The following is a 113,592-nucleotide window of genomic DNA, read 5'->3' on the forward strand; positions in this document are numbered from 1 at the left end:
CGCGCCGGAGCGGAGGCGAGGGCGGTTACCTGCGTGTTCCTATCGTTCATCAAAGTGCCTTCTTGCGCATAAGTTTCAAATAATTATACTGGTTACTTTAAATAACTACCACGGCCGCGCAGCGCAGTCGCGACTTTGCGGTCACAACTTACATAAAGGAAATCATCATGAAGATTGCCATCATTGGCGCTACCGGCAACGCCGGCTCCCGTATCGCCGCCGAAGCGCTGCGCCGCGGCCACAGCGTGACCGGCATCGCCCGCTCCGCCGATCAGAGCAAAGCGCCGGCCGGCGTCGCGCTGCGCCAGGGCGACGCTGCCCAGCCGGCACAGCTGGCGGAACTGATCCGCGGCCATGACGTGGTGGTCAGCTCGGCCAAGTTCAGTTCGCTGGACGCGGCAACCCTGCTGCAAGGGGTCAAGAGCGGCGGCGTCAAGCGTCTGCTGGTGGTGGGCGGCGCCGCCAGCCTGGAAACGGCGCCCGGCGTGATCTTGCTGGACAGCCCCGACTTCCCGGCCCAGTACAAGGTGGAAGCGGTGCCAGGCAAGAAATTCCTGGATGACCTGCGGGCGGAAACCGAGGTGGAATGGACCTTCATGTCGCCGCCGGCCATGTTCGCGCCGGGCGAACGCACCGGTAAATTCCGTGTCGGCCAGAACCAGCTGATGGCGGACGGGCAGGGCAAGAGCCACATTTCGATGGAAGACTATGCCATCGCCATGCTCGATGAAATCGAGCAGCCCAAGCATCTGCGCCAGCGTTTTACCGTGGCTTACTGATTTTACCGATTGCCGGCGTGTGCGGCGCCGACGCTGTCCGCTTTCGACAGGAAGGCATCGGCAAAAAACTGCGCAGCCGGCAAGCCGCAGCCGGCGGCAAAATCGCGCCGCGCCGCCTCCACCACCACCGGCGCGCCGCAGGCATACACCTGGTGCTCCGACAGGTCGGGATAGTCCTGCATCACCGCCAGGTGGACGAAGCCGGTGCGGCCCGGCCAGTTGCCGGCGGCTTCGGGTTCGGACAAGACCGGTATATAGCGGAACCAGGGCAGGTTTTCGGCCCAGTTGCGGCACAACTCGTCCATGTACAAGTCGGCCTGTTTGCGGCCGCCCCAGTACAGGCACATGCTGCGCGTGCTGCCGCTGCGGATCGCATCTTCCACCAAGGCCTTGATCGGCGCAAAGCCGGTGCCGCTGGCCAGCAGGATCACAGGCTGGCCGCCGTCGCGCAGGAAGAAGCTGCCGCACGGGCCTTCGATCTGCAAGCGCTCGCCGACCTGCAGGCCGGCAAATACACGGTCGCTGAACAAGCCTCCGGGCAAATGCCGCACATGCAGTTCCAGCATATCGGCGCCGGCCGGCGTCGCCATCGAGTAGCTGCGGCGCTGGCCGTCGGCCAGCAATACATCGAGATACTGGCCGGCGACATAGTCCAGCGGCGCGCCGCTGCCGTTGCGCAGCCGGATGATCGCGACGTCCGCGGCCGCCCGTTCGAGCGTCTCGACCACCATATCCCTATGCTGAATCGCTGCCTCGTGCGGAAGCGTCTTTGTGTCGCGCACTTCAACTTCCACCCGTCCCGCCACGACCCGCACCGGAAAGCTACGCACCGCTTCGGTCACCGGCAGGCAGCGCGGCGCGCCGCTCCGGATGTCGAACAGGCCCTGGTGCAGCGGACATTCGATGCAGCCATCCTCGATGTAGCCGTCGGACAGCCGAGCATTGCCGTGCGTGCATAAATCCCGTAGCGCAAACAAATCCTCGCCGAGGCGGAACACCGCCACCGGCTGGCCGCCGGCGATCACCGCCAGCGCCTCGCCTTCGTTGAAATCGTCGGCCGTGCCGATATCGTGCCAGTCGCTCATGGCCGCCTCAGATCGGGGTTGCCAGCAAGGTCGCCACGCGCAGCGTGTCGTATACCACGCGCTTTTTGGCATAGCGCCAGCCGGCGGCGGTCCTGACCACGCGGTCGATATAGCGGCCGGCCTGGTACACGGTCGATTCTCCGTCCTGCAGGGTTTGTATCACCAGGTAGCTGGATTCGGTCTCGGCGGTGTCGGCATCGATGGCCTTGATCATCAAGCCGGAAGTCATGTGGCGGTAGCTGTGCGCTTCGTAGATGTTGGCATGGCGCAAAGACAGGACGCGATCGCGCAGCATGCGCTTGCTGTCGCAATAGATGATGCCGATCGGCAGGCCGGCATCGGCATTCTCGCGCGGGATGATTTCGTACAGGCAGTCGTCGGTGAAGAATTCCGGCCACTCTTCCAGGCGGTCGTTGTCGAGCGCATGCACATACGCTTCCTGCAGCTGGTGCAGCGCGAACCACAATGTCATATCGGTCATATTGGTCATCCCTTAAGCCTCTGCAAAACCCATCAGTTTTTGATAGCCGATCCAGAACCGGCGGATCAGGCCTTCGGTGATCAGCGTGTCTTCCTGCTCGGGATTGTCCTTCGCCATTTCCATCACCGAGCAGTCGTCCGGATCGCGCACCGTGCCGCGCTGCACCAGCTCGGTGGCCTCGGTGTCTTCCATCGAAATGTAGCCGGCCGGGCCGACCAGGTTGGCCTGCTTGATGCGCAAGGCGCGCAGTTCCGGGGTGTCGTCGGCATAGCCGAAGAAGTGGAAGATCAGCTCGAAATTTTTCGGTCCTTTCGGCAGCAGCTGGCGCGCTACCAGCGTGTTGTGGATCTGCTGCACCACCAGCTGCGGAAAGATCGGCTGGATATGATTGGTGGTCATTTCCTCGTATTCCTTGATCTGCCCGAGAATGGAATCGTCTTCCAGCGTGAAGCCTTCGTCGAAAGAGCGGATCGCCTGCTGCTTGTAGGCGTCGGACGTTTCGACTTCATTTTTTGTGGCGGTGATGATGCTGTGCAAGCCATGCCGCTTGTCCGCCAGCGAACGCGCCTTCATGCCGACCCGGAAAATATTGAAGGTGGTATGGAACAGATGCAGCAGGCTGGCGTGATAAGGATCCTTCACATTTTCCAGGTACAGTTTCCAGTTGGATTTCGAATACTGGCGGGTGCAGCCCAGGTAGACGATGGGTTTGTGGAAAATGCGGTCCAGCCACGGCCGCATTTCGGCGCCGATATAGTCGGCCAGCGGCTCCACGGTGTCGCTGAAGGTGGCGAACACCAGGCCGCGGTAGCTGTCCACGCGCAGCTGGCGCAAGCCATGGCATTTCGGATCGAAATCCTTGGGCATGCCGCTCATGCCTTTCTGGCCGCGGCGGAACGGCACCCCCAGCAGGTTGCCGCGGCTGTCGAAACTCCACTGGTGATAGGCGCAGCTGTGCGAACTGGCATTGCCGCGCGGCGTGCGGCACACCATGGCGCCGCGGTGCGCGCACTTGTTGACCCAGGCCGCCAGCGTGCCGTCCTCGGTGCGGGTGACCACCACCGGGGTGTCGCCGACGAAAGTGCTCTTGAAGTCGCCGTTGTTGGCGATTTCCGCTTCGAGCGCCAGAAAGCTCCAGACTGGCCCGCGGAAAATCCGCTCCTGTTCCAGGTCGTAGACTTCCTGCGAACTGAATACCTTGTAAGGGGTGCGCGAGCCGTCCTTGCGCGGAAACCGTACCAGCGGGGCGTAGCCGGATTGTGTCGTTGTTTCGTTCATCAGAGGTTCCTTCCGTATTTTCACGACGCTAATGGCGCCTGTCTCTCTCCATGCTCTCTCTTCATGGTAGGCAAGTGCCGGGCCGGAAAATATCCGTTGCTTGCAAGATTGCGGATTGCCGCTATCCGTTTCTTGCAAAGCTGGGCAACTGCCTGTCGCTGCGGCATTGCCTGCTTTTGCGCGATATACCGGAAAGGTATGGCGCCTGCCAAAAACGGTCTTGGACATCGCCTGCGCCTGCTCCCTAAGATAGGGCAAACAACTTGAGATATCGAAGATGGATGCCGTGATTGAAAACATCGAAGTCCTGCTGCTTGACGTACCGACCATCAGGCCGCACCGCCTGTCGGTCGCCACCATGCATCGCCAGACCCTGGTGCTGCTGCGGCTGGAAAGCAGCGACGGCATCGTCGGCTGGGGCGAGGCAACCACTATCGGCGGCCTGGCCTATGGCGGCGAGAGCCCGGAAAGCATCAAGATCAATATCGACACCTATGTCGCGCCCCTGCTGCTAGGCCGCGACGCCAGCCAGGTTGCCTCGCTGATGGCGCTGGTGGCGAAGAACGTGCAAGGCAACCGTTTCGCCAAATGCGCGCTTGAAACGGCGCTCTGCGATGCCCAGGCGCAGCGGCTGGGCGTGCCGCTCAGCGCGCTGTTCGGCGGCCGCGTCCGCGATTCCCTGCCGGTGGCATGGACGCTCGCCAGCGGCGATACCGCCAGGGATATCGCGGAAGCGGAAAAGATGCTGGACCTGCGCCGCCACAATATTTTCAAGCTGAAGATCGGCTTGCGCCCGGTGCGCGAAGATGCCGCCCATGTGGCAGCCATCAAGCGCGCGCTCGGCGAGCGCGCCAGCGTCCGCGTCGATGTCAACCAGGCATGGAGCGAGACCGATGCGCTATTGGGCATGGCGCTGCTGCACGATGCCGGAGTCGATCTGGTGGAGCAGCCGATAGCGGCCAGGAATCACGCAGGCCTGCGCCAGCTGCGGGCAAAGTGCAGCATGCCCTTGATGGCGGACGAGGCCTTGCACGGTCCGCTGGACGCGATGGCGCTGGCGCGGCTGCATGCGGTCGACGTCTTCGCGGTCAAGATCACCCAGTCGGGCGGCCTCACCGGCGCTCAGCAGGTGGCGGCGATCGCGGCGGCGGCGCATATCGGCTTGTATGGCGGCACCATGCTGGAAGGCGCCATCGGCACCATGGCGTCGGCTCAGCTGTTCGCCGGCTTTCCGGAGCTGGCATGGGGCACCGAGCTGTTCGGCCCTCTGCTGCTGACCGAAGAAATCCTGCAGGCGCCGCTGGTCTACCAGGATTTCTGCCTGCAATTGCCGACGGCGCCAGGCCTGGGCATCGCGCTGGATGAAGAGCGCCTGGGCTTTTTGCGGCGCGACAAGAAGGCCGCTGCGGTATTTGCAATGCGATGATGTGATCACAGGAGAAGATATGCTATTCAAGGTCAGGATGACTGTTCAGCTGCCGCCGGACATGCCGAAGGCGGCAGCCGACGAGTTGAAAAAAACGGAACGCGAGCTGGCGCAGGAACTGCAGCGTTCTGGCAAGTGGCGGCATTTGTGGCGCGTCGTCGGCCAGTATGCAAACATCAGCATCTTCGATGTCGACAGCGCGACCGAGCTGCATGATCTACTGACATCCTTGCCGCTGTTCCCATACATGCAGATCGAAGTGGAAGCGCTGTGCCGCCATCCGTCGGCGATCCGCGCGGACGACCGCTAACCTAATAGACTAAGCCAAACCATCGAGGAGACCCCATGGACAAGAACACCATAGACGCCGTACTGAAAAGAATCCAAGGTACGGAAACTGCTGCCGGCAACCCCCGCACCAAGGCGATCGTGAATCGCATCGTGCAGGATCTGTTTTATACGATGGAGGATCTGGACGTGCAGCCGGAAGAATTCTGGGCCGCAGTCAATTACCTGACCGAAGCCGGCCGGTCCGGCGAATACGGCCTGATCGCCGCCGGCCTCGGCTTCGAACATTTTCTCGATCTGCGCATGGATGAGGCGGAAGCTCGCGCCGGCATCGTCGGCGGTACGCCGCGCACCATCGAAGGCCCCTTGTATGTCGCCGGGGCGCCGGAGACGCTGGGCGAGGCCAGGCTCGACCATGACGGCGAGCCGGGCGAAGTGCTGTTCATGCAAGGCCAGGTGCTGGCGGACGACGGCAAGCCGCTGGCCGGCGCGCTGGTGGAGGTGTGGCATGCGAATCACCTGGGTCATTATTCGTATTTCGACAAGAGCCAGCAGGACTTCAACCTGCGCCGCAGCATCCGCACCGATGCCCAGGGCCGCTATCGCTTCCGCAGCGTGCTGCCGATCGGCTATAGCGTGCCGCCGAACGGCGCCACCGACCAGATCCTCAAGCAACTGGGACGCCACGGCACGCGGCCGGCGCATATCCATTTCTTCGTGTCTGCGCCGGGTCACCGCAAGCTGACCACGCAAATCAATATCGACGGCGATCCTTATCTGTGGGACGACTTCGCCTTTGCCACCCGCGAAGGCCTGGTGCCGAAACTGGTGCGTGTCACCGATCCGGCGGCGCTGGATGCGCATCAGGTGAACACGCCGTTTGCCTCGATCGATTTCAATTTCACTTTGCATGCGGAGCGGCAGGCATTGCCGCATGCCGATATTGCGCGGCCGCGCGCCAGTGCTTGAAGCCACGTAGTTGGCGTGCCATGAGAGGGGCTACAGCAGGTTGGCGGCCAATCTCGTTTTCAGGAACCGTTTGAAAGAAGCTTTCCGATGCCGATACTGAGGCTTGATGCAGAAGCGTTTTTCTATTCGCTGGATGGCCCGGTAGATGCGCCAGTCCTGGTGCTGTCGAATTCGCTGGGCACCACGATGGCAATGTGGGACGGCCAGGCAGAGGTCTTGCGGCAGCACTACCGCGTCCTGCGCTACGACACCCGTGGCCATGGCCGTTCGCCGGCGTCTGCCGCATCCTGCACGCTGCAAACGCTGGGGCAGGATGTGCTGCATCTGCTGGACGCGCTGAAGATAGAAAAATTCCATTTCTGCGGCATATCGATGGGCGGCCTGACCGGTTTGTGGCTGGCGCTCCATGCCAGTGACCGCTTGCAAAAGCTGGTGGTGGCCGACAGCGCTGCCCGCATAGGCACGGCCGACGGCTGGCGCGCCCGCGCGCAACTGGTGCAGGACAGCGGCATGGATGCGGTCGCCGACGGCGCCGCCGGCCGCTGGTTTACGCCCGCTTTCATCGAGCGCGCCCCCGATCAGGTGGAACGATATGTCACTGCCTTGCGCGCCTGCAGTCCGGCAGGCTATGCCGGCTGCTGCCTGGCGCTGGCCGATGCCGACCTGCGCAGCCAGCTTGCCGCGATCACGGCGCCAACGCTGCTGATCGCCGGCCTGCACGATCCGGTGACAACCCCCACCGATGCCCGCTTCATGCAAAACGCCATCAACGGTGCGCAATATGCGGAGCTGGATGCCTCGCATCTGTCGAACATCGAAGCCAGCACGGACTTCAACAAGGTGCTGTTGCAGTTCCTGGCTTGAGCTTGAGCGCAGGATTCAGCTCAGGCTGACAGCTGTCAGCGGCGGCACGACGCTTGCCACCAGCGCACGGAAATTCTGCAAGGCCTGCGAATGGTCATTGGCGCGGAAATTCATGATCACCGGCGAAAACACCCCCTTGTTCGAAAGCGGACGATAGACCACATCGGTACGGTGCAATCCCTGCACCGATTGCGGCACCAGCGCCACGCCGACGCCGGCCGCCACCAGGCCGATGGCGGTCTGCATTTCATTGGCTTCCTTGACGATGGCCGGCTTCAAGCCTTTGTCGGCGAAGATCTTCAATACCTGGTCGGCGTAGCTGGGGCGCGGCTTGGCGGGATACAGGATGAAGTCTTCCGCGGCCAGCTGGACCAGCGTAACCTTGTTTTTTTTCAACAGCGGATGGCCGACCGGAAAAACCGCAACCAGCGGTTCTTCGATAATGGTCTGGCAAACAATGTCGGGATCGTCGATCAGCAAGCGGCCGAAGCCGACATCGATGCGCCCCGATTTCAGCGCTTCGGCCTGCTCCATGGTGATCAGCTCCGAAAAACCGACTTCGACGCCGGCATTTTCCTGACGGAAGCGCTTGATCAGCTCCGGCAGCACGCCGTACAGGGTGGACGGCACGAAGCCGATGCTGAACCAGTCCTGCCGGCCGCTGGCGATGCGCCGGGTGGCTTCCTGGATTTCGTCCATGCGCGACAGCACTTGCACCGTCTGCTCGTAAAAGAACTTGCCGGCCTTGGTCAGCGCGATCGGACGCGAATCGCGGTTGAGCAGCTCGACTCCGAGAATCTCCTCCAGCTGCCGGATCTGCCGGCTCAGCGGCGGTTGCGCAATATGCAACAACTCGGCCGCGCGGCTGAAATTCAGTTCGCTGGCGACGGCGTTGAAATACCTGAGATGACGAAGTTCCACCATACCTCCCGCGCATACTTCGATGCAGAAACGATATTGTACGTTTTCCACGGTTGGGCTTACTATGCTTAAGGCCCCGTTAGAAAATAAGTTGAACATTTGTGCTGGCCGTAGCTGGCGTGCTGCTGCCGCTGTTACATTCGCCACCGCTTGCAGTGCTCGCACTGCGGCGCGTTGGGCGCCTTGCATCGCATCCAGCTACGGCCGCCCAAATGCCCAACTTATTTCCTAACGGGCCCTTAGCGTGCCAATGTAGGCATATCGATGCGAGGTTGCGATGCATAGCCAGTCAACGAGCCTGGCGCCCTTATACCGGCGCCGCGTATTCCAGTCCAGCGAGAAGGTCGATTGCCACGCCCAGGTCGCCCGCGAGCTGGCGATGCACGACCTGTACTGGAAAGGCGACGCCGTCGATACCGTCCTGTGCAAGGCGGCCATCAGGCAGCTGCAGGTATTCATGCTGAAATACGGCGCCGAGGTGGTGGTCAGGCCGAAACTGTTCGAAGGTTTCGTGCTGGTCCACATGACGCTGAGCGGCATCGCGGAAATCGAGGCAGACGGGCAAAAAGTACGGATTCCCCAGGGGCGCACCGCGATCATCGCGCCGAGGCGGAATGTGCGGCTGTGGTGGCAGGCCGGCTCGGAACAACTGATATTGAAGGTGCCGCTGGCCTTGTTCGCGGAAATCGGCGCCTGTGGCGACAGCGGCGCCGCCATGCCGTCCTTGCTGCTGCTGCAGCCACGGCTGGCAGCTCACTGGGAGCTCCTGATGCAATCGCTGCTTGGGGTGCTGGAGCTGTCCGAAATCAGTGGCAGTCACGCTGTATGGATAGATCATTTCGAACGCGGCGCCGCGCAGTTCCTCTGGTCGCAGCAAGCGGCAACCCCGGTCGCAGCAATGCTTGAGCCTGCGGCAGGGAGTTCCGGCGCGGCGGCATGCGGCTCCGGCAAGTTCAACCGCCTGGAAGCGCTGGAACAATATATCCAGGAACGCCTGTGCGCGCCGCTGACGCTGGCCGACCTGGCGCGCGCCGCCGGAGTCAGCGTGCGCGGGCTGAACGCCCTGTGCCATCAGCACCATGGCGTCGCTCCCATGGACCTGCTGCGCAACATCCGCCTGGATGCGGCGCGCCGGCGTTTGCTGGCGCAAGCGGAGGCGAATATCACCGACACAGCCTTTGAATTCGGCTTCGCCCACCTGGGCCGTTTCTCGGCGTATTACAAGCAGCGTTTCGGCGAGCTGCCCAAGCAGACCCGGGCCGCGCATCATTAGGCTTGAAGCCGCCAGGGCTATTTTTGCGCCCGCACCAGCAGGTTGATTTTGGCGGCAGCGGCCAGCAGCATCGGCAGGCAATGTTCCAGCAGATGCGCCGGCGTCGGATTGTTCACCTGGCCGCTGATGTTGATGGCGGCCACCACGCGACCGTTGCGGTCGAAAATGGGCGCGGCCAGCGATACCAGCCCCGGCTCCAGTTCTTCGTTGACCAGGCACCAGCCCTGCAGCCGCACTTGCCGGACGATTTCATGCAGGCGCTGCGGATCGGTCACCGTGTGCGCGGTATGCGCAGGCAGTGCGGCGGTGGCCAGCCGTTGCCTGACGGCTTCGTCGGGCAGTCCCGCCAGCAGCACGCGTCCCAGTGAAGTCGCATATGCCGGCAGGCGGCTGCCGACGCCCAGGTTGATCGACATGATCTTGTGCGCCGGCACCCGCAGCACATACACGATCTCGTCGCCGTCCAGCACCGCGGCGGAGCATGATTGCCGCAAGCTTTGCACCAGCTCTTCCATCACCGGCTGCGCCTGGGTCCAGACCGGCAGCGACGACAGGTAGGCGAAGCCTAGCTCCAGCACCTTGGGCGTCAGGCGGAACAGGCGCCCATCCATTTCGACATAGCCCAGGTGCAGCAAGGTCAGCAGGATGCGGCGCGCGCCGGCGCGGGTCAGCTCGGCGGCGGCGGCGACTTCGGTCAGCGTCTGCGCCGACGCGTGGGCGCCGAAGCTGCGCAGCACTGCGAGGCCGCGCGCGAACGACTGCACATAGCTGTCGCCGGGCTTGGGATCGGAATTGTCTGGAGCATTTGACATGGCGATACTTTCATTTAATGCGGGCGCAAGGAAAAACATGTGGCAACGGTTGACATTGGCCTGCCAGCTGACTATTCTTTTCGAATAAGTTCTTTATACGAATATTTGTTCATTATAAGAACTTTATTGTGATTTTCAACTGAAATGTTCGTAAAGAGCCATGATCAACAAAATTGTCCCCACGGTGGAGCTAGCGCTCGCCAACATCCATGACGGCGCCACGGTAATGATCGGCGGTTTCGGCGGCGCCGGCCAGCCAGCCGAACTGATAGCCGCCCTGATTGCGCAAGGCGCGCGCGATCTGGTGATCGTCAACAATAATGCCGGCAACGGCGAAACCGGCCTGGCCGCGCTGCTCAAGGCCAGGCGGGTGCGCAAGATCATCTGCTCTTTCCCGCGTCAGGCCGATTCGCAGGTGTTCGACGGCTTGTACCGCGCCGGCGAGCTGGAACTGGAGCTGGTCCCGCAAGGCAACCTGGCCGAACGCATCCGCGCAGCCGGCGCCGGCATCGGCGCTTTCTTCACGCCCACCGGCTATGGCACGGAGCTGGCCAAGGGCAAGGAAACGCGTGAAATCAACGGCCAAATGTACGTGCTGGAACATCCCATCCATGCCGATTTCGCCCTGATCAAGGCTGAATGCGGCGACCGTTGGGGCAACCTGACCTACCGCAAGACCGCGCGCAATTTCGGCCCGGTCATGGCCAGCGCCGCCAGCACCACGATCGCCTCGGTGCATGAAATCGTCGAACTGGGCAGCCTCGACCCCGAGAGCGTCGTCACGCCGGGGCTGTATGTACAGCGCGTGGTGCAAGTGCCGCGCAGCGCCACCGGCCCCGCCGGCTTGAAGCAAGGATAAGAGGGAATATCATGAATAAATGGAGCAGAGAACAGATGGCGGCGCGGGTGGCGCAAGACATACCCGACGGCGCCGTGGTCAACCTTGGCATAGGCTTGCCGACGCTGGTGGCGAACCAGTTGCCGAGCGACCGGGAAGTCATTTTGCATAGCGAAAACGGCGTGATCGGCATGGGCCCGGCGCCGGCTGAAGGCGAGGAAGACTACGACCTGATCAACGCCGGCAAGCAAGCCGTGACCTTGCTGCCGGGCGGCTGTTATTTCCACCATGCCGACAGCTTCGCCATGATGCGCGGCGGCCATCTGGATGTCTGCGTGCTGGGCGCGTTCCAGGTATCGGCCGGCGGCGACCTGGCCAACTGGCACACCGGCGCGGCGGATGCGATTCCGGCCGTCGGCGGCGCCATGGACCTGGCCATAGGCGCCAAGAAAACCTATGTGATGATGGAGCATCTCACCAAAGCGGGGGAAAGCAAGCTGGTGCCGGCCTGCACCTATCCGCTCACCGGCTTAAGCTGCGTCAGCCGCATCTATACCGACCTGGCGGTGATCGACCTGGCGGCGGACGGCGCCAGGGTGACGGCGATGGTCGACGGCCTGTCGTTCGGCGAATTGCAGAAATTGACTGCGGTGCCGCTCATCAACGCTTGCTGAAGCGCCTGCGCGCAACCCACTGATCCAGGAGAACCCATGTCCCAAGCCTTTATCTGCGACGCCCAGCGCACACCCTTCGGCCGCTATGGCGGTGCGCTGTCCAGCGTGCGCGCCGACGATCTCGGCGCCATCCCCATCCGCGCGCTGATGGCGCGCAATCCCCAGGTCGACTGGCAGGCAGTGGCCGACGTCATCTACGGCTGCGCCAACCAGGCCGGCGAAGACAATCGCAACGTGGCGCGCATGTCGGCCTTGCTGGCGGGCCTGCCGCAGGAAGTGCCAGGGGCGACCCTAAACCGCCTGTGCGGCTCGGGCCTGGACGCGCTCGGCACGGCGGCGCGCGCCATCAAGAGCGGCGAGGCCGGCTTGCTGATCGCCGGCGGCGTCGAAAGCATGAGCCGCGCGCCCTTTGTCATGGGCAAGGCCGATACGGCGTTTGCGCGCGGCGCCAGGCTGGAAGACACCACGCTCGGCTGGCGCTTCATCAATGCGCTGATGCGGCAGCAATACGGCGTCGACACCATGCCGGAGACGGCGGAAAATGTCGCCGCCGAGTTCAACATCAGCCGCGCCGACCAGGACCGCATGGCGCTCGCCAGCCAGATGAAAACCGTTGCTGCCCAGGACGCCGGTTTTTTCGAGAACGAAATCACGGCGGTGACGATTCCGCAGAAAAAAGGCGAAGCGATTGTGGTCAGCAAGGACGAGCACCCGCGCGCCACCAGCCTGGAAGCGCTGGCCAGGTTGAAACCGGTGGTCAGGCCCGAAGGCAGCGTCACCGCCGGCAACGCCTCCGGCCTCAACGACGGCGCCTGCGCCTTGCTGCTGGCCGACGAGGCCAATGCGGTCCGCTACGGCCTGACGCCCAGGGCCAGGATAGTGGCCATGGCGACCGCCGGCGTGGCGCCGCGCATCATGGGCATCGGCCCTGTGCCCGCCACGCTGAAAGTGCTGGCGCTGGCCGGCCTGAAGCTGGAGCAGTTCGACGTGATCGAATTGAATGAAGCGTTTGCGGCGCAGGGACTGGCCGTGCTGCGCCAGCTCGGCTTGCGCGACGACGATCCGCGCGTTAATCCGAACGGCGGCGCGATTGCGCTCGGCCATCCGCTCGGCGCTTCCGGCGCCAGGCTGGCGACCACGGCGGCCAGTCAGCTGCAGCGCTCGGGAGGACGCTACGCGCTGTGCACCATGTGCATAGGCGTCGGCCAGGGAATTGCGCTGGTGCTGGAACGGGTCTGAATTGAGGCGGGGGCGGGTCGCAATGGCGCGCGGCATGGTATAAAACAAGTTGTGCATGAATCCATTTGTCGGTCCGCCTATGCCTTATCTCAGTGACGCCTCCCGTTCCACGCTGCTGATCATCGATCTGCAGGAAAAACTGATGCCGGTCATCGGCGATGGCCAGCAGGTCCTGCGGCGTGCCGTGCTGCTGGCGCAGGCGGCCCGCTTGCTGTCGATACCGGTGATCGGCACGGTGCAGCAGCCTTTGCGGCTGGGACGCACGGTCGCTGCCATTGACGGACTGCTGGACCAGACCATAGAAAAATCCTGTTTCGACGCCTGCGTCCAGCCGGAATTCATCGCGGCAACAGAGAGCGGCCGCGACGAGCTGGTGGTGCTGGGCTGCGAAGCCCACGTCTGCGTCCTGCAGACAGTACTCGGCCTGCTGCACCGGCAGCGCCGGGTCAAGCTGGTGAGCGACGCCATCGGCTCGCGCCAGGCCGGCGACAAGGCCGCGGCCATCGAGCGCGCGCGTGCCGCCGGCGCCGAAATAGTCACCAGCGAAATGCTCATGTTCGAATGGATGCGCGACAGCGAACATCCCAAATTCCGCGAAATACTCAAGCTGATCAAATAGCAGGCAGTCCTGCAAACGCTTGTCCGCGCATCGGAAACAGCTGCGCGACAAGCGCCTGTTCCTGCAGGCGATTCTGTTGGCAACGAGCAGGAGCGCCAAGCGGACGGCCTTGCCGCCCGTTGTCGGCCGCTGGCAAACTTATTATGTGCGCTTCATGCGCTGGAACCAGGCCGACGTCTGGCGCAGATGGCAAACCAGATGAGCGAAGATGAGGAACTCCGGGAAATGCTGAACGCCATTGTTGCCCTTGGCGACGGCTACACTCGATGTGCGGCGCAAAGGCGCATCAATAAGCAAAACAAGATTGCCTACAAGGCCTCGCTCAGCGGAGCGGCTTCATCCTGGCGTTGTATTCCAGGCGAGGAAAAAGCGGATGCGGATGGCAACTGGATTTGGCAGCTGACGCATAAATGATTCTGCGTTTTTCCTGCCAGCGCAAAGACCCGAGGAATAGCGCGCGTCATTGCATCAGCCTGTTACCGTTATCATCGTTTGAGGTGGCTGCCCAGGTCAGGCATATCGCTGACCATGTCGCGCCGGCCGGACTGGCTTGTGCAAGCCAGCACCGGCTGCCGCTGTGTCAGCGGTTGCGGGAGAACTTTGCAGTAAGCTGGTTGAGCTTTTCCGCATGCTGCGCCGCTGCTTTTTCAGCAGCCTGCTGGGCCGCTTCAGCGGCGCGCTGCAGCTTGCGCTGCTCAGCATTTTTCTTGAAACGCTCGCGCAGGGTTTCGGTAGCGTGGGTGCGATGCACCTCGGTTACCTCGTCCGTGCTGTTGCTTTCCAGATCGAAGCGGTGCGTCGCCTTCTCCATGCCCTTGAGATAGCGCAGCGAGTTGGTGTGCATGCCAAGCGCGATGCGCAAGGTCTTGCGGTTGATTTCAGGCGACAGCGCGATGAGTTGCTTGTCGATGCCGATCGCTAACGGCAGGTAATCGCGGAATACTGCGTATTTTTCCTGGAGTTCCTTGAGCAGGACGCGGGCGGTTTGAACAGGGTTGGGAGTAGCAGCAGCAACAGGTGTATTCATTGACAACAAATGCGGTGTGTTTTAGAACGCTCAGGATATCACGTAGATGTCCCCAAACTCGTGTAACAGCGGTGTTTTAAGGCCTCAAACGATGTTTTTTCCTCATCCTTGTTGTTCTGTGGAGAAACGTAAAGCGGAGAATCGCTATAACGATCAGTCTACTGCGCCGCGCCGTGCAGGAATACTGTCAGTATTGGCAGGCGTCGGCGTGAGCTCGGTTTATTTTTTTACCAGCGACAATAATCTCTGCGCGCAAAGTCTGACGGCGTCGCGCAGCGCCGGCGGCTGATGGATTTCAAACGCGAATGGCAAGCGCGCCAGCTGCCGTGCAAACCAGTCGAGATCGTCGGACTGGTTATGCAAGAGTACGCCTTCCTCGGTTTGTTCAAAAATGCCGATGGCATCGAACAGGTGCTCGCGCGCTGATATCAGGTCGGTCTTGAGCAGCACCTCGATGGCAAAGGCGCGCGGAATGGTGGCGACCGAAAATGACAGATGGGCCAGGGCGTCGAAGGCCGCCGGCCGCGTAAACTGCTGCGCCAGCAGCTGCACCTGCCCCACCCGGTCCAGCCGGAACGAACGCACATCCTTGCGCAGATGGCACATGCCCGCCACATACCAGCGCCCGCCGCGATACGCCAGCCCGTAAGCATCGAAGTCGCGTTCGCTGTCGTCGCCCTGGGCGCTGCGGTAGTGCAGATGCACCCGCTGGCGGTTTTGCGCGGCGGCGCTGAGGGTAATCAGCGCGGCATTATTATCGGGCGAGGTCGCTTGCGACAGATCGAGCTTGACCGTTTCATCGACGGCGCTGACGCGCCGTTTCAGGTTGGCCGGCATGATCCGTTCCAGCTTGGCCTGGGCGCTGGCCACCGCCGGCGCCGCCTCGGCCAGTCCGAGGCCGCGCGCGGCCAGCAAGCCGATCGCCAAGGCCAGTGCTTCGTCATCGGTAAACATCATGGGCGGCAGCTTGAAGCCGGCCATCAGCGCATAGCCGCCGTGGCGGCCGCGCTCGGTGGTGATCGGAATCCCCATTTCTTCCAGCGTCACGATATAGCGGCGCAGGGTGCGGCCGTCGATTTCCAGGCGCGCAGCCATCTCGGCCCCGCTCATGCGGCCATGGGTTTGCAGCAGTTCCAGCACTGCCAGCACGCGTGTGGTCGGGTGGTACATGTTTCACAGGATAATTTAAATATAGGGCGAATTTTGTCCTAAATCTAATTTATCTTCGATTTCAGCAACAAAAACCCACCCAGCCGGAGGAACAGCATGCGAAGACTTATCGTCGGATTAATCCTTGGTCTGGCAATCAACGTTGCGCCATCGGCGCAAATATCGACAAGCACTGAGCCCATCGCCATGAAAAACATCAGCCATCCCAACGATTTCCAGGTAATCGAATTGCGCCGCTATCAGATCAAGCCGGGCCGCCGGGCGGATTTCGCCGCTTACTTTGAAAGCTATTTTCCGGAAGCTTTCCAGCAGCTGGGGGCGATCGCTTTCGGTCAGTTTTTCGAACGCAAGAATGCGGAGGCCTTTACCTGGCTGCGCGGCTTCAAGAACATGGATGCCAGGGCTGTCGCCAATGCAGCGTTCTATTACGGGGCGGTGTGGAAAGAACATAGGACCACGTTGAACGACTTGATCGTCGACAGCGACAATGTGCTGCTGCTGCGTCCCCTGGATCCGGACAGCGGCGTGACCGTGCTGCCGGCGGTCGATCCGGTACGGGAGTTAGACGGAGCTGGCGGCGTCGTCGTTGCGCAGATATTTGCGCTCAAGCCAGGCAGCGTGGAGCGCTTTGCGCAGCAGGCGGCTGCCAGCTTTGCCGGCTACCGGGAAGCCGGCATGCGCCAGGCCGGCGTGCTGGCGACGCTGGACGCCAGCAATAATTTCCCGCAGCTGCCGGTCAGGACTGACGGACCCTATGTGGTGTGGTTGGGCCTGGTCAAGGATACTCAGCTGCTGGAAAGCAAATTCAATCCGCTTGCCGAGCGTGCCGCCAAAGAATTGGCGGTCAGCGGTTTGCTCAGGGCAGAGCCGGAAACCGTCATCCTTGATCCCACCCGGCGCTCGCGCTTGCGCTGGCTGCCGCAATAGCGCAGGCCCGATTCCGCTCATGCGCAGCCAATCCCAAAGACAATTCACTCAATCTGATCAGGTGGCTTCAGCCGTCGATCGTCAGGAGCTTTCAAAATGAACCAATCCGTCAATCTCTGGCTATATTTCATGATCGTATTCGGCGTCATCGTCCTGCCCGGGCTGGACATGGCCTTCGTGATGGCGAGCGCGCTGGTGGGCGGACGCCGCTCCGGCCTGGCGGCGGTGGCCGGGATCATCGCCGGCGGCGTTTGCCACGTCGTCATGGCGATGCTGGGCATCGCCGTCATCCTGAAACTGTGGCCGGCGCTGTTCAATCTGGTGCTGCTGGCCGGCGCCTGCTATATCGCCTGGATCGGCTGGTCGCTGCTGCGCAGCGAGAACGCCTTCCGCATCGCATCCACCACACAGCAGCTGGGCGCCAAGGCGCCTGCCATGACCTTCTTCCAGGCCATGATGACCAGCTTGCTGAATCCGAAAGCCTACGTCTTCATGCTGGCGATCTTTCCGCAGTTCCTGAAAATCGGCGCCGGTCCGATCTGGAGTCAGGCGCTGGTGCTGGGCGTCATCACCTGGCTGACCCAGGCCGCGGTGTACGGCGGCCTGGCGCTGCTCTCCAGCAAAGCCAGCGGCTGGTTCGACGCCAATCCGCGCGGCGGCGCGATTGCCGGCCGCCTGATCGGCCTGCTGCTGATCGGTGCGGGGATCTTTACCGGTATCGAAGGGTGGCAGGCAATTTAAATTCCAGGGGGGCGGCGCTGCTGCCAAGGCTGCGCCTGCTCCAGTTGCGCAGCCAGCCGCAGCAAGCTGGCTTCATCGCCGAAGCGGGCGACAAATTGCACGCCATAGGGCAGCGGCTCTGCCGAGCCTGCGGTGGCGGCCCAATGCAAGGGTACTGACATGCTGGGCGTGCCGGTCAGGTTGGAGAGCTGGGTGAACGGCACCGCTTGCAGGCTGGTCTGGACCAGATCTTCGACCATGCCGCTCTTGATCAGCAGGCTGCCGGCGCCAAGGGCCAGCACCAGCTTGGCTGCGGCGCGCTGCAAAGGCGGCGTATCCTGTTCGCCGATGCGGCAGGGCGGCTGCGCGGTGGTCGGCGTCAGATACAGATCGTAGCGCTGATGGAAGCGTCCCAGCGCCCGCGCGTAGTCATTCCAGCGCTCGCGTTCGCGCACATAATCGCCGGCGCTGATGGTGCGGCCGATCAGCGCCAGTATGCGCGACTCCAGTTCAAAGCCACTGTTGCCGGCGCCGGTGATCTGCTTGATATGGGCGATGCCGGCGGCGGTCTGGCCGAAATACATGGTGATGAAACTGCGCGCCAGCGCGTGGCCGTCGACCTCCGGCTGGGCCGGTTCCACTTCATGTCCGAGGTCGGTCAGCAGCCTGGCGGCTTGCATGACGGCCTGCACGCACTCCGGGTGCACCGGCGTGCCCAGTGGCGACTGCGTGCAATAGCCGATCCGCAGCCGACTCGGCGGCCGCATTATTTCTTCTGCATAGGGACGTTCCGGCGCAGTGATGGCAAAGGCGGCGCCAACGTCAGCGCCGCTGATCGCATCCAGCAGGCGCGCCGAGTCGCGTACGCTGCGTGTCAGCACATGGTCGCTGGAGGCGCCGTCCCAGAATTCTGCATGACTCGGCCCCGCCGGCACCCGGCCGCGCGAGGGCCGCAGACCGAACAGGCCGCAGTAAGACGCGGGAATCCGGATCGAACCGCCGCCATCCGCCGCTCCCGCCGCCGGCACGATGCCGGCCGCTACCGCCGCGGCAGCGCCGCCGGACGAACCGCCGGGCGTGCGCTGCAGATCCCAGGGATTGCGGGTGGCGCCCCACAGCAGCGGCTCGGTGACGCCTTTCAGCGCGAATTCAGGGGTGGCGGTCTTGCCGAAGATGACCAGGCCGGCATCGAGGAAGCGCTGGACGATGGTGGCATGTTGCTGCGGCACATACTGGCGCAGGGCGCGGCAGCCGCCGGTGGTGGGTACGCCGGCATAGTCCTGGACGATGTCCTTGATCAGGAACGGCACGCCGGCGAACGGTCCGCGCAGTTCCTGGCTGGCGCGCTGGCGGCCGATCTCTTCCATCGGGATGCAGATGGCGTTGATGGCCGGATTGACCGCGGCGGCGCGCGCCAGCGCCGCTTCCAGCAGTTCGCCGGCGGCAACCTCGCGGCTGGCGACCAGGGCGGCCAGGCCGCTGGCGTCGTAATCGGCGTATTCCTTGAACATCGGCACTACCTCGCATGTGGAGATGGGACAGGATGAAAGCGTCGCCAAGTATAGGGGAAGTGTTTCCATTAATTCTAGGGCCTGTTAACATTTGATTTGGGAGATGCGTTCCAACCAAAACGTGTGCTGGCAAGGCGCGTGGCGTAGCTGGGGCTGGTGCCCCAGCAAGCCATGCAACGCGGTCAGCGCACGTTTTGGCTGGAACCCTCCGGGAACGGCTGCAGGTGTCACATGCCGTTGTTGCAACTCCTTGCCGCGCAGTTGGCAAATAAGCCGCTACGTCGCGTCGTCGCGCCTAGGCCTGTAACGCCTGCCGCGCGTTCGCACTCCCAAATCAAATGTTAACAGGCCCTAGGCAAGCCGCACTAGAAAAGTGTGCGCCGCACCAATTGCAGGCGCGCCGCACCTTCGCGGAGCGTGTTTTGTTGGCCTGTCTGGCAAGCTTTTCGGTATATCCCCCTGAACCCGCGGGTAGCGGCCGGTGGCACGGGCTTTGCTCATCACTAGTCAGGATCAATGGCGATCCGAAAAAATTCTTACGCAGGTCCAACGATGGATCTGCCGGACAAAGGCGTCCTCCTGGCTTGACTGCAATCGCGGTCGGGCCGGGAGGACGCCTTTTTGTTTTTCAAGACAAAACGGTGACCAACATGACCAGCAAAGCGACCAGCATCCAGCTCTTCAGTCTGCGCACGCCGCAGATGCGCGCCTTCCATCTGACCTGGATGGCCTTCTTCGTCTGTTTCTTCGCCTGGTTCGCCTGCGCGCCGCTGATGCCGCTGATCAAGGGCCAGCTCGGCTTGAGCATGGAACAGATCGCCAACATCAATATCGCCGCGGTGGCGGTGACGATACTGGTGCGGCTGCTGGTCGGGCCGCTGTGCGACCGCTACGGCCCGCGCAAGACCTATACCGGCCTGCTGCTGATCGGCGCTTTGCCGGTGTTCGGCGTCGCCATGGTGCAAAGCTATGAGAGCTTCCTGTTCTTCCGCCTGTGCATAGGCGCGGTAGGCGCCAGCTTCGTCATCACCCAGTATCACACCTCGGTCATGTTCGCCCCCAATGTGGTCGGCACCGCCAATGCCGCCTCGGCCGGCTGGGGCAACAGCGGCGGCGGTGCGGCCCAGGGCCTGATGCCCTTGCTGGTGGCCGCCATGCTGATGCTGGGCGTGAGCAACGCCATGGGCTGGCGCCTGGCCTTGCTGGTGCCGGGCGTGTTCATGCTGATCATGGCCGCGCTCTACTGGCGCTACACCCAGGATTGCCCCGAGGGCAATTATGCCGAGATGCGCGCCCGCGGCATCGCGCCGGAGGGCGGCAAGAAGGGCGGCTGGGCCAGCTTCCGCGCCGCCAGCGCCAACTACAGGGTGTGGCTGCTGTTCGTGACTTACGGCGCCTGTTTCGGCGTCGAGATTTTCATCCATAACATTGCGGCGATCTATTACGTCGATCATTTCGGCCTGTCGCTGAAAAGCGCCGGCATGGCGGCCGCCAGCTTCGGCTTGCTGGCGTTGTTTGCGCGGGCGCTGGGCGGCTGGCTGTCGGACAAGATGGCTAACCGCAAATCAGGCGGCAGCCTCAACAGCCGCGCCACCCTGCTGTTTGTCCTGATGCTGGGCGAAGGCCTGGGTCTGCTCTGGTTCGCCCACGCCGGCACGGCGCTGCTGGCGGTGATCGCCATGCTCAGCTTCGGCCTCTTCACCCACATGGCTTGCGGCGCCACGTATGCGCTGGTGCCATTCATCGACCGCAAGGCGCTCGGCGGCGTGGCCGGCATCATCGGCGCCGGCGGCAATGTCGGCGCGGTTGCCGCCGGTTTCCTGATGAAGGGCCTGGGCGATACCCAGCAGACCTTGAGCGTGCTGGGCGTGCTGGTGGCCCTGTCCGCCCTGTGCGCGATTGCAGTGCGCTTCAGCGCAAGCCACAAAGCACAGGAACAGGAATTGCATGACAGCGCATTGGCCAGCCGCAGCGCCGCCGCATAATGGAAAACAACCTCGGGACAGCAGCATGAAAATCATCGTCATCGGCCACGGCATGGTTGGCCACAAATTCCTCGAATGCCTGGCGGAAGGAAATCTGCCCGGCATGGAAGTCACGGTACTGTGCGAAGAGCCGCGTCCGGCCTACGACCGCGTCCATCTGTCGGAATTCTTTGCCGGCAAAACGGCGCAGGACCTGTCACTGGTCGAGCCGGGATTTTTCGAACGCACGGCGATCCGCCTCAAGCTCAACGCCAAGGCGCAGCTGATTGACTGCGCCGCCAAGATCGTTACCTTCAATCTCGACGGCGTCAGCGAAACGCTGTCTTACGACAAGCTGGTGATCGCTACCGGCTCCTATCCTTTCGTGCCGACCCTGGCCGGCAACCAGCGCAAGGATTGCTTCGTCTACCGCACCATCGAAGACCTGGAAGCGATGCTGGAATGCGGCAAGCGCTCCCGGAGCGGCGTGGTGATCGGCGGCGGCCTGCTCGGGCTGGAATGCGCCAAGGCCCTGCGCGACATGCAGCTGGAAACGCACGTGGTGGAATTCGCCGCGCGCCTGATGGCGGTGCAGGTGGATGAAAGCGGCGGCCGCATCCTGCGCCAGAAGATCGAAGAACTGGGCGTCACCGCGCATACGCAAAAGAACACGCTGGAAATCGTCGACGGCAAGAACGGCACGCATCGCATGAATTTCGACGACGGCAGCCACCTGGATACCGACATGATCGTGTTCTCGGCTGGCATCCGGCCGCGCGACGAACTGGCGCGCGACAGCGGCCTGAAGGTGGGCGAGCGCGGCGGCATCGTGATCGACAACAGTTGCCGCAGTTCCGATCCGGATATTTACGCGATCGGCGAATGTGCGTTGTGGAACGGCCGCATATTCGGCCTGGTGGCGCCCGGCTACGACATGGCGCGCATCGCCGCCAAACAGGTGCTGGCCGCATTCTCCGACGATGGCAGCGCCGGCGCCGCGGCGCCGCAATTTACCGGCGCCGACATGAGCACCAAGCTCAAGCTGATGGGCGTGGATGTCGCCAGCATCGGCGATCCGCACGGCAAGGAAGCCGGCAGCCGCTCTTATCAGTTCACCGACGAGCGCAAGCAGATCTACAAGAAAATCGTGGTGTCCGAATGCGGCAAGTATCTGCTGGGCGGTGTGATGGTGGGCGACGCCAGCGAATATGGCAGCTTGCTGCAGATGATGCTCAACCGCATCGAGCTGCCGGCGGCGCCGGAATTCCTGATCCTGCCGCAGGCCGACGGCCAGGCGAAGGTCGGGCTGGGGGTCGACGCCTTGCCGGAATCGGCGCAGATCTGTTCCTGCAACGACGTTTCCAAAGGGGCGTTGTGCGCGGCAGTGAGCAGCGGCGCTACCAGCATCGGTGCGCTGAAAAGCTGCACCAAGGCCGGCACTTCCTGCGGCGGCTGCGTGCCGCTGGTGACGCAGATCATGAAGGCCGAGATGAAGAAGCAGGGCATGGCGGTCAACAACCATGTCTGCGAACATTTTCCCTATTCGCGCCAGGAGTTGTTCCACCTGGTGAAGGTGGGGCAGATCAAGACTTTTCCAGCCTTGCTGGAACAGCACGGCAAGGGCCTCGGCTGCGATGTCTGCAAACCGGTGGCGGCCAGCATCCTGGCGTCCTGCTGGAACGACTTCGTGCTGAAGAAGGAACACGCCAGCCTGCAGGATTCCAACGACTACTTCCTCGGCAATATCCAGAAGGACGGCAGCTACTCGGTGGTGCCGCGCATGGCCGGCGGCGAAGTCACGCCGGACGGCCTGATCGCGGTCGGCCAGGTCGCCAAGAAATACGGCTTGTACACCAAGATCACCGGCGGCCAGCGGGTCGATCTGTTCGGCGCTCGGGTCGAGCAATTGCCGCTGATCTGGGAAGAGTTAATTGCAGCCGGCTTCGAGTCCGGCCACGCTTACGGCAAATCGCTGCGCACTGTGAAATCCTGCGTCGGCTCGACCTGGTGCCGCTACGGCCTGGACGATAGCGTCGGCCTGGCGATTGCATTGGAAAACCGCTACAAGGGCTTGCGCGCGCCGCACAAGATCAAGTTCGGCGTTTCCGGCTGCACCCGCGAATGCGCGGAAGCGCAGAGCAAGGATGTCGGCATCATCGCCACCGAGAAGGGCTGGAACCTGTATGTCTGCGGCAATGGCGGCATGAAGCCGCGCCATGCGGAACTGCTGGCGGCCGATCTCGACAAGGCGACCCTGGTCAAGCTGATCGACCGCTTCCTGATGTTTTACATCCGCACCGCCGACCGCCTGCAGCGCACCAGCGTCTGGCGCGACAACCTGGAAGGCGGCCTGGATTACCTGAAACAGGTGGTGGTGGTAGACAAGCTGAACATCGGCGCCGAGCTGGAAGCAGACATGCAGCATGTGGTCGACACCTATCAATGCGAATGGAAGACGGCCGTGACGGACCAGGAAACCCGCCAGCGCTTCCAGCATTTCGTCAACAGCGGCCAGGCCGACGACAACGTGGTGTTCATGCCGGAACGCGGCCAGATCCGTCCCGCCACCGTGGAAGAGCGCAAGCGCGTCGCCATCCCGGTGGTGGTTGAAACTGTATAAAGGAAGCGAGATGCACAAGGACCAGCTGGGCCAGCACTGGATTGAAGTCTGCGCAATCGAACAGATCGTGCCGAACACCGGCGTCTGCGCGCTGATCAATGGCGAACAGGTGGCGGTGTTCCACGTCATCGATGACGAGCCGCGCGTGTTCGCCATCGGCAATTACGACCCGAACGCGCAGGCAGCGGTGCTGTCGCGCGGACTGGTCGGCAGCCTGGGAGAGCGCATCGTGGTCGCTTCGCCGATCTACAAGCAGCACTTCGACCTGCAGACCGGCGAGTGCCTGGAAGCGCCGGAGAATTCTGTGCCTGCCTATCCGGCCCGCATCGCCGGCGGCAAGGTCTGGGTCGGCGCATGAGCATGAATGAGACAACTGCCGCGCCAACCGCTGCGCCATCGGCCAGCAAGCCGTCGCTGGTGGTGATCGGCAATGGCATGGCCGGCATGCGCACGGTCGAGGAATTGCTCAAGCTGGCGCCGGAGCTGTACGACATCACCGTGTTCGGCGCCGAGCCGCACGGCAATTACAACCGCATCCTGCTGTCGCCGCTGCTGGCGGGCGACAAGAGCATGGACGACATCATGCTCAATCCGCGCGAATGGTATGCCGAGAACGGCATCACCCTGCATGCCGGCGATCCGGTGACGGGCATAGACCGCCGGCGCCGCATCGTGCGTTCGCGCGCCGGCGTCGAGCTGCGTTACGACCGCCTGCTGCTGGCGACCGGTTCCAAGCCTTTCATCATCCCGGTGCCGGGCCACCAGCTGCCGGGCGTGATCGCCTTCCGCGATATCCAGGATGTCGAAACCATGCTGGCGGCGGCGCGCAATCATCGCCATGCGGTAGTGATCGGCGGCGGCCTGCTCGGGCTGGAAGCAGCCAACGGTTTGCTGCGGCAGGGCATGGACGTGACCGTGGTGCATGTCATGGACAGCCTGATGGAACGGCAGCTGGACAAGTCCGCGGCCGTCCTGCTGAAGAAAGCGCTGGAGCAGAAAGGATTGCGTTTTTTATTGAACGCTCAAACAGCCGAGATCCTTGGCGAGCAGCAGGTCACTGCCGTGCGCTTCAAGGACGGCAGCGAGATCCCCGCTGACCTGGTGGTGATGACCGCCGGCGTCCGCCCGAATATCGAACTGGCGCGGCAAGCCGGCTTGCATTGCGATCGCGCGATCGTGGTCGACGATACCTTGCAGACTTACGATCCGCGCATCTATGCAGTGGGCGAGTGCGTGCAGCACCGCATGGCGACTTTCGGCCTGGTGGCGCCGATCTGGGATCAGGCGCGCGTGTGCGGCGCCCATCTGGCCGGCGCCGGCCACAGGCGCTACGTGCAGCAGGCCACCGCCACCAAGCTCAAGGTCACCGGCGTCGACCTGTATTCCGCCGGCGACTTCATCGGCAGCGAGGGCAGCGAAGACCTGGTGCTGCGCGATCCGCGCCGCGGCATCTACAAGCGGCTGGTGATCAGCGGCCCGCATATCGTCGGCGCGGTGCTGTATGGCGACGTCAAGGACGGCCCCTGGTATTTCGAGATGATCCAGAACAAGACCGATATTTCTGCCCTGCGCAGCCAGCTGTTGTTCGGCCAGGCGCTGTGCGCCCAGGCGGCCTGAAGCGGAGCCGGCATGAATCAAGTTTCGATCTTTCTGTTGCAGCCGGCCGCCAAGCTGGCCGGTACGCTGACCACTTGTCCGTATTGCGGCGTCGGCTGCGGGGTACGTGCTACGGTCAACAGCGATGGCCAGGTCGACATCGCCGGCGATGAAACGCATGCCTCTAACTTGGGCCGGCTATGCGTCAAGGGCTCGGCGCTGGGAGAGACGGTGGCGCTGGACGGGCGCTTGCTGTATCCGCAAATGCGCAGCGACGACCAGCAATCCATGCAGCGGGTCTCCTGGGATGCCGCACTGGACAAGGTGGCGCATGGCTTCCGGCAGATCATCGATCAGCACGGTCCGGATTCGGTGGCGCTGTATGTCTCGGGCCAATTGCTGACGGAAGACTACTACGTCGCCAACAAGCTGATGAAGGGCTATATCGGCAGCGCCAATATCGATACCAATTCGCGGCTGTGCATGTCGTCCGCGGTCGCCGGCCACAAGCGCGCTTTCGGCGCCGATCTGGTGCCGGTGTGCTACGAAGACCTGGAACTGGCCGACCTGGTGGTGCTGGTCGGATCCAACACCGCCTGGTGCCATCCGATCCTATTCCAGCGCATCGCCAAGATCAGGGAAACGCGGCCGCAGATGAAGCTGGTGGTGATCGATCCGCGCCGCACCGCCACCTGCGAACTGGCCGACCTGCATCTGCCGCTGAAAGCCGGCAGCGATGTCTGGCTGTTCAACGGCCTGCTCAGTTTCCTCGCGCGTAACGGGGCTATGGATCAAGGCTTCGTTGCGGAGCACACCAATGGCATGGCCGCCGCGCTGGAAGCGGCGGAGGCCGATTGTGCCGACCTGGCTGCGGTGGCGAAAATCTGCAAGCTCGATCCGCAAGACCTGCTGACCTTCTATCAATGGTTTGCCGATAATGAAAAGGTCGTCAGCGCCTTCTCGCAAGGGGTCAATCAATCCTCCTCCGGCACCGACAAGGTCAACAGCATCATCAACTGCCATCTGCTGACAGGGCAGATAGGCAAGCCCGGCATGGGGCCGTTCTCGATCACCGGCCAGCCCAACGCCATGGGTGGGCGCGAAGTCGGCGGCCTGGCCAATATGCTGGCGGCGCACATGGAGCTGGACAACCCGCAGCATCGCGAAACCGTGCAGACCTACTGGCAATCGCCGCAGATGGCCGAGCGGCCCGGCCTGAAAGCGGTGGACTTGTTCCAGGCCATCGAAGCCGGACGCGTCAAGGCGGTCTGGATCATGGCGACCAATCCGGTGGTCAGCTTGCCGGACGCCGACCAGGTCCAGCGCGCCCTGAAAAAATGCGAACTGGTGGTAATCTCCGACATCATTGAAAAGACCGACACCAATGCCTTTGCCCACGTCTTGCTGCCGGCCCTCGGCTGGGGCGAAAAGGATGGCACGGTGACCAGCTCGGAACGCCGCATCTCACGCCAGCGCGCCTTCCTGCCGGCGCCGGGCGAAGCGCGCGCCGACTGGCGCATCATTTGCCAGGTGGCGCAACGCATGGGCTATGACGGTTTCGATTTCAGTTCGGCGCATCAGGTATTCGATGAGCACGTCGGCCTCAGTGCCTATCGTAACGGCGGTAATGGCGATGACGGCGGCAGCGGCGATGGCCCGCATCGCGTGTTCAACCTGGGCGGCCTGCGCGGCATGGACCAGGCGCGGTTCGACGCCATGCAGCCGGTGCAATGGCCGCTGCCGGCCGATGCCGCTGGAGAAAAACGAGGCACGGCGCGCTTGTTTGCCGACGGCCGCTTCGCCCACGCCGACGGCAAGGCGCGCTTCGTCGCCACCCCGCCCCGCACGCCGCAACACGCCACCAGCAGCGACTATCCGCTTAGCCTCAACACCGGCCGCGTGCGCGACCAGTGGCACACCATGACGCGCACCGGCAAGTCGCCCAGGCTGGCCGACCACGTGCCGGAATCGTTCATCGACATGCATCCGCAGGATGCCCTGCTGTACGGCGTGCGCGAAGGCATGCTGGCGCGCGTGAGCAGCCAGTGGGGCGAGATGGTGGCCAGGGTGCAGCACGGCGGCGGCATCGCCCGCGGCAGCCTGTTCGTGCCTATCCATTGGAACCGGCAGTCGGCTTCGGATGCGCGGGTGGGAGCGCTGGTCAATCCGGTGGTCGATCCGGTTTCCGGCGAGCCGGAATTCAAGCACACGCCGGTGCGGGTCGAGGAGTTTGCGGTGGCCTGGTACGGCTTCGCGCTGAGCCGCGCACAGCCGGCGCTGGACGATGTCACGCACTGGACGCGGATCCAGGGGCGCAGCTTTCATCGTTACGAGCTGGCCGGGCGCAGCCCGATCGCCGATCATGGCGCCTGGGCCGCCAGGCTGCTGGGAGTCGATGCCGCCGACGCCGACTGGCTGGAGTACCAGGACGGCAGCGCCGGCATGTATCGCGCCGTGCATGTGGTGGACGATCGCATCGACGCTTGCGTGTTCCTGTCGCCGCGCCCGGACCTGCCATCGCGCGCCTGGCTGGCCAGCTTGTTCCTCAAGGAGCGGCTGGAAGACGCCGACCGCGTCGGCCTGCTGATCGGCCAGCCTATCGCCAAGGGCGCCGATACCGGGCCGACCGTGTGTTCCTGTTTTTCGGTTGGCCGCAACACCATCTGCGATGCGGTGCGCAAGCAGGGCCTGACGACCGTGGCGCAGGTCGCCGGCTGTCTGAAGGCCGGCGGCAATTGCGGTTCCTGCGTTCCTGAAATCAAGAAGCTGCTGACGGCAATGCTGCAGGACGAAGCTTCATGAGCTACGCGGCTTAACGCGTCTTGCGGCTTTCCGCATATAACCAGACGACCAGGCCGAGCGCGCTTAATCCCGCGCCCGTCATCGATACGCCCAGCCAGCCAGAGTGGCCGTACATCGCGGTCGACAGTAGCGAGCCGCAGGCGCCGCCGATGAAGTAGCAGGTCATGTAGCCGGCGGTCAGGCGGTTGCGGGAATCCGGATGCAGGTGGTTGATCACGCTCAGGTTGGTGACGTGGATCGCCTGCACCATCAGGTCCAGCAGCAGGATGCCGAACAGCAGTCCGATCAGCGAGCTCTTGGCGAACACCAGCGGCAGCCAGGACAGCAGCAGAAGCGCCAGTCCGATGGTGGTGGAACGGCCGGCATGGCCGCGGTCGGCCAGCCGCCCGGCATGCGAAGCGGCCATGGCGCCGGCGGCGCCGACCAGGCCGAACAAGCCGATGGTGCCGTCGGAATAGTGGAAAGGTTCGGCCGCCAGCAGGAAGGAAATCGACGTCCACAGCACGCTGAAGACGGCGAAGATGATCGCCCCGAGCAATGCGCGGATGCGCAGCACCGGCTCCGCCGCGAACAAGGTCAGGATCGACGCCAGCAGCTGCGGATAGCTCAGGCTCTGGGTCGAATGATGGCGCGGCAGCGCGCGGCCAAGCGCGATGGCGGTGAGGATCATGAGCGCGGCGCCGAACCAGTACACGGTTTGCCAGCCGCCCCAGGCCGACAGATAGCCGGCCACGGTGCGCGCCAGCAGGATGCCCAGCAGCAGGCCGGTCATGACATGGCCGACCACCTTGCCGCGTTCATGCGGCGCAGCCAGGGTCGCGGCAAACGGCACCAGCACCTGCGACACTACCGAAAACAAGCCGGTCAGGGCGGTGCCGATGAGGACGAACGCCAGGCTTTGCGCGGTGGCCGTGATCAGCAGCCCGCAGGCCGACAGCAGGCTCATGACGACGATCAGTTTCTTGCGTTCCAGCATGTCGGCCAGCGGCACCAGCAGCATCAGGCCGAGCGCATAGCCGAGCTGGGCCACGGTGACGATCAGGCCGGCGCTGCCGTTGGAAATGCCGAAACGGGCGGCGATGGTGTGCAGCAGCGGCTGCGCGTAATAGTTGCTGGCCACCGCGACGCCGGTGGCGACCGACATCATGATCACCAGGCTGGCGCTGAGTTTGGTGGATTGGGCTTGGGACATGTTTGAACTGCCTTAAAAATTGCAAGCCGACACTGTAGCCCTTATCGGCATCGGCTGCTGCGCTGCAGCGATTTCCGGTCTTAGGCCCCGTTAGCGCAGCGCCTTGTTGCTGCGCAGGCTCTCCACCAGCAGATCGACGAAGCGCCTGACCTTGGCCGAGGCCAGCCGCCCTTCGCGGTGCAGCACGTGGATAGGCACGCAGGCCGGCTGGTGCTCGGCCAGCACGATCTGCAGCTGGCCGGAATCGAGATAGGGTGCGATCTGGTAGGACAGCAGGCGCGTCACGCCGAAGCCGCGCAAGGCCGCTTCGATGGCCGCGTCGTTGCTGCTGACTGTCATGCGCGGCCGGATTTTCACGTTGCTGATCTTGCCGCCGCCGCTTTTGTGCCGGCTCATGAAGCGCCAATCGCTGTCGGCGGCGACGCCGGTCGAAGCGATCACCGCATGCCCGGCCAATTCCTCCGGCGTGGCCGGCGCGCCATGCGCCGCCAGATAGGCCGGCGCGGCGCATACCACGCGCCTGACCTGTCCGACCTGGATTGCTTTCATGCTCGAATCGGCCAGTTCGCCGATGCGGACGCCGACGTCTATGCCTTCTTCCAGCAGGTTCACCACGCGGTCGACGAACAAGGCCGACACCGCCATCGCCGGAAAGCGCTGCAGGTAGTCGACCATGCTGGGCATCACGAACATGCGTCCGAACAGCACCGGCGCCGTCACCGTCAGCTGGCCGCGCGGCTCGGCATTGACGCCGGCCGCCGCCTCATCGGCTTCGTCGGCCTCGGCCATGATGCGGCGCGCGTCTTCCAGGTAACGCAGGCCGGCATCGGTGCTGCGCACGTAGCGCGTGGTGCGGTTCAGCAGCTTGACTCCGAGCCGTTCCTCCAGCGCCAGCACGGCGCGCGTGACCGCCGGCGGCGACATCTGCAGACGGCGCGCGGCGGCGGCGAAGCTCTGTTCCTCGGCTACCGCCACGAATACGCTCATCAGATGAAACCGGTCCATGCGTGAATTCCATTTAAAGGAAGAATGAATTGCATTCTATGATTATTCTTTAATTCAGTGGAATTTTGTAAAGTGTGGCAACAGCCTTTTTTCCACCGTTCCAGGAGTACTGCCATGAGTCAAGCCAGCAAAGCCCGTCCCCCATTTCCGCCATTCACCCGCGAAACCGCGATCCAGAAAGTGAGGATGGCGGAAGACGGCTGGAACAGCCGCGATCCGCAGCGTGTGTCGCTGGCGTATACCGTCGACACCATCTGGCGCAACCGTTCCGAATTTCCCGAGGGGCGCGAGCAGATCGTGCAATTCCTGGCACGCAAGTGGGAGCGCGAGCTGGATTACCGCCTGATCAAGGAGCTATGGGCGTTCGACGGCAACCGGATTGCGGTGCGCTTTGCCTATGAATGCCATGATGCCGCCGGCAACTGGTTCCGCTCCTACGGCAATGAGAACTGGGAGTTCGATGAGCACGGCCTGATGCACCGGCGCTACGCCAGCATCAACGACTTGCCGATCAAGGAATCGGAGCGCAAGTACCATTGGCCTTTGGGGCGCCGTCCGGACGATCATCCGGGCTTGAGCGAGCTCGGTCTATAAGCCGCTAGTGCGACCTTCTGAATTCCCGGTAGATCAGGGATAGCGCGATCGGCAGCGTGGTAGCGTTGCCGAAATTGACCAGGTCGTCGGTGCGCGGATAAGCCGTGGGGTAGGCGCGCAGCGTGTTGAGGTGGCCCAGGTCGAAGTTGCCGGACTGCTCCATGGCGCGCATCGCTTCGTTTTCAATCCGGTGCATCAGCGACCAGGTCAAGTCCGCCCCGGCGCTGCGATGAACGAGCACAATGCGGGCGATGGTCGCTTTCAATCCTTCAGTAATGGCGTCAAGTTCCGATCTTCTGACCACTTGCATAAGATTCCTCCTGCACAAATTAACTGTATATACGTACAGTATAATTCAAAACAAGAAGAGTCTTAATTATTGTGTAAATACACATTCCCAATGAATCTTTGGATGTGCATAAAATATCTTGTACACACATGTATTTGCATTTCCTCGGGAGGCGACCCGCGAGCGCAGGAAAGAGCATCTCGACAAACTGATCGCAGCGCATGCGGTAGCGCCGGATGTGGTGCTGGTGACCAATAACGAACGGGATTTCGCCGTCTATCCGGGCGTGAAAATCGAAAACTGGATCGCTTCCGGCGCCGGCTGATACGGCTGCATGGCGCAGCGGAAGCATCGAAAATATCCCCGCGCTGAAAAAAACCACCCGGCATACAATAGCTCCCTCACCATTAGCCAGGATGCTATTCGCCATGTCAGACATTCACGCCGCCAATCCGCTGTTGCAAGACTGGAATACCCCTTACGGCTTACCGCCTTTCGATCAGGTCAAGGCCGAACATTTCGTCCCCGCTTTTGAAGTTGCATTGCCGGCCCACCTGGCCGAGATCGATGCCATCGCCGCGCAAACGGCGGCTCCAACTTTTGCCAACACGCTGGCCGCTTTCGATGAATCAGGCCGGCTCAACAGCCGCATCAGCCTGCTGTTCGAGAACCTGACCGCGAGCGAAACCTCGCCCGCCTTGCAGGCAGCCGAGATCGAACTGGCGCCTAGGCTGGCCGCGCACAAGAATGCGATTTATCTGCATGCCGGCCTGTTTGCACGCATCGACGCCTTGTACGCCGAACGCGCCCGGCTTGACCTGGATCCGGTGCAGCTGCGCCTGCTGGAGCGGGTGCACCTGGACTTTGTGCGCGCCGGCGCCAACTTGCCGCCGCAATCGCGCGCTCGCTACAGCGCGGTGACGGAAAGGCTGGCGGCGCTGAGCACGCAGTTTACGCAAAACGTCCTGGCCGATGAATCCGGCTTTGTGCTGGCGCTGGAAGACGAAGCGGCGCTGGCCGGACTGCCGCCGTTCCTGCGCGCTTCGGCGCAGGCGGCGGCGCAGCAGCGCGGCCTGCCAGAAGGCAGCCATGTCATGACCCTGTCGCCCTCGCTGGCCGAACCCTTCCTCACTTTCTCCGACCGCCGCGATTTGCGCGAAGCGGTCTGGCGCGGCCGCGTCGCTCGCGGCGCCCACGCCGGCGGCCATGACAATCGCCCGGTCGCCGCCGAGATCATGGCCTTGCGCCAGGAGCAGGCGCAATTGCACGGCTACGCCACCTATGCCGATTACCAGCTGATCGACCGCATGGCCGGCAAGCCGGAAGCGGTGTCCGCCTTGCTGGGCAAGGTGTGGGAGCCGGCCAAGGCCAAGGCGCAAGAGGACCGCGCCGCCCTGACCGAGATGGCGCGCAGCCTGGGCCAGCCGACGCCGATCGCGGCCTGGGACTGGCGCTACCTGGCCGAGAAAGTGCGGCAGGCGCGCTACGACCTGGACGACGCCGAACTGAAACCCTACTTCGCGCTGGACAACATGATAGGCGCCATGTTCGACTGCGCCCATCGCCTGTTCGGCATCCGCTTTGTCGAGCAGCACGGCGTCGCCCTGCATCATGCGGATGCCCGCCTGTGGGAGGTGCGCAATCGCGAGGACGCCCTGATCGGCCTGTTCATCGGCGACAATTTCGCCCGCGCCAGCAAGCGTAGCGGCGCCTGGATGCATGTTTTTCGCAACCAGTCCGGCCATGCCGGCGGCACGCTGCCGATCGTCATCAATAACAACAATTTCGCCAAGGCAGCCAAGGGCGATACAGCGCTGCTGAGTTTCGACGACGTGCGCACCCTGTTCCATGAATTCGGCCACGGCTTGCACGGCCTGCTGTCGCAAGTGAAGTACGAACGCCTGGCCGGCACCCAGGTATTGCAGGATTACGTCGAGCTGCCGTCGCAGATCTTCGAGAACTGGGCAGAAGAGGAAGTGGTGCTCAAGCAGCACGCGCGGAACTACCAGACTGGCGCAGTGATGCCGTCAGCACTGCTGGAAAAGCTCAAGTGTGCGCGCCAGTTCGACCAGGCCTGGGCCACCATCATGTATGCCGGCCCGGCGCTGATCGACATGGCGCTGCATTCGCTGCCGAACGGCAGCGCGGTTGACCTGGCGGCTTTCGAAGCGCAGCAATGCGAACTGCTGGGCATCCCGCAGGATATCGGCCAGCGCCATTACCTGAGCCACTTCCAGCATCTGTTCGCCGGTTCCGACTATGCAGCCGGCTATTACGTCTACATGTGGGCCGAAGTGCTGGACGCCGACGCCTACGATGCCTTCACCGAAGCCGGCGATCCGTTCCAGCCGGCGATTGCCGAGCGCTTGCAAAAGCATATCTACAGCTCCGGCAACAAGCAGGACCCGGCGCAGGCGTTCCGCGCCTTCCGCGGCCGCGATCCGAAGGTCGAGCCGATGCTGGCGAAGCGCGGATTGATCTAGTGCAGTGCTTCGCAAAACTAGCAGCGTAAGCCCTGAATCCTGAGCGCCGGCGAGACCAGACGCTCAGGGTTGAACAACAACGACAGCTTATTTTTTCTCGCCAAATGGCGAGACGAATATCGATGCGCCGGAAACGGCATTGCCGCCCAAGGCATCATTCAAAATTTTCGCCAGACGCACGCCGGCACGGCTCAGCTGCAAGGCAACCACGCTGGTGGCGTTGCTGACATAGCTGGCCGGCAGCTTGTACTTGCCGGTGGATCCAGGCGTCGGCAGCTTGCCGTATGCGTCGGTGCGGGCCAGGTCGAAGGCTTCCAGCGACCAGTCGCGCGGCGTCTGCTGCTGCCATTGCGCGATCTGGGCCTTGCTGATCTTGGCGATCAGCGCCGACGCCACCTTGTTCTGATCGGTGCCCAGCTTGTTCACGAATGCGGTATCCCAGTAAGCGTGCAGCTTGCCGGCGGCGATGCCGGTGGCGGACACCGTTTCGTCATTGCCGCCGCGGTCATGGGAGTCGCTGGAGTGCAGCGGCTGATGCATGTCGCCGACGAAATGCAGCAAGAACTGCAGCGCCAGCAGGCGTTCGGCAGGATCGGTGTTCGGATCGCGCAATTCGAGCGCGAACTGATCGACCTTGTCGACCACGCAATCCTGCGCCACGCCGCCCGATGCCGGGGTGTTGGCAGGCAGGCTCGGATGGCCGAAGCAGGCGGCGTCGATGTCGCCGTCGCTGATCTCGGTATCGACAAAATGCCAGGCAGCGGTTTCGCGATGCGAATTGCGGTACTTGTCGGCCCAGGTCGCTTCCGAGGCGATGTCGCCCGCGGTCAGGCCGCTGCTGTCGTTGGCCAGGATGGCGTCGACCTGCGAACGGACGTTGTCGGTCAGGTAATTGCTGGCGATCAGGCCGACCACCATATGCCCTTCATCACCCCAGGCCAGTGCGCTTTGGCTGGCCACCATCAAAGGCGCGGCGCATGCCACGCCGCTTATAAACGTGAGAAACAGCTGACGATTCAGTTTCATGGAGACTCCATTCAGGAAGGTAAAGATAGAAAGTTTCTTTATTGCACTATTTGCCGCCCGAATATATGCCGCATTTATGACCGCAGCATGTCATTTGCAGCGCGACCTGCCAGTACTGACAGGTGGCTGTTACAGTCCACTGGGGCTGCATGAATTCCGCTCATGCAAACTTGAGAGTTTGTCGCTTGACGCAGCCGGTCTTAAACAAGAGACTGAGCGATTAGCGCCGCGGTCCGAGTGTTACCTCTCGCCGGCGCACTTCTTCAGGTATCTCTCTCATGACCCAACGCCAGAAGCTCGTCCTGCCGGGCGGCCACAATAAATTGCTATTGCATTCCTGCTGCGCCCCTTGTTCGGGCGAGGTGATGGAAGCCTTGCTGGCCAGCGAAATCGATTTTTCCATCTATTTCTACAATCCCAATATCCATCCGCAGCGCGAGTACGAGCTGCGCAAGAATGAAAACATCCGTTTCGCCGAACAGCACGGCGTGCCCTTCATCGATGCCGACTACGATCTGGACAACTGGTTCGCCCGCGCCCAAGGCATGGAAGACGAGCCGGAACGCGGCAAGCGCTGCACCATGTGTTTCGACATGCGCTTTGAACGCAGCGCGCTGTACGCGCATGAGCACGGCTTTCCGGTGATCAGCAGTTCGCTGGGAATTTCACGCTGGAAGAACATGGCGCAGATCAACGATTGCGGCGCCCGTGCGGCGGCGCATTATCCCGGCATCACCTACTGGGATTACAACTGGCGCAAGCAGGGCGGCTCGGTGCGCATGATCGACATCTCCAAGCGCGAGAATTTCTACCAGCAGGAGTATTGCGGCTGCGTCTACTCGCTGCGCGACAGCAACCGCTGGCGCAAGGACCAGGGGCGCGAGCGCATCAAGATTTGCGAGAAATTTTACGGCCAGCCGGAAGAACAGAAATGACGACCAAACACTCCGTCCGCCACTGGCTTGCTGCCGATAGCGATGACAAGCCGGTCCAGCCGCAGGCCAGGGCCGATCTGCTGGCCGGCATGGAAAAGCAGCTGGCCGAATTCATGCGCAGCGTGCCGCAGGATGAAGAAGCCTCGCCGCCGCATCTGATGAGCGGACACCATGGTTGCCCGTGCTGCAGCGAGCGCGGCGAATAAAGCCCTCGCGGTAATTGGCCAACCTCGGGTTTGGATTGCATGATTCCATGGTCAGCGAGGGCCTGTTAACATTGTGTTGGGAGTGCTAGCAGGCCCTGGGAAATCTGACCTCCACCAGCAAGCCCTGTTCGCCGCCGGCCGCATGCAGCTGGATCTGGCCGCCGTGCTGGAGCACCACCGACCTGGCAATCGCCAGGCCCAGCCCGCTGCCGCTCTGGGTCTGGTCGGGATTGCGGAAAAAACGGTCGAATACGCGCTCGCGCAGAGCCGGCGCGATTCCGGGCCCCTGATCCGCCACGCTGAATACCACCTCGTCCCGGTCATGGTGCAGGCCGACCGTCACGATGCCGCCCGGCGGACTGTATTTGATGGCGTTGTCGACCAGATTGTCGATCAGCGACACCAGGCTTTCGCGATGTCCCAGGATGAAGAACTCACCTTCCGACGCCAGTTCCAGCTCGATGTGCCGCACCATGGCCAGCGCCGACAGGATCGCCAGCCGGTCCTGCACCAGCGTATCCATCGCCAGCCGGTCCAGCGCGACGCTGGCGGTAGCGTCGCTGCGCACCAGCAGCAGCAGCTGGCTGACCAGTCGGGTGGCGCGGTTGCTGCTGCTCAGTATGCCGGCCAGGAGCTGCTGTTGCTGGCCGTCGCCGGCCTGGCTTTGCAGCGCTTCCGCGTTGACGCGCATCGCGGCCAGCGGCGTGCGCAGCTCATGGGCGGCGTCGGCGATGAAATTGCGTTCGCGCGCCACGCTTTCGCTGATGCGCAACAGCAGGCCGTTGATGCGGTCGACCATCGAACTCAGCTCCAGATGCTTGGGCTTGAAGCCCAAAGGCGCCAGATTGTGCGGGCCGCGGGCGGCCACCTCGCGCGCAATCCGGCTCCAGGGGCGCAGCGCCACGCGTATCGACAGCCACGCCGGCAGCAGCAGGAACGGCAGGCTGATCAGCAAGGGCAGGGAATAATAGCCGCGCGAATTCATGTCGACCAGCATGTCCATGGCGTCTGCCGGCACGATGATGGTGACGCGCGTATCCGAGTGCGGCGATTGCAAAGTACGGGCGCGCCAGCGCACGCCGTTGGCGTAGATGGTTTCCGCATCGTCGAGGCGGCTGTTATGAATGCCGCCCGGGATATCCTCGGACTGGTAGAGCAGCCGCTCTCCCTGCCGTACCCGGATGCTGGGCGACAGTTTCGGCGTATCGCCGCCGATGCCATAGCCTTCGCGCACCGCCAGGTCGATCATGTGCAGCACCTTGAACTGGCGCTCCGGATTATCCGCCAGGTTTTCGGCGACGCCGAAGATGGCCTCGTAGGTGCGGTCCAGGTTGATCGGGCCGGGCGCCCGGCTGGTCTCGAATATGGCGTAGCCGATGAACAGGCTCCACAGCACCGTCAGCAGCAGCATCTGGGCCAGCAGCAGGCGCCGCACCAGGGTCGGCCGCAGCAGCCAGCTCCACCAGTGCAGCATCATTTGCGGATGCTGCGGGCCGGCGCCTGCAGGTCTATCACAAAGCCGACGCCGCGCACGGTGCGGATATAGCCGTCGCCTATCTTGCGGCGCAGATTAGCCATGTGCACGTCCAGGGTATTGCTGGCGTTGCCATGGCCGCCGGGCAGCGCCAGTTCTTCCAGGATGGGGCGCGTCACCACGCGGTCGGCGCGGATCAGCAGGGTGCTGAGCAAGGCGTATTCGCTGGCGGTCAGTTCCACCGGCCGCTCCTGCACGGTGACGCGGCGGGTCGGCGCATGCAGCGACAGGCCGCGCAAATCCAGGGTTTCGCCGTCGAAGCCGTAGCTGCGCCGGGCCAGGGCGCGCACCCGCGATAGCAGTTCGACCAGCACGAAAGGCTTGACCAGATAATCGTCGGCGCCGGTGTCTAGGCCCAGCAGGCGGTCGTTGATGGCGTCGCGGGCGCTCAGGATAATCACCGGCAGGGCGTTCTTTTCGCGCCGCAGGCGCGTCAGCAGGCTCAGGCCGTCGCCGTCCGGCAGGCCGAGATCCAGCAGCACCAGGTCGCAGGTGTCGGATTCCAGGGCGCGCACCGCATCCGCCAGCTGGCGCACCCAGACCACGTCCATGCCCTGGTCGGAGAGGGCAATGCGCACGCCGTTGCCCAGGTCCAGGTCATCTTCAATCAGCAATATTTTCATAGCTTGGTATTTAAGCACCTTAACGTGAAGAAAAGCTGAAGAGCCCGCGTCTTCAGGAAACGTTCATGAATGACTCATGTTTTCTTCATTCCGCTCAAGGATACTGCTGGTTTGACCATTCTCATATGGCTGAGAAGTGCGCCATATCAATTTGACCAGAAAGCCGATCATGAAAAAACGCTATATCCGACCAGCCCGGTCCCGCAATACCTACGTCATTACCAATACCCTGCTGTCCATCGGCGTGCTGCTGGCGTTGCTGGTTGTCGGCCTGCTGGCGGCTAAAAACGCCCATGCGGATGAAGTCAAGGCCGGCGCCAAAGACAAGTTGCCGCTGGCGGCGACAGCAAATGCATGCAGGCCTGTTACGCTGTCACCCGCCAGCGGCGCCAGAGCTCCGGCCAGCCGAAGCGGGGTTTGTGCGCAGCCGCGCCGGCTGCATCTCTTTCGCTGAGGGAATGAAAGGCGTTCTCAAACAGATGCTTGTCGATCTTAAGACCCGCTAAACCAGTTATATCCCTGGTCTTCCCAATAGCCGCCGGGATTTTCATTGGTGACGAAGATCGCCGCGATGTGCTTGGGATTCTTGAAGCCGAGCTTGGTCGGCACCCGCAGTTTCAGCGGGTAGCCGTATTCGGTCGGCAGCGGCTCCTGGCCGAAGTCCAGCGCCAGTATGGTCTGCGGATGCAGGGCGGTGGCCATGTCGATGCTGGAGTAATAGCGGTCGGCGCATTTGAAGCCGACATATTTTGCCGTCGTGTCCGCGCCGATATGGGCGAGAAATGTACGGAACGGCACACCGCTCCACTGGCCGATGGCGCTCCAGCCTTCGATGCAGATATGCCGCGTGATCTGCGATGCCTGCGGCAGCGCCCGCAGCTGCGCCAGGTTCCAGCTGCGCTTGTCGCGCACCAGGCCGGAGACTTCCAGCTTATAGGCGTCGCCATCGATTTCCGGCGCCGAATCGGCGTCATAGAAAGCGTTGAACGGGAACGGCCTGGTGATCATGCTGGCCGGATAGGTCGGCGCCAGGTGGTCAGGGCGGAACAGCATGCTCTGCACGCGGTCGTTCCAGCGCGACATCGCCCACAATACCTTGTCGACCTGGTCGCCATCCTGCAGGTTGCAGCCGGACAGCAGCGACAGCGCGCCCAGCGACAGGCCGGAGCGCAGGAACAGGCGGCGCTGCAGCTGCACCAGTTCAGGCTGCAGTTCGCTGTTTTTCGGGAGATTTTTTTTCTTGTCGTTCATGCTTGCTGCTCCTGCTCCTGCTTCGGCAGATTTTTTCCGGAGTGGCGCGGCGCCCGTCCGCTCAGCATCGGCAGCAGCGTGCTCGGCACGATCAGCACCAGCGCCAGATGCACTGCCACAAATGCCACGATGCCGGCCATCGCCGCAAAGTGCACGCGCCGCGCAATATCGTAACCGCCGAACAGGTCGACCAGGCTATCGAGCTGCACCGGCTTCCAGATCGACAGGCCGGACGCCACCACCAGCACGCCGAGCAGCAGCACGGCGATGTACATCAGGCGTTGCACGGTGTTGTAGACGCCCGGCTGATGCGCCAGCTTGAAGGTCAGCGCATCTTTCACGTCGCGCAGCAGGTCGCGCGTCCGCAGCGGCAGGAAGTGGCGGCGGAAATGGCCGGCCAGCAGGCCGTAGCCCAGATAGACCAGGCCATTCGTCACCAGCAGCCACATCGCCGCCAGGTGCCAGGCAATCGCGCCGCCCAGCCAGCCGCCGAGGGTGGCCCAGCGCGGGAAATCGAAGCCGAACAGCGGCGAGGCGTTATAGATCGCCCAGCCGCTCATCACCATGCAGACCATGGCGAAGGCGTTGATCCAGTGCGCCACCCGCACCAGCAGCGGATGAATGATGCGGCGCGGTTTGTCAGCGGTAGTCATGGGCTTGCCCTGTCAAGAAGAGATGCGGGCAGCCGCGCCGCCCGCAAGATCGCATTGCAAAACTGCATTACATCGGCGGCACTACGCCGTTGACGCCGACCGTGGCGCGGCCGACGACATCGCTGCCATCGGCTGCCTTGCTGACAAAGAACACGCCATGCGCGCCAGGCGCCAGCAGGCTGCGGTCACCCTTGTTGAGGCTGACGATAGGGACGTCGGCCGGCACCACGATTTTCTTTTCGCCATCCGGATACTTGACCGTGATGGTGCGGCCGCTGGTCACCACCACATCGCCCACGGTGCCGTTGGTCATGCTGCTCTTCTTGCCCAGGTCCCAGGCGTAATGGCCTTCGCCGACCTTCATGCCGGCCGGGAAGACGTGTACTTCCAGCGCCTTCAGGCTGCCGTCGGGCAGCGGCACGGCGGCGCTGCCGATGAAGCTGTCGGACTTGATGTCGGTAATGGCGGCATGGCTGACCGAGAACAGCATCAGGTCCGGCGCCAGTTTCAAGGTCAGTTTCTTGCCGGCCTTGGTGCTGACTTCAAGATTATCAGCGTTCACTTTTTCAATCGTAGCGCGCACCCGGACCGGGGGCGCCGTGGCGGCGGGCTGGGCGACGGCGACGCTGCCATAGGCGAGCAAAGTCGATGCGGCCAGGGCCGGAACAAGCCGGCGCAAGAATTGTGCAGTTGTCATGGGATCAGTCTCGGTGGTTGCTGGGAAGCCCAGTCTAGGCGCGCCGGAGTGTCTTATCGGTGACATGTGAATGACAATATTGTCATTCTTCTCGACAAGCGAATTGATAGAATGGGGCCATCTATATCAAGGACTCAGCATGGCTATCCTCGTCATCGAAGACGACCCGAAGACCGGCGCCTACCTCAAGAAAGGCCTGCGCGAATCAGGCTATGCGGTCGACCTGGTGCGCAACGGCAGCGACGGCTTGCACATGGCGCTGGAGAATTCCTATGACCTGGTGGTGCTGGACGTCATGCTGCCCGGCACCGACGGCTGGAAGATCATGGCTGCGATCCGCGCCCGCCGCGATCTGCCGGTCATCTTCCTGACCGCGCGCGATCACGTGAACGACCGCATACACGGGCTGGAACTGGGCGCCGACGATTACCTGGTCAAGCCGTTTTCGTTTACCGAACTGCTGCTGCGCATCCGCACCCTGCTGCGGCGCGGCGTGGTGCGCGAGGCGCATGAGCTGGATTTTTTCCAGGTGGCCGATCTGCAGCTCGATCTCTTGCGCCGCAAGGTCACGCGCCAGGGCATAGACATCGTCCTCACCAACAAGGAATTCCTGCTGCTGCACCTGCTGGTCAAGCGCCAGGATGAAGCCTTGTCGCGCACCGTCATCGCTTCCGAGGTGTGGGACATGAATTTCGACAGCGACACCAATGTGGTCGATGTCGCCATCAAGCGTCTGCGCGCCAAGATCGACAATCCTTTCGAACGCAAGCTGATCCACACGGTGCGCAGCATCGGCTACATGTTCTCGGAAAATCCATGACGTCCTGGCGCAAGCTTTCGCTGACGGTGCGCGTGAGCTTCCTGTTCGCGCTGATTGCCTGCGCCATCGTCGCCAGCCTCGGCATGTACCTGTATTCGTCGACGCGGCAGGCGCTGGAGACCCGCGCCGACTACTCCCTGATCGGCAAGGTCGAGCATTTCCGCCATCTCCTGCACGACCTGTACAACGTCAAGCAAATGGAAGACCGGCCAGCGCTGTTTGAGACCATGCTGGGCAACGAACAGGATGTGCTGATGTTCGCTTATCCAGGACAGGCGCCGTTCGTACGCGTCAATCCCGACAACATGACGCCGCCGCCAATGACGCCGCAAAGCCTGGGCGAGCCGCTGGCGCTTGCGCAGCTGCACGCGGGCGTACGCGCCGACGGCGTGCGGGTGCGCTGGGTATCGGCGCTGGCAGAGGTCGGCAGCGACGGCGCCGTGGTGGTGATTACCGGCGCTCATGTGATGACCCAGGAGTCGCATATCCTGGCGCGCTATTACTGGCAAGTGATCGCAGCGGCGGCAATAGCGGTGCTGCTGGCGGCGCTGCTGGGGTTCCTGGTGCTCAAGCGCGGTTTCCTGCCGTTGACGGCGATGGCCGGGCGCGCCGCCGAAGTCAGCCCGACCAATATCGCGATACGCCTGCGGGAAGAAGACGCGCCGCAGGAGCTGCGGCGGCTGGCGGCGTCATTCAATGCGATGCTGGATCGGCTGGCCGACGGCTACGAGCACCTGTCGCAGTTTTCCGCCGACCTGGCGCACGAGATACGCACCCCGATCGGGGCAATGATGGGACAGACCCAGGTCACGCTCGGGCAGGTGCGCAGCGCCGCCGACTACCAGCAGGTGCTGGAATCCAACCTGGAAGAACTGCAGCGCCTGAGCCGCATCGTGGAAAACATCCTGTTCCTGGCGCATGCCGACCACGCCGGGCTGGCGGTGGAAAAGACGCCGCTGATGCTGGCCGATGAACTGCACAAGATTGCCGACTATTTTGAAGGCGTGGCCGAAGAACGCGATATCAAACTGGTAGTCGACGCCAGCGGCGAGCTGGAGGCCAGCCCGGTGATGTGGCGCCGCGCCGTCAGCAACCTGGTAGTGAATGCGGTGCGCTATGCGCTGCCGGGCAGCACCATACGCCTAAGCGGCAGGCCGCAGGCGCAAGGCATCTGCGTTGAGGTGGAAAACCGGGGAGAGCCGATCCCGCAAGAACAGCTGGACCGCTTGTTCGACCGTTTCTACCGCGGCGACAAATCGCGCAGCGAGTTCACGGAATCGAACGGTCTGGGGCTGGCGATTGTGCGCGCCATCATGCTGGTGCACGGCGGCAGCGCCGAGGTGGCTTGTACGGCCGCGGGGGTGATCCGTTTCAGCCTGTATTTCCCGCAGCAGCTGCAGGAGCGTGTACAAGAACAGAAAGCGCGAGCCTGAGACAGCGGCTCGCGCAGGTGTTGCCGGGGTGGATTGATTAACGCAGACGCGCCATCTCCAGCGCCATGCTCAGCTTGCCGAAGCGGGCGGTGATGTCTTCAAAGGCTTTCTGCTTTTGCACGGTGCTCAGCTTGGTGTCGTACATGTTGTTGCGCAGCAGGCCGAACATGGTGAGGTCGGCGATCGGCTTGAGCTGGGCATCGGTGGAATGCTGGAAGCCCGACAGATCGAGGATTTTCTGCAGCACGTCAGGCTGGCTGGCCGGATTCTTCGGCTTGCCGTAGGTGACGAAAAACTCTTCGATGCGGGCCTTGCTGGCGGCCGGCAAGTCCTTGCGGTACAGCAGCGGATCGTTAGGGATCAGCGGCGACGACCAGATCACGCGCACTTTGCTGAACTGCTCCGGCGATTCCTTTTGCAGGCGGTCCAGCTCTTCGGTATTGTTGGTGGCGACATCGACCTGGCCGTTGATCACGGCCTGCAGGTTCTTCTTGTGATTGCCGACCACGATGGTCTTGAACAGCCGTTCCGGCTCCACCTTGTTCTTGGCGAAGGCGTAATAGGCCGGCACCAGGTAGCCCGAAGTCGAACTCTTGTCGCCATCGTAGAAGCTGTACACGCCCTTGTTGCTCAGGATGTCCTCGAACGATTTGATCGGGCTTTTGGCCGGTGTGATCAGCACTGAGTTGTAGCCGTGCGAACCGTCTTTCTTGACCATCTGCGCGAACACGGTCGACTGGTTGTCTTCCACCGCTTCCAGCGCGCTCTTGCTGCTCAGCCAAGCCACCTGGATGGTGTTCGTTTTCAGGCCTGCCAGGATGTCGCTGTAGTTGGTGGAAACCACCGTGCGCACTTCCATCTTGGTGTATTTGGCGAAGTCGTCGATCACCGGCTGCCAGCGCTTTTGCGTATCTTCGATGGTGGTGGTGGCGATCAGGCCGATGGTGATCTTGCGCGGGCCGTCATCGTCCTTGGCGATCGCGCGCGGCACGATGCAATACATGGCGATGGAGCTCAGCAAGAGCGCGGTTTTCAGTAATTTCTTCATTATTGCCTATCTGACTATTTCAAGGTGATGGAAAACATGGCGCACCGGCCGCACTGGGCGGCCGGGGTATTCAAATGGCATTGAATCCGAGGAACGTGAGCCGGTGCCGATATGGGAACCGGCTGCCTCAAGCCAGAAACCTGAGGCGAGGCGGAATCAGCCCAGCAGCGCTTCGCTGCTCTTGCCGTACTTGATGCTGGCTTCCGACGGCATCCAGTTGCCGGTCTGCTCGTTGCGGCCTTGCAGCAGGAAGCGCGGCGCAGCTGCCGGGATCTGTTCGGCGGCCAGTTTCGAGAGATCGCCGATCTTGCCCTTCTTCATGCGGTTGACGATCATGCCTAGCTGGGTATCGGCGAAATCGCGCAGCATGTCGTAATCGCCATCGCTGTCGCCGGCCACGAAGACCGGACCGTAGCCTTTGCTGGCGACCAGTTCCTTCTTGATCACTTCAGTCTTGCCCGGGCCCCAGTTGAGCGGCCAGCCGGCCTTGTACTGGTTGACGAAGACGCCGTTGGCGCTTTCCAGGCGCAGGCCCAGCACGTGTTCGCGCTTGACGTTGTAGCCGTACTTCGGCGTGGTGGCGAACACCGCCACCACATCTTCCAGCGAGGCCGAGCTGACGTAGACGTCGATGCCGCTCTGCTGCAAGGCGTCCATCAAGGTGGCGATCTCGGTGCACAGGCGGATCCCGTGGAAATGCGTGACGCTGACGATGCCGGCCTTGCCCGGCTGCGCCGCCGGACTGGTGTACTTGGTCTTGACCAGGCCGAGGCCGAGGTTGTGGTCGTTGGAGGCTTCCGCCAGCTTCTGCACTTCCGCCACCGACATGTTGGTGAAGAAGTAGATCACCCATGGATAGCCGACATTGACGCCGTAGGTTTCGTTGACCGCTTCGTACAAGTAGTACAGCTTGGCGCGGAAGTCCTGGAACTGCACGGTTTCGCGGATGTCTTCCAGCTTCTTGTCGCCCTTGAATTTGTCGCAGTTGTCGTACAGGTATTGATAGTCGCTGTCGATATCGCTGCAGATCGCTTCCAGTTCGACGCGCTCGCCGGCGGCGTTCTTGTAGTCGGCGGCAAACGGGCCGGCCGGTACGTTCTGGCGGATGATCGCGGCCATTTCCTGCGGCGTCAGCTTGTAGGAGAGGGTGTTGATCTGGTACATCAGCAACGCCTCTTCGGTGTCGTTCATGATGCTGGTGTTGTCCCAATCGAACACGGCGTAAGGACGGCGCTGGGGATTGTAGCCGGCGCTGCTGTTGCCGTTGCGCGCGATCAGGGCTTGCAGCTGCTGGTGATTGCGGCTGCCCCATTTGGCGCGGTCCAGCTTCAGGCCGACGGCCTTGGCTTCTTTCGCCAGCAGTTCCGCCGGCGCCAGCGCGGCGGCGGCCAGTCCCGCTACCAGGCCGCCGGTGAGCAGTGTGCGGCGTTTTTGTAAAGTGACTGTGTCTTCCGGTTTTTTCACGTTTTTCATGATTGCGGCCTCCCTGTGCCAGTCGAAATGCATTTCAAATTATTGCCTTCTGGAATCTTTTGTGCTTGCCAGTAGGACAGCCGATTACACTAGCATATTTCTATTTAGAAACGTAGCTGAAAGGCAAATAAAGCTGCAAAAGAAACGCGTCGATCGTCACCCGCAAGCGCTGTGCCGATGCCAGCTTGTCCGGCGATTTTCAGCTATGCTCATGGTTCCGCCGGGCAATGCATGTGCCGCGGCCAGACCTTTGCGAGGTGCTGCTGATGAAGTCGTGGGGAAATCCGGATCGAAGCTGCTTTCTGGCCTGCCGCTGTGGCGCGGGCTGCCTTTCACTGGCATCGGCGGCGCGCCATGGCAATTGACGACAGCGCTGTCAGCGATGTGCTGATCGTCGGCGCCGGCCCGGCCGGCTCGCACCTGGCTTATCTGCTGGCGCAGCAGGGTTTGCGGGTGACCATCATCGACAAGCAGGCCTTCCCGCGCGCCAAAGTCTGCGGCGGCGGCCTGTCGCGCAAAGCCATGGACCTGCTCGGCCTCGAGCTCGGCGCCGCCATGCACCAGCCGATAGCGGGCGCCATTCTTACCTACGGCAACCGCGACGCCGTGCTCAAGGAAATGCAGCCGATGGCGGCCTGCACCGTGGTGCGCAGCGAATTCGACAAGATGCTGCTGGATCGCGCCTGCGCCGAAGGAGTGCGCTTCCAGCCCGAAACGGCGTTTGTCGATGCTGTCGAATCGACGGACGGCATCAGGGTGACGACCAGCCGCGGGGTGCTGCGCAGCCGCTTGCTGCTGGCTGCCGACGGCGCCGCCAGCGCGGTGCGCAACCGCCTGTTCGGCAAGGACCTGGTGGCGTATGTGCCGGCGCTGGAGGCCATGGTCTGGCCCGAGGACGGTGCGCTGGAGCGCTTCGGCCAGCGCGCGCTGTTCGACTTCGACGGCATGCCGCACGGTTACGGCTGGATCTTCCCGAAGCGCGACCATTTCAATATAGGTGTGTACTCACCTTTCGGCGGCGCCGCATTGCGCCAGCATCTGGATCGCTTTAGCGCGGCTTATGCCAGCCTGCAGCGGCCGCAAAAAATCGAATATCAAGGCTATATCATTCCCTTGGCCAATCGCCGCCGGCAGTTCCAGCGCGGCCGCGTGTGGCTGCTGGGCGATGCCGCCGGGCTGGCGGAAGCCTTGTTCGGCGAAGGGATTTATTTTGCGCTGAAGAGCGCCACGCTCGCCGCCCGGGCGATCGCCGCGGACGGCTTGCGCGCCGATTCCATGGCCTATAGCAGGTTGCTGCGGCGCGAACTGCTGCCCGAACTGCGCGCCGCCAACTGGATGGCGCAGCTGGTCTACCGTTTTCCGAAGTTGACGTTTTCCCATCTGGTGCTGAACCAGCGCATCAACCAGGATTTCGCCGGCCTGATCAGCGGGCAGATGGGCTACCGCCGTTGCCTGCTCAAGACCATGTTCGGATTTCCGCGCTGGCTGATGCCGAGCAAGGCGCCCGACCCGGACAGCCTGCTGGCGTGAGCGGCAGCTGCCGCTTGTTCATCCGATTTTCACCCAAGCACCTTATGCATCATTTCCTACACCGGCCCTATGGATAACTCAATGATCGCGCAACGCAAGACACCCCACAAAATCCTGGTAAAAAAATCCGCCGTCTATCACTCCCTCCTGACGCTGTCGCTGCTGACCGGCGCAGCGCTGGCCTGCGGCCATGCCTCGGCTGCGCCTGCAGTGCCGGCGACTGCAAAAGCTGCCGATACCCGGGTCGATACCGATTCCATCATCAGCACCATCAATGCGTCGGAGCGCACGCGGCCGTTTCCGGTCGGTGAAAAACTGGCTTATTTTGTCAACATCAAGGACGGCGACCAGGTGCGCTCGCCGTTCCGGGTCGCTTTCGCGGTCACCGGCATGGGCGTGTCGCCGGTGGCGGCCGGCGATATGCACGGCACCGGCCATCATCACATCCTGATCGATATGCCGATGCCGGCCGATATCAAGGCGCCGATCCCGTTCGACAAGCCGAACGAGTACCAGCACCAGCACTACAAGCATTTCGGCAATGGCGAAACCGAAACCCTGCTGGACCTGCCGGCCGGCAAGCACACGCTGCGGCTGCTGTTCGCCGATCATAATCACGTGCCTTACTATATTTCCAGCAAGGAGATTACGGTGGTGGTGCTGGACAAGACGCACTGAAGCAAGATGCGCCAGGGCCAGTCGCCGGGCCTCAGAAACCCGGCAGGCGCATGCTCTCCGGATCGCCGACTTCGGCTCGCTCGTGGCCCAGCAGCCAGGCCTTGCGCTCCAGGCCGCCTGCAAAGCCTGTCAGCTTGCCGTCGGCCCCCACCACCCGATGGCATGGCACGATGATGGCGATCGGATTGGTGGCGTTGGCGCTGCCGACCGCGCGCGCGCCGTTGTGTTCGCCCATCTGCAGCGCCAGCTTGCCGTAGGTGGTCATGCGCGCCGGCGGAATCTGGCGCAGCGCCGCCCACACGCGCTGCTGGAATTCGGTGCCGTTGGTGGCGACGGCGATATCTTTCAGCGCATCCAGCTGGCCGCTGAAATAGCGCTGCAGTGCCGGCTCGGCGCTGGACGGCGCGCTGGCGTCGCTCAGGGTGTAATGGCCGTAATGGGTGTGCAGCAGGTTGCGCATGCGCGGCTCATAGTCCTCGAAGTCGAGCGCGCGCACGCGATCCTGGCTGTCGGTGACCAGCAGGATGACGCCGATGGGCGAGGCGACGCGGTGTAGGAAGAGATTCATGTTGGTGCTCCTGTCAGATCAAATAGCAGTGCTTAGGGCCTGTTAACATTTGATTTGGGAGATGCGTTCCCACCAAAACGTGTGCTGGCAAGCCACGCAACGCCGCCAGCGCACGTTTTGGTGGGAACCCTCCGGGAACGGCTGCAGGCGTCACATGCCGTCGTTACGACTCCTTGCCGTAGCACCGCTACGTCGCGTCGTCGCGCCTAGGCCTGTAACGCCTGCCGCGCGTTCGCACCCCTAAATCAAATGTTAACAGGCCCTAGCTTATGACGACAGTTTACAGATACATAGCCTTCTGTACACCCTGAGTCTTGCGGTCGAATTCAATGCCCGGCAAACCGCTAACGGCATGCGTTGCCGGCAGAATGCAGAATGCACGGATAAAAATAGGGTGAAAACCGTGACGTCTTCCACCCTATCTAGCTTTCCTTATTTTTTGAAGCGGGCTTCAGCCAGCTTGTCGGCCACGACGCTGGTCGGCAAGCCTTCCGAGTCGGCGCGCTTGAAGATTTCCGACAAGGTGACGCCGATTTCGCGCACGTGCGCTTCGACGTCGGCTTCCGGCTTTTCGTAGTACTCGTAGCACACCTTGATGATGCCGCCGGCGTTGATCACGAAGTCCGGCACGTAGAGGATTTCCTTGCGGCGCAGCAGTTCGCCGACTTCAGCGGTCGCCAGCTGGTTGTTGGCGGCGCCGGCGACGATCTTGGCCTTCAGGCGGGTCAGGGTAGCCGGGTTGAGCGTGGCGCCCAGTGCGCATGGCGCGTAGATGTCGGCCTGCACATCGTAAATGGCGTCGGTGGCGACGACTTCGGCGCCGAACTCGGCGCGCGCGCGTTCCAGCGCGGCCTGGTCGATGTCGGTGACGATCAGCTTGGCGCCGGCTTCATGCAAACGGCGCGCATAGTCGTAGCCGACGTTGCCCAGGCCTTGCACGGCAACGGTCAGGCCCTGCAGCGAATCGCGGCCCAGGTAGTGCTTGACGGCCGCTTGCGCGCCGACGAAGCAGCCCAGCGCGGTGAACGGCGACGGATCGCCGCTGGCGCCCAGGCCTGCAACATATTTTGTCTTGGTGGCGATATGCGCCATGTCGGCCGGGCTGGTGCCGACGTCTTCCGCCGTGATGTAGCGGCCGCCCAGGCGTTCCAGGGCTTCGCCCATGGCTTCGAACAATGCTGGTGTCTTGGCAGTCTTGGGATTGCCGATGATGACGCTCTTGCCGCCGCCGATAGGCAGGCCGGCAACCGCGTTCTTGTATGTCATGCCGCGCGACAGGCGCAGGACGTCGTTGACGGCCACTGCTTCGCTGGCGTAGTCCCACATGCGGCAACCGCCCATGGCCGGGCCGAGGTTGGTGTTGTGGACTGCGATGATGCCTCTGAGGCCGGATTTTTCTTCGGAAACGAAGACCACTTGTTCGTGGTTGTCGAAATTCAATTCATTGAAAATGAAGGTACTCATGCTTTTGGCTCCGTACGGATAGCATTCGCGCGTCCGGGTAGGGCGGGCTATGGTTTTCCGATGTTCTCTAGGGTTAAGGTCGGTAATACGGGTGTCTGCGGCAGGTTGGCGCCGGCAAACGGGTAAGGCCGTGATTGTGTCACGCAGGCGTGAGTGTAATTTATCGCTATGTGAAACTCAATTGGGTTCGTGATGCGATCTAAGATAATACGTAAGTAGTTATAAAAAAATAATTATATCTTGGTGCATTGGCAATATGGGTACCAGGAATGCAGCTTTTATAATTTGAACTATAATGAACTAGTTCAATGAACTAGATTAATGGAGGAATGCCATGTTTCAGGAAATCGGCGCTTTCGACGCCAAAGCCAAATTGTCTGAACTGTTGCGGGGGGTAGGGCATGGGCAGTGCTATACGATTACTGTCAGGGGAAAGCCAGTCGCCGATCTGGTGCCTAGCGAAACATCTGCGCACACCGAGGCCCAAGCCGCGGTAGCCGCCATGCAAGCTTTCAAGAAAATACAGGGGGTCAGCAATGCGGACGTCAGCGAAATGATTTCTGAAGGCCGCCGATGACTTTGGTACTGGATGCCTCTGCGGCGCTTGCATGGATATATGCGCGTGAGAAAGCGGACGAAGCGGCATGTGCCGAGCGGATATTGGAAGAGATGGCCGAGACGGCGATTATCGTGCCCGCGCTGTGGCATATCGAAATTGCAAATGCGCTGCTGACAGGCGAGCGACGCAAGATCATCACGGAAGCACAGGCGTTTGATTATCTGGCGCGATTGGCGAGGCTGCCAATCGCAGTCGACAACGTATTGCTGGCTACGCGTCACGAACAGATAATGGCTTTGGCGCGGGCATATAAGTTGAGCGCCTATGACGCTACTTACCTGGAGTTGGCGTTGCGGACGGGAGCGGCTTTGGCAACGTTTGATGGCAAGCTTGCGGCAGCGATGCAAGGTGCCGGCGGTAGGGTGTTCGAATGAGCGGGCATTTCTCTGCTAGCCGTATCAATTAAGTTGGCGCTCACCAAGCGCGCACTTGCCGCGCGCTTCGGCGTATCCCCCGCGGCTTTCCTATAAACGCGAGTTACTCGTTTTCACCGCGCGCAGCCGCTTCCCGCAGCTTGTCTTTCTTGCTCTTGCGTTTACCCTTGACGCCGCCATTGGCGGCATCGGCCGGTGCTGCCGGCGTCGTGGCGACGTCGACCGGCTCAAAACCGGTAATCTGCTCGCGTTCGCACTTCAGGTGATGGCGTTTTTCGATCAGATGGAAATGCGCCTCGGTATCGGCGCTGACGAAGCTGATGGCGATACCGCTCTTGCCGGCGCGGCCGGTGCGGCCGATGCGATGGGTGTAGTCCACCGCCGAGCGCGGCAGGTCGTAGTTCAGCACCACCGGCAGCTGCGCGATGTCGATGCCGCGCGCGGCGACGTCGGTGGCGACCAGCACCTGCAGCTTGCTGGCCTTGAAATCGGCCAGCACTTCATCGCGCGCGCCCTGGCTGAACTCGCCATGGAAGGCGGCGGCCTTGATGCCGGCGCGATGCAGTTTATCGGCGATATGCTCCGCAGAATACTTGGTGGCGACAAACACCAGCACCCGGCCCCACTGATTTTCCTTCAACAGATGGCGCAGCAATTGTGTGCGACGGCCGGCGTCGACCATGATCGCGCGCTGTTCGATATCCGGCTGGTTTTGTGCCAGCGCCGGCACCGCGATGCGCACCGGCTGGTGCAGCATGCGGCCGGCCAGCGCATGCACCGCGGTCGGGAAGGTGGCTGAGAAAAACAGGCTTTGGCGCTGCGCCGGCAACAGCGTCAGGATGCGGTTGATCTCGTCGCTGAAACCCATGTCCAGCAGACGGTCAGCCTCGTCCAGCACCAGCGAGGCCACGTCCGACAGCTTCAAGGCGTTATGTTCGATCAGGTCGAGCAGGCGGCCCGGCGTCGCCACCACCAGGTCGGCGCCGCCGCGCAGGTCCATCATTTGCGGATTGATCGAGACGCCGCCGAACAAGGCGGCGATCTTTAGGGATTGCGGACAGGCTAGCGCCAGCGCGCGGACGGATTCCGCGGTCTGCTGCGCCAGCTCGCGGGTCGGCACCAGAATCAGTACGCGCAGCTTGCGCGGCTTGTCAGTGCGGCCGTCTTGCAGGAACTGCAGCAGCGGCAGCGCAAACGCCGCGGTCTTGCCGGAACCGGTCTGCGCCGCGGCCAGCACATCGGCGCCGCCCAATATTGCCGGAATGGCGGCGACCTGAACCGGAGTCGGAGTGACATACCCGCGCTCGGCAACGGCGTGCAAGATGGCAGGGGACAGGCCCAGAGAAGAAAATGACATGGCAACGGGCCGTAAAGCGTGTAGGGTCGTCATCTTACCATTTGCGCCAAACGAACAATCCACCGCATTTAATTGGGGTCAGAGTCGAATTAAATAATTCGACTCTGACCCCAATTATTGAGTTGCTGTCGGCTTTCAAGCCAGCGGCGCCAGCAACAGCTGCAGATCTTCGCTGCTGAACTTGGTCTCCAGCGCCGTATCGCTGCCCAGCACGCCTTCGGCCAAGGCGCTCTTGCGCGCCTGCAGGTCGATGATGCGTTCTTCGATGCTGCCTTCCACCACGATCTTGTAAACAAACACCGTCTGCTCCTGGCCGATGCGGTGGGCGCGCGCCGTGGCTTGCTCCTGCACCGCCGGATTCCACCAGGGATCCATGTGGATCACGGTATCGGCTGCTGTCAGGTTGAGGCCGACGCCGCCGGCCTTCAGGCTGATCAGCAGCAGCGGCACGGTCTTGCTCTGGAATTCTGCGACCAGCGCGCCGCGCTGCGCCGGCGGCGTCTTGCCGGTCAGGGCCAGCCAGGGCAGTTGCAGCTGTTCGAGCTCGACGGCGATCAGGTCCAGCATTTCGGTGAACTGGGAAAACACCAGGATGCGGCGGCCTTCCGCCACCAGCGCCGGCAGCATGTCGCGCAGCAGTTCCAGCTTGGCGCGCTCCATGCCGGCTTCATGCCGCATGTGTTTCAGCAGGAAGGGATCGCAGCAGACCTGCCGCAGCTTGAGCAAGGCATCGAGGATGGTGATCTGGCCGCCGGCAAAACCCTTGCGCTTGAGCACGCCGCGTATCTGCTCGTCGGCCGCTACCCGTACGCTTTCGTAGAGGTCGCGCTGCTGTCCCTGCAATTGCACGTGCTTGACGGTTTCGCTGAGCGGCGGCAGTTCGCTCGCCACGTCATCCTTGCGGCGGCGCAGGATGAAGGGCCGCACGCGCTGTGCCAGCAATTGCGCGCGCAAGGTCTGGCCGCCGATCTCGATCGGCTTGCGCCACAGGCGTGTGAAGCTGCGCATGTCGCCGAGGAAGCCGGGCATCAGGAAATCGAACTGGGTCCACAGCTCGCCCAGGTGGTTTTCCAGCGGCGTGCCGGTGATGCACAGGCGGTGCCGCGCGCGCAGGCGGCGCACGGCGCCGGCGCTGCGGGCGGTGGCGTTCTTGACGGTTTGCGCTTCGTCCAGGATCAGCAAATGAAAAGCTTGGGCTTCCAGCGCCGCGCGGTCGCGCCACAGCAGCGGATAGGTGGTGAGGATCAGGTCGTATTCGGCCATGCGGGCGAAATCGCGATGGCGTTCCGGTCCTTGCAGGGCCAGCACGCGCAGGCCGGGCGCCATGCGCCGCGCTTCCGCCTGCCAGTTGAAGATCAGCGAGGTCGGCAGCACCGCCAGCGCCGGCAGGTCGAGGCGGCCGGCCTGCTTTTCGATCAGCAGATGGGCCAGCGCCTGCGCGGTTTTTCCCAGCCCCATGTCGTCGGCCAGGATGCCGGCCAGATGTTGTTCACGCAGGTATTGCAACCAGGCGACCCCGTGCAGCTGGTAGGGGCGCAGGGTGACGCCCAGTCCTGCCGGCGCTGCCACCGGCTGCGGCGTGCCGGCGCCGCGCAGCCGTTGCGCCAGCGCGCGCAGGCCGGCGTCGCCCTGCAGCTGCCAGCCGCCATGGACGCCGGCGCGCTGCGCCTGGGTGTCGAGCAGGCTTTGGCGCATGGCCTCCAGCCGGTAGGCATCCCAGGATGAGAGCAGCAGCGGACCCTCCTTGCGCAGCGGATCGCTCAGCAATTCCAGCATGCTGCCGACGATCGCCTTGAGCGGCGCCGCCAGCGCGTCGATCCGTTTGCCGCCGGGTGCGCGCAGCGTGATCAGGGCGTGGTCGTCGATCAGGGCCATTTTGGCAGCGTCCAGCCAGCGGCCGTCGCGCTGCAGCAGATGCGCCAGCAGCGGCGCCAGGTCGACCATTTCGCCGTCGATTTCAATGCCCAGGGTCAGCAGCCAGGAACCTTCGCCAGCCGGCAGGCCAAGGGCGGTCACGGTTTGTTCGCGGCCGCGCATGCGGGTGGCGACTTCCTTGCTTAGAATTTCGCCGGTGGCGGGGCTGATCGTGAGATGCCAGGCGTCGACCGGCACGCTCTCGTGCGCAAAGCCGGGAAGCACGACAATCGACCAGCCTTTGGCCTGCAGATCCGGCAACTGCTCGGCCCAGAAATCGCCGAAGAAATCTTCCTGCACCAGCGTCCACAGCGAGGCCAGCCGCACGGCGGCATCCTGCTCCGCTTTCTCGTTGCGCCACTGCAGCGTGTCGCTCGGAAGCGGATGCAGGCCCAGGTCCCAGACCAGGTCGAGTGCATCGGCTTCGGCGCCGAGGTCGCGCACCAGCAGGCGCTGGCCTTTGTCGTTTTCAACGGTCTGCGACGAAGCCGGCCGGCGGTTCAGCAGCGTGGTGGGCGCTGCGGTTTCCCAGTAGAAGCCGTCGTCGGTGGCGTAGGTCCAGGTGATTTGCGCCACGGTCACATGCGGACCGCGCGGCCCGAACGGGCCGGAAGGGCGCATGCCCAGCAAGCCGTCGCCGCGGCCCAGGGTTTGCAAGCTCAGGCGCGGGCGGAAGCGGCCGACTGCGCTCATCGCGCCTCGAAGGACAGCTGCAGCCGGCCGAGTTCTCCGTATTGAATGACGATGTCCTGCGCGACAGGCAACTCGAAGCTGCCGGCGTACGATCCGGTGATCACCGCTTGGCCGGCCTGCAGGCCTTGTCCGCGGCTGCGCAGGAATTCGGCCAGCCAGTACAGCGGCGCGCGCGGATCGACAGCGGGATGGCGGCCATGCAGCAGCATGGTTTCTTCTACGCCGGCGCCGTTGTTTGTGCCGATGCTGATCGCCAGTTCGCCGGCGTTGCGCGCCTGCTCCATATCGACTTGCGGGCCGAGGTACAGTCCCTGGTTGAGCAAGCCGTCAGCCAGGTTCTCGATAAAGCTCGCTTGCGCGGGATCGGTGTAGCGGCTGTCTATTAATTCCAAGGCCAGATGGGTGGCGCCGATGGCGGCGTCGACATCTGCTGGCCGATAGGGTGTGGCACGCGCCGGCAGGTCGCGGCCGAGCACAAAAGCCAGTTCCGGTTCGACCCGCACCTGGCCGCCGCGCGCCCATGCCGGGCAGGGGCTGCCGTGTTGGACGGTGGCGGCATGGATGGGCGCCAGCACCGGCTGGCCGTGGGCCGGCAAGCCGCACTTCCAGGCGGCGACGCTTTCGCCCAGCTGTTGCATGACGAGCGCCTGCAGCGCCAGCGCAGCATCGGCATCTTGCGGCCGCAAATGCGGCGGCAGACGGTCGCCCGGCTGGCCGCTGCGGCGGCGTTCGGCCAGGATGGCGGCGGCAAGGGCTGCTTGAGACATCATGGTTTAAGCCAGTAATGATATTGGTATTGCGTGGCAAATCCGAGCTTGCGATAGAGCGCGCTAGCCGCCTGGTTGCCGACGTGCACCTGGAGGTAGGCGCTGCTGGCGCCCTGGGCCTGGCCCCAGTTCAGCAAGGCTGCCACCAGCCGGGTGGCGACGCCGCCGCGGCGCGCTGCCGGGGCGACCACGATGTCGAACAGGCCGACCACGCCATGCTCCGCCACCGCCAGGCCATAGGCGACAGCCTGGCCTTGCACCGTCAGCGTGGCGAACGCGGTCGGCATGGCAATCGCCGCGAGAATGCGCTCGTGGGCGAGCTGCTCAGCCGCCGGCAGACCGTTCGCCTGAGCAAAGCCCGCGCTCCATGCCTGACTGGCGCTTGCCTCGATCAAGACATCGTGCGCGGGCCAGCCGCTTGCCGCCAGCGGCACGGTCATGACCTGGGTCGGGTCAACCATCCGGTAGCCGGCTTGTTCCAGCAATTGTGCGCTGTCGGCAGGCGCCAGCGGCGTGATGCGGAAGATCGCCGGCAAGTTGTGGCGGGCATAGAAATTTTCAGTTTCCCGCAGCGTTTCAGCGAACGCCACGCTCGGGCGCAAGGGATTGGCCGAATTGGAGCGCTTGGTGTAGCCGTCCGCCAGGCGCAGCTGCCAGCCGCCGCACAGCGCTGTTTTGAGCGCCGGCCAGGCATTCAGCGCGCGTTCTTCCAGCGAGCGTACAAGATCCAGGTCGGGCGGCGAAATAGTCATCTGGCTGAGCGGGGGAGAGTGGCGGAAAACTATTCTACCTGCCCCGGCCGGTACGGTCGAATCGGCCGATGCCCGGCCGCGGCGATATGTTGCCGCGCATATTGTTTTTTTGAAAAATTGCAGGTAACTTAGCAATCTGCAACAGAGTTGCATATGATGTCCGACGCTCGCGCATACCCGGGCGCGCAGTCTATCCACACAAGGATCTGTACACTATGTTCTTTCTTCAGCAACGCGCTCCTGCCCTGGGCGTTTTTATATTGGCTCTGATGACCACTACTTCCACTTCCGCCGCATCTCCACCGACACCGCCAGTCGCCGCGAAACAAGCCTGGCAGGAAAGCCGCCATGGCGAGATCGTCACCGACGACTATCACTGGCTGCGCGAAAAGACCAATCCCAAGGTGATCGCCTACCTGAAGGCGGAGAATGCCTATACCCAGGCCATGACCAAGGACCTGGCGCCGCTGTCGAAGACGCTGTACGGCGAAATGAAGGGCCGCATGAAAGAAACCGACCTGTCGGTGCCGACCCGGCGCGGCAGGTTCTACTATTACAGCCGCACTGAAGCCGGCCAGCAGTATCCGATCATCTGCCGCCGCCTGGCCAAGGCCGACGCCGATTTTTCCTACGACGCCGCAGCGCCGGAAGAAGTGCTGCTGGATGAAAACCAGCTGGCCAAGGGCAAGAAATTTTTCGAGGTCGAAAGCTTCGCCGTCAGTCCCGACGACCGCTACCTGGCTTACTCGACCGACACCACCGGCTATCGCCAGTACCGGCTGCACGTTAAGGACCTGAGCAACGGCAAGCTGCTGGCCGATACGGTCGAACGCGTCACCAGCGTGGCCTGGGCGGCCGACAGCCAGACCTTGTTCCTGGTGCAGGAAGACGCCACCACCAAGCGCTCCGACCTGCTGCTGCGCCTCAAGCTGGGCAGCAAGCCGGCCGAGGTCTATCGCGAGACGGTGGAACAATTCAATATCGACGTCGGCAACAGCAGCGACCGCAAGTTCATCGAACTTGAAGCGCAAAGCACCGACACCACCGAAGTCAGCCTGCTGGCGGCGGACCAGCCGCAAGGCAGCTTCCGTTCGGTGCTGGGACGCGAAACCGGCCATCGCTACCATGTCGATCACCGCGACGGCGAGCTGTTCATCCTGACCAACAAGGACGCCAAGAATTTCCGCCTGGTGACGGCGCCGCTGGCGACGCCGGACCAGGCCCACTGGAAGGAACTGATCGCGCACGATCCCCAGGTCTTGCTGGAAGCTATCGAACTGTTCCGCGATTTCCTGGTGGTCAGCGAGAAGTCCGATGCGCAGGAACGCTCGCGCATCTACGATTTCGCCAGCCGCAGCTGGAAGACAGTGCAGTTCGATGAGGCGGTCTACACTTCGCATGCGGGCGGCACGCCGGAATTCACTTCGCACCAGTATCGCCTGATGTACGAGTCGCCGGTGACGCCGCCGACGGTGTTCGATGTCGACATGGCGAGCGGCAAGCGGCTGCTGCTGAAGCAGCAGGAAGTGCCGGGCTACGATCCGGCGCTGTACGAAACCAGGCGGCTGTGGGCGACGGCGCGCGATGGCGTCAAGCTGCCGCTTTGGACCGTCGCTAAAAAGGATATCAAGCTGGATGGCGCGGCGCCCTTGCTGCTGTATGCCTACGGTTCCTACGGCATTCCGGCCGAGGCGACTTTCTCCAACAGCCGCGTCAGCCTGCTCGACCGCGGCGTGGTGTTCGCCGAGGCGCATATCCGCGGCGGCAACGACATGGGCGAGCACTGGCATGACGACGGCATGCTGATGAACAAGAAGAATACCTTCAACGATTTCATCGACAGCGCCGAATACCTGATAGGGCAGGGCTGGACCAGCCCGCAGAAGCTGATCATCGAGGGCGGCAGCGCCGGCGGCCTGCTGATGGGCGCGGTCGCCAACATGCGTCCCGAGCTGTTCCATGCAGTGCACGCGGCGGTGCCGTTCGTCGACGTCATGAACACCATGATGGACGCCAGCCTGCCGCTGACCACCGGCGAATACCTGGAGTGGGGCAATCCCAACGAGAAAGCCGCCTACGACTACATGCGCAGCTATTCGCCCTACGACAATATCGCGCGCAAGGATTACCCGGCGATGCTGGTCACTACCGGGCTCAACGACAGCCAGGTCATGTACTGGGAACCGGCCAAGTACACCGCCAAGCTGCGCGCCATGAAAACCGATCGCAACCCCCTGCTGCTGAAAGTGAACATGGGCGCCGGCCACGGCGGCGCCTCGGGACGTTATGACGCCATCAAGGAGAGATCCTTCGAGATGGCGTGGATGTTGTCGCAATGGGGCATCACCCCGGGCGGCAAGAAATAGGTTTTTTTTTACAAGAAGAAGCTCTACCTTGACGCTGTTTTGATTAACTCACGCAGGACTTTCCATGCCATTGATTAAACGTTCCCTCAAACTCCCTCTGCTGTCAGCGACTGCGCTGCTGATGGCCGCTGCAACTCTGGCCGTTCCCGGCGCCGCGCACGCCGTCACCGCTGCGCCGGTACAGGACGTCAGCGACGTCTTGCATGGCGTCACGGTGAAAGATCCGTACCGCTATTTCGAAAATGTCAAAGATCCCAAGGTCCAGTCCTGGCTGAAAGAGCAGGGCGACAGCGCTCGCAAGGAACTCGACCGCATCGGCCTGCGCAGCCTGATGGAACAGCGCATCGCCGAGATTTCGGCCGCCACCGGCGACGATATCCGCTCGGTGACGCGCATGCCCGGCGATCACATCTACTACCTCAAGCGCGGCCGCGGCGAAAAGCAGTTCAAGCTGATGACGCGCGACGGCCTGCAGGGCGCGGAACGGGTGCTGGTCGATCCTGAACTGGAAGCCCAGCGCACCGGCGTGCCGCATGCGATCAACTACTTCGTGCCGGCCTGGGACGGCAAGCATGTCGCCTACGGCGTGTCCGCCGGCGGTTCGGAAGACGCTTCGCTGTACATCCTCGACGTGCAGAGCGGGAAAACGGTGGGCGAGCCGATTCCGCGCGTGCACGAAGCCTTGATCGGCTGGCTGCCGGACAGCAAGTCGTTCACCTACAACCAGCTCAAGACGCTGAAGCCGGGCGACGCCGAATCCGAGACTTATCTCGACAGCAAGGTCATGTGGCTGAAAGTCGGCGATGCGGAAGCGCAAGCCAAGCCGGTATTCGGCCCGACCGTTACCAGCGGTCTCGGCCTGGCTCGTCTCGACGTCGGCACCATCATCTTCAATCCGGGCAGCCGCTGGATGATTGCGCGCACCACCGACACCACCCTGCCTGAGGGCTACCTGTTCGTCGCCGATGTCGCCGACCTCAGCAAGCCGACGGTAGCGTGGAAAAAAATCTCCAGCTTCGACGACAAGATCACCGACGTCGACCTCAAGGGCAACGACTTATACCTGCTGACCCACGCCGGCGCGCCGCGCAACCGCGTGCTCAAGCTGGACCTGCGTCATCCCGAGCTGAAGCTGGCGCGCGAAGTCGCCGCCGCACCGGCCGACGCCGTGCTGGAGAAATTTTCGCTGACGCGCGACGCCCTGATCGCGGAAATCCGCGAAGGCACCGCTATCGTGCTGCGCCGCTACGCCGCCGGCGACATCAAGGGCCAGAGCATTCCGGCGCCGTTCAAGGGCGCCGCCAGCTTGCAGAACGATCCGGCCCATGCCTACAGCGATGTGCTGTACACCCTGAACGGCTGGACCGAATTGCCGCGTACCCTGCTGTTGAAGGGCAAGGTTTCCAGCGACCCGGGCCTGCGCGTCAATCCGCCCATGCCTAGCCTGCCGCAAGTGGAAGTGGTCGACGTCAAGGTGCCTGGCTACGACGGCGCCATGATCCCGATGACCCTGCTTTACAAGAAAGGCCTGAAGCGCGACGGCAGCAATCCGACCCTGCTGGACGGCTATGCCGCCTACGGCTTTTCGCAGACCGCCTACTTCTCGCCCGCCAGCATGGCCTGGATCGAGCGCGGCGGCGTGCTGGCGTATGCCAATGTGCGCGGCAGCGGCGTCTACGGCGACGACTGGTACCGGGCCGGCTTCAAGGCCACCAAGCCGAATACCTGGAAAGACGGCATCGCCTGCGCCAAGTACCTGATCGCAGAAGGCTACGCCACGCCCAAGACGCTGGGCGTGATGGGCACCAGCGCCGGCGGCATCTTTGTCGGCCGCACCGTGACCAGCGCGCCGGAGCTGTTTGCGGCCGCCATTTTCAATGTCGGGATCATGGATACCGTGCGCGCCGAAGACAGCGCCAACGGCATCACCAATATTTCCGAATTCGGCAGCGCCCGCAACCCGGCGGAATTTCCAGCCTTGCTGGAAATGAGTACTTATCATAATATCAAGGACAATACCGCTTATCCCGCAGTCATGCTGGTGCACGGGATGAACGATCCGCGGGTCGATGTCTGGCACAGCGCCAAGACCGCGGCGCGCCTGCAGGCCGCCACCAGCAGCGGCAAACCGGTCCTGCTGCGGCTCGACATGCAGGCCGGCCATGGCATAGGCAGCACGGCCACCCAGCGTTACGCGCTGTCCGCGGATATCTACAGTTTCCTGTTGTGGCAGATGGGAAAGGCGAAACAGAACGATAGCTGAGTTGCGCTATCGGCAATGGAGGAAATTTGACCAGCGGGGATAGTAGAACCAATATGCGCCCCCGCGGGCGCTGCAGGCGGCTTGCGGTCTTCTTGCTGACGGCGCTGCTGACGGCGCTGCTGTCCCCTCCAGCGCTTGCTGCCGTCGAGCAAGCGCTGGATCGCTTTACCGCATCGCTCGAACACACTGCCCCTAGCAGCCAGCTGGCATTCCTTGAGTTGCAGCAGCTGAATGTGGCCCTGATCCAGCCAGCCTCGCTGTATCCTGCCTTCGGCCGCTTTGCGCTGCCGGTCTTGTCCCGGATCTACCGTTTTCGCCGGCAATGCAGCGGCACGCTCGAAGGCGTGCCGGCAACAACGCGCGAATTCGAACAAGCGCTGTGCGACCAGGCTGCCCTGCCGGAGAGCTGGTTCGCCGGCCACGCGCCTATCCATCCGCTGGGCGGCAGCTACGCCTGGCATTACCTGACGCGCCATCCGCAAGCGGCGCCCATGTTGCAACGCTATTTGCACGTGCGCGAACGCCTCGACGCCTTTGCCGGCCTCGGCCGCTTGTCGGACGACAACCTCGATGCGATAGTCGGCGGCCAGCGCTGGCTGTTGCAACGCAATGTGCTGTGGCGGGAGCACGATCAGGTATGGCGGCGCTATGACGCCCAGGTATGGCAGCCGCTGGCGCGCCAGGCTGATCTGCAGCTGCAGGCGGCCGGCCAGCGTTGCGATCTGATGCTGGGAACCATTTGCGCCAATAGCGTTTCCGCGATCGACAAATGGCGGGTCTGGATCTTGATGGCGGCCGCGGCGATGATCGTTCTCGCGCCTGGCAATATGTGGTGGCAACGCCGTCGGCGGCGCCAGCGCGAGCAATTCATCCTGCAGATGCTGACCCACGAATTGCGCACGCCGATAGCCAACCTGGGCAATATCGTCGAAGCATTCCGCCACGATTTCGATGCCCTGCCGGAGCGTGCGCAAACCGGCTTCGGCCGGCTTGCCGACGGTGTGCAGCGCATGCGCCAGCTGGCCAACGCCAGCCGCCATTATCTCAATGCCGACGACGAGCATGAGATGCTGGAGGCGCCCACCTGGGTGTCGCTGAGCGAATGGCTGGACGCGGTCGCCGGGCAGCGCCAGGGCTTGCAGTTCTGCATGGGACAGGATCGCCAGCTGGCGCTGCCGCTGTACTGGATCAACCTGTGCCTGGATAACGTGCTGGACAATGCCTATCGTCACGGCGCGGCGCCGGTGCGTCTCTGCGCCAGCTGGAGCAAAGGCTGCCTGCGCCTGAGCGTGAGCGACGGCGGCGTGCTGGCGGAATACCGGCTGGCGCGCATGCGGCGCAGCGACCTGTCCGGTCCCGGCATGGGGCTCGGCCTGGCCATCGTCCGCCGCGTAATGAAGCGCCTCAAAGGAAAAATCCGCCTGAGCGGCCCGCCCACCACATTTACTTTGGAGTTGCCGTGTGAGTCACAATCCTAACGCATCGCTGCTGCTGGTCGAAGATGACCCCGCCCTGGGCGCAGGTTTGCAGCAATTTCTGCAGCAACAGGGTTTCGCCTGCGTCTGGCTGAGCGATGCCGCCACCGTTGCCGCCCGCTGGCGCCAGGCTGACCTGGTGATCCTGGACCGTCAGCTGACCGATGGCGACAGCCTGCGTTTCCTGCCGCAATGGCTGGCGCAGAAGGCCTTGCCGGTCATTGTCCTGACGGCGCGGATTGCCGTCAGCGACCGTGTCGCCGGACTGGAAGCCGGCGCCCGCGATTACCTCAGCAAGCCGTTTTCCCATGTCGAATTGCTGGCGCGGATCCGGGCCCAGCTGCGGCCGCTGGGCGAGGGCCTGCTGGAATCGGGCGCCTTGCAATTGTTCCCGGCGCGCCATGCCGTTCTGTGGCAGCAGCGGGAAGTCAGCCTGACCCACACCGAGTTCGCGCTGCTGGCGATGCTGGTGCGCATGGCCGGCCGCGTCTTTACGCGCGACGAACTGCTCAACCAGGTCTGGGGCTACCAGCACTTCCCATCGACCCGCACGGTCGATACCCATATCTTGCAGCTGCGCCAGAAACTCCCCGGCGTTCCTATCGAAACCGTGCGCGGCGTCGGCTATCGCCTGGAAAGGCCGGCATGAGGATAGGCCTGGCCGTACTGAACCTGCTGCTATGTTGCAGCGCCGGCGCGGCGCGCGCCGAGCTGCCGGACACGCTGCTGGAACCGGTCTATCACGCTTTGCTGAGCGACAATGCGCCGGCCGCATGGCAGCAGTTGATAGCGCGCTGGCCGAGGCTCGCCAGCGAGACCCAGCGCGCCGCCTGGAAAGCAGGCCTGGGCGCGCTGATTTCGCGCCAGTGCGGCAACGATATCCCGGTCGTCGTGCCGGCCTGGCTGGATAGTCCGATCCTGGCGCTGGTCCAGCGCGACATCCCCCTCAATCGCATCTATCGGATCCAGCTGAGCGGCAAGAGCAGCCGCCGCGACTTGCGCGTCTCCTTGCTCATGCCTGACGGCGAAGCGCTGCTGACGGAAGCGCCGGCCGACTATCAGGCCGACGACGAGTTCAGGCTGGAAAGCAAGGAACTGGGCGAGCCCTTGCCGCCTGGCGTGTATCAGCTCAGCATCAGCTCGGGCGGCGCAACCTGGCGCCAGCGGCTGGCGCTGCAGGGCAGCAGCGCGCTCAACTGGATCGGCCGCGAGAGCGGCGTCGTCAAGCTGCGCTTGCCGGAACATGAGGCTGCCTGTCCGATACCGTGGGTGGAACAGATGCTGCTGCACCGGCCGGATTTCAACATGGTGTGGTGGCAGCGCGCCAGCAAGCCGGAGCAGCTGCAATGGCCGCACCGAAGCGATGCCGAATCCTTGTGGACAGACATTTCCGTGATCCGCGCCGAAGCGCGCGGTGGCCTGACGGTACGGCTAATACATCGGCTGGGAGGTCCGCTGCAGGACAAAGGAAATTAAATCTTCGGCATGGCCGCTGCATTCTTACATTATTTTGACAATCAAATAATGTAATGTATTGATACTCAGTTTCCCCAACTGACATGATTTGACCTTGATGAAAAATCCCTCGTTGCATCGGCGCCTGCCGTTTCCCCAGTCCTTGCCTTGCTTGCTGGCGGCCATATGCCTTTTCCTGGCCCCATCCATTGCCCTCTCGGCCGAACGGCAGGCGATCTCGCTGGCTGCGCCGTTTGGCCGCTTCATCGTCGATCCGGCCACGCTGGCGATATCAATTGAGCCGCATGGCGCGGCAGCGACGCCGCTGGCCGCCGCGGCATTTTCCGCAGGCAAGGTCAGCATGCAGACTGGCCATCGCTGGCGCATCGATTCCGCTGGCCATCGCCTGACGGTGGCTGCCGATATCGACAACGGCGCGCTGCGCCTGTCGCTCACCTCCGAGCAGCCGGCCATCCTGGATTGGCCGCAGACGGCTGCGCCGCAGGAGATCGAGGCTTATGCCTTTCCTTTCGGCGAAGGCAGCTATGTGCCGTCGGGCGATCCGGGCTGGATGGCCTGGCTGCTACGGCGTTACGAAACCAAGGGCGAGGTGAATGAACTTCTGTCCATGCCGTTCTGGACCGAATTGCGCGCCGGCCGCTCCGTCACCTGGATGGCCGAAACCCCGTTCAACACGCAGTTCGGCATGCGCCAGGCGCAGAGCCGGGCACTACCCGGCTTCTCGCACGAGTTCACGCGGCTGGCCCCGGGCGCCGCCTATACGGTGCGCTTTGTGGTCGGCCCGGACGATCCTCTGGCCGGCGCCCGCGCTTATCGCAGCTGGTTGCAGGCGAGCGGCAAGTTCCTGTCGCTGACCGGCAAGATCGCGGCATTGCCGAATACCGCCAAGCTGGCGGGCGCGCCGCATATCTATCTGTGGGGAGCAGGGCCCCTGAAAGCCGGGGATATTCAGCAGTGGCCGGCTTTCATCCGCCTGTTCCAGCAGCACAAGGATGACCAGGCCCATCTTGCCGGACGGCTGTGGCGCAGCTTCGATGGCGACATCCGCGGCAGCTTCAATGCGGCCTTCCAGAGCGCCGCCGGCGCTGGCGGCCATATCGAGAAATGGCTGCAGACCGTGCTGATCCGCGCCCTCAACGACGGCTTGCAGAAAGTGCTGGCGGCAACCCCGGCAGCGCCTTTGCCGGGCAAGCATGATCCGGCCGCCGACGCCGCCTGGGCGCAGTCGGTACGCAGCGCGCTGGCTGCTGCATTCGGCGGCATGCTGGCGCCGCCCGCGCGCTGGGGTGGCGGCATGTCGCTCGACACTATCGACGCCCTGCGGCAAGCCGGCCTTGAGCGCGCCTGGCTCGGCGCCGACGACTGGCGCGACGCCTTGTGGCATCCCGAAGCGGTGCGCGCTGCTGAAGCAGCTGGCTACCTGGTCGGGGTGTATGACAGTTACGGCAGCGCCCATCGTTCCGACCAGCCCAACACCTGGGCCACCGCGCAAATGGGGGATGCGCTGGCGGCAGCCGGATATCGCGACCGTGACGGCAAGCTGGTAACCGGCTTTGCCGGGCGCGGCGTGTACGTCAGCGCGCGCGCGGTGGAATCCTACGCGCGGCAGCGCATGACAGCCGTGGCGCGAACGGCCGGACTGAACAGTTACTTCCTCGATGTCGATGCGGCCGGCCCCGATTATGACGACTACACGCCCGGCCGTGAAACCAGCCAGGAACAGGACGCCGAAGCGCGCCGGCGGCGCCTGTCGTATGCCGCCAAAGACCTGGGCCTGGTAACCGGCAGCGAAGGCGGACTCTCCGAGTACGCGCCGCAGATCGCCTTCGCCCACGGCATGCTGACGCAGCCGTTTGCCTGGATGGATCCGTCCATGAAGGACAAGTCTTCGCCCTACTATCGCGGCAGCTACTGGCCGCCCGAAGCGCCCGACATGTACTTCAAGCCGGTGCCGCTGAAGGCGGAAATCGCACGCTATGTCCGGACGCCGGAATTTCGCCTGCCGCTCTACCAGATCGCGCTGCACGACAGCGTGGTGGCTACCCACCACTGGGAATACGGCACGCTGAAGTTTTCCGGCCGGAGCGAAGCCAGCGCCCTGCAGCAGCTGTTATACATGGTGCCGCCGCTGTACCACCTGAGCGATGCGGTGCTGGCGCGCGACCTGCCGTTCATCGCCGCCTACGACAAAGTATTCAGGCCCTTGCACCAGCGGCTGATGACGCAGCCGATGACTGATTTCAAGGTGCTGTCGCCGGACCGGGCGCTGCAGCGTTCGAGTTTCGGCGACGGCACTGCCATCACCGTCAATTTCGATCTTAAGCAGCGTCACCTGGCGGATGGCCTGCGCCTGCCGGGACAATCCGCCTACGTCACGACGCCGGGGCAGGCGCCGCAGCTGATCGATATCAAGGCCATGTTCACACAAGCTGCGGCTACCGGGCGCAAGTGATGCCGGCTGCCGGGCTGGTTGTTTATTGCTTCGCCAGCCAGCCCAGCAAGGCCTTGTGAAATTCGTCCGGCTTTTCCATTTGCGGCGCGTGGCCCAGGCCGGCGAATTCGATCAGGGTGGATTGCGGAATCAGCTTGGCGGCCTGCTTGCCGAGCACGCTGTATTTTCCGATTCTTGCCTTGACGTCCGGCGGCGCGATATCGCTGCCGATCGCAGTCGTATCGGCATCGCCTATCAGCAGCAGGGTAGGCACCTTGAGATCCTTGAATTCATAGACCACCGGCTGGGTAAAGATCATGTCATAGATCAATGCCGAGTTCCACGCCACCAGCCTGTGGCCGGGGCCCTGGTAGAGGCCGGCCAGCATGGTTATCCAGCGCTCGTACTCCGGCTTCCAGCGGCCGGCGTAATAGGTGTTGAGTTCATACTTGCGCAGATCGTCCGCCTTGAAATTCAATTCCCGCTGGTACCACTGGTCCACCGAGCGGTGCGGCACCCCCAGCGCTTTCCAGTCTTCCAGGCCGATCGGATTGACCATCGCCAGCTGCATTACCTGGTCCGGATACAGCAAGGCGTAGCGCGTGGCCAGCATGCCGCCGGTGGAGTGGCCGACGACGGCCGCCTTGTGGATATCCAGGTGTTCCAGCAGGGCATGGGTGTTGATGGCCAGCTGCTGGAAAGTGTATTGATAGTGCTCGGGTTTGCTGGAAGCGCAAAAGCCGATCTGGTCCGGCGCGATGACGCGGTAGCCGGCCGTGCTCAAGGCGGTGATGGTCTGGTCCCAGGTCGCGCCGCAAAAATTCTTCCCGTGCAGCAGCACCACGGTGCGGCCGTTGGCGGCGCCTGCCGCGGCCACATCCATATACGCCATCTGCAGGTGCTCGCCTTGCGATTCGAAGGCGAAATGCTTGATTTCGTGGGGATAGGCGAAGCCTTGCAGTTCCTGGCCGTAGGCCGCTGCGGCCGTTGCCGCAGTCGACGCTGCAACGGGCGCTGCCGGCGCGGCAGAAGCGGCAAGAGACGCGCTCAGCAGCACGCCGGCGAGGCACAAGGAAAATGCATTAGTCATGTTGTTTTTTTTTAATCATGAGCCTGCGATATTACTCCCGGATCTCGGTCGGCGCCACGCCGGTCCAGCGCTTGAACGCGCGGCGGAAATTGCGTACGTCCTTGAAGCCGGTCTCGGCGGCGACATCCGCCACCGAGAATTTCGAGTGCGACAGCAGTTCCAGCGCCCGCGATTTGCGCACCGATTCCAGCAGGCTTTGATAGGAGAAGCCCGCGTCGTTCAAGCGCCGGCGCAAAGTCCGTTCGCCGATATTCAGGGTGGAGGCGATGCTTTGCAAGGTCGGCAAATCCTTCAGGTTGTCGCGGATCGCGCGTTCGATGGTGGTCGACAGATCGACCTTTTCCTGTTCCACCGCCAGGTTCTCTTCGATCAGTTTAATGGCCGTCTTGGCTACCAGCGCATCATAAGTCGGCAGTGGATAATTCATCCAGTTGACGTCGGTGATCAGGCGGTTGCGCGAGCAGCCGAAGCGTACCGGGCAGCGGAAAATCGTATCGTAGATGGCGGCATGCGGCGGCGCCTGGTACACCAGTTCGATCGCGCTCGGCGTGAACTGCGGGCCGGCCAGGTGGCGCACGATGTTGACCATGCTGGAAAACGCTTCTTCGATCAGGAACATTTCGATATCCGGATCGTAGAACTGCGGATCGGCCAGGATCGCCACCTGCTGACCCTGCAGCTCCATGGCGATATGGATCAGCGAACCGGCGCCTTTCTGATAATGGATGCCCATCTCGCTGGCTTCGCCCAAGGTGGCGCAGGTCATCATGCCGAAGCCCACCAGCCCCCACGACACCAGCGTCTGCCGGCTGCCCACCGCCAGCCCCAGCCCGGTATCGCCGATCAGCTTCTGGCCGCGGCGTATCATCATGCTGCCCTGGCGATAGGAAATCTTGAAGTTGGGCTGGTTCAGGTCGTCGACGCTGAAGCCGAGGCCGCGGCACAGCGAGTCGCTGTCGTAGCCGCGTTCGTGCGCCACGATCGACAGGTAGCGCGGCGTCAGCGGATTGATCGATGCGGTCGAATAGCGCGGGTCGAGGCGTTCCGGTTTGGCGGTCGGTTTCATGCTTTTCATTGTGATCACAAGAACACAGCCTGTCCAGAGGAGATGCACATGCCGGACATTATTCTGTCCGTTTAAGACCCTCCCGCCGTCCGTTTCGGCCCTCACTCCGCGCCCGGGACTTGGATACATTTGAGGCACGCAAAAGAATTCAAACACTAGCTTGTATCCAGGAGAGAGTCTATGAGTGCTTCATCCGTTTCCGGCAATAACGCGACAGTGTGCATCATCGGCGGCGGCCCCGGCGGGCTCAGCGCCGCCCGCGCGCTGAAGCGGCAGGGCGTCAGCTACGAGCAGTTCGAGCGCCACAGCGATGTCGGCGGCATCTGGGACATGAACAACCCGGGCAGTCCGATGTACGAGTCGGCCCATTTCATTTCATCGCGCGACCAGTCCGGCTACGCCGACTTCCCGATGCCAAAAGACTATCCCGACTACCCGACCAACCAGCAGATTGTCAGCTATGTAAGATCGTTCGCGCGCGCCTTCGGCCTGTACGACAATATCCGCTTCGGCGTTTCAGTGCGCAGCATAGACAAGCTGGCCGACGGCCGCTGGCAAGTGACGCTGGAGAACGGCGAGCAGCGCCGCTATGGCGCGGTGATCTGCGCCACCGGCTGCAACTGGGATCCCAGCCTGCCGGAAATCAAGGGCCAGTTCAACGGCGAGATCCGCCATTCCGTCACCTACAAGCGCGGCGAGGAATTCAAGGGCAAGCGCGTGATGGTGGTCGGCGCCGGCAATTCGGGCGCCGACATTTCCTGCGATGCCGCCACCTATGCCGATACCGCATTCATCAGCATGCGGCGCGGCTACCACTTCATCCCCAAGCACCTGTTCGGCGTGCCGTCCGACGAGTTTGCCGAAAAGGGGCCGCAGCTGCCGATGTGGATGGAGCGCCCGGTATTCAGCGGCATCCTCAAGATGATCACCGGCGACCTCACCCGCTTCGGCCTGCCGAAGCCGGACCACAAGCTGTTTGAAAGCCATCCGCTGATGAATACCCAGCTGCTGCATCATCTGCAGCATGGCAATATCGCCGTGCGGCCGGATGTCGAACGCTACGATGGCGACGAGGCGGTGTTCAAGGATGGCAGCCGCGAGCAGCTGGATCTGGTGCTGTACGCCACCGGCTATAAATGGAGCGCGCCTTACGCCGGCAGCTATTTCGAATGGCAGGGCGGGCGGCCGCAGATGTATCTGTCGGTGTTCAACCGCGTGCACCGCAACCTGTTCGGCATCGGCTACATCGAAACCAACTCCAGCGCCTTCAAGTTGTTCGATGCACAAGCCCATCTGATCGCCAGCTATCTGCGTGAACAGAGCGCCGGGCCGGAACGGGTGCGCGCCTTCGATGAACTGATCGCGCATGACGACCCCGATCTTTCCGGCGGCATCAAGTTCATCAAGTCGCAGCGCCATACCGTCTACCTGGAAGTGCATGCGCTCAAGCGCTACCTGAAGAAGCTGCACAAGCGCATCGGCTGGCCGGCATTGCGGGATGGCGACTACGCGCAGATGCTCAAGCCGCAGCGGGAACAAGCGCTGCAGCGCCAGAAAAATGCACTGAAGGAGGCGGCATGAAGCTCGGTCCGGAATTTGCCGGACGGGTCGCCCTGCTGACCGGCGCCGCCGGCGGCATCGGCCGCGAGATCGCCAAGCGCCTGGATGAGGCCGGCCTGCGGCTGGTCCTGTGCGATCTGAACCAGGCCGGCCTCGACGAGCTGGCCGCCGGCCTCAAGGGCAAGCCGCTGCTGATCGCTGGCGACCTCTGCCGGCGCGACTTGCTGGAACAGATCCGCCGGCAGGTCGAGCAACAGTTCGGCCACCTGGATATCCTGCTCAACAACGCCGCCGTGGTGCGCACCGACCGTTTCGACGAGTATGCGCTGGACCATATCGAAAGCGATTTGCAGATCAACCTGATCACGCCGCTGCTGCTGTCGCGCATCATGGTGCCGCTGCTGAAGCTGTCGCCCGATCCGCGCATCATCAACACGATTTCGCTGGGCGGCGTCTTGCCGATGCCGGAGAGTCCGTTGTACAGTGCCAGCAAGTTCGGATTGCGCGGCGCCACCTTGTCGATTGCGGTGGATTTTGAAAAGAAGGGCATCAAGGTCGGCGGCATCCTGCCATCTTCGGTGGATACCGCGCAGCTGCGGCATGAAGCCTTGACCGGCGGCAGCGCGCTCAACTTCATCGATCCGCCGCAAAGCCCCTCGCACGTGGCGGACGAGATGCTGCGGATGCTGCAGGATCCGCGCTATGAGCGTTATCCGAAAATGTCCGACGCCATGCTGGTCAGGCTGGCGATGCTGTTTCCGAACCGGATCGGCAAGATCATCAACTGGTTTGAAAAGAAGGGCCAGGCCGGCCGCAAGCGCTATCTGGAAGAGCGCGGCCTGACCAGCCAGGTGGTGCGCTGGTAGCAGTCAAAAGGTAGCACCAGAAAACCAAGGAGGCCGAATTCCGCGACAGACGGATGGCCGCCGGCGCAGGATGCGCGATCCCGCTGTACCAATATAAAACACCCGTCCAAGGGAGATGACGACATGGCTTCAAGCGCAGCGCCCGCTTCTGTTCAGGCCCCATCCATGCATGCCGCCGCCGGCAAGCCGCTGTCGCCGGCAGCGCCGGGGCGGCGCGAAATGCTGCGCCTGGCGATCGTCTATGCGGTAGCCATCAACGGTACTATCCTGACGCCCTTCATCGTTGCCACCCTGATGCTGCGCTTCGGCCTGGACGAAGGCCAGGCCACCATGATGACCGGCTTTGAAATGCTGGGCATGGCGCTCAGCTGCATGCTGCTGCCGCACCTGGTCGCACGCCATGCCAGCCGCTTTGCCTGGCTCGGCATGCTGGGGACGGTGGCGATGCAGGCCGCCAGCGCGCTGCTGGCGACGGCGCAGGCAGTCGGCATGGCGCGCGGCATGGCTGGCGTGTTTGAAGGCATGCTGTTCATGCTGGTGGCGGCCAGGGTCGCCAACCAGCCATCCGCCGAACGCATCTGGGGCGTGATCGTACTGGTGGCCGGGCTGGTCAACGGCGCGCTGCTGATCGGCATTTCCTACCTGCCGGAGCGCTGGGCGGCGCAGTGGCTGTTCCTGGCGCTGGCCGTGCTGGCGCTGTGCGCCGCGCCGGTGCTGCTGCAAGCCGGCCGCGCCATCGTCCATGACGGCCAGGCCGTAAAAAAGACATCCGCCGGCGCCTTGCCGTGGCTGCGCATAGGCGCCGTCTGGCTGCTCACCATCCTGATCTATGGCGTGCAGGCCGGCCAGTGGGCGGTGACCGAGCTGGCCGGGCAGCATGCCGGACTGGCAACCTCGACCATCGGCATCCTGTTGTCGATTTCTTCCTTTCTCGGTTTCCTCGGCTGCATCGCGTCTTCCTGGCGCGGCAGCCACCAGCATCGGCGCGTGATTATCGTAGCGGCGCTGCTGCTGATGACGATGTCGGTGACGTGGTTCTTCTCGGCCCGCAGCGGCGTCGCTTATTTCAGCGCCCAGCTGCTGCTGAATATCGGCTTCTACGCGCTGACTCCCTTCCTTACCGGCCTGCTGTCCGAGATCGACAGCGACGGCTCGCTGGTGTCGCGCACCGTGGTGGTGACGCTGGCCGGCGTGGCGGTCGGCACCACCGCGGCCGGCTGGCTGCTGAGCGCCCTCGGCGCCGAGCGCTTCGGCATGGTGCTGGGAGCCGTGGTGCTGCTGGGCATTCCGCTGGCGGCGATCGCCTTTGCCCCAGCCACGCGTCGCGCCGTCGCCAAGTGAAACGCGACCTCTACATTTTTGTGCTTTGACCTGAGAGGAGATATAAAAATGAAAATGCACCCGATCAAACCGAAAGCTTCGCTGCTGATGCTGTCCATCGCCTGCCTGCTGGCGCCGCTGGTATGGGCGCAGCAGGCTTCGAAACTGGGCGCCGAGCTGACGCCGGTAGGCGCCGAAAAAGCCGGCAGCAAGGATGGCGTGATCCCGGCCTGGAGCGGCGGCGACGTCAATCCACAGGGCGGCTACAAAGCCGGCCAGCCGCGGCCCGATCCGTATGCGGCCGACAAGGCGCTGTATTCGATCAATGCCGCCAACGTCGATAAATATGCCGCCAAGCTGTCGCCCGGCCAGGTGCAGCTGATCAAGAGCATCAAGGGCTATCGCGTGGATGTCTATCCGACGCACCGTTCCTGCGGCTATCCGGAAGTGGTCTACCAGCGCAGCAAGGAAAATATCGGCTTCGCCAAGCTGGCCGCCAACGGCTACGAACTGGCGGAAGCCAAGACCGCCGGCTATCCGTTCCCGATGCCGGCCAGCGGCGTCGAAGCCATGTGGAATTTCAAGATGCGCTACCAGGGCGAGGGCCTGACCTGGGCTTATTCCACGGTGGTGCCGCCGAAAGGCGGCAGCGACATCGGCCAGCCGCTGGTGCAGGAAGACTACATCATGTTCCCGCTGTCGGAACCGAAGAACAACAATATCGCTGGCGCCAAGGGGGTCGAGTCGCTCTACCTGAGTCCGTATATCGCACCGGCCCAGTTTGCCGGCGACGTCACTTTGTCGCACGCCTATATCGGCAAGCCGAACGACATCTGGCTGTACTTCGCCAGCCAGCGCCGGGTGCGGCGCGCGCCGACCTATTCCTATGACGCCCCCATCCTCAACGACGAGAACCTGGAAACCATCGACCAGTACACCATGTACAACGGCCCGCTCGACCGCTACGACTACAAGCTGGTCGGCAAGAAGGAAATGATCGTTCCCTACAACTGGAACAAGCTCAATTCTGTGCAGGCCAAGATCGGCGACGTGGTGCAGCCGGCTTTCCTCAGCCGCGACCTGGCGCGCTACGAAACCCATCGCGTGTGGGAAATCGAAGCCACCGTCAAGCAGGGCGCGCGCCATACCTTCCCCAAGCGAACCTTTTACCTGGATGAGGATTCCTGGCAAATCCTGGTGCAGGACCTGTACGACGGCCAGGGCAAGGTCCAGCGCGTGATGGAAAGCGGGGTGGTGATGGCGACCGAGCTGCCGGCTTGCGTGCAGGAAGCGTATGCCAGCCATGACCTGGCGCTGGGACGCTACATCGCCGAACGGATTCCGGCCGGGCAAAAGCAGTCCGACTGGCTGGCCGGCCGCGATGGCCGGGTCAAGGAATCGATGTTCGAGCCTGACGGCCTGCGCCGTTTCGCCACTCGCTGACAGCCATGGCGGCAGCCGCACGGCTGGCCGCCGCCAATAAGAATCGCGCAGTTTATTCGGATCCCGGGGAGAGACAGGAATGAAGAAGATGGCGAACAGGAAGAAGGGCCGCTTGTGCAGTTTCCGGCCTGGCATGGCAGTGGCGTTGGTTTGGGGCAGTTCGACAGTGTTCAGCCATGCGGCCAGGGCGGAGCAGTTCGATCTCGGCAACGGCTTGAGCGGCAGTTTCGATTCTTCGGTTTCCTTCGGCGTCGGGGTACGCACGTCCAGCCCCAACTGCAGCTTCATCGGCCAGGACAACGGCGGCTGCGCCAGCAGCGGCCAGGTCGACATCGCGCGCCGCGATCCGCTCAATTTCAACCAGTCCTACGACCTGACCCGGCTCAACCAGGACAACGGCAACCTCAATTATAAAAGCGGGCAGGTATTTTCGGCCGCCCTGCGCGGCGTGCACGATCTGTACCTGAAGGCGCCGGACGGCTGGAGCGGCCTGATGCGCGCCGCCTGGTCCTACGACTTCGCCGCCGACCGCACCAGCTACGCCGACCTGCAGCCCGACGCCCGCAGCCATGCGGTGCACGACATCCGCCTGCTGGATGCCTATGTCAACAAGGAATTCGAAATCGACCGGCATCCGGTGCGGGTGCGGGTCGGCAACCAGGTGATCAGCTGGGGCGAGGACATTTTCATCCCGGGCGGGATCAATTCGATCAACTCCATCGACGTCCGGCGCGCACACAGTCCGGGCGTGCAGCTCAAGGAAATATTCCGGCCGGCGCCGATACTCTCGCTCAACGCCGAAGTGGCGAAAGGCTTGAGCGTGGAGGGCTATTACCAGACCCGCTGGAACGGCTATGAATTCGATCCGGTCGGCACCTTCTTCTCCACCAGCGACATCGTCGGACGCGGCTCCAGCGGCGCCTTCCTGCCGACCTCGCTGGTCAATTCCGTCACCGGTCCGCTCGGCTTGCCGCCGGCGCCGCCGGGGACGGTCGGCGATACCGGCACCCGCATCATCGGCATCAATCCCAGCACCGGCCTGCCGTTCAACCGCCAGCTGACTGCGGGCGAGCTGGCCGATCCCAATCTCAATCCGCTGTTTGGCCCGCTGGTCCACAGCGGCAGCGTGATCCCGCGCGGCATCGATCATAATCCCAGGAACAGCGGGCAGTTCGGCCTGTCCACGCGCTACACTTTTCCCGACAGCGGCGACGAACTGGCCTTGTACTACGTGCGCTATCACGACAAGATCCCGTTCGCCAGCATCCGCGTCAACCAGGGCGCCACCGCCAATCCCTTCGGCTGGCAGGATATCTACCTGGACTACGCTGAAGACCGCAACCTGTTCGGCGTCTCCTACAACACCCGCGCCGGCGACTGGGCCTTCGGCACGGAACTGTCGTTCCGGCCGAAGGAAAGCATCCCGATCGATCCGACCATCGTCGCCAATCCGGCCAATCCGTATTACTGCAACGCCGACCTCAATCCGGCCAACTACCGCCCCACCGGCTATGTCTGCCGCGGCGCGGTCGACCAGAAGAAATACCAGTTCCACCTGACCGCCCTGAATATCTTCACCCCGGGCGGCAGCTTCGGCGGCCTGCTGCGGGCGCTGGGCGCGACCGAGGGCTCGTTCACTTCCGAGCTGGCGGCGGCCTACTATCCGGATCTCGATCTCAATCGGGGAATTCCGTATTCGGTCACTTCCGATTACAGGGTGCCGACCAAGCTGTCCAGCGGCCTGGTGGCGCAGATCGCGGTCAACTATCCGGCCGCGTTCGGCGGCCAGGCATCCTATGCGCCGGACCTGTCGCTGTCGTATGGCATGTCCGGTGTGTCCGCCAGCGCCTTGCCAGGTTTCATCGAGGGTGCGGGTGCGGTGGTGGTCGGCCTTACCGTCGATTTCAAGACCAAGCCGGCCACCAAGATGCGGGTCGACTACACCCACAACTACGGCGGCGGCCAGTCCAACCTGATGCGCGACCGCGACTTCGCCACTTTCAGTTTCACGACTTCGTTCTGACCAGGGATTGGATGCAAGCATGAGCGGTTCAACGCAACATCTTCCGCAGGACGGCCGGCTGCTGCGCATGGTGGCCCGGCTGGAATCTGTCCTCTTCAGGCGCCGCCTGCCGGTGCTGCTGGCCTTTGCCGCGTTCACCGCATGCATGGCGGTGCTGGCGCTGGGTCTGCGCATGTCGGCCGGGTTTGAAAAGACCCTGCCGCAGCAGCATGAATACATCAAGACCTTCAACCAGTACCGCGAGGCGCTGTTCGGCGCCAACCGCCTGATCGTGGTGGTGCATGCGCGCCACGGCACGATCTGGAATCCGCCGGTGCTGCGCCAGCTGCTGGGCGTGACCGAGGCCGTGAATTACCTGCAGGGAGTGGATCGCAGCAGCGTCATGTCGCTCTGGACTCCCAACGTCTTCTTCACCGAGATCACGGAAGAGGGCTTCAAGGCGCTGCCGATCACCGGCGGCGAGATCATTCCGGACAAGCTCAATCCGCAGGTGATTGCCGATATCCGCGAGCGCGTCGCCGCCGGCGGCTATCTCGGCAACCTGGTGTCGCGCGACCAGACCAGCGCCATGGTGCTGGCCGAGCTGCAGGACAGCGATCCGCAAAGCGGCCAGCCGCTCGACTACCGCGCTTTCAACCAGCTGCTGGAAAACAAGGTGCGCCAGCAGTTTGAAAACGCCGATGTGGAAATCCAGATCATCGGCTTCGCCAAGGCCATCGGCGATATCGGCGAGGAAGCCAGCAAGGTCATGGTGTTCTTCGGCATCGCCTTGCTGCTGACCGGCCTGTCGGTGTACTGGTATTGCCGTTCGCTGCGACTGACCTTGCTGCCGCTGGCGTGCTCGCTCAGTTCGCTGGTGTGGCAGTTCGGCACGCTGCGCCTGCTTGGCTTCGGCCTCGATCCGCTGGCTATCCTGGTGCCCTTCCTGGTGTTCGCCATCGGCGTGTCGCATGGCGTGCAGCAGATCAATTTCATCGTCCGCGAAATCGCCGACGGCAAGAGCACCGAGCTGGCGGCGCGCCACAGCTTCACCGGCCTGCTGATACCCGGCACGCTGGCGCTGGTGACGGCCTTCATCAGCTTCATCACGCTGACCCTGATTCCGATTCCGATGATACGTGAGCTTGCGATTGCGGCATCGATAGGGGTGGGCTACAAGATCGTCACCAACCTGGTGATGCTGCCGCTTGCCGCTTCCTATTTCAGTTTTTCGCGCGAATACGCGCAGCGCGCCATCGGCCGCCGCGAGCAGCACAGCCGCTGGCTCAGCGGCCTGGCGCTGGTGGCGCGGCCGTGCAACGCCTGGATCGTGGTGGGGCTGGGCACGGCGCTGTTCGGCGTCGCGGTCTGGCAAAGCCAGGGCCGCCATGTCGGCAGCCTGCAGGCCGGCGCCGCCGAGCTGCGGCCGGAGGCGCGCTTCAACCGCGACGCTGCCGATATCACGGCGCGTTTCGATGTCGGTCTCGACTGGCTGACGGTGGTGTTTGAAGTAGCGCCGGCAGGCCAGCTGGAGGCTTGCGCCCGTCCCGATGCCCAGCTGTTCATGGATGACTTTGCGCAGCAGATGAGCGGCGTGCCCGGCGTGCTGTCGGTGCGCTCGGTGGCCGATGTGCTGAAGGGCGTGAATGCCGGCCTCAACGAAGGCAATCCAAAGATGAATACGATCACCCGCGACGCCCGCGGCCTCGGCTCGCAGTTCGGCAGCGCCAACAACCAGCTGCACGGCTTCTCTTCGTCCGATTGCCGGGCCCAGGGCGTCAACCTGTACCTGAGCGATCACAAGGCCGTCACCATCAAGGGCGTGGTCGCCGCGGTCGAGGAATTCCGCCGCGCCGATCAGTTGAGCGGGGTGAAGATCCGCCTGGCCAGCGGCAACGCCGGCGTCCAGGCCGCCACCAACGAGGTGCTGGAGCGCAGCGAACTGCCGATGATGCTGTATGTCTACGGCGCCATCCTGCTGCTGGTGCTGCTGGCTTACCGCGACTGGCGCGCGATGCTGGCTTGCTGCCTGCCGCTGACAGTCGCCACCTGGCTCGGCTACTGGTTCATGAAGGACCTGAATATCGGCCTGACGGTAGCGACCTTGCCGGTGATGGTGCTGGCCACCGGCATCGGCGTCGACTATGCCTTCTATATCTACAACCGCCTGCAGCTGCATCTGGGCGCCGGCCTCGATATCAGCAGCGCGCTCGAACGCACCTTGCACGAGACCGGCGTGGCGACAGTGTTTACCGCGCTGACGCTATCGATCGGGGTCGCCACCTGGTCGTTCTCGCCGCTGCAGTTCCAGGCCGACATGGGCAAGCTGCTGACCTTCATGTTCCTGGTCAACATGGTGATGGCGGTGACCTTGCTGCCGGCTTTCGCCGTGGTGCTGGAGAGCCTGTTCCCGCGGCGCGCCGGCATGTTGCGCACCCCGTCTTATGCGGCTCATTGAGGATATCCATGCTTCCAGCATCAATCGTTTCATATCAACAGACAGCCCGTTTCGGCGGCTTCCTGCTGGCCGGCTTATTGACACTGGCGATGCTCAGTCCGAGTACGCGCGCCGCTGGCCAGGCCGCATCCGACTGGCCTGCCAGGCGGCCCGCCCTAATCCGTCCGCAGGCAAGCAACAGCCCATTGCTGGCTGCCGCCGCCGGCGCAGGAGCGGGCAGCAGGATTGTTGCGGTGGGCGAGCACGGCGTCATCCTGCTGTCCGACGACGGCAGCACATACCGCCAGGCACGCAGCGTGCCGACCCGCACCATGCTGACCACGGTGTGCTTCATCGACCGCAACACCGGCTGGGCCGCCGGCCATGACGGCGTGGTCCTGAAAACCACCGACGGCGGCGAAAACTGGCAACTGCTGCGGCAGCAGTACGGCCAGGAACAGCCGATCCTGTCGATCTGGTTCGGCGATGCCAGCAACGGCATCGCGGTGGGTTTGTTCGGCATGGCCTTGCGCACCAGCGACGGCGGCGCCAGCTGGAGCGAACTGAAACTGGCCAGCGGCGATGCCGCCGACCGCCACCTGTACCGCATCCTCGCCACGCCGAGCGGCACGCTATTGATCATGGCGGAAGCCGGCACGGTATTCCGTTCGGAAGACGGCGGCAAGCATTGGGACGTGATCGACAGCGGCGCCAAGGGCTCGCTGTGGAGCGCGCTGGCGTTTTCCGACAATGGCCAGAGCAGCGTGGTGGCGGTGGGCATGCGCGGCCACATCGTGCGCAGCAATGACGACGGCAAGAGCTGGCAGGCGGTGGCTTCCGGCACCACGCAGTCGCTGACCGATGTCGCCCTGCTGCCCGCGCAGGAGCTGATGGTGGGCGGCATGGGCGGCGCGCTGTTGTTCAGCAGCGATGGCGGCCGCCGTTTCACGGCGCGGCAAGGCGCCGGCGATGCGCCCCTCACCGCGCTGCTGAAGACGCCCGGCCCGGGGCCGGCGCAACTGGCGCTGTTTTCCATGGCGGGCGTCATGAAGCCATTGGCTGCCGCGGCGCTGACTGCGCCCTAGCTGCGACATTTCTTGGTTTGATTACCTGGGAGGTAATCGACCGTGCTCCCTGGCGGGCGGAGAATGTTTCTGTCGACAACGACAACGCATTCTTCCCAAACCACTGAAACCTTGAAGGAGCACGATCATGACTGACATCAACCACACCGCCACCATCGCCGATCAAGCCAATGCCATCGCCAGCCGCTACATCGCGGCCTGGAGCGAAAGCGACGCGGTACGCCGCCGCGCCCTGATCGCCAATGTGTTTACGCCAGATGCGGTGTATCTCGATCCGATGGCGCACAGCGCCGGCCACGACGGCCTGGATGCCATGATAGGCGCGGTGCAGCAGCAGTTCGCCGGCCTGCGCTTCCGCTTGCACGGCAAGCAGGACGGCCACAACGATGTCGTGCGCTTTTCCTGGACCCTGGGCGCGGACGGCGCCGAGCCGGTGGCCTATGGCACCGACATCGCGGTGGTGGCGGCCGACGGCCGCATCCGCAGCGTCACCGGTTTCCTGGATGCGATGACGGTGCCGGCATAGCCGCGGATAGCGCGCTACACTGCGCATAATTCTTCGGAGGCAGCTCATGGGTGCATCACAAATGGTGGCGGAGCCGGAAGTCGGCGCGGGTATGGAGCAGGGCGCGCGGCACCGCTACTTCAACGACTTTGCAGCAGCCTTGCGCTACTGGCGCGACAAGCGCGGCTACAGCCAGCTGCGCCTGTCTGCCGAAAGCCATATCTCGCAGCGTCACATCAGCTTCCTGGAGAGCGGCCGCTCGCAGCCGAGCCGGGAGCTGATCCTGAAGCTGGGCACGGCGCTCGACATCCCGCTGCGCCAGCGCAACGTGATGCTGCTGGCGGCGGGTTTCGCGCCGGCCTACCAGGAGCGAAAATTGTCCGATCCCGAACTGGCCGCGGTCAAGCAGGCGCTGGATTTCATGCTGGCGCAGCAGGCGCCGTATCCGGCGCTGGTGGTGGACCGGCTGTGGAACCTGGTGATGAGCAACGGCCCGGCCGCCATGATGATCCGCTGGCTGTTGGACCTGCCGGAAACGCAGCCGCTGCCGCGCGAAGGCGTCAACGTCCTCAAGCTGATGCTGGACCCGCAGGCGATCCGCAAGCACCTGCTCAACTGGCAGGATGTCAGCGCCGACCTGCTGCACTGGATCCAGCGCGAAGCCATGAGCGACGGCCCCGGCAGCGAAGCCACCGCGTTGCTGGAGCAGCTGGTAGCGCTACCTGGCATCAAAGCGGCGACGCAGATGCCCAACCTCGATACGCGGGTGTTGCCTTTCCTGCCGATGACGATCCGCAAGGACGGCGTCGAGCTCAACCTGTTCACCTCGATCGCCACCATGGGCACGCCGCATGACGTCACCGTGCATGAGTTGCGGATCGAATCTTTTTTTCCGGCCGATGCGGCTACTGCGGCATGGTTCAAGGCCAGGGCTCCGGCCGCGCCAGCGGAGTAAGGCCCCAGCGCTTACAATGCGGATGCTTTCAGGCAATCATGTGCCTGTGCCAACCTTATTGCGGAGAAAACAACATGTTGAAAAAAGTATTGAGTGCTGCAGTGCTGGCAGGCTGCGCGCCGTTTCTTGCCGGCTGCGCGAGCACCCCGGCGCTGGCGCCGATCGCGGTGCCGGACAACCTGCAGGTCGCATCGACCCAGGTGCTGACGCTGGAGGCAAAGGCCACCGGCGTGCAAATTTACCAATGTGCGGCGACCGCGGACGCATCGAAGTTCGAATGGCATTTCGTGGCGCCGCAAGCCGAGCTGTACGACCAGCACGACAACAAGATCGGCAAGCACTACGCCGGCCCGACCTGGGAATCGAATGACGGCAGCAAGGTGGTCGGCGCCGTCCAGGCCCAGAGCAAGGCGCCGGATGCGGACGCCATCGCGTGGCTGCTGCTGAGCGCAAAATCGACTTCCGGCAGCGGCATCTTCAGCCAGACGCAAAGCATCCAGCGCCTGCAGACCCTGGGCGGCGCGGCGCCGGCGGACGGCTGCGACCAAGCCCGGCTGGGCCAGCAGACGCGTGTGCCTTACCAGGCAATCTATCGTTTCTATTCCGCCAAGTCGTAAGGCGCGGCAGCACAAGCGGCGGCCGCAATTGGCGCTTTGATCACATGTAAAAATCGCATGTAAAATCATGTATCCAATTTGTAACAGCCGCCGCAAGCGCATCAAGTACTGCTATATTGTCGCGAGGAAATGAATCCCCTCAAACAATTGTTCGGCCGCCGCCGGTCACGCCGGCGGCGGCCGTTTGCTACCTATTGCGACTTATCGGAGTTTTCTGTATGCGTGGTGTGATCAAGCATGGTTTGACCTTCTTATGTATTCTGACACCACTAGCCGCCAGCGCCGGCGACACCCTTGGCAAGATCCGCGACAGCCAGACCATCACCTTCGCCTATCGCGAAACCGCACCGTTTTCCTATACCGATGAAAACAAGCAGATCGTCGGTTATTCGATCGACATGTGCCTGAAGATCGCCGATGCGGTGAAGCGCGAACTGAAGCTGCCGAACCTCAAGGTGGCCTATGTGCCGGTCGATTCGACCACCCGCTTTTCCAGCATCATCGACGGCAAGGCCGACATGGAATGCGGCTCCACCACCAATAACGCCGAACGCCGCACCCGCGTCGGCTTCACCGTGCCGAACTTCTTTTCCAGCGTGCGCATGATCGTCAGGAAGGGCAGCGACATCAAGAACTGGTCCGACCTGCGCGGCAAGACTATCGTCATCACCAAGAGCACCACCACCATCGACCTGGTCAACGACCGCAGCAATGTGCGCTCGCTCAATATCAAGGTGGTGGAAGCCAAGGACGATGCCGAATCGTTCAGCTTCGTCGAGCAGGGCAAGGCCGATGCCTACGCCATGGACGACGTGCTGCTGTACAGCCTGCGTGCTACCGCCAAGACGCCGTCCGACTTCACCGTACTGGGCGATCCGCTCTCGATCGAGCAGTATTCCCTGATGTTCCGCAAGGACGATCCGGCCTTCAAGCAGCTGGTCGACAAGGAGATGGTGCGGATGATCAACGAGGGCGATTTCCAGAAGATCTACAGTTTCTGGTTCACCCAGCCGCATGGATCGAAGAAGATCAACATGGGCATGCCTATGGGTTACCTGCTGCGCGACTCCCTGCTTTATCCTTCCGACAAGACCTCGCAATAAACAGCGGATCAGCTTGCCGGGTGCGGTCTGCGCCCGGCAGGCTGCATGCGTTCAGGATTCAGGGTTTAGGCTGCGGTGCCGGCGGCGTCGGCAGGTTCATCAGCCTGATCATCATCTTTTCAAATGCCGCTACATTGACTTCGCGCACCACCGTGCTCACCTGCGCAATCAGGCCGGGCGGCGCGTACGCTGCCGGCCAGGACAAGGTATTGCCGTAGCCGGCGCCGAAGTCGGTATCGATGCTGACATACAGCTGGTCGGACTTGCTGATCAGCGTCGGATCCAGCCAGACCGCGGTGGCCAGTTCATCCCAAAGCGGGAAGCCGGTCTCGGTGACCTTCTTCACCATTTGCGCCAGCGGCGTGCCGGACCTGGTCATGTCGTTCAGCAGCCTGGCGCTCAGCTCGGTCGCGGTCGACGGATCGGCCGGCACCATCACGATATGCTTCCATGGCGCGCGCAAGGCGATCTTGGCGGCTTCCGGATCCCAGCGGAAATTGAATTCCAGGCGCGGCGTATTGATGTATTCGCGCGCAAACTGTTCGGCGGACTTGGATGGCAGCATCTGGTGCGGATTCAGGCTGCCGCCCATGTAGACGATTTCCTTGGCGGTGGCGGCAAAGCTGGGATCGAGGCTGATCGCCAGCGCCACATTGGTCATCGGTCCGGTCGCCAGGATCGTCACTTCACCCGGAAATTCATGGACTTTCCTGATCATGAAATTGGCGGCGATTTCAGCCGACGGCTTGGTATGCGGCATGCCTTCCGGCAGCTGCGGCACGAAGTCGTGGGCGTGGTAGTTGGGCTGGCTCTGGATGGTGCCGTCCGGCCATTTCTCATCCATCCAGGCGCCTTTGTACACCAGCTTGCCGTACAGCGATTCCCAGCGGCGCGTGGTTTCCTGCGTGTTCAGCAATGGAAAAGCCGAGCCCGGAATCACCGGGATATCGCTGCGGCCGATGACTTCCAGGGTGCGCAGCGCATGCGCGATATTTTCATCGCGCCAGGTCGAGCCGCTGACAATCGTGATGCCCAGCACTTCCACATCCGGCGACTGGATCGCCATCAGCTGCGCCGCGCGCGGGCCGCCGATGTCGTCGTCGATGATCACCTTGCGCTTGCCTTCGGCCTGCGCCGTCACGGCAACGCCCAGCATGAACAGGGCCGACAGCAGCTGGCGCTGCATGAACTTCGCTTTCATAATTCGCCTTGAAAAAAATCAGAACAAAGAAGACGCAGCCGGCAGGGCAGGCACAGGCGCCCGCCCTGCGTGCAGGTGCTTAGAAGTTGGAGCGGAACTGCACGCCGAACATGCGCGGTTCGTTGATGAACGCGGTCCGGTTGTCGAAATCGATGCCGCCGACCGCCACGATCTTGTTGGTGATATTGCGGGCGAACGCAGCGACCTCATATTTGTCGCCATCCCACTTGTAGCCCACGCGCAAGCCGCCTTCCAGCAACGGTTTGCCGGTGAACTCGGTCGAGTTGTACAGGAAGAAATTGATCTTGCTGCGGTAGGCCCAGTCGGTATAGAAGAACAGTTCGTCGTTGTTGCCCATCGGGATGCCGTAGCGCGCCGTCACGTTGGCGATCCACTTCGGCGCTTGCGGCAAGGGATTGCCGTCGATCGAATACAAGCCCGGCCGCACCTGGGTGTTGAGCACGGTGCAGGAAGCGCAGCCGGCCACCAGCAGGTTCGGGTCGCGGATCTGCGTGTAGTTGTAGCTGCCGCCTACGGTAACGCGCAGGCGCTCGCTCAGGTTCGCCTCCAGGTCCAGCTCGGCGCCGCGCCCCACTGTTTTTGCCGCATTCACCAGCATGATCGAGTTGGAATTGCCGCCGACCGCCGTCAGCTGCTGGTTCTTGACGTCGAAACTGTAGATGCTGAAGTTGGCGCGGGCGCGGCGGTTGAAGAGGTCGGCCTTGATCCCCGCTTCATAGGAAGTGATGGTCTCTGCGTTGGCTACCGTGATCGGCACCGAGGAGGACGGCGCTGCGATACTCGGCGCGCGGAAGCCGGTGGCTACCCGCGCATAAGTGCTGACGTCCTTGGTCAAGGCATAGTTGGCGCTGAGATCCCAGCTCACCTTCGATTTGCTTTCGCTGATCGAGCCTGGACCGGTAAACGTCACGTTGTTGGCGACTTCATTGGAAAAATCCTTCTTGTCTTCGGTATAGCGCAAGCCGCCGCGCAGCTTCAACCTGTCGTTGACGTCATAGGTGAGCGAGCCGAACGCGGCGTACGCGGTGTTTTTCTGGCGGTTTTGCAGATAGCTGGTTTGCAGCTGGGTGGTGCTGTCGAAGTTGGAACTGTTGCCCGCTACATCTTCGTAGAAGTAGTACAAGCCGCTCTGCCAGTTGAGCGGCCCTTCGTTTTTCGACTCGACCCGGAATTCCTGCGAAAACTGTTTGTGATCAGCCACGCCGCCGCCGGTCTGCACCTGGAAGGGAATGAAGCCGGGGCCGGTCGGCGTGCCGCCGTCGATGTCGCCGCGGCTGAAATAGCTGGAAATGGTTTCATAACCGGTGATCGAATACAGCTTGACCTGGTCCAGGTTCCAGCTCAGCCGGGCGCTGCCGCCGGCGGTATGCAGGTACTGGTTGTTCAAGCCGTTGAAGGTGACCTGCGAAGGACTGAAGCCGGCGACGAAGCCGTCTGAGCCTTTCTCCAGGATATTGGCGCGGAACAAGCGGGCGCTGCCGGTGGTGGCGCGCGCGTGGATGTTGAACAGGGCGTTGAAAGTGCCGTCCGGCTTGTACAGGAATTGCAGGCGGCCGGCGCGTTCGTCGTAGCCTTCCAGGTTGGGCGTGCCGCCGCCGTCATTCTTAACCCAGTTGTCGCGATGCTCGACCAGCGTCGAGAAGCGCATCGCCCATTGGTCGCTCAATGGCACGTTGACCGCCGCTTCGACATTGGCGGTATTGTGGGTGCCGTCGGAGACGCTGTAGTAGCCGGAGACCTTGTCCAGGCTAGGCTTGGCCGAATCGAACTTGACCACGCCGGCCGGCGTGTTGCGGCCGAACAGCGTGCCCTGCGGACCGCGCAGCACTTCCACGCCAGCCAGGTCGAACATGGGGAAGCCTTTGAGGGCGGCGTTTTCCTGCACCACGTCATCGAATATCAGGGACACCGGCTGCGAGGCGAAGGTAGAGAAATCGGTATTGCCGTAGCCGCGGATATAGAAGCGCGGAAAGGTGCGGCCGTTCGACGATTCGATATTCAGGCTCGGCACCTTGGCCGCCAGCACGCGGATATCCTGGCCGCCGGAGTTGAGCACGTCGAGGGTCTCGCCCTTGAGCAGGGTCACCGAGATCGGCACGTCCTTGATTTTTTCGACCTTGCGCTGCGCGGTCACAGTCATGGTTTCCAGCTGTAGTGAAGAGCCGTCCTGCGTCGCCGGGCTGGCGGCTGCGGGAGCCGCGGCGCCTGCCGTCTGCGCCAGCGCCGCGCCGAGCGGCAAGGCGACTCCCAATGTCAGCACCATCTTTCCTGCGCAACGCAGGCGGGCGCGTGCCCTCGCTTTTTTTCCCATTTTCCATCCCTCAGTGATCGACGTTGATAAACCGGATTTGCTTGTTTTAGTTATGTCTGCCGCGTGCAGGCCGGCGTTTGAAAATGCGCGTGCCGGACCAGAACGGATTCACTCAACGCAAAGACCGTGCCAGAATTTTTCCCGGCAGGAAGATTGGAGAAATCGGTATTACGATTTGTATCGAAAATATATTGTATACATATGGAAAAGTCCGATTCGGGCGCGGATAGCTTGCAGGAGTGATAAGGCCGGCTGCCGTGCAAGCTGCCGCATCCGGCAAAAAATAACGCCTTCTAATGGGGAGGGGCGCGCCAAAACAGGGCTGGCGAGAATGTTGCAAGAACCGGATTAGTGCGCGCCGGCGCGCCAAAATGGCGACATTTTGAAATAACTTGTATACACTTTATGACAGCTGGCCGAGGCGCGAATGTGCCCTAAGATAGCCCTGGCGTCCCGGCAAGCGCGCTCGCATTCATGCAAGATCGAGTATTTCAGCCAGGTTGACTTCGTGTTCGTCGTCGCTCAGGCGCAGGGCCTGTTCGATGTCGAGCAGATGCTGGTCCATCATGCGGATCGCCGCTTCGATCTCGCCGGCGGCAATGGCGTCGATCAGGTGTTCATGTTCGTGGTTGGGGCAGGCAGTCTTGTTGGGCGCCTGGTACAGGGCGATGATGAGCGAGCAGCGCGAGACCAGTTCGCGCAGGAAGCGGGTCAGTACCGGATTGCCGGCTGTCTCGGATAACAGGATGTGGAATTCGCCGCCGAGGCGTATCCACCTGGCGTGGTCGCCGCTATGAAAGGACGCATGTTCTTCTTTGACGATTTGGCGCAGCCGGGCGATCTGGGCGCGCGTTGCATGCTGCGCCGCCAGCGGCACGATGATGGCTTCGATGGCGCGCCGCGCCGCGAAGATCTCGCGCGTTTCCTGCGGCGTCGGCTGCGCGATGATGGCGCCGCGGTTCGGCCGCAATTCCAGGATATGGTCGTGCGCCAGGCGCTGGATGGCCTTGCGCACGATGGTGCGGCTGACCGCGAACAGTTCGCACAGGCTGGCTTCGGTCAGCTTGGTGCCCGGCGGCAGGCGCTGGCTCATGACCGCCTTCAGCACCGAATCGTAGATTTTCTGATCGACCACGCCGCTGCCCCGCGTCGAAGCGGGCCTGGTTGCAGTGACGCCGGATTTTTTTTTCATGCGCTCTGTTTTCATTTTGTGGTTACCAGTCTGCCGTCATGCTACCGCAAATCGGCGCCGCCAGGCACGGGGCGGGCCCGGCTGGCTTACGCAGGAATCGCGCCAGACGCGCCTGAAGCGGGAGGCGGCAGACTGGCATGCAGTTTGCTTTTGCAGTAGCTTCATGTCGGTAAAAGATTGCAATGCAATCCGCCGATAAGCAGCTGAGTGATGTAGCATGTTGCTTGCTTCGCGGTCCGGTGCGCCGGGACCGGCAAGCGCCATCGTGCTGGATTCATTTTGCAACGGTCTTTCATTGACACAGGCAGAAGAAGTGACTTCAACCATACCGCGTCTGCAGATCGCCCATATCCGCAAAGCCTATCCGGGCGTGCTGGCCAACGACGATATCAATCTCTCGGTCGCGCCCGGCGAAATCCATGCCGTGCTGGGAGAGAACGGCGCCGGCAAGTCGACCCTGATGAAAATCATTTTCGGCACGGTCAAGCCGGATGCCGGCGAGATCTTCTGGAACGGCGCGCTGGCGCACATCGCCAATCCGCACGTCGCGCGCCAGCTCGGCATCGCCATGGTGTTCCAGCATTTCTCCCTGTTCGATACCCTCACCGTCGCGGAAAACATCGCGCTCGGCCTGGCTTCCGATGTCAGCATGCCGGAGCTGGTGGCGCAGATCCGCCAGACCGGCGACAAGTACGGGCTGGAGCTGGAGCCGCACCGCCATGTGCATACCCTTTCGGTGGGCGAGCGCCAGCGCGTGGAAATCGTCCGCGCGCTGCTGACCAATCCGCAACTGCTGATCCTGGATGAGCCGACCTCGGTGCTGACGCCGCAAGCGGTCGACAAGCTGTTCGTCACCCTGCGCAAGCTGGCCGCCGAAGGCTGCAGCATCCTCTACATCAGCCACAAGCTGGATGAAATCCGCGCCCTCTGCCACAGCGCCACCGTGATGCGCGGCGGCCGGGTCACCGGCATCTGCGATCCGCGCCAGGAAACCAGCGCCGGCCTGTCGCGCATGATGATCGGCGACGAGCTGGTGCGCTTGCAGCGCGAACGCAATCCCGACTCCATGCGCAGCGAGCGCAAGCTGCACGTCAACCGCCTGTGCCTGCCGAAGGCGCATCTGTTCGCCACCGAACTCAAGGATATCGAATGCGAGGTGCGCGCCGGGGAAATCGTCGGCATCGCCGGCGTCTCCGGCAACGGCCAGCAAGAATTGCTGGCGGCGCTCTCCGGCGAAGACCAGCGCGCCGCGCCGAATATGGTGATGCTGGCCGGCCGCGCAGCCGGCCAGCTGGCGCCCAATCCGCGCCGTGCGCTCGGACTCGGACTGGTGCCGGAAGAGCGGCTCGGGCGCGGCGCCGTGCCGACCCTGGACCTGGCGGCCAACATGCTGCTGTCGCACCAGAAGCCGCCCTACGTCAAGCGCGGCATGATCGATTTCGCCTATGCGCGCAAGAGCGCGGCATCCATCATCGAACGCTTCAAGGTCAAGGCCAGCGGCCCGGGCGCGCTGGCCAAGAGCCTGTCCGGCGGCAACCTGCAAAAATTCATCGTCGGCCGCGAGCTGGAGCGCAAGCCGGGCGTCTTCATCGTCGCCCAGCCGACCTGGGGCGTGGACGTCGGCGCTGCCGCCCAGATCCACGCCGAAATTCTCGCTTTGAAACAGGAAGGCTGCGCAGTGCTGATCATTTCAGAAGAACTCGACGAGCTGTTTGCGCTGTGCGATCGCCTGCACGTGATCGCCAAGGGCCGGCTGTCGCCCTCTATCGCTATCGAACAAGCCACGCGCGAGCAGGTCGGCCTGTGGATGAGCGGCCTATGGCAGGATGCAGCGGAGGCCGCCCATGCATAATCTGTGGCCCTGGAAGCTGGAACTGCGCGGCACGCCCTCGCGCGCCATGACCTACTGCTCGCCGCTGATCGCGATCGTGCTGACCATGCTGCTGGGCGCGCTATTGTTCATCGCGCTGGGCAAGGATCCGCTCGCTGGCCTCAAAGTATTCCTGATCGATCCCTTCAACGGCAAGCGCGCCATCAGCGAGCTGCTGCTGAAATCGGTGCCGCTGATACTCTGCGCACTGGGCCTGGCGGTGTGCTTCCGCGCCAATATCTGGAACATCGGCGCCGAAGGCCAGTTCACCGTCGGCGCGCTGTTTTCCGGCGCCATGCTGGTGTTCCTCGATGCGCCGGACCATGCGATCCCGGGCAGCCTCGGCCTGTTGCTGATGGTCCTCGCCGGCGTCGTCGGCGGCGCCTTCTGGGCCAGCATCACGGCGCTGCTGCGGGATCGTTTCAACGCCAATGAAATCCTGGTGTCGCTGATGCTGACCTATGTCGCCCAGCTGCTGCTGATGTATGCGGTGAACGGTCCGCTGAAAGACCCCAACGGCATGAACTTCCCGCAATCGAAAGTGTTTTCCAGCGAATTCATGCTGCCGATGCTGTTAAGCGGCACGCGCCTGCATATCGGCTTTGCCGTGACGCTGGTGCTGGCGGTGCTGATGACGGTGTTCATGACGCGCAGCTTCCGCGGCTTTTCGCTGATGGTCGGCGGCGTTGCGCCGCACGCGGCGCGCTATGCCGGCTTTTCCAGCCGCAGCGCCCTGTGGGTCTCGCTGCTGATCTCCGGCGGTTTTGCCGGGCTAGCCGGCGCCTTTGAAATCGCCGGGCCGATCGGCCAGCTGCTGCCTTCGGTGTCGCCGGGCTACGGCTTCGCCGCCATCATCGTCGCTTTCATCGGCCGTTTGCATCCGGTCGGCGCGGTGCTGGGCGGGCTGGTGATGTCGCTGCTCTACCTGGGCGGCGAGCTGGCGCAATCGCGGCTGGGCCTGCCGTCGGCCATCACCGGCGTGTTCCAGGGCATGCTGCTGTTTCTGCTGCTGGCCAGCGATACCCTGATCAATTACCGCCTGCGCCGGAAAGCGAGGATCTGACATGGAACAATTCGCCTCACTGATCGCCGCTTCGATCAACGCTGGTACGCCGCTGCTGCTGGCGGCGCTCGGCCTGCTGATCAACGAGCGCGCCGGCGTCCTCAACCTCGGCGCGGAAGGCATGATGCTGGTGGCCGCCATCGCCGGCTTCGCGGTCGGCTACACCACCCATAACCCGATGCTCGGCTTCCTCGCGGGCGCCCTCAGCGGCGTCCTCATGGCAGCGCTGTTTTCCTGGCTGGCGCTGGTGCTGGCCACCAACCAGGTGGCGACTGGGCTGGCCTTGTCGATCTTCGGCGCCGGATTGTCGGCGTTCCTCGGCCAGAGCCTAGTCGGGCTGGGCTTGCCGGCGCAGGCGCGCGGCATTCCATTTCTGAAGGATATTCCCTTCCTCGGCCCGGCCCTGTTCCAGCAGCACTGGATGAGTTACCTGGCGCTGCTGCTGTGCGGCGTCATCGCCTGGTTCATCTATCGCACCCGCGCCGGCCTGATCCTGCGCGCCATCGGCGAATCGCCGGAATCGGCGCATGCGCTGGGCTACCCGGTGCGCTGGATACGCTTCGCCGCCTTGTTGTTCGGCGGCGCCTGCTGCGGCCTGGCCGGCGCTTATTTATCGTTGGTGTATACGCCGATGTGGGTCGAGGGCCTGGTGTCCGGGCGCGGCTGGATCGCGCTGGCGCTGACCGCCTTCGCCACCTGGCGGCCGCTGCGGGTGCTGCTCGGCGCGCTGCTGTTCGGCGGCGTCACGATTTTGCAGTTTTATCTGCAAGGCATGGGAGTGAATATTCCGTCGCAGGTATTGTCGATGGCGCCGTATGTAGCGACCATCGTGGTGCTGGCGCTGATCTCGCGCAACCCCGACTGGATCCGGCTCAACATGCCGGCGTCGCTGGGCAAACCGTTCAAGCCGGACGCCAGCTGAGCAAAGCAAATCAGATAGCAGGCCGACCAACCATCAACACAGAGGGAGATAAGTAATGAAGATATCACGCAGGGCATCGCTGGCCATGCTGGCCGCACTGACCGCCGCCGCGCTCATCGGCTGCGGCAAGAAGGAGGAAGCGGCGGCGCCTGCCGCCGCACCGGCATCCGCGCCGGCGCCGGCCAAGGCTGAACCGCTGAAAGTGGCGTTCGTGTATATCGGCCCGGTCGGCGACGCCGGCTGGACCTTTGCCCATGACAAGGGCCGCAAGGCGGTCGACGAGAAATTCGGCGACAAGGTGAAGACCAGCTTCGTCGAGAACGTGCCGGAATCGGCTGCCGATGCCGAGCGCGTATTCCGCCAGCTGGCGGTCGACGGCAACAAGCTGATCTTCGGCACCAGCTTCGGCTACATGGAAGCGATGCTGAAGGTGGCCAAGGAATTCCCCGATGTCAAATTCGAGCACGCCACCGGCTTCAAGACCGCCGACAACCTGGCGCAATACGATGTCCGCACCTACGAGGGCGCTTATCTCGCGGGTGTCGTCGCCGGCAAGATCAGCAAGTCGGGCAAGCTGGGCGTGGTCGCTTCGGTGCCGATTCCTGAAGTGATCCGCAACATCGACGCTTTCACCCTCGGCGCCCGTTCGGTCAATCCGAAAGCCACCACCCGCGTGGTATGGGTCAACAAATGGTTCGATCCGGGCAAGGAACGTGAAGCCGCCACCACGCTGATCGGCCAGGGCGTCGACGTCCTGATGCAGAACACCGACTCCGCCGCCGTGGTCCAGACCGCCCAGGAAAAAGGCGTGGCCGCCTTCGGCTGGGATAGCGACATGACCAGCTTCGGCCCGAAAGCGCACCAGGCGGCATCGATGATCAACTGGGGCGTGTACTACACCAAGCGCGTCGGCGAAGTGCTGGACGGCAGCTGGAAGAGCAGCACCAGCTGGATCGGCCTGAAAGACGACGGCATCGACCTGGGCGCCTTCAATGCCGACCTGCCAGCCGACGTCAAGGCGCTGGTGGCCGAGCGCAAGAAAGCCATCGTCGACGGCAGCGCGCCGATCTGGAAAGGCCCTGTGGTCGACAATACCGGCAAGGAGCAGGTCGCCAAGGATGCTGTCGCCGACGATGGCTTCCTGCATGGCATCAAGTTCTACGTGCAGGGCGTGGAAGGCAAAGTACCGGGCTGATCGTCCGCAGCCGGATCGGCCTGTGACCGGGCCGATCCGGCTTTCCGCATGAGCCGGCATGCGCCGCATCAGATTCCTTCCGCTATCCATCCGCCAAGGCAGGCGCGATATTTATCCCGGCTGTTGTGATTTGGCAACTGACAACCTCAGGGCCGTTGCTATACTCCTTCTTCTTTCCATTTTCATATCGAGACGCACATGCCAGAGCAGGATCCGACGTCGAGCCCCGCGGCGCGCGCCAAGTCTACAAAAATCGGCAGCCTGACCAGCGCCATGGTGGAGGACACCGCCAGCATCCTGCAGCAGAGCGGCGAGCTGCAGCCCGGCACTGGCCTCATCACCAGCGTGATTGCGCTCAGCCTCGGCTTCCTCAGCCTGCTCGGCGTGCTGGCTTTCCATTACCCGCAATACCTGACCACGCCCGAGCTGCGCCATGTGTATTCGGTCAGCCTGATGCGCCAGATCCTGTTCGGCGCGCTGCTGGTCGCCGGCGTGCTGTCGCTGGCTAACATCCTGTTCGGCCGCCAGCGCTCGCTGAATTTTTCCGCGCTGCTGATGGTGTTGGCGGCAGTGGCCTGGGGCGGCTCCAAGGTCGCGGTCGGCGATTTCCCCGATCACACGCCGTATATCGGCCTCGACTGGTTCATCATCGACCTGCTCGGCTCAACCCTGATCTTCGTGCTGATCGAAAAGATGTTCCCGCTATACCGCAAGCAAGCTATCTTCCGCTTTGAATGGCAGACCGACCTGGTGCATTTCGCGGTCAACCATTTCATCATCGGCCTGGCGCTGCTGGTGGTCAACGTCATGATCCACCGCGTGTTCGGCTGGATGGTGCACGCCGATTTCCAGAACACCGTGGCCGCCATCAGCTTCATCCCGCAGCTGCTGCTGTGCATGCTGGTGGCCGACCTGATGGAGTACGGCGCCCACCGCGCCTATCATGAAGTGCCTTTGCTGTGGCGCTTCCACTCGGTCCATCACAGCGTCAAGACCATGGACTGGCTGGCCGGCTCGCGCCAGCACATCCTGGAACTGATCTGCACCCGCGTGCTGGTGCTTGGCCCGCTGTTCGTGCTCGGCTTCGACAAGTCGGTGGTCAACGCCTACATCATCATCGTCGGCTTCCAGGCCGTGTTCAACCACTCCAACGTGCACCTGCCATGGGGCCCGCTGCGCTACATCTTCGTCACCCCGGATTTCCACCACTGGCACCATTCATCGGAAGACGAAGCGATCGACAAGAACTATGCGGCGCACTTTGCCTTCATCGATTATTTCCTCGGCACTGCGGTCAAGGCCAAGAAGGCCTTCCCGGAGAAATACGGCGTGGTGGGGGATTACATGCCGGACGGGTTTATCAGGCAGCAGGCGTTTCCGTTTCGCGGTACGAAGATAGACTAATGAGAGTTTCATTAGTCATGACATTGTCAAAGAAAATGGACAGAGTCATCTGAGTCAGGAGTCATCTGGGGTCGGAGTGAACTTTCGCGGCGCTTTATCGTGAAACCTCACTCTGACCCCACATGACGGATTCGGAGAAAGACAGAGCGCATCTCATGGCTTGGTTGTTAGCTGCGTGTGTTAAGCGCGACGAAAAACAGATTGCGGTTTTGTCGCGCTTTATGAAATGCTCAATAGATCGTTGATAGCGTGGAAAACATGGACAGCAAGAACGCGAAACTGCAGCGCTATCTTTACCGCGCCAGCGTGCTGGTCTTGCTGGCCGGCTTGCTGAGCGCCGGCCTGGTCTACTACTATGCGGCCGACGGCGGCAACCACGGACTCGGCTATCAAGTGGTGGACGGGGTCGCTTATGCTGTAGGCGAATCGAAGGCCTATGTGCGCGACATGGAAATGTATGGCGGCACCTCGGGCAGGCTGATCGCCGGTTTCAATCAATGGCTGGGGAGCCTCTGGCATGGCAAGCGGCTGGCTTATGTGATTGCCATTGGCGCTGCGTTGATTTCCTATGCCTGTTTCTGGTTTGCGCGGGAGCTGGAATTGTTTGCAACGGATGAGCCGGAAGTCTGAGCGGCGCATCACTCGCCGCTAAAAATTTACTATTCTCATTCGACCTATGTGATGACTCCTGTCAGACGGATTTTTCGGAATGGAAGCAGATAAAGCGGAAGCAGCTACCCATTGGAATGTCCGATTTCAGGAAACAGCTGTGACCGTTTTGAATCGGCTGTGGCCCGACTTGAAAGGCCGCTTCCGGCGGCAATAGCGGTCATCTAAATTTGACGTATTTTAAACAGCAAGCGAGTGTCTAGCAGATTCGTGGCGATTCACTCTGACCCGCCTGCCGATGCTGCCCAATAGCCGCATCGGGGAATTGCTGCCGCATCACTGGATATCGGCCGACTATTCTTTGCCATCATGGAAAGGTCAAGTCCAAACCGAGCATCCTGGCAAGGACGAAGGTGACGAGCCCCAGGCCCAGGAGCGATAGCACGAAGACTGCGGCCACCTTGCCGCCCGCGCGTAGCACCGCGCGCTTCTCCTTCTCCTTCTCCTTTTTCCCTTGATCGTAATGCCACTTGATGGCGAAGAACATGCCCGTGCCGAGCACGAGAACCTTGAACGTAACTAAGACTATAGGGATCCAATCCATCATTTTGCGTATTTCCAGGCTATTACTTGACACTATCTATCGTGAGGAGCACTACCTCAAAACGCTGCTTCAACACTTCATTTTTTGTTCAAGCCATCCCCTCAGGCATCCTGCTTGAATCTTTCATTACATCTACCTATGAAATAACAACGGCATCCAGCGAAGTGATTTGCCGAATGCTGATGAGAGAGGAGAAAACGTCAACGACTGCCATGCAAGGATGGTGTTGCTGCATGTCCTGATGCATACTACTTGAAAACAATTTCCATACATTGAGACAAAATGTCCCAGCCGAAAACCATACAAGATGAAAATTTGCCAATCTGGTTGCCGCGATTGGCCGGGAACAAAGGGCCACGTTTTTTGCAGATTGCGGATGCGTTGCAGGCGGCGGTGGTAGAAGGATCGCTGAAACCGGGTGACCGTCTACCTCCGCAGCGCCAGTTGGCAGCACAGCTGGACGTCGACCTGACGACGATCACGCGCGCATACGACGAAGCCAGACGCCGCAACTTGTTGGAGGGCCGCGGCGCTCGAGGCACCTATGTCGCGGCGCCGAAAGTCGAATTGACCTCGATCCTCGACCTGAGCATGAATACCCCACCACCGCCGGATGGCGTGGACTTCGACGACATGTTGAAACAAGGTTTGTCTCAGGTACTGATGAGGGCAGATAATGAATTGCTGATGACTTACCACTTGGCCGGGGGAAGCGACTCCGACCGTAAGGCTGGAGCCAAATGGCTAGCACCGATGTTTGGACATCTGGATTCTCGACAGGTTGTTGTCTGTCCGGGTGCGCAAGCGGCGATCGCGGCATTGATCCTTGCGCTGACGGAGCCTGGCGATGTCATCCTGGCAGAACCAACGAGTTATCCCGGCTTGCGTGCCGCGGCGACCCAATTCGGCCGGCATATCATTGCGGTGGAAGCGGACAAGCACGGGATGGTGCCTGAGATGCTTGAGGAAGCGTGCCGCCAGCACAAGCCTGGGCTGGTCTACCTCAATCCGACATTACAGAACCCGACCGCCATCACCATTCCGGAACGCCGGCGCAAGGAGCTCGCCAGCATCGCGAAGCGCTGCCATGTACGCATCGTCGAGGACGATCCCTACTGGCTCCTTGCCGATGCTCCGCCACCACCTATTGCCACGTTTGCCCTGGAACAGGTGTACTACATCTCAACCCTGTCGAAATGCCTGACGCCCGGCTTGCGTGTCGCCTTCGTGCTCATACGCGACCCGCACGAACGCGAACGTTTCCTGGTCGCGCTAAGATCATTTGCGCTGATGGTTGCTCCTCTGACGGCCGCACTGGCCACGCAGTGGATCCTCGACGGTTCGGCTGACAGATTGATGGAAGGCGTGCGCAACGAGGCGCGCCTGCGCCACTGGATGGCTCGGGATATTCTGGCGGGGCGGTACAGCGGCTTTGGTGACGGCCTGCATGTATGGCTCGAGTTGCCGGCGTATTGGAACGCCTCACAGCTTGCGCGTGCAGCCGACAGCGAGGGCATCGCAGTCACGCCGGCGGAGGCATTCGCAACTGGCAGCGGATCAGTGAATGCAATTCGGATCTCTTTGGGTAGCATCAAAGACCGTGGACGCTTGCAGGCGGGTCTTCAACGGCTGTCTCATCTGCTTGCGCGGCGGCCCGAATCGTTCAGCGCTGCTGTGGTTTAACCGTCCAGGAAACACGGTGCTTCATCCGGGAGTTCTCTCAAGCCGGCTCAAAACGGCCGAGGCTGTGTAAAAACGCGTAAAAATTCGGCGCACATAAAAACCGGCCTCTCAAAACGACCGCTACGCGATTTTCTCGATATCGGCAATGATCATCCTACCCGCGAAAATTTCATGTTTTTGCGTTTTTACACAGCCTCGGCCAGCAGCGGACGCCAAGCATTCGCATTTATCAAACTCAGCTTAGTTCCGAGACGGCTGCAATTGTATGAGATAGCCCCTCAATAAAGCCACTCGTTTAGGTCGGAATGATTCTTCGGTATCATCCATTTATATGCGAAGGTAAGCGCCACACCGCCAAAATGGAGGTTCATAGATCGCGCGTTATGCAACATAATGAGCCATCTATGGATAATTAATTTATATATATGGTTGATAGATTGCGTGTTATGCGACATAATGAGCTATCTATAGATAATTAATTTATCTAGATGATAGTTTATTGAGGGTTTAACGCCCCTGATTGACTTTACGAAAAACGGGGAAACTATGCCACGCAAACTTCTAACTGCCGAGGTTTTGCCATCGCTTGTCGAAGAGAGACTAAACACTTGGGGCAAAGCTATTCGCGCTCAGCGCATGCAGCAACGCATTACAGCTGAAGACCTGTGCACTCGCCTTGGAGTATCGCGAGGTACCCTTCGCCGACTCGAGGCAGGCGACCCGGGCGCGGGTGCAGGCATATACTTAACAGCTCTTCTGACACTGGGACTTGAACCTGTAGCTACACCTGCTTTGTCAAGCGACTACTGGCGCGTACCAGGGCAACGAGTAAAGCATACTCAGCACGAGAGAGCAGATGCGAAGCTCGCCTATTTCTAAGCCGATTTTCGTCTACCTGCAGCGACCCGACGACGGGGCGTGGGTGACGGTGGGGCGCTATCGCCGGAACGAGGCGGGCGAAGGTTTGTTCTTGTACGCCCCGTCATATGCTGACGCAGGATTAATCTGGTCAATTGACCCAGTGAACCTTCCCTTTATGCCAGGGCAAGAGTTTCATGCAGCCCGGTACTCCGGGCTGCATGATGCTCTGCGCGACGTGTGCCCTGATGCCTGGGGGCAGGCGTTGCTACGACGCGAACACAACTTGAGGGAGGACACTCCCCCTCTCCACTATCTTCTTAAAGCCAGCAACGCAGATAGATGGGGGGCTTTGGCAATTGGCCCCTCACCTAAACCTCCCCAGGCGCTGTTAAGCACCCCGGTACTACCACTGTTGTCACACGTAGTAGAAGAGCTCGCCGCTTTAGCAGAGCACAGGCCCCCTGTCCGACCAAAAGTTAGAGCGAGGCTGGTCCAGACTGCAAGTCTGGGCGGAGCCCGGCCCAAAGCGACAGTTCAGGGAGAGAACGGCCAGTCCTGGATGGTCAAGCCGGCCATCTCATCCGATGTCGCCAACATCCCCCTTCTTGAACACTTTGGGCAGCGATGGGGAGCTTTAAGCGGACTCCGGTTTGCTGAGACAGCCTATCACCCTGCCGTTAGCGGCCGAAGCGCCGTCCAGGTCATGCGATTTGACAGAATGGGCATGAAGCGCCACATGTGCATCAGCGCTGCCTCGCTGCTTCAGACAGAATACCCCGGTCGACTAGAAACGGATTTGTGGAGCTACCCTCGCTTAGCCGGCGAGCTACGCCGAATCGGGGCGCCGATTGAGGACTGGCACGAGCTTTTTGGCCGAATGGTATTCAATGCAATGTGCGGCAACGACGACGACCACGCCCGCAACCACGCGGCGGTCTACTCAGCGGAGGACGGTTGTTGGCGGCTATCCCCCGCGTTCGATGTTGTGCCAAACTCCCTAGAAACGCCGGTACAGCTTCAGATGCAATTGTCGACGGGGCGCTTCGATATCTCACGAGAAGCCCTTTTGGGAGACAGTCACAGATTCGGGTTCTCAACGCACGAGGAAGTGAACGCCTACCTTAACGCCTTGCTCCAACGCATAACAACGAGTTTCAGCACAGCAGCTGATTGCCTTGATGAAGCGACACGGCAGATGATGCAAGAGCGCCTCGAACACAACATCAAGTTACTCACTAATTAACATCGATTAGTACGCAAGTTATTAATTAGTAAAGCGACTGAAAATGCTTTAAGCATCAATGTCGGCTTTGGGGCGCCAGCTACCTATCACCGGGGGGGGGCTGCTATCGACCCCAAGCGGTTTCCTACATTTCTCGGAAGCGGACGCTTAACGGTGATATGCATTGGGATCGTGGTCGTACGAATTAAAAATCTTCACCAATTCCAGGTTTGTTGTTCCGTACCGGCTGCCGCAGCGGTAAGCGGCTGGCCTATGTATTGGCCGTCGGCGCCGCGGTGATGTCCTACGCTTGCCCGGGTTTGCGCACGAGCTGGAATTGTTCGCGATGGATGAAGCGGAATTCTGACGGCGCCTCACTTGCTGACGGCGTCGGCCAGCAGGTATTCGCAGATATCCGCCACCATGTCCGAACGCGGCTGGCCCGCGACCCGCGATAGCCACCAGGTGGCGCCGGGCAAGCGCGGATAGCCGGGCAGGATGTTGATTTGTCCGTGCGTCAGGCTATCCTGCGCCAGCAGGCGGGGCAGGCAGGCGATGCCGCGTTTGCGCAGCACGGCGTCCAGCAGCAGGCGCAGGTCGTCGTAGATCGCCTGTTTCCGGAACGCTGCCAGCTGATGGCGGAAAATCCCTGCAGTCGCATCGTCGGTCAGGCTATCCTCCAGACACACCAGGCCGGTATGCAGATGATGCTGCTCCAGCGGAATGCCGTTGAGTTTGGCCGCCAGTTCGGCGTTGCCCACCACCACCCATTCATCCTGCAACAAAGGGACTTCCAATAAGCCTGGCTGCTGTATCGGGCGGTTGCCGATGGTGATGTCGACATCGATTTCATCGATGAAGCGGGCGCTTTCATCGGTCGAGAGCAAGGGGAACAGTCCTGGAATCCGGTCTTGCAGAAGCTCTATCCGCGGCTGCAGCCAGCCATGCAGCAATGGCGCCGGGCACACCAGCACCACCAGCCCCGGGTCGAGATAGGTGGCGATGCGCGTCAAGCCGCTGCGCAAGGTGCCGAACGAGCGCTGCACGCTCTGCAGCAAGACTTCGCCGGCAACATTCAATTCCACGCCGCGTCCGACCCGATGGAACAGCGGCTGGCCGATCTGCTCTTCCAGCAGCTGTATCTGATGGCTGATGGCGGATTGCGATACGCACAATTCATCGGCAGCGCGCGAAAAATTGCCGAGGCGGGCAGCCGCTTCAAAGCCGCCCAGAAGCTTCAACGATGGAATACGATTGATGGACATATGAGAAAAACTAATTAATTTATCGAATAAACATCAATATTCCTCAAGTGTAGCACGCTCCATAATGGCTCTGTATTCCATTGCCCATGTTGGTCCTGGCCCGCGATCGCTGCCTTGGCGCTGCCGATCCGTCAATAGGCATCGCCTTGAACCAATCTTTAAAGGAGAAAATAGTCGTGAGCTCTCGTCGTGGTTTTTTGCAGAAATGCGGTGCCGGTGGCGGCGCCTTTGTATTCGGAGGTTTGCTGACAGCCTGCGGTGGCGGAGGCGACGGCGGCGCGACCGCGCCACGCCAGCCGGTGGGCGTCAATGATGCAGGCCGGCCGGCGGGCAGCAGCGGACAAGCCCTGGCGTCCGGTTGGGCCATGCGCGACGAGGCTGAGCCGCACAAAGCGACCTGGATGGCATTTGTCGCATCCGACGCCATCTGGGAAACCTGGCAAGTCGTCCCGGTGCAAGATGCCCTGGCGCGCATCGCCAATGCTATCGTGCAGTTCGAGCCGGTCAACGTGCTGGTCAATCAACGCGACCTGGCGACTGCCAGGCAGAAGCTTGATCCGCGGGTGAAGCTGCTGGTGACCGGCATCGACGACCTATGGCTGCGCGACACTGGGCCAGTATTTGTCATGAACCAGAATGGCGAAAGAGCGGGCGTCAATTTCAATTTCAATGGCTGGGGCAGAAAGCAGGCCTATGCCAACGATGGCAAGGTGGCGGGATTAGTGATGCAGCAGGCAGGCGTGCGGACGCTGCCGAGCAGGCTGGTGCTGGAAGGGGGCGGCATCGAAGTTGACGGCAAGGGCACTGCCATCATTACCGAAAGCTGCGTGCTGAATCCGAATCGCAATCCCGGTCTGAGCAAGGCGGATTGCGAAGCCGAGCTGAACGCGCTGCTAGGGATACGTAAAGTCATCTGGCTGCCGGGCATCGCCGGCAAGGACATTACAGATGGACATACCGATTTCTATGCGCGCTTCACGCGGCCTGGAGTGGTGGTGGCGGGTTTCGATCCTGATCCCGCTTCTTATGACAATGCGGTGACTATGCGCCATCTGCAAATATTGCGCGCCGCCACAGATGTCAGCGGCAAGCCTTTGCAAGTCGTCACGATAGAGGCGCCTGGCCGTATCCGGCCAGAGTTTGCCAGCAAGACCTTTGCGTCAGGCTATATCAATTTCTACCTTGTCAATGGGGCGCTGATCATGCCGGAATTTGGCGACGCGGCAGCCGATGCCAATGCCAAGGCTCGTTATATGGAATTGTTCCCCGGACGTGCCATAGTGCAGCTGAATATCGATCCGATTGCTGCCGGCGGGGGCGGGATCCATTGCACTACGCAGCAAGAACCCCTCGCCTGAGTGCACGCAATCGGGCAGCACCGGCGACAAGGAGAGAACTTAAATGACGACGCGACGCGAGGTATTGAAACAAGGGCTGCGCAAGTCTGGCGCTGTGCTGTTGGCGAGCCTGTTCGACGGGATCAACGGCTCAGTCCTGGCTGCGTCCGGGAACGGCTGGCGCATGCCCGACGAGGGCGAGCCGCATGCTGCCACCTGGATGGCTTTTGGGCCTGATGAAGAAATCTGGGGCAAGCGCCTGCAGGCCGGCGCGCAGGACAACCTGGCGGCCATCGCCCGCGCGATTTCAGCTTTTGAGCCGGTCAACATGCTGGTGCGCGAAGAAGACCATGAGCTCGCCCTGCGCAAATGCGGCGCCGCGGTCAAACTGATTGACCATCCCATTGATGACTTGTGGATGCGCGATACCGGACCCGTATTCGTTAAAAATGGCCAAGGAAACACGGCGGCCGTCGATTTCAATTTCAACGGCTGGGGAGAAAAGCAGGACTACGACCGCGACGCCGAAGTCGCCGGCTTCATCAGCGCACACACAGGCGTTCGGCCATTGAGCAGCAAGCTGGTGCTAGAGGGCGGCGGCATCGAGGTCGATGGCGAGGGCACTGCCATCATCACCGAGAGCTGCGTCCTCAACCGCAACCGCAATCCTGGCGTCAGCAAGGCTCAATGCGAAGTGGAACTGATGCGCTTGCTCGGCCTGGACAAGATCATATGGCTGCCCGGGATCGCCGGCCGCGACATCACCGACGGCCATACCGACTTTTACGCGCGCTTCGCCGGCCCGGGCGTGGTACTTGCGGGCTATGAAGCCGACTCTTCCTCGCCGGAGCATGCCATCACCAAACGCCATCTGGAGATATTGCGTAAAGCCGTCGACGGCAAGGGGCGCAAATTGCGTGTCGTGGCGCTGCCAGGGCCTGCCAGCGTGCGCAGCAAGTATGAAAACAAGGAATTCGCCGCCGGCTACATTAATTTTTATGTGTGCAACCGCGCCGTCATCGTGCCTGAGTTTGGCGACGCCAAATCCGACCGGAATACCTGCGACATCTTGCGCGATCTGTTTCCCGCGCGTGAAGTGCTGCAATTGAATATCGATGCCATCGCTGCCGGCGGCGGCGGGATTCATTGCACCACCCAGCAACAGCCGGCCTGAGTTGGCGCGCTGGCGTGGGCGTCATGAATTCAGCTTGCATTGCATCTGTCACGACCGCCGCGAACGGCCGGTCGTGGCCGTTCGAGCAAGCGCTCTCATGCGCTGAACCGCACCGCCTGCCGCGCCAGCAAGCGCCAATGACCGTCGTGCTTCTTCCAGACCATCAGGATTTTCAACGACACGTTGCCGGGCTTGCCCGAGTCGTTGGTGACGGCAACGAAAGTATGCCGCACCACGGCGGTATCCTGCACGATCCTGATGCTCTGGTCGGACAGGGCGATGCTGACGAAGTTTGATGCGCCGCTGACCAGCGCCTCGATGAATTCGGCCTTGTCCTGCACCTTGCCGTTCGAGTGGCCGTAGCTCAGCTCATCCATCACCAGCGGCTTCAGCGCCGCGCCATCGCCCGGATGGTTCATCGCTGCCCGCAGCTGTTCGACGACGTCCGCCACCACCTGCTCATCGTTCGCCGGAGCAGCGGCCGCTCCCTGCGCGATCGCGATAGAGCAAATCATCGCACTGCATAAGAGCATCAGTTTCTTGAACATCTAAGTCTCCTGTTTGTTGGTATTTGGGATTCAATCATCAATCATCAATCATCAGTTATCATACAACATATATTTAAATGGCTGGTATGGCAGATCGGGATTTTATTCTTATAAATCTGGAGTTTGACAAGGGAGCGCGGCCGGATCCATAATCGCTAAAGTTGTAGGACAACGTATAACTGTAACGTAGGGCACAATAACAACTCTTGCGAGAGAATGGGGCGGTCATCGGCGCATCCTTCGCAATGACATCGACAGGGGACATCGGCAATATGAGCGATACAGGACACAGGACAGGAGGCGGCGTGAAATACGGTCGCTTGTTACTCACGGGCGCGGGAGGCGGCCTGGGCCGGGTGTTGCGGCCGCGCATGGCGGCGTTTGCCGGCATCGTCCGGGTTTCCGACCTAGCCGCGGTGCTGGAGGATAGCGCCATCGCACATGAAGAAGTCCGGCCTTGCAACCTGGCCGACCGCGCTGCCGTCGATGCGCTGGTGGCGGGCTGCGACGCCCTCGTCCATTTCGGCGGCGTGTCGGTGGAGCGGCCCTTCGAAGAAATCCTGGAAGCCAACATCAAGGGCGTATTCCATGTCTACGAAGCGGCGCGCCGCCATGGCGTCAAGCGCGTTGTTTTCGCCAGCTCGAATCATGTCACCGGCTTCTACCGCCAGGACCAGGTCATCGATGCCCACGACCTGCGGCGCCCTGACGGTTATTACGGCTTGTCCAAATCCTACGGCGAAGACATGGCGCAGCTGCACTTCGACCGCTACGGCATTGAAACCGTCAGCATCCGCATCGGCTATTCCTTCCCGCAAGCCAAGGAACGCCGTTCGCTCGCCAGCTGGCTGAGCTACGACGACCTGACCGAACTGCTGCGCTGCGCCTTGTTCACGCCGGATGTCGGCCACACCGTGGTCTACGGCGTTTCCGACAATGCCGGCAGCTGGTGGAATAACCGCTACGCCGCGCATCTGGGCTTTGTCGCGCGCGACAGTTCAGAGCAGTTCCGCGCCGCCATCGAAGCGCAGCCGATGCCGGCGGCGGACGATCCGATACGGAAATTTCAGGGTGGCCTGTTTACCGTAACCGGGCCGTTTGATCCGCAGTGAGCTGAGCGGGCACGCGGCAGCGGGTTACTGTGGACGATATTTGCTGCCGGGTTGGAATCAGATTTGAAATCAGATGGCAATCAAGGGCGCAAACCCTTGATTGCCATTTTCTTTAGGCGCCAAGCAAGGCGCCGTCCACCAGCCGCGTCAAGCCAAGCGGATTGCTGTCCTGCAGCGCCGCAGGCAGCAAGGCGCCCGGCAAGTCCTGGTAGCACACCGGCCGCAGGAAGCGCTCGATGGCGCTGGCGCCGACCGAGGTGCTGCGGCTGTCGGAGGTGGCCGGGAACGGGCCGCCGTGCACCATCGCATACGCTACTTCAACACCGGTCGGAAAGCCGTTGACCAGGATGCGGCCAGCCTTGCGTTCCAGCGTCGGCAGCAGCGTTTTGGCCAGCGCGTGGTCGGCGGCGTCGAGCTGCAGGGTGGCGGTCAGCTGGCCGGCCAAATGTTCCGCTACTGCGCGCATCTCGTCTTCATCCTTGCAGGCGACGATCAGCGAACTGGGACCGAAAATTTCATCTTCCAGCTGTTCGCTGGCGAGGAAGGTGGCGGCGTCGGTGGCGAACAAGGCTGCTTGCGCGGCGCAGGGGGCGGTTGCGGCCATGCCGAGTCCGACGGCGTCGACGCCGTCGGCTGCTTGCATGCGTTCAACGCCGGCGACGTAGGCGCCATGGATGCCAGGGGTCAGCATGGTGCCGGCGGCCTTGGCCTTCAGCGCATTGCTTGCGGCTTCCTGGAACTGCGCCAGATGCTCGCCCGCCAGGCCGATCACCAGGCCTGGGTTGGTGCAGAACTGGCCGACGCCCATGGTCAGGGAGTCGACGAAGGCGCTGCCGATGTGGCTTGCGCGCGCGGCGAGTGCATGCGGCAGCAGGAACATGGGATTGATGCTGCTCATTTCAGCGTAGACCGGGATCGGTTCGCGCCGCTGGGCGGCGGCGCGCATCAGCGCCAGGCCGCCCTGGCGCGAGCCGGTAAAGCCGACGGCCTTGATGGCGGCATGGCTGACCAGGGCCTGGCCGACTTCGTTGCCGCTGCCGATGATCAGGGAGAACACGCCTTCTGGCAGCTTGCAGGCGGCGACGGCTTGCTGGATGACGCGGCCGACCAGTTCGGAGGTGCCGGGATGGGCGTTGTGGGTCTTGACCACGACCGGGCAGCCGGCGGCGAGTGCTGCGGCGGTGTCGCCGCCGGCGACCGAGAACGCGAGCGGGAAGTTGCTGGCGCCGAACACGGCGACGGGGCCGATGGCGATCTTGCGCAGGCGCAGGTCGGCGCGTGGGGGTGTGCGTTCGGGGAGTGCTGTATCCAGGGTGGCGCTGAGGTAGTGGCCGTCGCGGATGACTTTGGCGAACAGGCGCAGCTGGCCTACGGTGCGGCCGCGTTCGCCTTCGAGGCGGGCGGTGGGGAGGCCGGATTCTTGGCTGGCGCGTTCGATCAGTTGCGGGCCGAGGGCGAGGATGCCGGTGGCGACTTCTTCGAGGAATTGGGCGCGTTGTTCGGGGGTGGTTTCGCGGTAGGCGTCGAAGGCTTGCTGGGCCAGTTTGCAGGCGCGGTCTACTTCTGCTGTGCTGCCGGTGCCGAAGTCGGGGGCGATTTTTTCGTTGGTGGCTGGGTTGATGGCGCGCAGGCTGCCTTCTGTGCCGCGTACCGCAGTTTGGCCGATGAGCATTTCACCAGTGATATTCATTCATTTTCCTCAATTCGATTATGTGCGCCACCAACAGCGTAGTTAAATGGGGTCAGAGTTTTTTTTCGCGGCCTTTTGCGAAAATTACTCTGACCCCATTTAACGGCCTACGGAGTGAGAGCGGTGGCATGCTAAGAACGGTCGGTGCGTTGCTGAAACGGTTGCTACTCCGTGGAAGCTTGCCGGGAGTGGCCCGGCAGCCAGTCACTTTTTCTTGCTTCGCCAAGAAAAAGTAACCAAAAAGAAGGCGACCGCACAGCCGTTGCCCGCCTTCGGCGGGTCCCCAAATGAGGCGCGTGCCAGTCGGATGGGACACAAACTCGCTTCGCTCAAACATGTGTCCCATAATTCCCGACTGGCCCCCGCCCCATTTGGCAACGTCCGCATGCGGGGTACGTCAAAAGCAACGGCAACTTCAAAAGCAACGGTAACAGCTCCGCATTTTTACGGCATCGATTTCCAGCGATCCGCGCCGTTGCTAATCCGGATATTTACTGCGGCCCTTGCGCCAGGATCAGCGCTTTCAGCTGTTCGCGTTCTTCTGCGTTGAGGTCGATCAGCGGGGTGCGTACCGGGCCGCCGTCGTGGCCTACTAGGGTGGCGCCGGCTTTTACTATGCTGACTGCGTAGCCGGCTTTCTTGTTGCGGATCGCCAGGTAGGGCAGGAAGAAGTTGTCGAGCAGGCGGCCGGTGGTGGCGTGGTCGTCGTTCTTGACGGCGGTGTAGAAGTCGATCGCCAGCTTGGGCATGAAGTTGAATACCGCCGATGAATAGACCGGCACGCCCAGCGCCTTGTAGGGCGCGGCAAACAGTTCCGCGGTTGGCAGGCCGCCCAGGTAGGTCAGGCGGTCGCCCAGGCGGCGGCGGATCGAGACCATCAGTTCGATGTCGCCGATGCCGTCCTTGAAGCCGATCAGGTTCGGGCAGCGCGCGGCCAGCAGCTCCATCGAATCGGCGTTGAGGCGGCAGATGCCGCGGTTGTAGATCACCACACCGAACTTGACCGATTTACAGACCGCTTCCGCATGCGCCAGCAAGCCATCCTGCGACGCTTCGGTCAGGTAGTGCGGCATCAGCAGGATGCCTTGCGCGCCGAGGCGTTCGGCTTCTTGCGCGAAGGCGATGGCGGTGCGGGTCGGGCCGCCGGCGCCGGCCAGGATGGGTACTTTGCCGCGGCAGGTTTCCACTGCCAGCCGCACTACATCGGAGTACTCGGAGGTCGTCAGCGAAAAGAATTCGCCGGTGCCGCCCGCCACGAACAAGGCGCTCGCGCCGTAGGGCGCCAGCCATTCCAGCCGCTCGGCATAGGTGCTCGGACGGAAGTCGCCTTGCGCATCGAAGTCGGTGATCGGGAAGGACAGCAGGCCGGAGGAAAGTATTTGCTTGAGTTCTTGAGGAGTCATGGTCTTGGTGATGTGTAGTGCTGCGGTTGATAACGGAATGCCTGACGATAGCAACGATGTCGGCATTTCGACCTAAGTTATCAGTCATCGTACAACAAAGAATTGCGGCGCGCAAGTCCGAATTGTTGCTGGTTTGATCGGGAAGGAGGGTTTTGACGACGCCAGGGTAGGGGATGGCTGGGTGGGCAGTGCGCGCGCCGCGCCGGCGCGGTCAGCGCGGGCGATGTGCGCCTGCCGACGGATTGCCCGGCGACAGGCTGCTGGTATTACGGCACGGATCCCATGCTGTCCTGCACCTTGCGCAAGCGCTCGCGGCTGTTGCTCAGGTGGGTGCGCATGGCGGCGCGGGCGCTCTCGGCGTCCTGGCGTACGATGGCGTTGTAGATGTCTTCGTGCTCGCGGTGCACGCGGTCAAGATAGGCGGCCGGATCGTCATGCGCCAGCCGCGCCGAGTTGATGCGGGTGCGTGGAATGATGGTGGTGCCGAGGTGGCTCAGGATATCGACGAAGTAACGGTTGCCGGTGGCTTGCGCGATATGCAGGTGGAACTGGACATCGGCTGCGACCGAGTCGCCGCGCTCATGGGCGCTCTTCTGGAAGGCGTCCAGCGCCAGCCGCATCTGCGCCAGCTGCTCTTCATTGCGCCGCGCCGCCGCCAGTCCCGCCGCTTCCGCTTCGAGGCTGATGCGCAGTTCCAGGATCGCCAGGATATCGCGCATGGTGATCACGGTTTCCGGGTCGATGTCGAAATTGCTGGCGTTGCTGGCGGCCAATACGAAAGTGCCGATACCGTGCCGCGTCTCTACCAGTCCAGACGCTTGCAGGTGCGAAATCGCCTCGCGGATGACCGTGCGGCTGACGCCCTGGGTGCGCATCAATTCCGATTCGGTCGGCAATTTGTCCCCCGGCTTGCTGCTGCCGTCGCGAATGCTGTCGGCAATGCTGGCGACCACGCTCTGCGCCAGGTTGCGATGCTTCTTGCGCGGTGCGCCGGGGGCGGGCTGGGGATTGAGCGGTGTATTCATGGGTAAGTGGCCGCGGGTTGGTAATTCCGGTTGCTAAATCGATTTGCGCTGATTATACTACGAAACTAGTTGTAGGATGACTGATAACACAACATCGGTTTAGGATAAATAACAATAAAAATAGTGCTTGGCAGCTATTCCACCGCCAGCGCAGGCGCTGGCAGCAACAGGAGACGTTTTGAATATCGATAAAGCGGGTGCCTCGGCACCGGTGCAGGGCCGGCGCGGCAATGTGCGCTACATGATCTTGTTCATGTTGTTTGCTGTAACCACTTTCAACTACGCCGACCGCGCAATCCTGTCGATTGCCGGCACGGCCATGAAGAGCGAGCTGGGTTTCGACGCAGTCACCATGGGTTTCATTTTCTCAGCCTTCAGCTGGGCCTACGTGCTGGGACAGTTGCCGGGCGGCTGGCTGCTGGATCGCTACGGTTCCAAGCGGGTGTATGCCGCCAGCATCTTTATCTGGTCGCTGTTCACCTTGCTGCAAGGCGGCGTGCATTTTCTCGGCGCCATGTGGGCGGTGCCGGCATTGTTCATGCTGCGCTTCATGGTGGGGCTGGCGGAAGCGCCTTCTTTCCCCGCCAACGGCCGCATTGTCGCCGCCTGGTTTCCCACCACCGAGCGCGGCACCGCGTCGGCGATTTTCAACTCTGCCCAATATTTCGCCACGGTGCTGTTCGCACCCTTGATGGCATGGATCACCCACGCTTACGGCTGGTCGGAAACCTTCGTCGTCATGGGCGTCGGCGGCATGCTGCTGAGCATGATCTGGATGCGCGCCATGCATAGTCCGAAAGGCCATCCGCGCATGACCCAGTCCGAATTGGCGCACATCCGCGACGGCGGCGGCCTGGTCGATATGGACCAGGGCCTGGAGGCAGGCAAGGGCGGCCAGGTCAATCGCGGCGTCAAGCTGGGTCATCTCAAGCAGCTGCTGAGCAACCGCATGCTGGCCGGCGTCTACCTGGGCCAGTACTGCATCAATACCATCACCTATTTTTTCCTGACCTGGTTCCCGATCTATCTGGTGCAGGAGCGCGGCATGTCGATCCTGAAAGCGGGCATGGTGGCTTCGCTGCCGGCGATCTGCGGATTCCTTGGCGGCGTGCTGGGCGGCGTCATCTCGGACCGCCTGATCAAGCGCGGCTTTTCGCTGACCTGGGCGCGCAAGATTCCTATCGTCGCCGGCCTGCTGCTGTCGACCACCATGGTCTTGTGCAACTACGTCGATACCCAGTGGATGGTGGTCGGCATCATGGCCCTGGCATTCTTCGGCAAGGGTGTCGGCGCGCTGGGCTGGGCGGTGGTGGCCGATACCTCGCCGAAAGAGATCATCGGCCTGACCGGCAGCCTGTTCAATACATTCGGCAATATCGCCGGCATCACGGCGCCTATCGTGATCGGCTATATCATCAAGGAAACCGGCAACTTCGAATGGGCGCTGGTGTACGTCGGCGCCAACGCCTTGCTGGCGGTGATCAGCTACCTGGTGATCGTCAAGGATATCAAGCGGGTGGTGCTCAAGCCGCTCGACGATGCGGAACCGCCTTACAAGAGATTATCTGGAGTGGAAACACGATGAGCGCCACAGGCAGCACTACAGCCGCAAGCGTAGCCGCCGTCGGCGCGCCTTTATATATCCGCATGCAGGACGAGGACAACGTCGCCATCGTGGCGAACGACGGCGGCCTGCCGGCGGGGACTGCATTTCCCTGCGGCCTGGTGCTGCGCGACAAGGTGCCGCAAGGGCACAAGCTGGCGTTGCGCGACCTGGCCGAGGGCGAGGCCATCATCCGTTATGGCGTCGCCATCGGCTATGCGCAGCGCGCCATTCCCCAAGGCAGCTGGATAGAAGAATCGCTGGTGCGGATGCCGCCGGCGCGCGGCTTGAGCAACCTGCCGATCTCTACCAGGGTGCCGGCCGCGGCCGCGCCGCTGGATGGCTATACCTTCGAAGGCTACCGCAACGCCGACGGCACGGTCGGCACCCGCAACATCCTGGCGATCAGCACCACGGTGCAATGCGTGTCCGGCGTAGTGGAGCACGCGGTCAAGCGCATCAAGGCCGAGCTGCTGCCCAGGTATCCCAATGTGGACGACGTCATCGGCCTTGAACATACCTACGGCTGCGGCGTGGCGATCGATGCGCCGGGCGCGGAAATTCCGATCCGCACCTTGCGCAACATCAGCATGAATCCGAACTTCGGCGGCCAGGCCATGGTGGTCAGCCTGGGCTGCGAAAAGCTGCAACCGGGCCGCTTGTTCCCGCAAGGCGCGATCCCGATCCAGAACACCGGCGGCAAGGAAGACGGCTTGCGCGTGGTCTGCCTGCAGGATGCCGAGCATGTCGGCTTCGAGTCGATGATCGTCTCCATCATGGCGACCGCTGAAGAACAACTGATCGAACTGAACCGGCGCCGCCGCGAAACCTGCCCGGCATCGGAACTGACGGTGGGCGTGCAGTGCGGCGGCAGCGATGCCTTTTCCGGCGTCACCGCCAATCCGGCGGTAGGCTATGCCACCGACCTGCTGGTGCGAGCCGGCGCCACCGTGATGTTTTCTGAAACCACCGAAGTGCGCGACGGCATCGACCAGCTCACCGCGCGTGCCGCAACCCCGGAGATTGCCGCGGCGATGATCCGCGAGATGGCCTGGTACGACGATTACCTGACCCGCGGCGGCGTCGACCGCAGCGCCAACACCACGCCCGGCAATAAAAAAGGCGGCCTCGCCAATATCGTCGAAAAAGCCATGGGCTCCATCGTCAAGTCCGGCAGCAGCGCCATTTCCGGCGTGCTGTCACCCGGCGACAAGGTCAGGCAAAAAGGCTTGATCTACGCTGCCACCCCGGCCAGCGATTTCGTCTGCGGCACCTTGCAGCTGGCCGCCGGCATGAACCTGCACGTGTTTACCACCGGGCGCGGCACGCCCTACGGCCTGGCGGCTGTGCCGGTGATCAAGGTGGCGACGCGCAACGACCTGGCGCGGCGCTGGCACGACCTGATGGATGTCAACGCCGGCCGCATCGCCAGCGGCGAAGCCAGCATCGAAGAGGTCGGCTGGGAATTGTTCCGCCTGATGCTGGACGTCGCCAGCGGCCGCAAGCAGACCTGGGCCGAACATCACAAGCTGCACAATGCCCTGACCCTGTTCAATCCGGCGCCGATCACCTGAGGTTCAACCTGAAGTTGCGCCTCAGGCAGCGAGCGTTTCCGCCCGATGGAACAGCTTGGCGACGACGGTCCACCTGCCGTCTACTTTGAGCAGGTTGAGATAGTCGACCATGATGTTGTCGAACAGCCGCAGGCGCACCTTGACCATCGCCATTTCCGGCGACATCACATCCACCATCATGATTTCGTCCAGGCGCGCAAAGCCGCGCGCCTGCGGCGATTCACGGCCCTGCACCATCTTGCGGTATTCCTGGAAGGGACGCACGGTGACGGCGCCGTCCTGCGCCGAGTACAAGACGCAGCCAGGATGGAACACCTGGTCGAACTTGCCCAGGTCCTGGGTTTGCAGCACATCGAAATAATCTTTCAGCATGGTTTGGATTTCATTGAGTATCATGGGGTTTCTCATTCCTGGTGGTTGATGGAAGTGCCGCGACCGGTCCTTGTCGGGCAGGCAATGCATTATCAAATCCGCACCGGCGGATGTATAGCGCTTCTTTTTCACACTTTTTGCGAAAGAAATTCACGGTGAAATTGCCGCCCCTGCCCGCATTGCGCGCATTTGAAGCCCTGGCCCGCCTGGGGAAAGTGGTCGACGCCGCCGAGGAGCTGCACGTCACGCACAGCGCCGTCAGCCATCAGGTCAAAGCGCTGGAGGATTACATCGGCCTGGCGCTGGTGACGCGCGCAGGCCGCTCCCTGATGCTGACGGAGGAAGGGCGCGTCTATGCCTACCAGGTGCGCCAGGCGCTGGCCGAGATCGCCGGCGCCACCGAAAAAATCCAGCGCCGGCCGCGCGACAGCCAGCTGACGATTTCGGTCGTGCCGTCCTTCGGCACTTTCTGGCTGCTGCCGCGTCTGCATGACTTCATCGCCGCTCATCCGGAGCTGCAGATCAGCTTGACGGCGAGCATGGCGTTTGCCGATTTTGAAAACGAGCTGCCCGATTGCGCGATCCGCTTCGGCCACGGCCAGTGGCCGGACCTGCATTGCGAACCCTTGATGGACGACAGCCTGCTGATTGTCGCCGCGCCGGCTTTCAACGGCGGCGACCTGGCCGTCACGCCGGAACAGCTGATGTCGCTGCCGCTGCTGCATGCCAGCGAGAGCTGGCCGGTATGGCTGTCGGCGGCCGGCTGCGAGCACCTGCGTCCGCGTGCGGCGCTGGAGTTCACCGATTCCAGCATGATGCTGGAAGCCGCCAGGCTGGGTTACGGCGTTGCGCTCACGCGGCGCTCGATCGCCCACGCCATGATCGAGCGGCGGCAGCTGGTCCGGCTCACCGATATCGAAGCGCCGCATCCATCGCGCTATTTCCTGGTCTGGCCGGTGCGCAGCCATCAGTCGCCCAAGCTGTTGCTGCTGCTGGCCTGGCTGAAGCAGCAGGTGGCGGACTATCAAAACAGCCTGATGGCAGTGCGCAAGCAACGCGCGCGAAAAAAATAAATTATTTCGGCAACTCGCGCGATTGCAGGTCGAATGGCACATTCGTCGGGATCTCTTCCGGATGCTCCTTGTGCTGGAACAGCAGCCCGTACTTGGACTCGATGAAGTACACGCGGTTGCCGACGATGACTCCGGAGGAGGGATCGTTCAGTCCGCTGACGATGGTCTCCAGCGCCGCGCTGCCGCCGTCTATTTTAGCGATGCTGATCTGGCCGCCATAAGGGCCGGTCTTGCCGAAGGCATTGCTTTCGAAGATCGCCATGCGGCCGGGAGCGTAGATGCGGATGGCGTCGGCGTTCTTCAGCACGCGCGGCATTTCGATGCGGCTCACTGCGCCGGCTGTGCCGTCATCTTCAACATCGACCCGCAGCACATAAGGCACGGCGCTCACCAGGCTCACATACAGGCGGCGGTCGCCATCCAGCGCAATGCCGTTCAGATAAACGCCATCGCTGCCGGCGCCCATGCGCGGATCTTCCTTCCAGACCGTCAATTCGGCCGCTCCCGGCAGCAGGCGCAATACGCGCGGATGGAAGGAATCGGTGACGTACAGCGTGCCATGGCTGTCCTGCGCCAGGTCGTTGCAATAGCCTTGGTCCGGCATGGCATAGCTGGCGCGCGGCGCGCCGCTGGCGAGGTCGTAGCTTTTCAGGGCGCTTGGCGTAGACGGCACGCTGGTGTAGCCCCAGTTGCCGGAGCAGACCCACAGCAGCTGATGCGCCGCATCGACCAGCACGCCCTGGCCGTTGGTGAGGCCGTTGGAGCCGGGCGTCACCAGGATTTCCGGCGCGCCGCCGTCCGGCCGCAGCCGCGCCACCGCGCCCTGGCGCCAGCTGCCGACGTAAAACGCGCCGTCCGGCCCGGTCGCCAGGCTTTCCGGGTACCAGTCCGCCGGCAGGGTCAGGGTCGGCAGCGCCGCTGGTGTCGCTGCGGCACCCGCGGCGAGTGCTGGTTGTTGTCCGCAAATCAAGGCGCTCAATAAGGCGGCGGACCAGCCAAGGCTGCGAAAACAGATATTCGGCTTCATTTTTTCTCCATTTCGTGACTAATCCCGGCCATTCTCACTCCGGCGCCATGTTTGATAAACTAGGCAATACTTCCAACACTCAACACTCAGGCTTCCGAATGGATAGATTGACCAGCATGGCTGTATTCGTCCGCGTGGTGGAAAAAGGCAGCTTCGCCGCGGTGGCCGAAGAGTTTTCGCTGTCGACCACCATGGTCGCCAATCACGTGCGGGCGCTGGAGACGCATCTCGGCGCCCGCCTGCTGGACCGCACCACGCGTCGCCACAGCCTGACTGAGATCGGCAGCGTGTACGTGGAACGCTGCCGCGA

102 protein-coding genes and 1 pseudogene (2 of these 103 running past the window's edge) are annotated in these 113,592 nt (G+C 62.5%); 64 read left to right on the top strand and 39 right to left on the bottom strand.

The features are described 5' to 3' along the window. Positions 1-50 carry the 5' end (the start) of a winged helix-turn-helix transcriptional regulator gene (locus AC07V8_RS10140; RefSeq protein WP_494677929.1) on the bottom strand. Its footprint begins 388 nt before the window's first position, so 50 of the gene's 438 nt are visible here — the first part of the coding sequence; its start codon is at positions 48-50; the stop codon falls past the left edge of the window. A gap of 117 nt (positions 51-167) precedes the next feature. Here AC07V8_RS10140 and AC07V8_RS10145 point away from each other — a divergent pair, with 117 nt between their 5' ends. Next, positions 168-779: an NAD(P)-dependent oxidoreductase gene (locus AC07V8_RS10145; protein WP_098494822.1), complete on the top strand. Its 612-nt coding sequence runs from the start codon at positions 168-170 to the stop codon at positions 777-779. Between the two features lie 2 nt (positions 780-781). On the opposite strand, the gene andAb is transcribed toward AC07V8_RS10145, so the two are convergent. Genes andAb through andAc form a run of 3 tightly spaced genes read right to left on the bottom strand, consistent with a single transcriptional unit; the run spans position 782 to position 3,623 of the window. Further along, the gene (andAb, locus tag AC07V8_RS10150; RefSeq protein WP_494677928.1) at positions 782-1,864 is read right to left on the bottom strand and encodes an anthranilate 1,2-dioxygenase ferredoxin subunit AndAb; all 1,083 of its coding nucleotides are present in this window, start codon (positions 1,862-1,864) and stop codon (positions 782-784) included. Positions 1,865-1,871: 7 nt separating this feature from the next. Beyond that, a complete protein-coding gene (gene andAd, locus AC07V8_RS10155) occupies positions 1,872-2,354 on the bottom strand; it encodes an anthranilate 1,2-dioxygenase small subunit AndAd (protein ID WP_494677927.1) in 483 nt (160 codons plus the stop codon). Positions 2,355-2,357: 3 nt separating this feature from the next. After that, positions 2,358-3,623 carry an anthranilate 1,2-dioxygenase large subunit AndAc gene (gene andAc / locus AC07V8_RS10160; RefSeq protein WP_494677926.1) on the bottom strand — a complete coding sequence of 422 codons (1,266 nt, stop codon included), beginning with the start codon at positions 3,621-3,623 and terminating at the stop codon, positions 2,358-2,360. 286 nt (positions 3,624-3,909) lie between these two features. Here andAc and AC07V8_RS10165 point away from each other — a divergent pair, with 286 nt between their 5' ends. From AC07V8_RS10165 to pcaD, 4 genes are all read left to right on the top strand, one after another. Beyond that, entirely contained in the window at positions 3,910-5,049 is a 1,140-nt protein-coding gene (locus AC07V8_RS10165) for a muconate/chloromuconate family cycloisomerase (RefSeq protein WP_494678041.1), read from the top strand. A 19-nt stretch (positions 5,050-5,068) separates the two neighbouring features. Then, positions 5,069-5,359, top strand: a complete 291-nt coding sequence (catC, locus tag AC07V8_RS10170) for a muconolactone Delta-isomerase (protein ID WP_494677925.1) — start codon at positions 5,069-5,071, stop codon at positions 5,357-5,359. Positions 5,360-5,394: 35 nt separating this feature from the next. After that, positions 5,395-6,306, top strand: coding sequence for a catechol 1,2-dioxygenase (catA, locus tag AC07V8_RS10175; RefSeq protein WP_494677924.1), 912 nt, complete (start codon positions 5,395-5,397; stop codon positions 6,304-6,306). Positions 6,307-6,393: 87 nt separating this feature from the next. Then, positions 6,394-7,170 (top strand): 3-oxoadipate enol-lactonase, encoded by a 777-nt coding sequence (gene pcaD, locus AC07V8_RS10180; protein WP_494677923.1) that lies wholly within the window; start codon positions 6,394-6,396, stop codon positions 7,168-7,170. A gap of 15 nt (positions 7,171-7,185) precedes the next feature. Here pcaD and AC07V8_RS10185 read toward each other — a convergent pair whose 3' ends face one another. Further along, positions 7,186-8,091: a LysR family transcriptional regulator gene (locus AC07V8_RS10185; protein ID WP_494678040.1), complete on the bottom strand. Its 906-nt coding sequence runs from the start codon at positions 8,089-8,091 to the stop codon at positions 7,186-7,188. 277 nt (positions 8,092-8,368) lie between these two features. On the opposite strand from AC07V8_RS10185, the gene AC07V8_RS10190 reads away from it, so the two are divergent. Beyond that, positions 8,369-9,364, top strand: coding sequence for an AraC family transcriptional regulator (locus AC07V8_RS10190; RefSeq protein ID WP_494677922.1), 996 nt, complete (start codon positions 8,369-8,371; stop codon positions 9,362-9,364). Positions 9,365-9,381: 17 nt separating this feature from the next. On the opposite strand, the gene AC07V8_RS10195 is transcribed toward AC07V8_RS10190, so the two are convergent. After that, entirely contained in the window at positions 9,382-10,176 is a 795-nt protein-coding gene (locus AC07V8_RS10195) for an IclR family transcriptional regulator domain-containing protein (protein ID WP_494677921.1), read from the bottom strand. Positions 10,177-10,336: 160 nt separating this feature from the next. On the opposite strand from AC07V8_RS10195, the gene AC07V8_RS10200 reads away from it, so the two are divergent. From AC07V8_RS10200 to AC07V8_RS10225, 6 genes are all read left to right on the top strand, one after another. Beyond that, complete coding sequence (locus tag AC07V8_RS10200; RefSeq protein ID WP_494677920.1) at positions 10,337-11,035, top strand: 3-oxoacid CoA-transferase subunit A; 699 nt, start codon at positions 10,337-10,339, stop codon at positions 11,033-11,035. 11 nt (positions 11,036-11,046) lie between these two features. Further along, complete coding sequence (locus AC07V8_RS10205; protein WP_494677919.1) at positions 11,047-11,688, top strand: 3-oxoacid CoA-transferase subunit B; 642 nt, start codon at positions 11,047-11,049, stop codon at positions 11,686-11,688. A 36-nt stretch (positions 11,689-11,724) separates the two neighbouring features. Beyond that, positions 11,725-12,927 (top strand): 3-oxoadipyl-CoA thiolase, encoded by a 1,203-nt coding sequence (gene pcaF, locus AC07V8_RS10210; RefSeq protein WP_494677918.1) that lies wholly within the window; start codon positions 11,725-11,727, stop codon positions 12,925-12,927. Between the two features lie 79 nt (positions 12,928-13,006). Next, on the top strand, positions 13,007-13,546 hold the full coding sequence (locus AC07V8_RS10215) for an isochorismatase family protein (RefSeq protein ID WP_494678039.1): 540 nt from the start codon (positions 13,007-13,009) through the stop codon (positions 13,544-13,546). Positions 13,547-13,565: 19 nt separating this feature from the next. Next, the gene (locus tag AC07V8_RS10220; RefSeq protein WP_494677917.1) at positions 13,566-13,748 is read left to right on the top strand and encodes a transposase; all 183 of its coding nucleotides are present in this window, start codon (positions 13,566-13,568) and stop codon (positions 13,746-13,748) included. Beyond that, positions 13,745-13,960: a hypothetical protein gene (locus AC07V8_RS10225; RefSeq protein ID WP_494677916.1), complete on the top strand. Its 216-nt coding sequence runs from the start codon at positions 13,745-13,747 to the stop codon at positions 13,958-13,960. Before AC07V8_RS10220 ends, AC07V8_RS10225 begins: the two co-directional genes overlap by 4 nt. Positions 13,961-14,126: 166 nt before the next feature. Here the strand turns inward: AC07V8_RS10225 and AC07V8_RS10230 are convergent, their stop codons facing one another. Next, positions 14,127-14,573, bottom strand: coding sequence for a ProQ/FINO family protein (locus AC07V8_RS10230; RefSeq protein ID WP_494677915.1), 447 nt, complete (start codon positions 14,571-14,573; stop codon positions 14,127-14,129). A gap of 219 nt (positions 14,574-14,792) precedes the next feature. Beyond that, positions 14,793-15,743 carry a helix-turn-helix transcriptional regulator gene (locus AC07V8_RS10235; RefSeq protein WP_494677914.1) on the bottom strand — a complete coding sequence of 317 codons (951 nt, stop codon included), beginning with the start codon at positions 15,741-15,743 and terminating at the stop codon, positions 14,793-14,795. A gap of 186 nt (positions 15,744-15,929) precedes the next feature. On the opposite strand from AC07V8_RS10235, the gene AC07V8_RS10240 reads away from it, so the two are divergent. Next, positions 15,930-16,670, top strand: coding sequence for an NIPSNAP family protein (locus tag AC07V8_RS10240; RefSeq protein WP_494677913.1), 741 nt, complete (start codon positions 15,930-15,932; stop codon positions 16,668-16,670). Positions 16,671-16,766: 96 nt separating this feature from the next. Next, on the top strand, positions 16,767-17,411 hold the full coding sequence (locus AC07V8_RS10245; protein ID WP_494677912.1) for a LysE family translocator: 645 nt from the start codon (positions 16,767-16,769) through the stop codon (positions 17,409-17,411). On the opposite strand, the gene AC07V8_RS10250 is transcribed toward AC07V8_RS10245, so the two are convergent. Continuing rightward, positions 17,408-18,901 (bottom strand): amidase, encoded by a 1,494-nt coding sequence (locus AC07V8_RS10250; protein ID WP_494677911.1) that lies wholly within the window; start codon positions 18,899-18,901, stop codon positions 17,408-17,410. The two genes, AC07V8_RS10245 and AC07V8_RS10250, sit on opposite strands and share 4 nt — an antisense overlap. Before the next feature lie 650 nt (positions 18,902-19,551). Between AC07V8_RS10250 and AC07V8_RS10255 the strand changes: the two genes are divergently transcribed. The 5 genes from AC07V8_RS10255 to AC07V8_RS10275 are packed head-to-tail and all read left to right on the top strand — an operon-like array spanning position 19,552 to position 27,883. Further along, a complete protein-coding gene (locus tag AC07V8_RS10255) occupies positions 19,552-20,886 on the top strand; it encodes an MFS transporter (RefSeq protein ID WP_494677910.1) in 1,335 nt (444 codons plus the stop codon). 25 nt (positions 20,887-20,911) lie between these two features. Next, positions 20,912-23,485 carry a nitrite reductase large subunit NirB gene (gene nirB / locus AC07V8_RS10260; protein ID WP_494677909.1) on the top strand — a complete coding sequence of 858 codons (2,574 nt, stop codon included), beginning with the start codon at positions 20,912-20,914 and terminating at the stop codon, positions 23,483-23,485. A gap of 10 nt (positions 23,486-23,495) precedes the next feature. After that, positions 23,496-23,843, top strand: a complete 348-nt coding sequence (gene nirD / locus AC07V8_RS10265) for a nitrite reductase small subunit NirD (RefSeq protein ID WP_494677908.1) — start codon at positions 23,496-23,498, stop codon at positions 23,841-23,843. Positions 23,844-23,845: 2 nt separating this feature from the next. After that, positions 23,846-25,102 carry an NAD(P)/FAD-dependent oxidoreductase gene (locus tag AC07V8_RS10270; protein ID WP_494677907.1) on the top strand — a complete coding sequence of 419 codons (1,257 nt, stop codon included), beginning with the start codon at positions 23,846-23,848 and terminating at the stop codon, positions 25,100-25,102. Positions 25,103-25,114: 12 nt separating this feature from the next. Beyond that, positions 25,115-27,883 (top strand): nitrate reductase, encoded by a 2,769-nt coding sequence (locus tag AC07V8_RS10275; protein WP_494677906.1) that lies wholly within the window; start codon positions 25,115-25,117, stop codon positions 27,881-27,883. A gap of 10 nt (positions 27,884-27,893) precedes the next feature. Here the strand turns inward: AC07V8_RS10275 and AC07V8_RS10280 are convergent, their stop codons facing one another. Both AC07V8_RS10280 and AC07V8_RS10285 read right to left on the bottom strand, forming a co-directional pair. Then, positions 27,894-29,075, bottom strand: coding sequence for an MFS transporter (locus AC07V8_RS10280; RefSeq protein WP_494677905.1), 1,182 nt, complete (start codon positions 29,073-29,075; stop codon positions 27,894-27,896). 90 nt (positions 29,076-29,165) lie between these two features. Continuing rightward, positions 29,166-30,080: a LysR family transcriptional regulator gene (locus AC07V8_RS10285; protein WP_494677904.1), complete on the bottom strand. Its 915-nt coding sequence runs from the start codon at positions 30,078-30,080 to the stop codon at positions 29,166-29,168. Positions 30,081-30,194: 114 nt separating this feature from the next. On the opposite strand from AC07V8_RS10285, the gene AC07V8_RS10290 reads away from it, so the two are divergent. Beyond that, a complete protein-coding gene (locus tag AC07V8_RS10290) occupies positions 30,195-30,674 on the top strand; it encodes a nuclear transport factor 2 family protein (protein WP_494677903.1) in 480 nt (159 codons plus the stop codon). A 4-nt stretch (positions 30,675-30,678) separates the two neighbouring features. Here the strand turns inward: AC07V8_RS10290 and AC07V8_RS10295 are convergent, their stop codons facing one another. Continuing rightward, on the bottom strand, positions 30,679-30,984 hold the full coding sequence (locus tag AC07V8_RS10295) for a hypothetical protein (protein ID WP_494677902.1): 306 nt from the start codon (positions 30,982-30,984) through the stop codon (positions 30,679-30,681). Positions 30,985-31,129: 145 nt separating this feature from the next. Here AC07V8_RS10295 and AC07V8_RS10300 point away from each other — a divergent pair. Together AC07V8_RS10300 and AC07V8_RS10305 are read left to right on the top strand one after the other, a co-directional pair. Beyond that, positions 31,130-31,288, top strand: a pseudogene (locus AC07V8_RS10300) (PIN domain-containing protein); the annotation flags it as partial. 103 nt (positions 31,289-31,391) lie between these two features. Continuing rightward, the gene (locus AC07V8_RS10305) at positions 31,392-33,446 is read left to right on the top strand and encodes a M3 family metallopeptidase (RefSeq protein WP_494677901.1); all 2,055 of its coding nucleotides are present in this window, start codon (positions 31,392-31,394) and stop codon (positions 33,444-33,446) included. 87 nt (positions 33,447-33,533) lie between these two features. On the opposite strand, the gene AC07V8_RS10310 is transcribed toward AC07V8_RS10305, so the two are convergent. Beyond that, the gene (locus AC07V8_RS10310) at positions 33,534-34,472 is read right to left on the bottom strand and encodes a S1/P1 nuclease (protein WP_494677900.1); all 939 of its coding nucleotides are present in this window, start codon (positions 34,470-34,472) and stop codon (positions 33,534-33,536) included. A gap of 278 nt (positions 34,473-34,750) precedes the next feature. Between AC07V8_RS10310 and AC07V8_RS10315 the strand changes: the two genes are divergently transcribed. Then, on the top strand, positions 34,751-35,407 hold the full coding sequence (locus AC07V8_RS10315) for an epoxyqueuosine reductase QueH (RefSeq protein WP_494677899.1): 657 nt from the start codon (positions 34,751-34,753) through the stop codon (positions 35,405-35,407). Next, a complete protein-coding gene (locus AC07V8_RS10320; RefSeq protein ID WP_494677898.1) occupies positions 35,404-35,613 on the top strand; it encodes a hypothetical protein in 210 nt (69 codons plus the stop codon). Before AC07V8_RS10315 ends, AC07V8_RS10320 begins: the two co-directional genes overlap by 4 nt. 85 nt (positions 35,614-35,698) lie before the next feature. Here AC07V8_RS10320 and AC07V8_RS10325 read toward each other — a convergent pair whose 3' ends face one another. After that, positions 35,699-37,090, bottom strand: coding sequence for a sensor histidine kinase (locus AC07V8_RS10325; RefSeq protein ID WP_494677897.1), 1,392 nt, complete (start codon positions 37,088-37,090; stop codon positions 35,699-35,701). Beyond that, a complete protein-coding gene (locus tag AC07V8_RS10330) occupies positions 37,087-37,770 on the bottom strand; it encodes a response regulator (protein ID WP_494677896.1) in 684 nt (227 codons plus the stop codon). The genes AC07V8_RS10325 and AC07V8_RS10330 overlap by 4 nt, the downstream gene beginning before the upstream one ends. 169 nt (positions 37,771-37,939) lie before the next feature. Here AC07V8_RS10330 and AC07V8_RS10335 point away from each other — a divergent pair, with 169 nt between their 5' ends. Further along, the gene (locus AC07V8_RS10335; RefSeq protein ID WP_494677895.1) at positions 37,940-38,224 is read left to right on the top strand and encodes a hypothetical protein; all 285 of its coding nucleotides are present in this window, start codon (positions 37,940-37,942) and stop codon (positions 38,222-38,224) included. Positions 38,225-38,262: 38 nt separating this feature from the next. On the opposite strand, the gene AC07V8_RS10340 is transcribed toward AC07V8_RS10335, so the two are convergent. From AC07V8_RS10340 to AC07V8_RS10350, 3 genes are all read right to left on the bottom strand, one after another. After that, positions 38,263-39,021 carry a molybdopterin-dependent oxidoreductase gene (locus AC07V8_RS10340; protein WP_494677894.1) on the bottom strand — a complete coding sequence of 253 codons (759 nt, stop codon included), beginning with the start codon at positions 39,019-39,021 and terminating at the stop codon, positions 38,263-38,265. Further along, positions 39,018-39,674 (bottom strand): cytochrome b/b6 domain-containing protein, encoded by a 657-nt coding sequence (locus tag AC07V8_RS10345; protein WP_494677893.1) that lies wholly within the window; start codon positions 39,672-39,674, stop codon positions 39,018-39,020. The genes AC07V8_RS10340 and AC07V8_RS10345 overlap by 4 nt, the downstream gene beginning before the upstream one ends. A gap of 67 nt (positions 39,675-39,741) precedes the next feature. Beyond that, the gene (locus AC07V8_RS10350) at positions 39,742-40,371 is read right to left on the bottom strand and encodes a hypothetical protein (protein ID WP_494677892.1); all 630 of its coding nucleotides are present in this window, start codon (positions 40,369-40,371) and stop codon (positions 39,742-39,744) included. Positions 40,372-40,510: 139 nt separating this feature from the next. Between AC07V8_RS10350 and AC07V8_RS10355 the strand changes: the two genes are divergently transcribed. Together AC07V8_RS10355 and AC07V8_RS10360 are read left to right on the top strand one after the other, a co-directional pair. Beyond that, entirely contained in the window at positions 40,511-41,191 is a 681-nt protein-coding gene (locus AC07V8_RS10355; RefSeq protein ID WP_098494860.1) for a heavy metal response regulator transcription factor, read from the top strand. Beyond that, positions 41,188-42,624 carry a heavy metal sensor histidine kinase gene (locus AC07V8_RS10360; protein WP_494677891.1) on the top strand — a complete coding sequence of 479 codons (1,437 nt, stop codon included), beginning with the start codon at positions 41,188-41,190 and terminating at the stop codon, positions 42,622-42,624. Before AC07V8_RS10355 ends, AC07V8_RS10360 begins: the two co-directional genes overlap by 4 nt. Positions 42,625-42,661: 37 nt before the next feature. Here the strand turns inward: AC07V8_RS10360 and phnD are convergent, their stop codons facing one another. Then, positions 42,662-43,672, bottom strand: coding sequence for a phosphate/phosphite/phosphonate ABC transporter substrate-binding protein (gene phnD, locus AC07V8_RS10365; protein ID WP_494677890.1), 1,011 nt, complete (start codon positions 43,670-43,672; stop codon positions 42,662-42,664). A 156-nt stretch (positions 43,673-43,828) separates the two neighbouring features. Continuing rightward, the gene (locus AC07V8_RS10370) at positions 43,829-45,145 is read right to left on the bottom strand and encodes a haloacid dehalogenase-like hydrolase (protein ID WP_494677889.1); all 1,317 of its coding nucleotides are present in this window, start codon (positions 45,143-45,145) and stop codon (positions 43,829-43,831) included. A 354-nt stretch (positions 45,146-45,499) separates the two neighbouring features. Between AC07V8_RS10370 and AC07V8_RS10375 the strand changes: the two genes are divergently transcribed. Both AC07V8_RS10375 and AC07V8_RS10380 read left to right on the top strand, forming a co-directional pair. Further along, positions 45,500-46,675: a geranylgeranyl reductase family protein gene (locus AC07V8_RS10375; protein ID WP_494677888.1), complete on the top strand. Its 1,176-nt coding sequence runs from the start codon at positions 45,500-45,502 to the stop codon at positions 46,673-46,675. Between the two features lie 81 nt (positions 46,676-46,756). Then, the gene (locus AC07V8_RS10380; RefSeq protein ID WP_494677887.1) at positions 46,757-47,353 is read left to right on the top strand and encodes a DUF4399 domain-containing protein; all 597 of its coding nucleotides are present in this window, start codon (positions 46,757-46,759) and stop codon (positions 47,351-47,353) included. A 31-nt stretch (positions 47,354-47,384) separates the two neighbouring features. On the opposite strand, the gene AC07V8_RS10385 is transcribed toward AC07V8_RS10380, so the two are convergent. After that, the gene (locus AC07V8_RS10385) at positions 47,385-47,921 is read right to left on the bottom strand and encodes a methylated-DNA--[protein]-cysteine S-methyltransferase (RefSeq protein WP_494677886.1); all 537 of its coding nucleotides are present in this window, start codon (positions 47,919-47,921) and stop codon (positions 47,385-47,387) included. Between the two features lie 432 nt (positions 47,922-48,353). Continuing rightward, positions 48,354-49,385: a Glu/Leu/Phe/Val family dehydrogenase gene (locus AC07V8_RS10390; protein ID WP_494677885.1), complete on the bottom strand. Its 1,032-nt coding sequence runs from the start codon at positions 49,383-49,385 to the stop codon at positions 48,354-48,356. A gap of 334 nt (positions 49,386-49,719) precedes the next feature. On the opposite strand from AC07V8_RS10390, the gene AC07V8_RS10395 reads away from it, so the two are divergent. Beyond that, positions 49,720-49,962, top strand: coding sequence for a type II toxin-antitoxin system Phd/YefM family antitoxin (locus tag AC07V8_RS10395; protein WP_494677884.1), 243 nt, complete (start codon positions 49,720-49,722; stop codon positions 49,960-49,962). Further along, positions 49,959-50,378 carry a type II toxin-antitoxin system VapC family toxin gene (locus tag AC07V8_RS10400; protein ID WP_494677883.1) on the top strand — a complete coding sequence of 140 codons (420 nt, stop codon included), beginning with the start codon at positions 49,959-49,961 and terminating at the stop codon, positions 50,376-50,378. The genes AC07V8_RS10395 and AC07V8_RS10400 overlap by 4 nt, the downstream gene beginning before the upstream one ends. Positions 50,379-50,481: 103 nt before the next feature. On the opposite strand, the gene AC07V8_RS10405 is transcribed toward AC07V8_RS10400, so the two are convergent. The 4 genes from AC07V8_RS10405 to AC07V8_RS10420 all read right to left on the bottom strand — a co-directional run bounded on the left by AC07V8_RS10405 (position 50,482) and on the right by AC07V8_RS10420 (position 55,861). Beyond that, complete coding sequence (locus AC07V8_RS10405; protein ID WP_494677882.1) at positions 50,482-51,735, bottom strand: DEAD/DEAH box helicase; 1,254 nt, start codon at positions 51,733-51,735, stop codon at positions 50,482-50,484. Positions 51,736-51,870: 135 nt separating this feature from the next. After that, entirely contained in the window at positions 51,871-54,342 is a 2,472-nt protein-coding gene (locus AC07V8_RS10410; RefSeq protein ID WP_494677881.1) for a DEAD/DEAH box helicase, read from the bottom strand. After that, positions 54,339-55,112: a fumarylacetoacetate hydrolase family protein gene (locus tag AC07V8_RS10415; protein ID WP_494677880.1), complete on the bottom strand. Its 774-nt coding sequence runs from the start codon at positions 55,110-55,112 to the stop codon at positions 54,339-54,341. The genes AC07V8_RS10410 and AC07V8_RS10415 overlap by 4 nt, the downstream gene beginning before the upstream one ends. Further along, positions 55,109-55,861 (bottom strand): GNAT family N-acetyltransferase, encoded by a 753-nt coding sequence (locus tag AC07V8_RS10420; protein ID WP_494677879.1) that lies wholly within the window; start codon positions 55,859-55,861, stop codon positions 55,109-55,111. Before AC07V8_RS10420 ends, AC07V8_RS10415 begins: the two co-directional genes overlap by 4 nt. A gap of 269 nt (positions 55,862-56,130) precedes the next feature. Between AC07V8_RS10420 and AC07V8_RS10425 the strand changes: the two genes are divergently transcribed. The 6 genes from AC07V8_RS10425 to AC07V8_RS10450 all read left to right on the top strand — a co-directional run bounded on the left by AC07V8_RS10425 (position 56,131) and on the right by AC07V8_RS10450 (position 65,893). Beyond that, complete coding sequence (locus AC07V8_RS10425) at positions 56,131-58,227, top strand: S9 family peptidase (protein ID WP_494677878.1); 2,097 nt, start codon at positions 56,131-56,133, stop codon at positions 58,225-58,227. Positions 58,228-58,291: 64 nt separating this feature from the next. Continuing rightward, positions 58,292-60,490, top strand: a complete 2,199-nt coding sequence (locus AC07V8_RS10430) for a prolyl oligopeptidase family serine peptidase (protein WP_494677877.1) — start codon at positions 58,292-58,294, stop codon at positions 60,488-60,490. A 92-nt stretch (positions 60,491-60,582) separates the two neighbouring features. Further along, positions 60,583-61,968: an ATP-binding protein gene (locus AC07V8_RS10435; RefSeq protein WP_494721458.1), complete on the top strand. Its 1,386-nt coding sequence runs from the start codon at positions 60,583-60,585 to the stop codon at positions 61,966-61,968. Beyond that, complete coding sequence (locus tag AC07V8_RS10440) at positions 61,952-62,614, top strand: response regulator transcription factor (RefSeq protein WP_494677875.1); 663 nt, start codon at positions 61,952-61,954, stop codon at positions 62,612-62,614. The genes AC07V8_RS10435 and AC07V8_RS10440 overlap by 17 nt, the downstream gene beginning before the upstream one ends. Next, the gene (locus AC07V8_RS10445) at positions 62,611-63,441 is read left to right on the top strand and encodes a DUF2861 family protein (RefSeq protein WP_494677874.1); all 831 of its coding nucleotides are present in this window, start codon (positions 62,611-62,613) and stop codon (positions 63,439-63,441) included. The genes AC07V8_RS10440 and AC07V8_RS10445 overlap by 4 nt, the downstream gene beginning before the upstream one ends. 97 nt (positions 63,442-63,538) lie before the next feature. Further along, positions 63,539-65,893, top strand: a complete 2,355-nt coding sequence (locus tag AC07V8_RS10450; protein ID WP_494677873.1) for a glycoside hydrolase — start codon at positions 63,539-63,541, stop codon at positions 65,891-65,893. A 22-nt stretch (positions 65,894-65,915) separates the two neighbouring features. Here AC07V8_RS10450 and AC07V8_RS10455 read toward each other — a convergent pair whose 3' ends face one another. Both AC07V8_RS10455 and AC07V8_RS10460 read right to left on the bottom strand, forming a co-directional pair. Next, complete coding sequence (locus AC07V8_RS10455; protein ID WP_494677872.1) at positions 65,916-66,962, bottom strand: alpha/beta fold hydrolase; 1,047 nt, start codon at positions 66,960-66,962, stop codon at positions 65,916-65,918. A gap of 31 nt (positions 66,963-66,993) precedes the next feature. Then, a complete protein-coding gene (locus tag AC07V8_RS10460) occupies positions 66,994-68,028 on the bottom strand; it encodes an AraC family transcriptional regulator (protein WP_494677871.1) in 1,035 nt (344 codons plus the stop codon). Positions 68,029-68,208: 180 nt separating this feature from the next. On the opposite strand from AC07V8_RS10460, the gene AC07V8_RS10465 reads away from it, so the two are divergent. The 11 genes from AC07V8_RS10465 to AC07V8_RS10515 all read left to right on the top strand — a co-directional run bounded on the left by AC07V8_RS10465 (position 68,209) and on the right by AC07V8_RS10515 (position 81,921). After that, entirely contained in the window at positions 68,209-69,609 is a 1,401-nt protein-coding gene (locus AC07V8_RS10465) for a flavin-containing monooxygenase (protein WP_494677870.1), read from the top strand. Next, a complete protein-coding gene (locus tag AC07V8_RS10470; protein ID WP_494677869.1) occupies positions 69,606-70,454 on the top strand; it encodes an SDR family NAD(P)-dependent oxidoreductase in 849 nt (282 codons plus the stop codon). The genes AC07V8_RS10465 and AC07V8_RS10470 overlap by 4 nt, the downstream gene beginning before the upstream one ends. Positions 70,455-70,577: 123 nt before the next feature. Continuing rightward, positions 70,578-71,795, top strand: a complete 1,218-nt coding sequence (locus tag AC07V8_RS10475) for an MFS transporter (RefSeq protein ID WP_494677868.1) — start codon at positions 70,578-70,580, stop codon at positions 71,793-71,795. Positions 71,796-71,843: 48 nt separating this feature from the next. Continuing rightward, positions 71,844-73,217, top strand: coding sequence for a DUF1329 domain-containing protein (locus tag AC07V8_RS10480; protein WP_494677867.1), 1,374 nt, complete (start codon positions 71,844-71,846; stop codon positions 73,215-73,217). Between the two features lie 79 nt (positions 73,218-73,296). After that, positions 73,297-75,240 (top strand): DUF1302 domain-containing protein, encoded by a 1,944-nt coding sequence (locus AC07V8_RS10485; protein WP_494677866.1) that lies wholly within the window; start codon positions 73,297-73,299, stop codon positions 75,238-75,240. A 19-nt stretch (positions 75,241-75,259) separates the two neighbouring features. Beyond that, positions 75,260-77,677 carry an efflux RND transporter permease subunit gene (locus tag AC07V8_RS10490; protein ID WP_494677865.1) on the top strand — a complete coding sequence of 806 codons (2,418 nt, stop codon included), beginning with the start codon at positions 75,260-75,262 and terminating at the stop codon, positions 77,675-77,677. Positions 77,678-77,685: 8 nt separating this feature from the next. After that, positions 77,686-78,741: a WD40/YVTN/BNR-like repeat-containing protein gene (locus AC07V8_RS10495; protein ID WP_494677864.1), complete on the top strand. Its 1,056-nt coding sequence runs from the start codon at positions 77,686-77,688 to the stop codon at positions 78,739-78,741. Positions 78,742-78,868: 127 nt separating this feature from the next. Further along, complete coding sequence (locus tag AC07V8_RS10500; RefSeq protein WP_494677863.1) at positions 78,869-79,267, top strand: nuclear transport factor 2 family protein; 399 nt, start codon at positions 78,869-78,871, stop codon at positions 79,265-79,267. Between the two features lie 46 nt (positions 79,268-79,313). Then, positions 79,314-80,201 (top strand): helix-turn-helix domain-containing protein, encoded by an 888-nt coding sequence (locus AC07V8_RS10505; protein WP_494677862.1) that lies wholly within the window; start codon positions 79,314-79,316, stop codon positions 80,199-80,201. Between the two features lie 74 nt (positions 80,202-80,275). Beyond that, positions 80,276-80,818: a DUF3455 domain-containing protein gene (locus tag AC07V8_RS10510; RefSeq protein ID WP_494677861.1), complete on the top strand. Its 543-nt coding sequence runs from the start codon at positions 80,276-80,278 to the stop codon at positions 80,816-80,818. 218 nt (positions 80,819-81,036) lie between these two features. Then, a complete protein-coding gene (locus tag AC07V8_RS10515; RefSeq protein ID WP_494677860.1) occupies positions 81,037-81,921 on the top strand; it encodes an amino acid ABC transporter substrate-binding protein in 885 nt (294 codons plus the stop codon). 58 nt (positions 81,922-81,979) lie between these two features. On the opposite strand, the gene AC07V8_RS10520 is transcribed toward AC07V8_RS10515, so the two are convergent. From AC07V8_RS10520 to AC07V8_RS10530, 3 genes are all read right to left on the bottom strand, one after another. Beyond that, complete coding sequence (locus AC07V8_RS10520; RefSeq protein WP_494677859.1) at positions 81,980-83,122, bottom strand: nucleoside hydrolase; 1,143 nt, start codon at positions 83,120-83,122, stop codon at positions 81,980-81,982. Between the two features lie 79 nt (positions 83,123-83,201). Next, on the bottom strand, positions 83,202-85,454 hold the full coding sequence (locus tag AC07V8_RS10525) for a TonB-dependent receptor (RefSeq protein ID WP_494677858.1): 2,253 nt from the start codon (positions 85,452-85,454) through the stop codon (positions 83,202-83,204). Between the two features lie 472 nt (positions 85,455-85,926). Continuing rightward, the gene (locus AC07V8_RS10530; RefSeq protein ID WP_494677857.1) at positions 85,927-86,646 is read right to left on the bottom strand and encodes a GntR family transcriptional regulator; all 720 of its coding nucleotides are present in this window, start codon (positions 86,644-86,646) and stop codon (positions 85,927-85,929) included. 313 nt (positions 86,647-86,959) lie between these two features. On the opposite strand from AC07V8_RS10530, the gene AC07V8_RS10535 reads away from it, so the two are divergent. The 6 genes from AC07V8_RS10535 to AC07V8_RS10560 all read left to right on the top strand — a co-directional run bounded on the left by AC07V8_RS10535 (position 86,960) and on the right by AC07V8_RS10560 (position 93,730). Beyond that, entirely contained in the window at positions 86,960-88,498 is a 1,539-nt protein-coding gene (locus AC07V8_RS10535; protein ID WP_494677856.1) for an ABC transporter ATP-binding protein, read from the top strand. Beyond that, the gene (locus tag AC07V8_RS10540) at positions 88,491-89,579 is read left to right on the top strand and encodes an ABC transporter permease (protein ID WP_494677855.1); all 1,089 of its coding nucleotides are present in this window, start codon (positions 88,491-88,493) and stop codon (positions 89,577-89,579) included. The genes AC07V8_RS10535 and AC07V8_RS10540 overlap by 8 nt, the downstream gene beginning before the upstream one ends. 1 nt (position 89,580) lies before the next feature. Further along, complete coding sequence (locus tag AC07V8_RS10545; protein ID WP_098494892.1) at positions 89,581-90,501, top strand: ABC transporter permease; 921 nt, start codon at positions 89,581-89,583, stop codon at positions 90,499-90,501. 55 nt (positions 90,502-90,556) lie between these two features. Further along, the gene (locus tag AC07V8_RS10550; protein ID WP_494677854.1) at positions 90,557-91,696 is read left to right on the top strand and encodes a BMP family ABC transporter substrate-binding protein; all 1,140 of its coding nucleotides are present in this window, start codon (positions 90,557-90,559) and stop codon (positions 91,694-91,696) included. A 273-nt stretch (positions 91,697-91,969) separates the two neighbouring features. Continuing rightward, entirely contained in the window at positions 91,970-93,100 is a 1,131-nt protein-coding gene (locus AC07V8_RS10555; protein ID WP_494678038.1) for a sterol desaturase family protein, read from the top strand. 258 nt (positions 93,101-93,358) lie between these two features. Then, a complete protein-coding gene (locus AC07V8_RS10560) occupies positions 93,359-93,730 on the top strand; it encodes a hypothetical protein (protein WP_494677853.1) in 372 nt (123 codons plus the stop codon). A gap of 346 nt (positions 93,731-94,076) precedes the next feature. Here the strand turns inward: AC07V8_RS10560 and AC07V8_RS10565 are convergent, their stop codons facing one another. Next, entirely contained in the window at positions 94,077-94,316 is a 240-nt protein-coding gene (locus AC07V8_RS10565; RefSeq protein WP_494677852.1) for a hypothetical protein, read from the bottom strand. Positions 94,317-94,595: 279 nt separating this feature from the next. Here AC07V8_RS10565 and AC07V8_RS10570 point away from each other — a divergent pair, with 279 nt between their 5' ends. The 3 genes from AC07V8_RS10570 to AC07V8_RS10580 all read left to right on the top strand — a co-directional run bounded on the left by AC07V8_RS10570 (position 94,596) and on the right by AC07V8_RS10580 (position 98,100). Then, positions 94,596-95,996 (top strand): aminotransferase-like domain-containing protein, encoded by a 1,401-nt coding sequence (locus AC07V8_RS10570; RefSeq protein ID WP_494677851.1) that lies wholly within the window; start codon positions 94,596-94,598, stop codon positions 95,994-95,996. A 546-nt stretch (positions 95,997-96,542) separates the two neighbouring features. Further along, positions 96,543-96,875 carry a helix-turn-helix domain-containing protein gene (locus AC07V8_RS10575; RefSeq protein ID WP_494677850.1) on the top strand — a complete coding sequence of 111 codons (333 nt, stop codon included), beginning with the start codon at positions 96,543-96,545 and terminating at the stop codon, positions 96,873-96,875. A gap of 157 nt (positions 96,876-97,032) precedes the next feature. Further along, complete coding sequence (locus tag AC07V8_RS10580) at positions 97,033-98,100, top strand: type II toxin-antitoxin system HipA family toxin (RefSeq protein ID WP_494721462.1); 1,068 nt, start codon at positions 97,033-97,035, stop codon at positions 98,098-98,100. A gap of 353 nt (positions 98,101-98,453) precedes the next feature. On the opposite strand, the gene AC07V8_RS10585 is transcribed toward AC07V8_RS10580, so the two are convergent. Then, positions 98,454-99,344, bottom strand: coding sequence for a LysR family transcriptional regulator (locus AC07V8_RS10585; RefSeq protein WP_494677848.1), 891 nt, complete (start codon positions 99,342-99,344; stop codon positions 98,454-98,456). Between the two features lie 176 nt (positions 99,345-99,520). On the opposite strand from AC07V8_RS10585, the gene AC07V8_RS10590 reads away from it, so the two are divergent. Beyond that, entirely contained in the window at positions 99,521-100,702 is a 1,182-nt protein-coding gene (locus AC07V8_RS10590) for an agmatine deiminase family protein (protein ID WP_494677847.1), read from the top strand. 43 nt (positions 100,703-100,745) lie between these two features. Beyond that, the gene (locus AC07V8_RS10595; RefSeq protein ID WP_494677846.1) at positions 100,746-101,855 is read left to right on the top strand and encodes an agmatine deiminase family protein; all 1,110 of its coding nucleotides are present in this window, start codon (positions 100,746-100,748) and stop codon (positions 101,853-101,855) included. 95 nt (positions 101,856-101,950) lie between these two features. Here AC07V8_RS10595 and AC07V8_RS10600 read toward each other — a convergent pair whose 3' ends face one another. After that, entirely contained in the window at positions 101,951-102,403 is a 453-nt protein-coding gene (locus AC07V8_RS10600; protein ID WP_494677845.1) for a nuclear transport factor 2 family protein, read from the bottom strand. A 272-nt stretch (positions 102,404-102,675) separates the two neighbouring features. Here AC07V8_RS10600 and AC07V8_RS10605 point away from each other — a divergent pair, with 272 nt between their 5' ends. Beyond that, positions 102,676-103,515, top strand: coding sequence for an NAD-dependent epimerase/dehydratase family protein (locus AC07V8_RS10605; protein WP_494677844.1), 840 nt, complete (start codon positions 102,676-102,678; stop codon positions 103,513-103,515). 112 nt (positions 103,516-103,627) lie between these two features. Here AC07V8_RS10605 and AC07V8_RS10610 read toward each other — a convergent pair whose 3' ends face one another. The 3 genes from AC07V8_RS10610 to AC07V8_RS10620 form a co-directional block, all read right to left on the bottom strand. After that, positions 103,628-105,205 carry an aldehyde dehydrogenase (NADP(+)) gene (locus AC07V8_RS10610; protein WP_494677843.1) on the bottom strand — a complete coding sequence of 526 codons (1,578 nt, stop codon included), beginning with the start codon at positions 105,203-105,205 and terminating at the stop codon, positions 103,628-103,630. Positions 105,206-105,696: 491 nt separating this feature from the next. Next, positions 105,697-106,608, bottom strand: coding sequence for a 5-dehydro-4-deoxyglucarate dehydratase (kdgD, locus tag AC07V8_RS10615; RefSeq protein ID WP_494677842.1), 912 nt, complete (start codon positions 106,606-106,608; stop codon positions 105,697-105,699). Positions 106,609-106,874: 266 nt separating this feature from the next. Continuing rightward, entirely contained in the window at positions 106,875-107,633 is a 759-nt protein-coding gene (locus tag AC07V8_RS10620; RefSeq protein ID WP_494677841.1) for a FadR/GntR family transcriptional regulator, read from the bottom strand. Between the two features lie 241 nt (positions 107,634-107,874). Here AC07V8_RS10620 and AC07V8_RS10625 point away from each other — a divergent pair, with 241 nt between their 5' ends. Further along, positions 107,875-109,218 (top strand): MFS transporter, encoded by a 1,344-nt coding sequence (locus AC07V8_RS10625; protein WP_494678037.1) that lies wholly within the window; start codon positions 107,875-107,877, stop codon positions 109,216-109,218. Continuing rightward, a complete protein-coding gene (garD, locus tag AC07V8_RS10630) occupies positions 109,215-110,810 on the top strand; it encodes a galactarate dehydratase (RefSeq protein WP_494677840.1) in 1,596 nt (531 codons plus the stop codon). The genes AC07V8_RS10625 and garD overlap by 4 nt, the downstream gene beginning before the upstream one ends. 21 nt (positions 110,811-110,831) lie before the next feature. Here the strand turns inward: garD and AC07V8_RS10635 are convergent, their stop codons facing one another. After that, on the bottom strand, positions 110,832-111,206 hold the full coding sequence (locus tag AC07V8_RS10635; RefSeq protein WP_494677839.1) for a nuclear transport factor 2 family protein: 375 nt from the start codon (positions 111,204-111,206) through the stop codon (positions 110,832-110,834). 131 nt (positions 111,207-111,337) lie between these two features. Here AC07V8_RS10635 and gcvA point away from each other — a divergent pair, with 131 nt between their 5' ends. Continuing rightward, positions 111,338-112,255: a transcriptional regulator GcvA gene (gcvA, locus tag AC07V8_RS10640; RefSeq protein WP_494677838.1), complete on the top strand. Its 918-nt coding sequence runs from the start codon at positions 111,338-111,340 to the stop codon at positions 112,253-112,255. 1 nt (position 112,256) lies between these two features. On the opposite strand, the gene AC07V8_RS10645 is transcribed toward gcvA, so the two are convergent. Beyond that, positions 112,257-113,282, bottom strand: coding sequence for an SMP-30/gluconolactonase/LRE family protein (locus AC07V8_RS10645; protein ID WP_494677837.1), 1,026 nt, complete (start codon positions 113,280-113,282; stop codon positions 112,257-112,259). A gap of 98 nt (positions 113,283-113,380) precedes the next feature. Between AC07V8_RS10645 and AC07V8_RS10650 the strand changes: the two genes are divergently transcribed. After that, positions 113,381-113,592: the 5' end (the start) of a LysR family transcriptional regulator gene (locus AC07V8_RS10650; RefSeq protein ID WP_494677836.1), read on the top strand. Its footprint extends 670 nt past the window's final position; the window shows 212 of its 882 coding nt (coding positions 1-212); it begins with the start codon at positions 113,381-113,383; the stop codon falls past the right edge of the window.

The organism is Collimonas sp. GW821-FHT02H07 (assembly GCF_059421505.1).

Bases quoted from the DNA above. Each gene is read 5' to 3' on its own strand.
- AC07V8_RS10235 (WP_494677914.1), bottom strand. From the start codon at position 15,743: ATGTACCACCCGACCACACGCGTGCTGGCAGTGCTGGAACTGCTGCAA.
- AC07V8_RS10360 (WP_494677891.1), top strand. From the start codon at position 41,188: ATGACGTCCTGGCGCAAGCTTTCGCTGACGGTGCGCGTGAGCTTCCTG.
- AC07V8_RS10625 (WP_494678037.1), top strand. From the start codon at position 107,875: ATGATCTTGTTCATGTTGTTTGCTGTAACCACTTTCAACTACGCCGAC.
- nirD (WP_494677908.1), top strand. From the start codon at position 23,496: ATGCACAAGGACCAGCTGGGCCAGCACTGGATTGAAGTCTGCGCAATC.
- AC07V8_RS10445 (WP_494677874.1), top strand. From the start codon at position 62,611: ATGAGGATAGGCCTGGCCGTACTGAACCTGCTGCTATGTTGCAGCGCC.
- garD (WP_494677840.1), top strand. From the start codon at position 109,215: ATGAGCGCCACAGGCAGCACTACAGCCGCAAGCGTAGCCGCCGTCGGC.
- AC07V8_RS10570 (WP_494677851.1), top strand. From the start codon at position 94,596: ATGTCCCAGCCGAAAACCATACAAGATGAAAATTTGCCAATCTGGTTG.
- AC07V8_RS10400 (WP_494677883.1), top strand. From the start codon at position 49,959: ATGACTTTGGTACTGGATGCCTCTGCGGCGCTTGCATGGATATATGCG.
- AC07V8_RS10385 (WP_494677886.1), bottom strand. From the start codon at position 47,921: ATGAATCTCTTCCTACACCGCGTCGCCTCGCCCATCGGCGTCATCCTG.
- andAb (WP_494677928.1), bottom strand. From the start codon at position 1,864: ATGAGCGACTGGCACGATATCGGCACGGCCGACGATTTCAACGAAGGC.
- AC07V8_RS10555 (WP_494678038.1), top strand. From the start codon at position 91,970: ATGGTGGAGGACACCGCCAGCATCCTGCAGCAGAGCGGCGAGCTGCAG.
- AC07V8_RS10270 (WP_494677907.1), top strand. From the start codon at position 23,846: ATGAATGAGACAACTGCCGCGCCAACCGCTGCGCCATCGGCCAGCAAG.
- AC07V8_RS10500 (WP_494677863.1), top strand. From the start codon at position 78,869: ATGACTGACATCAACCACACCGCCACCATCGCCGATCAAGCCAATGCC.
- AC07V8_RS10310 (WP_494677900.1), bottom strand. From the start codon at position 34,472: ATGAAACTGAATCGTCAGCTGTTTCTCACGTTTATAAGCGGCGTGGCA.
- AC07V8_RS10330 (WP_494677896.1), bottom strand. From the start codon at position 37,770: ATGAAAATATTGCTGATTGAAGATGACCTGGACCTGGGCAACGGCGTG.
- AC07V8_RS10510 (WP_494677861.1), top strand. From the start codon at position 80,276: ATGTTGAAAAAAGTATTGAGTGCTGCAGTGCTGGCAGGCTGCGCGCCG.
- AC07V8_RS10285 (WP_494677904.1), bottom strand. From the start codon at position 30,080: ATGGACCGGTTTCATCTGATGAGCGTATTCGTGGCGGTAGCCGAGGAA.
- AC07V8_RS10320 (WP_494677898.1), top strand. From the start codon at position 35,404: ATGACGACCAAACACTCCGTCCGCCACTGGCTTGCTGCCGATAGCGAT.
- kdgD (WP_494677842.1), bottom strand. From the start codon at position 106,608: ATGACTCCTCAAGAACTCAAGCAAATACTTTCCTCCGGCCTGCTGTCC.
- AC07V8_RS10350 (WP_494677892.1), bottom strand. From the start codon at position 40,371: ATGACAACTGCACAATTCTTGCGCCGGCTTGTTCCGGCCCTGGCCGCA.
- AC07V8_RS10335 (WP_494677895.1), top strand. From the start codon at position 37,940: ATGAAAAAACGCTATATCCGACCAGCCCGGTCCCGCAATACCTACGTC.
- AC07V8_RS10325 (WP_494677897.1), bottom strand. From the start codon at position 37,090: ATGATGCTGCACTGGTGGAGCTGGCTGCTGCGGCCGACCCTGGTGCGG.
- AC07V8_RS10380 (WP_494677887.1), top strand. From the start codon at position 46,757: ATGATCGCGCAACGCAAGACACCCCACAAAATCCTGGTAAAAAAATCC.
- AC07V8_RS10470 (WP_494677869.1), top strand. From the start codon at position 69,606: ATGAAGCTCGGTCCGGAATTTGCCGGACGGGTCGCCCTGCTGACCGGC.
- andAd (WP_494677927.1), bottom strand. From the start codon at position 2,354: ATGACCAATATGACCGATATGACATTGTGGTTCGCGCTGCACCAGCTG.
- AC07V8_RS10525 (WP_494677858.1), bottom strand. From the start codon at position 85,454: ATGGGAAAAAAAGCGAGGGCACGCGCCCGCCTGCGTTGCGCAGGAAAG.
- catC (WP_494677925.1), top strand. From the start codon at position 5,069: ATGCTATTCAAGGTCAGGATGACTGTTCAGCTGCCGCCGGACATGCCG.
- AC07V8_RS10635 (WP_494677839.1), bottom strand. From the start codon at position 111,206: ATGATACTCAATGAAATCCAAACCATGCTGAAAGATTATTTCGATGTG.
- catA (WP_494677924.1), top strand. From the start codon at position 5,395: ATGGACAAGAACACCATAGACGCCGTACTGAAAAGAATCCAAGGTACG.
- AC07V8_RS10580 (WP_494721462.1), top strand. From the start codon at position 97,033: ATGCCAGGGCAAGAGTTTCATGCAGCCCGGTACTCCGGGCTGCATGAT.
- AC07V8_RS10355 (WP_098494860.1), top strand. From the start codon at position 40,511: ATGGCTATCCTCGTCATCGAAGACGACCCGAAGACCGGCGCCTACCTC.
- AC07V8_RS10410 (WP_494677881.1), bottom strand. From the start codon at position 54,342: ATGAGCGCAGTCGGCCGCTTCCGCCCGCGCCTGAGCTTGCAAACCCTG.
- AC07V8_RS10290 (WP_494677903.1), top strand. From the start codon at position 30,195: ATGAGTCAAGCCAGCAAAGCCCGTCCCCCATTTCCGCCATTCACCCGC.
- AC07V8_RS10480 (WP_494677867.1), top strand. From the start codon at position 71,844: ATGAAAATGCACCCGATCAAACCGAAAGCTTCGCTGCTGATGCTGTCC.
- AC07V8_RS10475 (WP_494677868.1), top strand. From the start codon at position 70,578: ATGGCTTCAAGCGCAGCGCCCGCTTCTGTTCAGGCCCCATCCATGCAT.
- AC07V8_RS10315 (WP_494677899.1), top strand. From the start codon at position 34,751: ATGACCCAACGCCAGAAGCTCGTCCTGCCGGGCGGCCACAATAAATTG.
- AC07V8_RS10550 (WP_494677854.1), top strand. From the start codon at position 90,557: ATGAAGATATCACGCAGGGCATCGCTGGCCATGCTGGCCGCACTGACC.
- AC07V8_RS10230 (WP_494677915.1), bottom strand. From the start codon at position 14,573: ATGAATACACCTGTTGCTGCTGCTACTCCCAACCCTGTTCAAACCGCC.
- AC07V8_RS10395 (WP_494677884.1), top strand. From the start codon at position 49,720: ATGTTTCAGGAAATCGGCGCTTTCGACGCCAAAGCCAAATTGTCTGAA.
- AC07V8_RS10540 (WP_494677855.1), top strand. From the start codon at position 88,491: ATGCATAATCTGTGGCCCTGGAAGCTGGAACTGCGCGGCACGCCCTCG.
- AC07V8_RS10605 (WP_494677844.1), top strand. From the start codon at position 102,676: ATGAGCGATACAGGACACAGGACAGGAGGCGGCGTGAAATACGGTCGC.
- AC07V8_RS10245 (WP_494677912.1), top strand. From the start codon at position 16,767: ATGAACCAATCCGTCAATCTCTGGCTATATTTCATGATCGTATTCGGC.
- AC07V8_RS10425 (WP_494677878.1), top strand. From the start codon at position 56,131: ATGACCACTACTTCCACTTCCGCCGCATCTCCACCGACACCGCCAGTC.
- AC07V8_RS10250 (WP_494677911.1), bottom strand. From the start codon at position 18,901: ATGTTCAAGGAATACGCCGATTACGACGCCAGCGGCCTGGCCGCCCTG.
- AC07V8_RS10490 (WP_494677865.1), top strand. From the start codon at position 75,260: ATGAGCGGTTCAACGCAACATCTTCCGCAGGACGGCCGGCTGCTGCGC.
- AC07V8_RS10465 (WP_494677870.1), top strand. From the start codon at position 68,209: ATGAGTGCTTCATCCGTTTCCGGCAATAACGCGACAGTGTGCATCATC.
- AC07V8_RS10405 (WP_494677882.1), bottom strand. From the start codon at position 51,735: ATGTCATTTTCTTCTCTGGGCCTGTCCCCTGCCATCTTGCACGCCGTT.
- AC07V8_RS10620 (WP_494677841.1), bottom strand. From the start codon at position 107,633: ATGAATACACCGCTCAATCCCCAGCCCGCCCCCGGCGCACCGCGCAAG.
- AC07V8_RS10595 (WP_494677846.1), top strand. From the start codon at position 100,746: ATGACGACGCGACGCGAGGTATTGAAACAAGGGCTGCGCAAGTCTGGC.
- AC07V8_RS10460 (WP_494677871.1), bottom strand. From the start codon at position 68,028: ATGAAACCGACCGCCAAACCGGAACGCCTCGACCCGCGCTATTCGACC.
- AC07V8_RS10195 (WP_494677921.1), bottom strand. From the start codon at position 10,176: ATGTCAAATGCTCCAGACAATTCCGATCCCAAGCCCGGCGACAGCTAT.
- AC07V8_RS10370 (WP_494677889.1), bottom strand. From the start codon at position 45,145: ATGAAAAACGTGAAAAAACCGGAAGACACAGTCACTTTACAAAAACGC.
- AC07V8_RS10485 (WP_494677866.1), top strand. From the start codon at position 73,297: ATGAAGAAGATGGCGAACAGGAAGAAGGGCCGCTTGTGCAGTTTCCGG.
- AC07V8_RS10190 (WP_494677922.1), top strand. From the start codon at position 8,369: ATGCATAGCCAGTCAACGAGCCTGGCGCCCTTATACCGGCGCCGCGTA.
- AC07V8_RS10585 (WP_494677848.1), bottom strand. From the start codon at position 99,344: ATGTCCATCAATCGTATTCCATCGTTGAAGCTTCTGGGCGGCTTTGAA.
- AC07V8_RS10200 (WP_494677920.1), top strand. From the start codon at position 10,337: ATGATCAACAAAATTGTCCCCACGGTGGAGCTAGCGCTCGCCAACATC.
- AC07V8_RS10515 (WP_494677860.1), top strand. From the start codon at position 81,037: ATGCGTGGTGTGATCAAGCATGGTTTGACCTTCTTATGTATTCTGACA.
- AC07V8_RS10545 (WP_098494892.1), top strand. From the start codon at position 89,581: ATGGAACAATTCGCCTCACTGATCGCCGCTTCGATCAACGCTGGTACG.
- AC07V8_RS10505 (WP_494677862.1), top strand. From the start codon at position 79,314: ATGGGTGCATCACAAATGGTGGCGGAGCCGGAAGTCGGCGCGGGTATG.
- AC07V8_RS10280 (WP_494677905.1), bottom strand. From the start codon at position 29,075: ATGTCCCAAGCCCAATCCACCAAACTCAGCGCCAGCCTGGTGATCATG.
- AC07V8_RS10205 (WP_494677919.1), top strand. From the start codon at position 11,047: ATGAATAAATGGAGCAGAGAACAGATGGCGGCGCGGGTGGCGCAAGAC.
- AC07V8_RS10420 (WP_494677879.1), bottom strand. From the start codon at position 55,861: ATGACTATTTCGCCGCCCGACCTGGATCTTGTACGCTCGCTGGAAGAA.
- andAc (WP_494677926.1), bottom strand. From the start codon at position 3,623: ATGAACGAAACAACGACACAATCCGGCTACGCCCCGCTGGTACGGTTT.
- AC07V8_RS10495 (WP_494677864.1), top strand. From the start codon at position 77,686: ATGCTTCCAGCATCAATCGTTTCATATCAACAGACAGCCCGTTTCGGC.
- phnD (WP_494677890.1), bottom strand. From the start codon at position 43,672: ATGAAGAAATTACTGAAAACCGCGCTCTTGCTGAGCTCCATCGCCATG.
- AC07V8_RS10560 (WP_494677853.1), top strand. From the start codon at position 93,359: ATGGACAGCAAGAACGCGAAACTGCAGCGCTATCTTTACCGCGCCAGC.
- AC07V8_RS10295 (WP_494677902.1), bottom strand. From the start codon at position 30,984: ATGCAAGTGGTCAGAAGATCGGAACTTGACGCCATTACTGAAGGATTG.
- AC07V8_RS10645 (WP_494677837.1), bottom strand. From the start codon at position 113,282: ATGAAGCCGAATATCTGTTTTCGCAGCCTTGGCTGGTCCGCCGCCTTA.
- AC07V8_RS10305 (WP_494677901.1), top strand. From the start codon at position 31,392: ATGTCAGACATTCACGCCGCCAATCCGCTGTTGCAAGACTGGAATACC.
- pcaF (WP_494677918.1), top strand. From the start codon at position 11,725: ATGTCCCAAGCCTTTATCTGCGACGCCCAGCGCACACCCTTCGGCCGC.
- AC07V8_RS10450 (WP_494677873.1), top strand. From the start codon at position 63,539: ATGAAAAATCCCTCGTTGCATCGGCGCCTGCCGTTTCCCCAGTCCTTG.
- AC07V8_RS10600 (WP_494677845.1), bottom strand. From the start codon at position 102,403: ATGTTCAAGAAACTGATGCTCTTATGCAGTGCGATGATTTGCTCTATC.
- AC07V8_RS10530 (WP_494677857.1), bottom strand. From the start codon at position 86,646: ATGAAAAAAAAATCCGGCGTCACTGCAACCAGGCCCGCTTCGACGCGG.
- AC07V8_RS10575 (WP_494677850.1), top strand. From the start codon at position 96,543: ATGCCACGCAAACTTCTAACTGCCGAGGTTTTGCCATCGCTTGTCGAA.
- AC07V8_RS10215 (WP_494678039.1), top strand. From the start codon at position 13,007: ATGCCTTATCTCAGTGACGCCTCCCGTTCCACGCTGCTGATCATCGAT.
- AC07V8_RS10145 (WP_098494822.1), top strand. From the start codon at position 168: ATGAAGATTGCCATCATTGGCGCTACCGGCAACGCCGGCTCCCGTATC.
- AC07V8_RS10275 (WP_494677906.1), top strand. From the start codon at position 25,115: ATGAATCAAGTTTCGATCTTTCTGTTGCAGCCGGCCGCCAAGCTGGCC.
- AC07V8_RS10225 (WP_494677916.1), top strand. From the start codon at position 13,745: ATGAGCGAAGATGAGGAACTCCGGGAAATGCTGAACGCCATTGTTGCC.
- AC07V8_RS10345 (WP_494677893.1), bottom strand. From the start codon at position 39,674: ATGACTACCGCTGACAAACCGCGCCGCATCATTCATCCGCTGCTGGTG.
- AC07V8_RS10390 (WP_494677885.1), bottom strand. From the start codon at position 49,385: ATGAGTACCTTCATTTTCAATGAATTGAATTTCGACAACCACGAACAA.
- AC07V8_RS10520 (WP_494677859.1), bottom strand. From the start codon at position 83,122: ATGAAAGCGAAGTTCATGCAGCGCCAGCTGCTGTCGGCCCTGTTCATG.
- AC07V8_RS10340 (WP_494677894.1), bottom strand. From the start codon at position 39,021: ATGAACGACAAGAAAAAAAATCTCCCGAAAAACAGCGAACTGCAGCCT.
- AC07V8_RS10255 (WP_494677910.1), top strand. From the start codon at position 19,552: ATGACCAGCAAAGCGACCAGCATCCAGCTCTTCAGTCTGCGCACGCCG.
- AC07V8_RS10455 (WP_494677872.1), bottom strand. From the start codon at position 66,962: ATGACTAATGCATTTTCCTTGTGCCTCGCCGGCGTGCTGCTGAGCGCG.
- AC07V8_RS10565 (WP_494677852.1), bottom strand. From the start codon at position 94,316: ATGATGGATTGGATCCCTATAGTCTTAGTTACGTTCAAGGTTCTCGTG.
- AC07V8_RS10375 (WP_494677888.1), top strand. From the start codon at position 45,500: ATGGCAATTGACGACAGCGCTGTCAGCGATGTGCTGATCGTCGGCGCC.
- AC07V8_RS10415 (WP_494677880.1), bottom strand. From the start codon at position 55,112: ATGATGTCTCAAGCAGCCCTTGCCGCCGCCATCCTGGCCGAACGCCGC.
- nirB (WP_494677909.1), top strand. From the start codon at position 20,912: ATGAAAATCATCGTCATCGGCCACGGCATGGTTGGCCACAAATTCCTC.
- AC07V8_RS10240 (WP_494677913.1), top strand. From the start codon at position 15,930: ATGAAAAACATCAGCCATCCCAACGATTTCCAGGTAATCGAATTGCGC.
- pcaD (WP_494677923.1), top strand. From the start codon at position 6,394: ATGCCGATACTGAGGCTTGATGCAGAAGCGTTTTTCTATTCGCTGGAT.
- AC07V8_RS10430 (WP_494677877.1), top strand. From the start codon at position 58,292: ATGCCATTGATTAAACGTTCCCTCAAACTCCCTCTGCTGTCAGCGACT.
- AC07V8_RS10610 (WP_494677843.1), bottom strand. From the start codon at position 105,205: ATGAATATCACTGGTGAAATGCTCATCGGCCAAACTGCGGTACGCGGC.